The 101,963-nt window shown below is 34.0% G+C and carries 83 protein-coding genes and 7 pseudogenes; 53 read left to right on the forward strand and 37 right to left on the reverse strand.

The annotated features are described in order from the left end of the window. The 3 genes from ACP3VS_RS18290 to ACP3VS_RS18300 form a co-directional block, all read right to left on the reverse strand. On the reverse strand, positions 1-882 hold an 882-nt coding region (locus ACP3VS_RS18290; protein ID WP_426389491.1), incomplete at its 3' end, for a condensation domain-containing protein. A gap of 1,035 nt (positions 883-1,917) precedes the next feature. Then, positions 1,918-3,465: an esterase/lipase family protein gene (locus tag ACP3VS_RS18295; RefSeq protein ID WP_426389600.1), complete on the reverse strand. Its 1,548-nt coding sequence runs from the start codon at positions 3,463-3,465 to the stop codon at positions 1,918-1,920. A gap of 861 nt (positions 3,466-4,326) precedes the next feature. Continuing rightward, on the reverse strand, positions 4,327-5,949 hold the full coding sequence (locus tag ACP3VS_RS18300) for a methyl-accepting chemotaxis protein (RefSeq protein ID WP_426389602.1): 1,623 nt from the start codon (positions 5,947-5,949) through the stop codon (positions 4,327-4,329). Between the two features lie 475 nt (positions 5,950-6,424). Between ACP3VS_RS18300 and ACP3VS_RS18305 the strand changes: the two genes are divergently transcribed. The 3 genes from ACP3VS_RS18305 to ACP3VS_RS18315 are packed head-to-tail and all read left to right on the forward strand — an operon-like array spanning position 6,425 to position 10,033. Then, positions 6,425-7,495 carry a GerAB/ArcD/ProY family transporter gene (locus tag ACP3VS_RS18305; RefSeq protein WP_426389493.1) on the forward strand — a complete coding sequence of 357 codons (1,071 nt, stop codon included), beginning with the start codon at positions 6,425-6,427 and terminating at the stop codon, positions 7,493-7,495. Further along, complete coding sequence (locus ACP3VS_RS18310) at positions 7,488-8,888, forward strand: spore germination protein (RefSeq protein WP_426389494.1); 1,401 nt, start codon at positions 7,488-7,490, stop codon at positions 8,886-8,888. The genes ACP3VS_RS18305 and ACP3VS_RS18310 overlap by 8 nt, the downstream gene beginning before the upstream one ends. Before the next feature lie 26 nt (positions 8,889-8,914). Beyond that, a complete protein-coding gene (locus ACP3VS_RS18315) occupies positions 8,915-10,033 on the forward strand; it encodes a Ger(x)C family spore germination protein (RefSeq protein WP_426389495.1) in 1,119 nt (372 codons plus the stop codon). Between the two features lie 157 nt (positions 10,034-10,190). Here the strand turns inward: ACP3VS_RS18315 and ACP3VS_RS18320 are convergent. The 4 genes and pseudogenes from ACP3VS_RS18320 to ACP3VS_RS18335 form a co-directional block, all read right to left on the reverse strand. Next, positions 10,191-10,878: pseudogene (locus ACP3VS_RS18320) on the reverse strand (IS3 family transposase); the annotation flags it as partial. Between the two features lie 452 nt (positions 10,879-11,330). Beyond that, positions 11,331-11,921, reverse strand: coding sequence for an IS3 family transposase (locus ACP3VS_RS18325; RefSeq protein WP_426389497.1), 591 nt, complete (start codon positions 11,919-11,921; stop codon positions 11,331-11,333). Beyond that, positions 11,921-12,193, reverse strand: a complete 273-nt coding sequence (locus ACP3VS_RS18330; RefSeq protein WP_426389498.1) for an IS3 family transposase — start codon at positions 12,191-12,193, stop codon at positions 11,921-11,923. Before ACP3VS_RS18330 ends, ACP3VS_RS18325 begins: the two co-directional genes overlap by 1 nt. Before the next feature lie 115 nt (positions 12,194-12,308). Further along, the gene (locus tag ACP3VS_RS18335) at positions 12,309-12,521 is read right to left on the reverse strand and encodes a transposase (protein ID WP_426389499.1); all 213 of its coding nucleotides are present in this window, start codon (positions 12,519-12,521) and stop codon (positions 12,309-12,311) included. A 279-nt stretch (positions 12,522-12,800) separates the two neighbouring features. Between ACP3VS_RS18335 and ACP3VS_RS18340 the strand changes: the two genes are divergently transcribed. Together ACP3VS_RS18340 and ACP3VS_RS18345 are read left to right on the forward strand one after the other, a co-directional pair. After that, entirely contained in the window at positions 12,801-13,187 is a 387-nt protein-coding gene (locus ACP3VS_RS18340; protein ID WP_426389501.1) for a hypothetical protein, read from the forward strand. 1,829 nt (positions 13,188-15,016) lie between these two features. Continuing rightward, positions 15,017-15,559: a hypothetical protein gene (locus ACP3VS_RS18345; RefSeq protein ID WP_426389503.1), complete on the forward strand. Its 543-nt coding sequence runs from the start codon at positions 15,017-15,019 to the stop codon at positions 15,557-15,559. Positions 15,560-16,990: 1,431 nt separating this feature from the next. Here the strand turns inward: ACP3VS_RS18345 and ACP3VS_RS18350 are convergent. The 7 genes and pseudogenes from ACP3VS_RS18350 to istA all read right to left on the reverse strand — a co-directional run. After that, a pseudogene (locus tag ACP3VS_RS18350) lies at positions 16,991-17,149 on the reverse strand (IS3 family transposase); the annotation flags it as partial. Between the two features lie 178 nt (positions 17,150-17,327). Next, positions 17,328-18,285: pseudogene (locus tag ACP3VS_RS18355) on the reverse strand (IS3 family transposase). Positions 18,286-19,095: 810 nt separating this feature from the next. Beyond that, positions 19,096-19,320: a hypothetical protein gene (locus ACP3VS_RS18360; protein ID WP_426389505.1), complete on the reverse strand. Its 225-nt coding sequence runs from the start codon at positions 19,318-19,320 to the stop codon at positions 19,096-19,098. 296 nt (positions 19,321-19,616) lie between these two features. Beyond that, positions 19,617-20,723: pseudogene (locus ACP3VS_RS18365) on the reverse strand (transposase). A gap of 921 nt (positions 20,724-21,644) precedes the next feature. Continuing rightward, entirely contained in the window at positions 21,645-21,905 is a 261-nt protein-coding gene (locus tag ACP3VS_RS18370; RefSeq protein WP_426389506.1) for a hypothetical protein, read from the reverse strand. 793 nt (positions 21,906-22,698) lie between these two features. Next, entirely contained in the window at positions 22,699-23,451 is a 753-nt protein-coding gene (gene istB / locus ACP3VS_RS18375; protein ID WP_426389604.1) for an IS21-like element helper ATPase IstB, read from the reverse strand. An 8-nt stretch (positions 23,452-23,459) separates the two neighbouring features. Continuing rightward, positions 23,460-24,514: pseudogene (istA, locus tag ACP3VS_RS18380) on the reverse strand (IS21 family transposase). A gap of 543 nt (positions 24,515-25,057) precedes the next feature. On the opposite strand from istA, the gene ACP3VS_RS18385 reads away from it, so the two are divergent. Continuing rightward, positions 25,058-27,139: an insecticidal delta-endotoxin Cry8Ea1 family protein gene (locus ACP3VS_RS18385; RefSeq protein WP_426389508.1), complete on the forward strand. Its 2,082-nt coding sequence runs from the start codon at positions 25,058-25,060 to the stop codon at positions 27,137-27,139. Positions 27,140-27,511: 372 nt separating this feature from the next. Here the strand turns inward: ACP3VS_RS18385 and ACP3VS_RS18390 are convergent. Beyond that, positions 27,512-28,686: pseudogene (locus ACP3VS_RS18390) on the reverse strand (IS3 family transposase). Between the two features lie 119 nt (positions 28,687-28,805). After that, positions 28,806-30,256: pseudogene (locus ACP3VS_RS18395) on the reverse strand (IS3 family transposase); the annotation flags it as partial. Positions 30,257-30,808: 552 nt separating this feature from the next. Between ACP3VS_RS18395 and xerS the strand changes: the two are divergent. Together xerS and ACP3VS_RS18405 are read left to right on the forward strand one after the other, a co-directional pair. Further along, the gene (gene xerS, locus ACP3VS_RS18400) at positions 30,809-31,924 is read left to right on the forward strand and encodes a tyrosine recombinase XerS (RefSeq protein ID WP_426389510.1); all 1,116 of its coding nucleotides are present in this window, start codon (positions 30,809-30,811) and stop codon (positions 31,922-31,924) included. Between the two features lie 106 nt (positions 31,925-32,030). Next, a complete protein-coding gene (locus tag ACP3VS_RS18405) occupies positions 32,031-32,399 on the forward strand; it encodes a hypothetical protein (protein WP_426389512.1) in 369 nt (122 codons plus the stop codon). Positions 32,400-33,069: 670 nt separating this feature from the next. Here the strand turns inward: ACP3VS_RS18405 and ACP3VS_RS18410 are convergent. The 12 genes from ACP3VS_RS18410 to ACP3VS_RS18465 all read right to left on the reverse strand — a co-directional run bounded on the left by ACP3VS_RS18410 (position 33,070) and on the right by ACP3VS_RS18465 (position 50,135). Next, positions 33,070-33,672 carry a hypothetical protein gene (locus tag ACP3VS_RS18410; protein ID WP_426389514.1) on the reverse strand — a complete coding sequence of 201 codons (603 nt, stop codon included), beginning with the start codon at positions 33,670-33,672 and terminating at the stop codon, positions 33,070-33,072. A gap of 11 nt (positions 33,673-33,683) precedes the next feature. Further along, on the reverse strand, positions 33,684-34,478 hold the full coding sequence (locus ACP3VS_RS18415) for a M23 family metallopeptidase (protein WP_426389516.1): 795 nt from the start codon (positions 34,476-34,478) through the stop codon (positions 33,684-33,686). Between the two features lie 106 nt (positions 34,479-34,584). Then, positions 34,585-36,414, reverse strand: coding sequence for a reverse transcriptase domain-containing protein (locus tag ACP3VS_RS18420; RefSeq protein WP_197223544.1), 1,830 nt, complete (start codon positions 36,412-36,414; stop codon positions 34,585-34,587). A gap of 582 nt (positions 36,415-36,996) precedes the next feature. Continuing rightward, the gene (locus ACP3VS_RS18425) at positions 36,997-38,076 is read right to left on the reverse strand and encodes a hypothetical protein (RefSeq protein WP_426389517.1); all 1,080 of its coding nucleotides are present in this window, start codon (positions 38,074-38,076) and stop codon (positions 36,997-36,999) included. Positions 38,077-38,087: 11 nt separating this feature from the next. Next, positions 38,088-41,825 carry a hypothetical protein gene (locus ACP3VS_RS18430; RefSeq protein WP_426389519.1) on the reverse strand — a complete coding sequence of 1,246 codons (3,738 nt, stop codon included), beginning with the start codon at positions 41,823-41,825 and terminating at the stop codon, positions 38,088-38,090. A 15-nt stretch (positions 41,826-41,840) separates the two neighbouring features. Next, on the reverse strand, positions 41,841-43,949 hold the full coding sequence (locus tag ACP3VS_RS18435; RefSeq protein ID WP_426389520.1) for a VirB4 family type IV secretion system protein: 2,109 nt from the start codon (positions 43,947-43,949) through the stop codon (positions 41,841-41,843). Next, entirely contained in the window at positions 43,909-44,811 is a 903-nt protein-coding gene (locus ACP3VS_RS18440; RefSeq protein ID WP_426389522.1) for a hypothetical protein, read from the reverse strand. Before ACP3VS_RS18440 ends, ACP3VS_RS18435 begins: the two co-directional genes overlap by 41 nt. Continuing rightward, complete coding sequence (locus tag ACP3VS_RS18445; RefSeq protein WP_426389523.1) at positions 44,804-45,178, reverse strand: hypothetical protein; 375 nt, start codon at positions 45,176-45,178, stop codon at positions 44,804-44,806. The genes ACP3VS_RS18440 and ACP3VS_RS18445 overlap by 8 nt, the downstream gene beginning before the upstream one ends. A 46-nt stretch (positions 45,179-45,224) precedes the next feature. Beyond that, positions 45,225-45,638 carry a hypothetical protein gene (locus tag ACP3VS_RS18450; RefSeq protein WP_426389525.1) on the reverse strand — a complete coding sequence of 138 codons (414 nt, stop codon included), beginning with the start codon at positions 45,636-45,638 and terminating at the stop codon, positions 45,225-45,227. 297 nt (positions 45,639-45,935) lie between these two features. Then, positions 45,936-47,270: a serine/threonine-protein kinase gene (locus ACP3VS_RS18455; protein ID WP_426389527.1), complete on the reverse strand. Its 1,335-nt coding sequence runs from the start codon at positions 47,268-47,270 to the stop codon at positions 45,936-45,938. A 94-nt stretch (positions 47,271-47,364) separates the two neighbouring features. Continuing rightward, positions 47,365-48,603, reverse strand: a complete 1,239-nt coding sequence (locus ACP3VS_RS18460; RefSeq protein WP_197223583.1) for a DUF3854 domain-containing protein — start codon at positions 48,601-48,603, stop codon at positions 47,365-47,367. 170 nt (positions 48,604-48,773) lie between these two features. Beyond that, on the reverse strand, positions 48,774-50,135 hold the full coding sequence (locus tag ACP3VS_RS18465; protein WP_197223584.1) for a hypothetical protein: 1,362 nt from the start codon (positions 50,133-50,135) through the stop codon (positions 48,774-48,776). A gap of 246 nt (positions 50,136-50,381) precedes the next feature. Here ACP3VS_RS18465 and ACP3VS_RS18470 point away from each other — a divergent pair, with 246 nt between their 5' ends. The 7 genes from ACP3VS_RS18470 to ACP3VS_RS18500 all read left to right on the forward strand — a co-directional run bounded on the left by ACP3VS_RS18470 (position 50,382) and on the right by ACP3VS_RS18500 (position 56,068). Further along, positions 50,382-51,287 carry a Rad52/Rad22 family DNA repair protein gene (locus ACP3VS_RS18470; RefSeq protein WP_197223585.1) on the forward strand — a complete coding sequence of 302 codons (906 nt, stop codon included), beginning with the start codon at positions 50,382-50,384 and terminating at the stop codon, positions 51,285-51,287. A 64-nt stretch (positions 51,288-51,351) separates the two neighbouring features. Further along, complete coding sequence (gene dnaN, locus ACP3VS_RS18475; protein WP_197223586.1) at positions 51,352-52,446, forward strand: DNA polymerase III subunit beta; 1,095 nt, start codon at positions 51,352-51,354, stop codon at positions 52,444-52,446. Between the two features lie 64 nt (positions 52,447-52,510). After that, positions 52,511-52,846 carry a hypothetical protein gene (locus ACP3VS_RS18480; protein WP_197223587.1) on the forward strand — a complete coding sequence of 112 codons (336 nt, stop codon included), beginning with the start codon at positions 52,511-52,513 and terminating at the stop codon, positions 52,844-52,846. A 144-nt stretch (positions 52,847-52,990) separates the two neighbouring features. Continuing rightward, a complete protein-coding gene (locus tag ACP3VS_RS18485; RefSeq protein WP_197223588.1) occupies positions 52,991-53,521 on the forward strand; it encodes a hypothetical protein in 531 nt (176 codons plus the stop codon). Further along, positions 53,506-54,195: a hypothetical protein gene (locus ACP3VS_RS18490; protein WP_426389531.1), complete on the forward strand. Its 690-nt coding sequence runs from the start codon at positions 53,506-53,508 to the stop codon at positions 54,193-54,195. Before ACP3VS_RS18485 ends, ACP3VS_RS18490 begins: the two co-directional genes overlap by 16 nt. Before the next feature lie 12 nt (positions 54,196-54,207). Then, on the forward strand, positions 54,208-55,242 hold the full coding sequence (locus ACP3VS_RS18495) for a hypothetical protein (protein ID WP_426389533.1): 1,035 nt from the start codon (positions 54,208-54,210) through the stop codon (positions 55,240-55,242). A gap of 1 nt (position 55,243) precedes the next feature. After that, positions 55,244-56,068, forward strand: a complete 825-nt coding sequence (locus ACP3VS_RS18500; protein WP_197223591.1) for a ThiF family adenylyltransferase — start codon at positions 55,244-55,246, stop codon at positions 56,066-56,068. Positions 56,069-56,085: 17 nt separating this feature from the next. On the opposite strand, the gene ACP3VS_RS18505 is transcribed toward ACP3VS_RS18500, so the two are convergent. From ACP3VS_RS18505 to ACP3VS_RS18525, 5 genes are all read right to left on the reverse strand, one after another. Then, a complete protein-coding gene (locus tag ACP3VS_RS18505; protein WP_426389535.1) occupies positions 56,086-56,916 on the reverse strand; it encodes a hypothetical protein in 831 nt (276 codons plus the stop codon). Next, the gene (locus tag ACP3VS_RS18510; protein ID WP_426389537.1) at positions 56,888-57,598 is read right to left on the reverse strand and encodes a hypothetical protein; all 711 of its coding nucleotides are present in this window, start codon (positions 57,596-57,598) and stop codon (positions 56,888-56,890) included. The genes ACP3VS_RS18505 and ACP3VS_RS18510 overlap by 29 nt, the downstream gene beginning before the upstream one ends. Further along, a complete protein-coding gene (locus tag ACP3VS_RS18515) occupies positions 57,591-58,214 on the reverse strand; it encodes a hypothetical protein (protein ID WP_426389539.1) in 624 nt (207 codons plus the stop codon). The genes ACP3VS_RS18510 and ACP3VS_RS18515 overlap by 8 nt, the downstream gene beginning before the upstream one ends. 127 nt (positions 58,215-58,341) lie before the next feature. Beyond that, on the reverse strand, positions 58,342-59,298 hold the full coding sequence (locus ACP3VS_RS18520) for a hypothetical protein (RefSeq protein ID WP_197223595.1): 957 nt from the start codon (positions 59,296-59,298) through the stop codon (positions 58,342-58,344). Further along, positions 59,285-60,010, reverse strand: coding sequence for a hypothetical protein (locus ACP3VS_RS18525; protein WP_426389541.1), 726 nt, complete (start codon positions 60,008-60,010; stop codon positions 59,285-59,287). Before ACP3VS_RS18525 ends, ACP3VS_RS18520 begins: the two co-directional genes overlap by 14 nt. 657 nt (positions 60,011-60,667) lie before the next feature. Here ACP3VS_RS18525 and ACP3VS_RS18530 point away from each other — a divergent pair. After that, entirely contained in the window at positions 60,668-61,558 is an 891-nt protein-coding gene (locus tag ACP3VS_RS18530) for an RNA ligase family protein (protein WP_426389543.1), read from the forward strand. Between the two features lie 112 nt (positions 61,559-61,670). Here ACP3VS_RS18530 and ACP3VS_RS18535 read toward each other — a convergent pair whose 3' ends face one another. The 4 genes from ACP3VS_RS18535 to ACP3VS_RS18550 all read right to left on the reverse strand — a co-directional run bounded on the left by ACP3VS_RS18535 (position 61,671) and on the right by ACP3VS_RS18550 (position 64,157). After that, on the reverse strand, positions 61,671-61,895 hold the full coding sequence (locus tag ACP3VS_RS18535; protein WP_426389545.1) for a hypothetical protein: 225 nt from the start codon (positions 61,893-61,895) through the stop codon (positions 61,671-61,673). Between the two features lie 18 nt (positions 61,896-61,913). Then, positions 61,914-62,432, reverse strand: coding sequence for a hypothetical protein (locus tag ACP3VS_RS18540; RefSeq protein ID WP_197223598.1), 519 nt, complete (start codon positions 62,430-62,432; stop codon positions 61,914-61,916). A gap of 29 nt (positions 62,433-62,461) precedes the next feature. After that, the gene (locus ACP3VS_RS18545) at positions 62,462-63,748 is read right to left on the reverse strand and encodes a hypothetical protein (RefSeq protein WP_197223599.1); all 1,287 of its coding nucleotides are present in this window, start codon (positions 63,746-63,748) and stop codon (positions 62,462-62,464) included. A gap of 148 nt (positions 63,749-63,896) precedes the next feature. Further along, positions 63,897-64,157: a hypothetical protein gene (locus tag ACP3VS_RS18550; RefSeq protein ID WP_197223600.1), complete on the reverse strand. Its 261-nt coding sequence runs from the start codon at positions 64,155-64,157 to the stop codon at positions 63,897-63,899. A gap of 640 nt (positions 64,158-64,797) precedes the next feature. Between ACP3VS_RS18550 and ACP3VS_RS18555 the strand changes: the two genes are divergently transcribed. From ACP3VS_RS18555 to ACP3VS_RS18735, 37 genes are all read left to right on the forward strand, one after another. Next, entirely contained in the window at positions 64,798-66,159 is a 1,362-nt protein-coding gene (locus ACP3VS_RS18555; protein ID WP_426389547.1) for a replication-relaxation family protein, read from the forward strand. Beyond that, positions 66,159-68,885, forward strand: coding sequence for a type IV secretory system conjugative DNA transfer family protein (locus ACP3VS_RS18560; RefSeq protein WP_426389549.1), 2,727 nt, complete (start codon positions 66,159-66,161; stop codon positions 68,883-68,885). The genes ACP3VS_RS18555 and ACP3VS_RS18560 overlap by 1 nt, the downstream gene beginning before the upstream one ends. A gap of 228 nt (positions 68,886-69,113) precedes the next feature. Then, on the forward strand, positions 69,114-69,998 hold the full coding sequence (locus ACP3VS_RS18565; protein WP_197223603.1) for a hypothetical protein: 885 nt from the start codon (positions 69,114-69,116) through the stop codon (positions 69,996-69,998). Then, positions 69,946-71,004, forward strand: a complete 1,059-nt coding sequence (locus ACP3VS_RS18570; RefSeq protein WP_197223604.1) for a replication-relaxation family protein — start codon at positions 69,946-69,948, stop codon at positions 71,002-71,004. Before ACP3VS_RS18565 ends, ACP3VS_RS18570 begins: the two co-directional genes overlap by 53 nt. Positions 71,005-71,684: 680 nt before the next feature. Then, positions 71,685-73,265: a hypothetical protein gene (locus tag ACP3VS_RS18575; RefSeq protein WP_426389551.1), complete on the forward strand. Its 1,581-nt coding sequence runs from the start codon at positions 71,685-71,687 to the stop codon at positions 73,263-73,265. Between the two features lie 54 nt (positions 73,266-73,319). Beyond that, positions 73,320-73,820, forward strand: a complete 501-nt coding sequence (locus ACP3VS_RS18580; protein WP_197223606.1) for a hypothetical protein — start codon at positions 73,320-73,322, stop codon at positions 73,818-73,820. Between the two features lie 19 nt (positions 73,821-73,839). Then, positions 73,840-75,060 (forward strand): S-layer homology domain-containing protein, encoded by a 1,221-nt coding sequence (locus ACP3VS_RS18585; protein WP_426389553.1) that lies wholly within the window; start codon positions 73,840-73,842, stop codon positions 75,058-75,060. A gap of 17 nt (positions 75,061-75,077) precedes the next feature. Beyond that, a complete protein-coding gene (locus tag ACP3VS_RS18590; protein WP_426389555.1) occupies positions 75,078-77,489 on the forward strand; it encodes a hypothetical protein in 2,412 nt (803 codons plus the stop codon). A 30-nt stretch (positions 77,490-77,519) separates the two neighbouring features. After that, entirely contained in the window at positions 77,520-77,972 is a 453-nt protein-coding gene (locus ACP3VS_RS18595) for a hypothetical protein (protein WP_099806354.1), read from the forward strand. A gap of 5 nt (positions 77,973-77,977) precedes the next feature. Next, positions 77,978-78,805 carry a hypothetical protein gene (locus tag ACP3VS_RS18600; protein WP_426389557.1) on the forward strand — a complete coding sequence of 276 codons (828 nt, stop codon included), beginning with the start codon at positions 77,978-77,980 and terminating at the stop codon, positions 78,803-78,805. A gap of 37 nt (positions 78,806-78,842) precedes the next feature. Further along, on the forward strand, positions 78,843-79,688 hold the full coding sequence (locus ACP3VS_RS18605) for a hypothetical protein (protein ID WP_426389559.1): 846 nt from the start codon (positions 78,843-78,845) through the stop codon (positions 79,686-79,688). A 4-nt stretch (positions 79,689-79,692) separates the two neighbouring features. Then, positions 79,693-81,147, forward strand: a complete 1,455-nt coding sequence (locus ACP3VS_RS18610; RefSeq protein WP_426389561.1) for an ATPase, T2SS/T4P/T4SS family — start codon at positions 79,693-79,695, stop codon at positions 81,145-81,147. After that, positions 81,144-82,112 carry a type II secretion system F family protein gene (locus tag ACP3VS_RS18615; protein ID WP_426389563.1) on the forward strand — a complete coding sequence of 323 codons (969 nt, stop codon included), beginning with the start codon at positions 81,144-81,146 and terminating at the stop codon, positions 82,110-82,112. Before ACP3VS_RS18610 ends, ACP3VS_RS18615 begins: the two co-directional genes overlap by 4 nt. A 17-nt stretch (positions 82,113-82,129) precedes the next feature. Next, the gene (locus ACP3VS_RS18620; RefSeq protein WP_099806349.1) at positions 82,130-82,987 is read left to right on the forward strand and encodes a hypothetical protein; all 858 of its coding nucleotides are present in this window, start codon (positions 82,130-82,132) and stop codon (positions 82,985-82,987) included. Between the two features lie 60 nt (positions 82,988-83,047). Continuing rightward, positions 83,048-83,344 (forward strand): hypothetical protein, encoded by a 297-nt coding sequence (locus tag ACP3VS_RS18625; protein ID WP_099806348.1) that lies wholly within the window; start codon positions 83,048-83,050, stop codon positions 83,342-83,344. Between the two features lie 12 nt (positions 83,345-83,356). After that, positions 83,357-83,746 carry a DUF4320 family protein gene (locus tag ACP3VS_RS18630; protein WP_099806347.1) on the forward strand — a complete coding sequence of 130 codons (390 nt, stop codon included), beginning with the start codon at positions 83,357-83,359 and terminating at the stop codon, positions 83,744-83,746. Between the two features lie 36 nt (positions 83,747-83,782). Then, the gene (locus ACP3VS_RS18635) at positions 83,783-84,283 is read left to right on the forward strand and encodes a hypothetical protein (protein WP_426389566.1); all 501 of its coding nucleotides are present in this window, start codon (positions 83,783-83,785) and stop codon (positions 84,281-84,283) included. Between the two features lie 877 nt (positions 84,284-85,160). Further along, the gene (locus ACP3VS_RS18640) at positions 85,161-85,496 is read left to right on the forward strand and encodes a hypothetical protein (protein ID WP_426389568.1); all 336 of its coding nucleotides are present in this window, start codon (positions 85,161-85,163) and stop codon (positions 85,494-85,496) included. 188 nt (positions 85,497-85,684) lie between these two features. After that, positions 85,685-86,515 (forward strand): hypothetical protein, encoded by an 831-nt coding sequence (locus ACP3VS_RS18645; protein WP_426389570.1) that lies wholly within the window; start codon positions 85,685-85,687, stop codon positions 86,513-86,515. Positions 86,516-86,739: 224 nt separating this feature from the next. Beyond that, positions 86,740-87,063 carry a hypothetical protein gene (locus tag ACP3VS_RS18650; protein WP_426389572.1) on the forward strand — a complete coding sequence of 108 codons (324 nt, stop codon included), beginning with the start codon at positions 86,740-86,742 and terminating at the stop codon, positions 87,061-87,063. Between the two features lies 1 nt (position 87,064). Next, positions 87,065-87,565 carry a single-stranded DNA-binding protein gene (locus ACP3VS_RS18655; protein ID WP_426389573.1) on the forward strand — a complete coding sequence of 167 codons (501 nt, stop codon included), beginning with the start codon at positions 87,065-87,067 and terminating at the stop codon, positions 87,563-87,565. Positions 87,566-87,622: 57 nt separating this feature from the next. Continuing rightward, entirely contained in the window at positions 87,623-88,672 is a 1,050-nt protein-coding gene (locus ACP3VS_RS18660; protein ID WP_206701520.1) for a DUF6094 domain-containing protein, read from the forward strand. A gap of 27 nt (positions 88,673-88,699) precedes the next feature. Then, complete coding sequence (locus tag ACP3VS_RS18665; protein ID WP_426389575.1) at positions 88,700-88,984, forward strand: hypothetical protein; 285 nt, start codon at positions 88,700-88,702, stop codon at positions 88,982-88,984. Between the two features lie 32 nt (positions 88,985-89,016). After that, positions 89,017-89,751: a hypothetical protein gene (locus ACP3VS_RS18670; protein WP_426389577.1), complete on the forward strand. Its 735-nt coding sequence runs from the start codon at positions 89,017-89,019 to the stop codon at positions 89,749-89,751. Between the two features lie 264 nt (positions 89,752-90,015). Further along, positions 90,016-93,264 carry a helicase-related protein gene (locus tag ACP3VS_RS18675; RefSeq protein ID WP_426389579.1) on the forward strand — a complete coding sequence of 1,083 codons (3,249 nt, stop codon included), beginning with the start codon at positions 90,016-90,018 and terminating at the stop codon, positions 93,262-93,264. A gap of 174 nt (positions 93,265-93,438) precedes the next feature. Next, complete coding sequence (locus ACP3VS_RS18680; RefSeq protein WP_197223620.1) at positions 93,439-93,972, forward strand: hypothetical protein; 534 nt, start codon at positions 93,439-93,441, stop codon at positions 93,970-93,972. Positions 93,973-94,223: 251 nt separating this feature from the next. Next, complete coding sequence (locus ACP3VS_RS18685) at positions 94,224-94,871, forward strand: hypothetical protein (RefSeq protein ID WP_426389581.1); 648 nt, start codon at positions 94,224-94,226, stop codon at positions 94,869-94,871. Between the two features lie 2 nt (positions 94,872-94,873). After that, a complete protein-coding gene (locus tag ACP3VS_RS18690) occupies positions 94,874-95,377 on the forward strand; it encodes a hypothetical protein (RefSeq protein ID WP_426389583.1) in 504 nt (167 codons plus the stop codon). Between the two features lie 153 nt (positions 95,378-95,530). After that, positions 95,531-95,878, forward strand: a complete 348-nt coding sequence (locus ACP3VS_RS18695; protein ID WP_426389585.1) for a hypothetical protein — start codon at positions 95,531-95,533, stop codon at positions 95,876-95,878. A 79-nt stretch (positions 95,879-95,957) separates the two neighbouring features. Continuing rightward, a complete protein-coding gene (locus ACP3VS_RS18700) occupies positions 95,958-96,254 on the forward strand; it encodes a DUF2325 domain-containing protein (protein WP_426389587.1) in 297 nt (98 codons plus the stop codon). Positions 96,255-96,400: 146 nt separating this feature from the next. Next, the gene (locus ACP3VS_RS18705; RefSeq protein WP_426389589.1) at positions 96,401-96,853 is read left to right on the forward strand and encodes a hypothetical protein; all 453 of its coding nucleotides are present in this window, start codon (positions 96,401-96,403) and stop codon (positions 96,851-96,853) included. 465 nt (positions 96,854-97,318) lie between these two features. Further along, positions 97,319-98,149, forward strand: a complete 831-nt coding sequence (locus ACP3VS_RS18710) for a hypothetical protein (RefSeq protein WP_426389591.1) — start codon at positions 97,319-97,321, stop codon at positions 98,147-98,149. Between the two features lie 27 nt (positions 98,150-98,176). Continuing rightward, positions 98,177-98,722, forward strand: coding sequence for a hypothetical protein (locus ACP3VS_RS18715; protein WP_426389593.1), 546 nt, complete (start codon positions 98,177-98,179; stop codon positions 98,720-98,722). A gap of 10 nt (positions 98,723-98,732) precedes the next feature. Next, positions 98,733-99,017, forward strand: a complete 285-nt coding sequence (locus ACP3VS_RS18720; RefSeq protein WP_426389595.1) for a hypothetical protein — start codon at positions 98,733-98,735, stop codon at positions 99,015-99,017. A gap of 421 nt (positions 99,018-99,438) precedes the next feature. After that, positions 99,439-99,798, forward strand: coding sequence for a hypothetical protein (locus ACP3VS_RS18725; RefSeq protein ID WP_426389596.1), 360 nt, complete (start codon positions 99,439-99,441; stop codon positions 99,796-99,798). A 40-nt stretch (positions 99,799-99,838) separates the two neighbouring features. Further along, on the forward strand, positions 99,839-100,408 hold the full coding sequence (gene ssb / locus ACP3VS_RS18730; protein WP_426389597.1) for a single-stranded DNA-binding protein: 570 nt from the start codon (positions 99,839-99,841) through the stop codon (positions 100,406-100,408). A gap of 595 nt (positions 100,409-101,003) precedes the next feature. Next, positions 101,004-101,693, forward strand: a complete 690-nt coding sequence (locus ACP3VS_RS18735; protein ID WP_426389598.1) for a hypothetical protein — start codon at positions 101,004-101,006, stop codon at positions 101,691-101,693. Positions 101,694-101,963: the final 270 nt, after the last annotated feature.

Raw genomic sequence — 101,963 nt, forward strand, 5'->3', positions numbered from 1 at the left:
TCGCGTGTTAATTGGCATTCCAATTAACAAGTCTGTCTGATTTGTCATTTGATTTAATAAAACAATATAAATACTTAGCCATACACGATATGAGCTAACTTGATTTACCTTTGAAAATTGTTCTATAAGGTTGGATAAAGCTGGTCTTATTGGATATCGTAAAGCTCCACCTTGATATGTTTTTATAAGTGATTTTACTTTACTTGTTGGAAATGCACTCCTCGATAAGGTGCCTTCTAACTTTGTGCGCCAATATTCCCCAGATTCTAAATACTTCACTGTTCCAATATAATTTAGCTGTTTATGTAAAATATTTTCATACATCCACATTTCATGCGTATTTTTTTCTGTTTCAACGGTTGTATCTAATGAATAACCCAGTTCTAAGTCACGTAGGAATAGTCCTAAACTCCAACCATCAAAAATAATATGATGAAACAATATATAAAGAAGATATTCATTTGGTCCCAATTGATACAGTTGAAAACGAAACAAATTATCTGATGTTAGATCAAATCTTGTGTGAAGATTTGATATTAAAGAGTCGTCCAACTTTTGTTTTCGTATGCTGCTAGGATAGGAAGACCAATCATAAAAATCCAAGTCAACAAGAACTTTTTCTTTCCTTATTTGCTTCAGACCGTCAATTGTAGGTACAATGTTCATTTGTAAAGCTACGTGCTTCACTACAATATATTCCAATGCCTTTTGGAGTCTTATAAGATTTAAGTTACCTTTTAATTGTATAGAAACGGGTTCATTATAAATGCCAGCTTCTATGTCCACTTGACGTGCCAGCCATAATACTTTCTGGTTTTCTGTTAGATCATATAGAACTTCGGTTTTCAAACATGTATTTTCTTCTTTGATACTTTCTTTCATACAGAACCTCCTTATTTATAACGAAAAGTATTTTTAATTTAATGCATTTAAATGACTCACAAAATCATAGAACTTTGCAACTAAAAAACCACGTGAATGAGAATATGTTTACCGAAAATCATCAACTCATTTTGCTTCTGCATTTACGTTACCTATATTCCCATTTTACTAATAAATAGACTCATTCCGGTAGTATACAACGGACGTAAAATATTGTCAATTTTGGTTATAATTTAACAAAATTGTATTTTTTTTACTTTTGGTAATATTAAATGTTGAACAACATATTCAAGCAGTTCAACGATACTTACATATGGAGTTGTAATTTTTATGTAGTAAAGTTTTTTTAGCACTAGAAACCCCTTTATATGATGTTGCTTTAGAATTTGAACTGACCCCTCCTTCAGGTTAGACAAAACAAAAAAAGCATCTTCAATTGAATAATATCGGTTAATGTATCCCTATATGTCTTGCTTATTTTATTGGAACGAGAGTGAGTAATCCGCAAGAAAGAAAATTAAACGCATTGGAAAAGAAATATACTTTTAGGAAAGGTCGATATGGTCATAGAAGTACCTTCTCAATCACAAAATTTAGTAAGTTCATCAGAATAAACAGTTGTTGAGCATATAGAGGCGGCGTACACCAGCAGCTCACCGATAGATTCGATTAGAAAATAAGGACGCCGATTTATCAGGTACGAGCAATAATAAAACATGGGTATACGCAGAATATTTCCCGTAAGGGTAATTGTTAGGACAACGAGTTTCTTTCGTTAATTACAGACAGTCTTGATTAATTCGAATGAGACATTATTTTAATACAGTACTAGTTTTTTAATACATAAATATCTTCGTGGTAAAGTATTTTTACTAACAGTAAAAATACCATGCAGAGTGCAAACATGGTATTTTCAAATTTTCTATTTAAATCAGGTAACTTATTACCCTATTAATGTATATTTAGTTATTAATACCAAATTCATCCGTCACTAAGATATAAGTTTACATGTTCGGTTTCTAATTATCAGTATGTCTATTTTAAATACTTAGAACGAACGATCGTTCTCTTATATGGCTCGCCTTGTAAGGTTTCACCAGAAATATTTAAAGTTATATTATATACACCAGACTTTTTGTTTTCTGGAGAAATTACAGAAAATTTTTGTTGATCAACCTTTTCTATTTGTAGAAAGGAGGCAAGATCTTTGCCTGTTGGATCTAATACTTCTACATCGAAAGCAAGATTTCGTAATTTTTGATTACCTTGTATTGTAATAATATTATCCGTGTCTAATGCTGCTGTTGGAATACTCACCTTAATCAAAGATGGACCGCCATGTTGAACAGCTAGTAGATACGCATTATCACTTGCCTGCGTGCTTATATTTATCTTCCATTCCCCCTTTTCAGAGATAACATCAGTAAATGTATGAGGTGCCACGCCATTAAAGAAAGAGGCATCCTCATAAGATTGGATTGTCTCGTTTGTGTATTCTTTTCCTGAAGGAGATACCAACTCTATCTTGTCAGTAGTTAATCCTGTCCACAATGTAACATTATCGAGTGCGGTATCTACATAAAAAGAATGTGTAACATCATTTGATGACTGTAAATTTCCTCCATAAAAATAATGAGAAACATCTAACTCTTGAAACATTTCAGATTGTGAAAAGTATTCTTTGTTCATAATGAAAAGATCAGTAGAAGAAGATTGTAGGTAATATTCCAATCTAGAAAATACCGAAGATCCCATTCGAATATTGTCATGGTCAAGTGAGGTATCGGTAAATAGATGTGTTCCGTAAAATAATTTAGTACTTGCCTCTTTGACTAATCCATCATTTGGGTCGGAAAGATATAGACCACCCATCCAGAGTGCAGATAGAAATGGTCCTGTATTAGTACCGGCAATTGTATAATAGTTGTTCTTGCTTACGTTTGGGTGATTGTCTATTAGTGAGCGAAAGTGTTCCATTTCTCCAACTTGAAGTGAATATGTTCCATCATCTTTTTCACCTAGTAAATCAGCTAGCCAACCTGCCCACCAACTATATGCAAGGTCAGCTAACTCTGATCCATAATGAGGGGATCCTAAAGTAAACACCCTACCAACGTACGGATGAGCATTATTAAGTACTAATGCTGCTTGAGTATCGGGTCCACCCTTGCTATATGCAACTATATTTAATTTTTTTCCGTGAAAATGTTGACTGATTTCTTTTAACATAGAGGCTAATAATTTTCCGTTATCGTATTGACTATAAGAACCTTTACCTGCTGAATCATACAATTGAACAAATACAGTTTGATACCCAGCTTCATAAGCTTTTGTATACATGTCATTAAGACCGTGATATTCCGTATGACCATACCAATTTGTAGAATTTCCGTTTTTCCCTTGAACAAAAACAATAGGTGGTTTATTCGGATCAGCTTTAGGTGGAGTATCTCCAAGAAACCACTCACCAGGTATAAAACTTTCACCTGGTGGCTTCAATCCATGGAGTTCAACTGGATTTGAGGCAAATACATCTGTCGTAGAAAAAAGAATACTTGTGACCATTACTAATAACAAAGCCATTTTTTTCAAATTGTTTTCCTCCTAAACATTATCGAACAGCATCGAGAAGCTTGAGAAAAGTAATTGGGATTCCATAATTCAAAAACATTCTATTGATTATTACATTATTGTAACTTTTTCTTTTAGAGACATATCTTGTATATAAAGTACCTTCAAGTGTTCTATATTGTCTCGTTTGTTAGTACTATCCATGATTACATCAATAGATATTAGGTTAATGTATAGTATGCTAAGAAAATAATTTTATTAATGATAGTGAATATTTCTTCAAAGAGGTATTTTAAATCAGACAAACTAGCTATATCTTATTAAAAAGTTAAACTTCTTTTTCTATAAGAATTAAAATCTATGTTACCTTTTGAACAAGAATTTAAAGACTATTTTCAATATTACAATTTGGAATGGTAACACTTTTGGACAACTTTTTTAAGGGTTCCGTTAAAGCATAAGGGACGGACAGGTTGAGCCTCTATGGGCATGATTCGTTGCGCCAAGAATTCAGCTAAATAGGGCTGGATTAGCCAAACAAGGCTATCATGCCCCTTGCTCCATATAAAGCTCTTCTTCGTTGAAGAGCTTAGTAATTGAATCTAATACTCTATAAAAACTGTCCAACGAAGTGTAGCCTATTTAATTCAAAAAAGAATAAAGGCAAAATAAAAAACTACTATAAAAGCATTTAATCATCGTACTCACCTTAAATAGGTGTATTCATTGTTTTCTTCCCAAAAGATCATCAGTAGGTGAGTATTGAAATTAAATATTTTCAAGCATTCTTTCTTCGGTTAAACATATATCTTTTCTTTACAAATTATCCTTTCTTACTGAACTTTCTCAAAAAAATATTATTTTTGATTTACTTTAAACTTTGAAAACACTTGTTTGTTCATGTAAGTCTTCCGCCATCTTAGATAGTGTAATAGTAGATGCAGCAATTTCTTGCATCGAGGCTAATTGTTCTTCCGTTGCTGCTGAAATATTCTGTGTCCCTTCTGCAGTACTTAAGGAGATTTCTATAATTTGTTCCATAGTTTTGGACAATTGATCTGCACCTCCAACCATCTGCTCTACGGAACTAGACACTTCATTAATTTGAAGGGATACCTCTTTAACAGATTGTTGAATTTTCTCAAATGATTCGCCTGCGCCATTCACATTATTAATACCCGTTTTCACCTCATTCGTAGTAAACTGCATGAAGTCCACCGCTTTATTCGTTTCTTCTTGAATTCTAACTATAAGATCAGAAATTCTCAGCGCAGATGTTGATGATTCTTCTGCCAATTTTCGCACTTCTTCAGAAACGACAGCAAAACCTTTTCCTTGTTCGCCTGCTCGTGCAGCTTCTATCGCAGCATTTAATGCCAGTAGATTTGTTTGGGTAGCAATACTTGTAATAACCTCTACTATCTCCCCAATTTCCGCTGAACGCTCACCTAAACCACCAATAATATTATTCAGACCACCAATAGATGTTTCTATCGAGTTCATTTGTAGAACTGCATTTTTAATAATATTATTCCCATCAACAGAAAGTTGTTTTGCTTGTGTAGCAGCTTCTTTCACATTCTTAGAATTTCTAGATATTGTTTGGACATTTTGTACCATATTATTTACAACATTCGATGTTTCTGTAACCGTTCTAACTTGTTCGTCTGAGCCACTGGCCACATCTAACGTAACAGACGCAATATGATCACTTGCCCCACTTGTTTGTTCCGCACTTGCCGAAAGCTTAATTGAAAATGCTGCCAACTGTTCAGATGATTGTTTTACTTGACCAATTAGATTTTGTAATTGCGCAACCATTTGACTAAATGAAGACGTTAATACTCCTATTTCATCATTTGAATTATAGTTTACATTAAAATCTAATACTCCACCTTCCGCTTTTTGAACAGCAAATTTCAATTTTTTTATTGGAGAAATTAAATATTTTTGCACACCTATTAAACAAATAGCTACGAACAAAATTCCTAATACAATTGAAGTAATTAGAGAAAACTTGATACTTTTATTTGCTAAGGCTTTACTTTCAGAATTCAAGGCGCTAGCGTATTTTTTATTCATTTCTGTTAAATGTAAACCTTTTTCCATAATTTCTTCATATAAAGGTTTGACACTTACATTAAAGAGACTTATCGCATCCTCATTCTTATTGGCAAGACTTAGTTGAAAAACTTTGTTCATACTCTCTTTAAAGTTCGGATATTCCAGAATTAATTCGTTTAATAGTTTATTTTCATCAGGTTTCAAATAGGTATCTTTTAGTAGCTGAAGGTTCTTTTCATTTTCTTCAAAAGCATACAGCACCTCTTTTTCTATTTGCTTATGGGTTATTTCATCTGTATAGAGGAAAGAACGATACATATCTGAAACAATAATTCTATTATTTAGTCTATACTCCCCTAAAAGTATACTTGGTTCTAGCCGGTCATTAAAAATATCATCTGTATTTTTTTCTAGATTACGTTCAATAGCTATCTATTCAAGGGGTGGAGAGTAAGACATTTTAAAATAGGTTTTATTTTCTTTAAATGTTGTCTTCGTCATAGGGGCAACCCACCATACTTAATGAGTGCTGATTCCCAAACGTTAATCAACGAGTTATCTAAAACATTCCATTATTAAACAAATTGTATTTTTGTTAAATCGTAAGCCTAAATTATAAAAAATAGTGCATATTCTCGGTAGGGATAACGAGTACCCATTTATCATAGTTTTTTTACAGATATACGGCTATTCTAATTTCCACACGTATAGATGGAGTTTGTAATTGCACCTTCTTCGCTGACAGAGATAAGCTATTTTTTCTCCCTATGATATTGTGACGGATGGTATTCCAATAGCTTTTTATCTATTTCAATACGTCCATCTTTCAAGAATGTTTTCAGACTTTTCACCCGATTAAGTGTATATACAAAAAACTTAATGGGCATTCTTGTTAGGGAGGTGTAAAATGAAAAAAGTTTTACAGCCAATACATGTATATTGTTTGTTATTTCTATCTGTTAGTTTTTTAGCACATTTCGTTTTAATTCCTACCATTTTCACAATCGTCGAACGTGAAGCATGGGTAAGTGCTTTGGCAAGTTTAATACCAATATTAATTTTAGCATTCCTTATTTCTAGAATTACCCATAAATTAAATAATACCTCGTTTTTTGAACAACAATTTTCACAAGATAATAGACCACTTTATTTATTTATCATTACTTCATATATCATGTATTTAATTTCATCAACGTTCGTCTCACTCAAATTTACAATTATTTGGGCAGAAGAAAGTTTTAACTCTGATTATCCATATTTTATTACAGTACTTTTATTTATATTATTATGCTTTTATGGTTCCCTAAAAGGGATCAAAACTATTGCTATCCTGTCATTGATTATTTGTTCACTATATATTTTTTTATTTGTACTCCTCAATTTAGGGAACTCAATGAACAATGAATACGAACTATTATTACCAGTAAATACAAGTAATACTCCGTCCATTTTATGGGGAATATTATACATATGTATTGGTATTTTAGAAATGGGCTTTATTTTAATCGTTTTAAATAGTTATGTAAAAGAGCAAATGAAAAGGACAGGAATACTCGTTTTCTCTATAATGTTTGTCTTATTAGTTTTTATCGCTATTGTGACTACTGTATCTGAATTTGGCATTTATCTCACTAAAAAAATGCTCTTTCCTATAAACGAGCAATGGAGAGTTTTGTCATTTGGTAAGTACTTTACAAGATTAGATTCTTTATCTGTTCTCCAAATATTATCAATGGCTTTTATTCGTATATGTTTATTTATGTATATTGTGTCATCCTTCTTTAAAAATCGAAAATTTATATTAATTATTGGTTATCTAAGCTTAACAATAGGATTATTAATTCCTTGGTCTGTTTCTGATTTTTTGTCATTTATAAAAAGCACTTATCTTCTTTCTATTTTTTTATTTTTATTCTTTTTTATGACTGTTTTCTACGTATTAGAAAAAAAGCAAAAGGGAGTTCATCATCTTGACTGAAAATAAGGATTTTTTTTATAAAGAATTTGACCACCAATCAGATATAACGGTAAGTAGTAAATTCTATATGTTTAATAACGAAAAACATGAAGTTATATTTATCTATTGCCATAGTTTAATTGATAGTGTACTTTTTTTAAATTCATTATTACCAAATATTAGATTTCTGGCTGAACAAGGAAATTTATATGATGTGGAAATTATAAATCGCTATTTAGAAGTACAGGAGATCAAAGAGTACAGAATGAAGACAGATGAAATAAATAGAAAAATTTTCTCGGGTTTTTTATATTTTTATCATGTTCCATCGAATAGCTTATATTCAACCAATTTAGCTAAACTACCTGAACGATCCATTGAAGAATCAAATATGGAAGTCTCATTAAGAGGGCCTAGAGACGGGTTTGTTGAAAATATAGATACAAATTTTTCTTTAATAAGAATGAGATTAAAAAGTAAAAATTTATCAAGTGACGATTTTACAATTGGCGACACCAGTAAAACAAAAGTTTCATTGCTCTATATTGAGAACTATATTGATCAAAACACTTTAAAGAATGTACAAAACAAACTTAATAAAATAAAAGTAGATAATATTGCAAGTAGTTACCATATTGAAGAATTACTTTATGATAAGCTGACACTCTTTCCCCTCCTTGATTATTCAGGAAGGCCCGATTTTGTAGTAAGTTCCCTCAATAAAGGCCGTTTTGTCATATTGGTAGATGGAAGTCCAAGCTGTTTAATTGGACCTGTAAATTTATTACTTATTTTGAAAGCAGCTGAAGATGATCAAACGAATTTTTTATTTGTGAGTTTTTCACGAATTTTAAGGATTACCTCTTTATTAACAAGTATATTTTTACCTGGGTTTTGGATTGCATTAACTGTCCATCAACTTAACCAGCTACCCTTTCCCTTACTAGTATCAATATCTGCATCTAAAATTGGACTCCCTGTTTCCTCTTCGTTCGAAATTCTTATTATGCTCATTTTTTTTGACCTCTTTAGAGAAGCGGGAATACGCTTACCTAAAGCTGTAGGTCAAACTGTTGCAGTTTTAGGAGGCTTAATAGTTGGGGATGCTGCTATAAGAGCGGGATTTACATCACCATCAACATTAGTAATTGGAGCACTTACCGTTATATCTAGCTACACATTAATTAATCAAAATGTACTAGGAAATGTATTTTTAATAAGAGTTGCAACATTAATAATTTCCGCATTTTTTGGAATGTATGGCTTTGTTTTAAGTGTCTTATTTTTCTTAACATATATCTCGTCATTAGAAAGTTTCGGGCATCCTTACCTTTCTACATTTTATAAAGTTAGTATACCCAATCTTATTAAAGGTTTTTTAAAAATGCCCTTTAGAATGAAAATAAAAGACTGACTGTTTCAGCAGAATGGAGATTATAAATGTCCCATTACTATACGTCCACATTCAAAATAACATTAATTTTTCCTTTATTATTTATGCTAGGCGGCTGTTTAGGTACGAAGGAAATACAAAGTGAAGTTTATATTACCGCTCTTGGTATTGATTATTCTAATGATGTGTATCATTTATATTTTCAAGCTTACGGATTTATCAATGTTGCGGGCTCAGATCCTGGAACTGAGCCTTCCCCTATAGTAGTTGGACATGGAGAAGGTGAAACCATTCAGGGTGCAATCGATGATATAGAAAAGAATTCCGTTAACCCTTTGTATTATGGACATATAAAAACTATCTTTATTTCCAAAAATATATTGGATGGTCATCTGGATGAATTTTTTGATTTTTTTAGTAGGGATTATTATCTACGTTACAATACGTTAGCTTATGGATATGAAGATAATATTAAAGAGATAATGAATGTACATGGTCTCTTTTATCAGCCACCTACATTAACATTTCCTTATGATCCAAATGAACAATTATTCTTTAATTCTTTCATATCAACCAGTACTATACAAGACATGATCAAAAGATATTATGAACCAGTTGGATCAATAATGGTTCCTACAATAAAAATTAGTGAAGATTATTGGATGGAGGAAAATAAATCTAAAACTATATTAAAAATAAGTGGTGCTTATTTTCTTTCACGTCAAAAATTCAATGGTTGGATAAAGGAAGAAGAACTTTCAGGGCTAGATTGGTTTAATAAGGATTTTGATAACATGAAATTATCAATAAAGGAAAAATCAGTTTCGTTGTTTATTGATAATATAGATTATGATATAGAAATTGTCGGTGACACCATTCCTAAATACATTTTAAATTTAGATGTAAAAGCTTCAATTAGAGAAAATCCCAAAAACATCGGAATAAAAACTATTGAAAAGGATGTCAAAAAAATTATTTCAGCACAGTTTCAAAGTACATTTATGAAAGGTGTGGAAATAGACTCCGATATTTTCAATCTTTCAGAAAAGTCTTATCGTTTCAGACCCCAATCATGGACTGTCGATAAATTAAATACCATTACTGTAAATTCTATTGAAAAAATGAATATAAATGTTTTCATAATGGATGAAGGAGCTAAAAAGTAGGGAGGCCACCACCTCCTTATTAAGCGTTTCCTTTTCACTAGAGAGTGTAAAAAAACTTAATTATAGTTTAACTTATAGGTGGACGATGTTTTCCGTAAATAAGACAACGCTCAAGGGCTGGCGTGCGCTTTACCGATGTGGAGGTAGATTCGGACTCCATTTGATAATTCTGGCCTTGAATAGAATGCATCAGTATTAGGCGTTCCTCTGGTAACTTCGCTAATGCTTTCTCCAACAGTTCTGAACCAAGTGAATACGTTGGTCGATGACCAATTCTATAAGTAATAATTTCTCCGTTGACTAAAACAGGGGATAAATAGAATATTTCACCAAACATTTTTAACTCTGAAATATCTGTTACCCACTTTTCAATAGGGGCTTCAGTTGTAAAACTGCGCTAAAATATTCGGTGCGATTTTACCGACTGTCTCTTTATATGATTTATACTATTTCATTCTGACTACGCACTTTAAATGAAGTGTTTTCATGATATGTTGTATCTTCTAATGATTCACTCTTAGTCTACGATTTGCGAGTTCATCACAAATACGAAGGTTTCCGTAACGGCCTTTATGTTCGTTGTGGATGGATTGAATTTCGGCCGCCTTTAATTAGGTATTTGGATCTGGACGCTTTAGTTTCTTCACCGAGTATTTATGCCTTAATTCATAGATGACCCTTACTTTGTATTCTATGATGATGTTTCCTTGACTTAAAAAAAGGCCTTCAACTTTTTTAAATACTCGTTTTCCATTTCAAGCTGATTGGTACAACTTGAAGCACTTCTTGTGAGCCTTCTACGGTGTTTGTTTTGGTTGTTTATGTGTTTCTTTTTTCATGGATGGACTAGACGATAGCCGTATATGTCTATTTATAAATATCAGAAAGATGTTATTTCTCCACTATTTGTAGTAAGCTGCACGGGATACGTTGACGATTTCTATAAGTTCTTCTACAGTTGTTTTCAGAGTAATTTATGCGTTTATCATAATATTCTAATGATCTATCTATGACTAGTATAATCTTCAACCCATGATTTGAGCAATGATAAATCACAACCATATTTAGCGACGACTTCAACAAGTGAGTTCCTAATTGATAACCTGTCACAGCATTTTTCTTCTATTCTTCTGATTACACTTTATTTTTAGTAAAACATATTAAGGCTTCTGCACCTTGCAATTCATAAAGAGCACACTATTCTAGAAGTGTGAATTTGTTGTATGGAAAGTAAATGTTTTTTTAGACATGAAATAACTCTGGACTTACCCCTGTCAAGTAGACAGTTTTAAAAAGACTAAGCAGCCATCTGATATCGATATCCTATAGGTGTCAGATGGTTGAATCGTTTTTGAAAGCGTTTATAGTTATAAAAGTAGATATACTGCTCAACTGCTTGGATCATTTCCTCTTCTGAATGATCTTGTAGAAGATACAAACATTCGCTTTTAAAGTGCGAGAAGAAAGATTCAATGCAGGCGTTATCATGGCAGTTCCCTTTGTGGGAATGGCTGCCAATCATGCCGAGCTGTTCAACTGTTTGGTGATATTTAAGAGATGTGTATTGAAAGCCTTGATCCGAGTGGATGATTCTTCGATACACATTTCTTTTTGTCGTTAACTCGCTTAATGTGTCCATCACGAGCTGTAAATCATTCCGGTTGCCTACTTGCCAAGCCACAATTTCATTGTTGTATAAATCTTGAATGGCAGACAGATATAGAAAGCCTGTTTTTGTCGGTAAATACTTAATATCTGTGACGAATACTTCATTCTCTGCACGGTCTTTAAATTGGCGCTCTAACACATTCTCAAATGTTCGTGATACTCGATTTTTCCACACGCGACGTTTCTTACGGATAATGGATTGGATGCCTAATTCGCACATCAATCGATACACTTTTTGTGGTTTACCTTCAATCCTTTATCACGCAAAGCGATTTTTACGCGTGGATAACCATACATTTTATTTGTTTGATGAATGGTTAAAATGTGTTCTTTTAAAAGGATATCATCCTGTTTCCGCAACGATACCTTGCCATTTTTTAACCACTTATAATAGCCGGAACGTTGGATTTTCGCCATCTCAGCCAGCCATGTAATCGGATAACGGTTCTTCATTTCATCAGTGATTTGATAACGATCTGGATAAGTAGGCATTCCTCCATTTACAGATTTGGATACTGCTTTTTTAAATATTCTACCTGCGCCTTGAAGTAGTCACGTTCTTCTTCTATATCTTTGAAGTGAATCCGTTTGCCTTTTAACGGATTTTTTATGCCTTTCCCCCCGATCCAGCAGAGGGAAGACGGTTAAACGTGTCAATCGACTCTACTTCTTTAAATTTTCTCACCCATACCTTCACTTGTGAAACATTACGAATCTCGTATTTTTCCGCAATCTTTTGCATACTTTCTTCTCCCGCCAAATAAGCCTGTACTACTTCTAATTTCAACTCATTTGAATATGTATTATTATTTCTCAACATCGAAAAATCCCCTTTACGTATAATGTTATCTACAGCGTACTGTAGTTTTTTTAACATTGTCTACCTAAAGGGGATAATATCACTCCCCATTGATAGGCAGGTATATTTTTTAACCGGTCTACCTAATGGGGAATATAACAGAATAATTCATGGCTCAGCTATTGTGTTAGCAGTTTTCACCAGCAAATTACGTTGATAGTAACTATTTTCTTATTGATTTACAGAAAGGCATAATGGGTTTTGGTAAATTAACAAGAGATTCCACTATAGTTTGTTATTATGGTTATGTTCAAAATTGTTATTATGGTTATGTTCAAAATTGTTATTATGGTTATGTTCAAAATTGTTATTATGGTTATGTTCAAAGTTGTTATTATGGTTATGTTCAAAGTTGTTATTATGGTTATGTTCAAAGTTGTTATTATGGTTATGTTCGAAGTTGTTATTATGGTTATGTTCAAAGTTGTTATTATGGTTATGTTCAAAGTTGTTACTATGGTTATGTTCAAAGTTGTTATTATGGTTATGTTCGAAGTTGTTATTATGGTTATGTTTGAGGTTGTTGTTATGGTTATGTTTGAGGTTGTTGTTATGGTTATGTTTGAGGTTGTTGTTATGGTTATGTTCAAAGTTGTTATTATTATTTATTATCTCTACACTAATTGAAGTCAAACTGGTGTATGTTGGATTTCCTAACTCGTTCTTCCAACATAAAAATGAGTGGTCTTTATCTTCATAAGTAGATAAGTAACAACCCTTTCCTTCCAATTTCCCTGCAGAATATACCCTAATCCAAGCACCTTCAAGTAAATTAAGAAACTTAGGTCTTAACATATAAAACTCCTCCCCTTTTAAAAAATATATATCCTATTCTATGTCATTCTTTATGTTGTTATACAATAATCATAGGCAATTATAGCTTTGTAGCCAAATGAATCTCAGATAAAGTAATCCTATTTTGTAACTCGCCTGTTATTTTTATTTTGGGGTTTATTCTGGTTTGTGCGCAAATAAAATATAATCGTATGTGAATCGTGTTTAAAGAGTGCATTGTCGAAATATATTATCCCTTTTTAAAAATAGATATAAAGTGCAATCTGTAAATAAATTAAAATTTTAATATATAAAGTATATCAAATTAGGAATAGTTACACTAAATAGGAGGAATTTATATGATTAAAAGTTTTAATTGGATGGAGTTATAGCACATAATAATTATGTTGATCATAATGGAGTACGGACAGCAGGACTGTCATGTGCTATTATCCAAGAATACTTTCCTATTTCATCCCTTGATTGCTAAATGTGCTACTATTGTAAGCCGTAATGTAATATTTAAAGCCATCCGTCTAAATAACTTTACAACACCCAAATAAATTAGTTAGTTTCTATATCTTTTGTTTTAATTTCATCAAATGGTTGTCACAGGAGGCAAGTATTGGTCCAACTGCTTTTGAAAAGATCCATAATACTTACAGCCAAGCTATAACTATAATCATTAACAAATTATACGTTTATTGGATGTTATTATTCCTTGTTCTTCATTATTACTGAGGATGTAATCTCGTATAAAGTCCAGCATCTTTTCCAATTTGATTGACTATAATTGGTATGCACCGAATACCTATCCGCTTCCCTTTTGAATCTACAAAAAGTGCCTTACTCGTCATTCGTTGGGATGAAAAGTAACGTTCAAGGAGAACAGCATACTTGTCTGAAAAATGCACTACACCAATCTTTCTCCCTTTTCTAATTAAGTGGGCTCACGATTTTATGATCCACATCATAAAGGTTCTGGTTCACTTCTGCAACTCTACATCCAAAAGTCAGCAGAAATTCAAGAATTGCTTGATTTCTCAAATAAGATTTATCCGAGTGTTGCCGTGCTTTAATGATACCCCCTTTCTGCAAATAATAAGGAATAGGTTGAGGAAGACGTTGAAACCTACTTTTGATAGGTGAACAAGATACTCTTCGTATAAACAAAAAGTATAAAAAGAAGACAATACACTCAAACGTAATCTATGCGTTGTTTCATTTCATGTCCCTCAGGTTGTACAAAAAATTGTTGAATATCAAGGATGTAATAAATGAAACCAGCTCGTTCATATTGCCAAAAATAGTTCAAAAAAACAACCATAAAATAAAATTGTTTGTTCACTACGATTAATCGTATAATTAGCTGGAAAGTCACTGATAATTCATAATTCTTTCCCGTTTAGTGGTGTTTGTTTTACTCCCAATATTTATTTATATTTAGAGTATTCTTTTCAACCTGTTGATATCGCCCGTATTGTTTTTCCAGTTATTAATCGTGTAAATTTAAAAAAACATAAATAGTCCTTCTATAAGAAAAGGAAACACGCATTTACAAAAATTTAGAAGGTAACAAAAAAACATATATAAAATTTTGATACATAAAATGTATTGGAACCTAAATGTGTGAATTATTTTATGATCATAAGATTCTTTTATATCAGGAGGCGTTCAATTCAATGAGTAAAAACAACCAATATGAATCTAATTTTATTCCTACCCTAACCGACATGAAATCAACAGTAAATAGTTTTATAGATCCAAACCATAAAAATTATCGATTACCTTTTTCAGTTTTCATGAATATCCCAAAGGGCTTTCAATTAAGAAAACAAGAACCTAAATTGGTGTATGATGTAAGCTATTTATCCATGACAAAAGAAACTTGTAAAAAATCCATTGAAGTAGAAAATTGTGGCCTTGTGGAAGTTGATTTATATGCATTAAAAATAAAAGGTTGTATACCTTTCTTACTGAATGTATTCATTGAACCAATCCATACACAATATATTTATTCATCGAGTAACAAAGATACCTCCATTTCACTCTGTTATCAAGAAACTGTCTCTATTGAACATGTTTTAAAATATAGTGTAAGTACCCTTCCCTATTATGCGATTGATGGAGAACATATCCAAGTTCGTCATTTAGAGGTACTACCCGTTGATACCGATTGTACGACGATTAAAATATCTGGGATATTTTTCTTTGAATATGAATGATACTAACGATTCCCTACTTTAAATGTCACTCCATGAAAATGACTCTACTAATTAGATTTAATTGAAATTTTTCCAAAGTATAATTTACGTAAATAACCTATTGGAAATGGACCCAAACTTACAAGGTCTATATATACTACATTTATAGACATGTAATACTATTTTAAAATCAGTACTAAGTAACTTGTGACAAAAAATTTAACCTCACTTTGTGCAGACTTTGCAGGTTGGTGAGGTTGAACTTTATAAACATTGCATAGCTTTCAATAAGTACGAAAACTAAAACGGCCAATTCGACGACGTGATAAGTACTTTGGCTCTAGTAATTTACTTAGTTATGTTTGGATTTTACGCATATCATAATTGTTACGGTTGAGAATACTCACAACCTCTTGGGAAATGTCTTTAACTTTATTTTTCAGCATAGCTTTTCACAAACATCGCCATAAAAGCAATACATACTTCATACTTTTTGGAATATCTAGGACATCACACATTATAACTGTCGCTTCGCTTTCGACACAGAAATATATATAATTGTACTGAATACTTGTGTGTTTTATTTTTAATCACATCTTTTTTTAACGTTGATTGCTTAAAAATAATATTTTCCCTCAGTAAACTTTGGCTTTCTTTATGTAATCTAGCTTAGTTCTTTACCTTCTTCAGAGCGATTATCTTTTGCGAACGAACCGGTTTTATTAATTTCAAATTAAAGTGCAATATGTTATTTCGTATTCTCGACAGGGATTTTCATTGTCTAAAGTTTTACTAATTAAGTTTTGAATTCAGATGAAAAAGTTCGACGTTGATATGACATAGGGACAAACTCTTTTTAGTTGATAGTATAAGGGTAAAAGCTCTTATTTTTTTATTGTCCAACTTAGTCGATTTACAACGAACCCTCACAAGCGTATTTTCTTCATTCGCTACTGGCTTATTTTCACCATCCAGACCTTAGTTTCTGTATAATTCGTGAAACTAAACCTTAGGAATTTTCGTTTCCATGTTCGAAGAATTGCTGATTACTTTTTACTTCCTTATACTGTACTTGGGATAACTCCATTAATTATGAAACTAGTTTGGAGATATTTACAGATAAGTTTTAGTTACGGTTTACCGTGAATTCTTTTTTCGTTTTTAATAGATTTTCGAGAATGTATTGACATAAGGGTGTACTGGCATCCTATATTCCTTTCTACTAGGTTTAATGCTTGTATCATATTCGGACGTGCTAGAATTTTATTCAATCTTTTCGTTCCTTTCCATGGATAGGTTGCCTTCTTATGCCCACCTGAACTACACCTTCCGAAATATACTCATGGACCTTACCATTATTTTTGAAGTGATCCCTAAAAAAAGTATAGGTTGATCTAGAGCAAACTGTATAGGTGAGAATTTCCCCGCTAAATAAGTTTATAACATGCGATAAATTGTCGAAGAAGCAGGTATCTTAAAAGTCGCTACCGTTTCGTTTAAGGACGTACCATTTTCAATCATAAAATTTATTACATCCAATTTAAACTATAATGTGTAATTTGTTTACGTCTGAATAGAAGCTTCAACTCCATTGAATTCATATTGCTTAACACATTTAATGCTTGCTTTTATATCAGTCACCATAGATTTAGCTATACCATAGGAACTTTCCGTTCTAATTAAGTAGCGCTCAACAGCTTGTAACTTATCTTCAGTAGTATATTTGACCCAAAAAACTGCACCTAAGCAGGGACTGACCCCTATATATAAGACAGGGATCAAAAAAGCATTATCCAACCAGTTGTCGGTACTGAACCGGCGACTGGTTGTTTAGTTTCGTTTGTATTCGGATATAGTTATAATAATTTATATAGTCTTTGACAGTTTGTTCTACGATGGCCGTCGTAGTACGTTTCAAATTGTCTAAGTAGAACGTTTCAGACTTTAATACAGAATGAAACGATTCGATAGGGGCATTATCAGCGGGTGTACCTTTACGGGACATACTCATGGTAATGCCTTTTCCTTTTACGGCTTGTTGGTAACGATAAGATGTGTATACCGAGCCTTGGTCACTATGCAACGTACAACCTTCAGGCAAATGGTTTAGTTGGGCTAATGTATGCAATACGAAATCCGTATCTTGGCGTTCACCAATTGAATAAGCGATAATCTCGCCATTATATAAATCTTGAATACTTGAAAGATACAACTGTTTCTGACCAAAAGGCAAGTAAGTAATATCGGTAACGAGCTTTTGTAAAGGGGCCGTTGCCACAAAGTCACGATTGAATAAATTCGTTGCGATATAGTAGGGTTGTCCAGTTTGTTTACGTTTTTTCACTTTCACGCGACATTGCCAACCATATTTTTGCATGATGTGTTGGACAGTCTTATGATTCACGCATGTTTCTTGGCTTAAGAGTGCGGTGATTTTTCGATAACCATACCGAATATTTATGTTCACGGCAGAGATCACCAATACGTCGCTCCATGGCCTGACGCGACTTTCCATCATTTTGCTTGTTCACTCGCGTATTCAGGCCCTTTATGGAATTTATATTGTTTACCGACAGATTGTTCAAATCGATTTATTTCTCCATTTGTATACCAACGCATCCATGTTCCTACTTGTGTTCGATGCCGTATATTTAATTCATTTAAAACCTGTCTCATTGGTATACCTGCTAGTCGTATCTCAATGGCTTTCATTTTTATTTCATTGGATAACTCACTAGTGTACTCATAGAAAAAGCACCTCCTAATTGAAGTTTAGGTTTCTAAACCCGAATTCAATCGAAGATGCTTTTTTTATTTGTCTATACTATTGGGATCAGTTCCGCATCAGGGTTTCTCTTTTTTCTGTGTTCATTTATTCGAATTGGTATACAAAGGGCTATTTTCTCTTAATTTTTCAGTCCTTCTGACTAGTTCTAGGCCCAATCGTACTATCACCTCTACTGACTTCTGAGGGTTCTGTTACTTGTTACCAAGTAGGTTATGAAGGGTACTTCACGTTTCCATCAGAGGTCCCCGGATAAGCATATGCACTTTCACACCATCTATTCGCCTCTTTTAAATGACCCTTGTCAGAAAGGACTTTGCTTCCTTATCAAGTCATATCTAACCTTATATAAGATTCGTATTTCTCGGACCGGTGTTTGCCTTCAGCTTCTTATCGCCACGGGTACCCTGGAAACACTTATAAGAACTTACTCAAGTACAATAACAGACTAAGTTCTTATAAGTTGTATATATAATTCTAACTTTTTGGGGACAAGGTTGTTTTTATGCTTGCTGTTAACACCTTGATATTCGAATATAAATGTTGTCAATTAAGTGAATATACTTGAAAAATCTGCTCAATTCGATATAGAAATACTATTTTGAGGAATAGATGATAAAAGCCATACTTCTCGCCATTTTGTCTTAGTTCTGTAATTACAGTTTGAAACTATTTAATCATCTCTAAAAAGTAGATTTTTTTATAAAATAAAACTAATCTTAATAACATAGTAATATAGCTTATTAAGCGGGAGAAAATATATTATTGTAAATTAATTAAGTTTTTGAATATGGATTGACTGTAAACTTGTAAAATGTATATGCTGCTCTTGATCTAGCCACTTCAGGAAAGAGTGATTTTTTTCTAAAAACATACCAATTTTACATAACTGATGACCATATGAATATACTTTTATTGAATCACCAATGTTAAAACCCAACTGATTTTTATTGTTTTTTTCACATTTACTACATTCACATGCCCTTACTTTCTCCATATTAATTGTCCCTCCTTATGAAGAGTATACTCAAAATTATGATTATGAACTTAACTTATTTTATAATCATAATTACTCTGTTAATGTTAAGTTCATACTGATTTTAGAATATATCCTAATTAATTTAGCAATCAATATTGTTTATCTTCTAGATTATATATTTCCACAAACTACACTTCACGATTTCATAATAAATCCTTCCATTTTATAAAATATCCTATGCAAGCTGCATATCATGTGTGATTAGAATAAATACGGTTTTTTATGGCTCAACCTCAAAATTAGTGCTTGATACTTTAGCCTACTAAACGATGACGATTGCACTCGACTAAAATCCCTGCTTTATAGCGGTCATAATTTCGAGTGAAATAGTGGCGACACTGAAAAGCTTTGATCCGATTGTGCCTGCCTTCAACAGTCGCATTTGTCCAACGACAACGATGGTAAGTGAAAAGTCGTACCAAGCAGTAAATGATTCTTTCCATTCCCAGACCGATCTCAGCTCATCTGAGTAGCTTAGTAATTCTTCGAGTTTTTTCTTACTCTCATTCGAAAGTGAATCTGCTGGCGGATTGAGAAGTCGATGATTGGATTTTAGTATGGCCTTTGCTCTTGGAGCAAGTTTATTTTGTACCGTTTTACGAACATCCTGCAAAGTTTCTATGACGTAGCCGTGAACATGAAATCGATCCGCAATTCGAAGGGCATTTGGAAAGCATTCACTAACCCATGTGTGATAGCCTTTAGCTAAATCCATAACGACTGCTTTTGGTGCTAATTGCAAAAAGTTCAGATGCTGCTTGGCATATGTACGTAGTTATTCAAGTGTTCGACCAGGCAAAACGTCAAGTAGTGTTTCACCTTTAAGATCATGAATGCCTGTGTTATAGGTGTGTCCTTTCTTAATTGCAAAGTCATCTACACCTAAAATGAGTCCACTGCTTTCTGATGCCTGCTTCCATGCTTGCTCATTTAATCGTTTACTTTCAAAGGGAATTGCCTCATTATGCATTCGCTGTACGGTACTAACGGGCGCTATGTGTTGATGTAGAGCCAAGTGCTTGCTCAAATGCTTTCTCTCGAAAGAGGTTGCTGTATCATCTCTTTGGCCCTACAAAATCATATGCCCAAACAAAACCTGTATTGCAAACCCAACAATGCATACGGATACTGGGAACCAGAAGATAGACCTTTTTCTCAAAGGCTGGGAGATGGCGAACTGTTCTATTTCCATTACTGCCTTTGAGAATAACATATTCATCTGTACCGCAATCCGGACAGCATTGTTTTTGAGCTAAAGGAGTAACTTCAATATGGATTTCACACGAACTAATATCTGTTAATATTTGAACGATCTTCAACTCTTTAATATTGAGCATTTCACTGATATAATTAGTCTGCATCTGTCAACTATACAGGAATTACAGATGTTTTTCCGTTTTTATCCTAAAATTAAATTGTCAAGCACTGGTTTTGGTTTTGAGCCTTTTTTATATTTGAATTATGGATTGCCAGCATTTAAATTATGCATTTAAAAACGAAGTATCTTCCGGTACAATAAATGTTTCAATTAAGCCCGAATCATAAAAAAATAGGCGCACCTTCTCGGTACCCAACACGATTAGCCGTATATCTTTGATTTTTTATCTGATATACGGCAATTTTTATTTCCACATGCTGCTTAGATGTTTTTGACAAAAGCATATACTAAATTAAAATTTCTCTGTTTCGCTGGATTTCCAGATTCGGTAGATCCGTCACTGACTTCATTTCAGCCCACTAACTCGATTAAGTGTGTATATTCCGCAGCCTTTTTAAGCGTATTTTTACCGGTTAGAAAATAGCTACAGTAGCTGGTATCAACCTTGACTACCACAGTATCCGCACAAATAAAAATAACGGTCATTGCAATCTCATTTAATGATGTAACCTCACTTATAACTGATTAGGGATGAAAAATCTTCTCCCAAATTTCAGGTAGCTTAAGTTCTTAACATCATTTCTGTAAGGTTTTTGTACATGCCTTAGTCAACTAGACCTGCTATTAATAAAATTACACAAACTTGTGTGAAAGCTGTTTACCGTAGCAAATAATTTAGCTAGTTATTTGAAAAATATCAGGTAGCGGATTAGCCCTCTTGTGACCTGAGAAGGAGCACTTTTTTTATTTCTACTTACTATGCCCCAGATTTTAAATGCTATCAGCTACAATGCTATACCAAATTTTATATTATTTTTAGGCAATCATATATCTAGGTTACTTTTGCTGATCATTAGGGCAATTAAGATAAAATTTATCAAGTTGCATTCCTTTTTTTGCAATGCTATTGGTCACAGTCTCGTACGTGGTCATCGTCACAATCACAATCACGTTTTTTACAGCGGCAATAATATCCTATTTTCTCAATGTTAATTGCGTCCAAACTTGTATAACATTTATTTCCATTATTTTTAATCCAATGTAAAAAATCCTCATGTCTTTCTCCTAAGATACGAATAAAAATACCTTCTCCTTCATATTTACCTGCAGAGAAGACTTTTATGCGATCTCCTTCATACAAATCAAATAAGTTTCTTTTTGTCATTATTAAAACTCCTTTTAGGAATAATTTTATTCATGTTTATATTATGTATCTAACGTTCACTGTGATTGGGCAATGTGCGAAACGTTTCCCTACAAATGATATTCATGAGATTGGAGGGCTGTTATCACAACTACAACTGATTTACCGAAAAAAGCTGACGTGTTTAACTGGTCGGGATGCTACAAAGTATCTTCGTTGAGAATAATCGTCAGGGCTGAAATACTTCCGAAGTAAACATCCACTCGAGTTAAAACTATACATATTCCAAGTTCGTCTACCGCACCGCTATCTAGCGATTCAAGAATTACATCGAGAGGAAGAAATTGCGATGCTTTTAAAATATGTGAAATCGCAGGTGTTCGCGTGCTGCTTTAAAGACAGCCAGTAGAATCAACATGTATTAAAATTGTGCACCCCAATCGCCTTATTTATTTTATTAAATGTATTATTTTACCAATTAGTAATTAATTGGGCTCATTCTTCTAAAAGTGTTTGTTAAAAATGTATTTTCCCCTTAGATATGTTGATATTATTTTTCTTTATCTATACAGTACAAAAGATTAAGAAATTTTATTATGTTTTATACTTTTTTGAAACAAATTAATCCATAGAAGCTGTAAATTCTTTTACTGTTTCCCAAAGTGTAAACAACACTGAAAACATTCAAAACGTTTAGCAAACATATTTATTAGTTTATTGATTAAAGAAAAAAACAGAATGGTGATGATTTAATTGGTAATTATAAATGTCAACACCAATATGTACATTTTCGCTCGTTTAAGGGTGTACAAAATTACTCGTTTTCCGAGGTTAAATGATGCTTTAATCGGTATGAATCACCAATGATTGTAACAACGCTAGCGTGATGTAAAATACGATCTAAAATCGCATTCGCTAACTTCGGTTCAGGGAAAATTTCATCCCATGATTTGAAGTTCACATTCGTTGTGAAAATCGTGCTACGTTTTTCATAACGGGCATCAATGAGCTGGAAAAACAGCTTCGCATCCTCTGGATCGATTGGTAAATAGCCAATCTCATCAATGATTAGTAATTTATATCTTGTATAATGCTTTAAACGGCTCTCTAAGCGGTTTTCTAAACGGGCTTTCTTGAGATTCTGAATTAAATCATGGCACTTAATAAAATAGGTACTTGTTCGCTTTTTAGCTGCCGTAATGCCGATTGCTGTGGCCAGGTGGGTCTTACCGACACCACTTGGACCAAGGAATACAATATTCTCATTTTCTTCGACGAAACGAAGGCTTTGAAAATCGAGTATTTGTTGTTGGCTAATGCTTGACTGAAAATCAAAGTTAAAGTCCTTTATCTCCTTTAAGTGTGGAAACGCAGCGACTTTCACCATCGCATGAATCATATTATGCTCACGTACATCGATTTCATAGTTCGTCAATTTTATAAGTGTATCGATAAAAGAAAGTTCATTTTTAATACTAAAGTCGATGACTTCATTTAAATGGATCCCCATTTGCTTTAATTTTAAATACTCTAAGTTTTGCTGTAGTTGCTGATAGTTTGTACTCATTATTGAATTCATTTATACATTTCTCCAATCGCAGCTAAATTCCGTTTTGCTAAATCGTTAATATCAGGGTATTCAGGCAACGCCTTTGCCATCAATTCACGATAATGCGCCTCTTGATAATTTAGTTTTGCTTCACTTATTTTGTGTTGCGCGATTAATTCCATGCTATAATAAATCCATAATTGATCATCATACACTTGTAATCCTACTTTTTTGCCTTGATACCCCGGTGGTACGGAGTATTGATTGGACTTGTAGGAAATCATGCTCGATGCATTGACTTTTACCAGTGTATAATCAATCTTGTAAGAATCTCTTACTCGTTCAGTTGGTAGCTGGAGTCTCGCAAATTGCGCAAACTTCGCATTCACTTTTCCGCAAAATGTTCTGTTCGTGCTTCATCCATCACGGTTTTCATATTATCAGTGATAAGTTCTTCTGGTACACCGCCCATTTTTTCAAACGTTTCAGTTAAGAAAGAAAATAAAACTGCCTGCGATTTGGAAATACTCATATAGAAGAACCGCATACGAGAGTAGCTCAGCACTAACACGGCTACATTAATCTCCACCTGTTCACCATCACTTGTTTCATAAAGAATACTTTCTTTCCAATCCAACTGTGCTTGTTTGCCCATGCGCGTTTCATAACGAATACCGCTATTCAAAGAAGATACACGTTCATCTTTTTCAAAGTAAGCCTTAAATTCTGGCGTATTGGCAATATAGGTACGGAATGTAGATTGTCCACAATCTAAACCGTGGTTGTCTTTTAAATACTGCCAAAGATTGCGTCGATAATAAAATACCTGCTTAGAATCTTCTGATAAGAGGCTGGCAATAATCGGGTAGAACTCATCAATTTTAGATGGCTTAGTTCGCTTTGTTTTTGGTATAAAGCCATTTAGATATTTATCGATTGTTCGTCGATCTACTCCCATATCCCTTGCTAATTTACTTTTGTTAATTTTCATGTTTAAATGCTCCATTACTTGTTTAAAATTTGCTAAATCTGAAAGACTATTAATTTTAAATTCTGTCTCAACCTCTAGTTGAATATGCATACCAACACCTCGGTATTAGTATGAAATGAAAGAGCATTTTTGTACATCGTTATTCAAGCAGGAATGTACATATTTAAATTAGCATTTATAGTAATAATAACAGTTAAGTTTGAAAGTATTTACTGATCACCACGTATCACAGGTTTATTATTGGCATATCATATTGTGTAATAGCTAAGTAAGGCAAGTAGAAATGTAAATACTTAAAATAGGGATTTTGTTAAAATAGTTTTCAAAATTAGCGTAGATGATTCATTACTTGGTATATATATAAAGCACTTTAGAAACACCCAGAAAAAGTGTAAATGAGGTATAAAAGAACAAAGTCAGTTAATAAAATTTTGAATTTTTTAAGTATGTTTAAGAAGCGAATCTCATATGCTTTAAAATGGGGGCCTGCGTAGCTCTCATCCAAAAATCTTTAATATCATGCTACAGTCAAAATGCGGTGAGATGAATTAAATTTTGTTGATTAGTAATACCGTGTATGATTTAGAATCTAAAAATTAAGAGGAAAACATTTATTTCAAATGGAGGGAAACTATGAATAATAATGATAGTTATCGAAATGAAAATCGATATCAAAACGATTTACCTGATTTACTTAAAAAACAAAGCTATACTAAATATCCTTTAGTCAATAATCCAAATACGCCATTAAAAAATATGAATTATAAAGATTGGTTAAATACTTATGATCCTGAAGGAATTAGTCTAGTTAGTCCACAACCCTATTCGGCAACATGGTATAATGTTATTGCAGCTGTATTAGCAGTTACTGCCGTTGTTTTAGCACTCTCGAACCCAGTAACTCTAGCAGCTGCTATAGCAGCTGGAGCAGGAATTACAGCTGCTTTACTTCCAATAATATGGCCTCAGGGTGAAGATAATGCATTATTTAATGACATGATGTGGGTAACAACAGATATGCTAGATCAATCATTAAGTGGGCTTGTTCAGGCACAAGCCAATGCACTTCTGTCAAGTTTAAGAAATGAACTAGAGGCGTACCAGAGGGCACTAGTAAACTGGCAAAATAATCAACAAAGTCAACCAGCTATAAATGAGGTGGTTCACAGATATCATACAACCAATTCACAATTTAGAACAATTATTCCTCAATTCGCATTAGAGGGTTACCAATCTCAATTATTGCCTATCTACGCTATAGCTGCAAATTTACATTTACTTCATATGAGGGATGGTGTTCAATATGCAGATTATTGGAGTTTAGCTAGAAGTGATACCGACACAGATGATACAGATGCATCGGTATTTAACGGTGACTTTCAATATCAAGAACTCCTGCATTTTATGGATATATATTCTGAATATTGTACAAGTGAGTATTGGAGATCTTTGTCGATAATGGAAGCTGCAGTGGATAAAAATCAGGGATGGGATTGGACTAGGTATAACGATTTCCGTAATCTGATGACAACTTCTGTTCTAGACTATGTTGCACTATTCCCTATGTATGATATTCGTATCTATAATACTAGATTAAATATGGAAATTTTAACGAGAAAGCTTTATTCACATCCTATAAATTTCTTGCCACGTAATGAGAAAGTACAACAAGTTGATGCAAAATATACACTTCCTCCGAATTTGTATCAAAGATTGATCGAAATTAATTGTCATACAAGCGGTATAAATAATCAATTTTCAACATATTTTTTAAGCGGACATACAAATAGGTACGCAAGAACTGATGGAAGAACCTCTGGTGGAAATTTTTACGGAATACCGAGCAATATCAGTCTTACTAAAGCACTTCATATAGGATCATATCAGATAGGTATAGCAGAAATAAAAGCCTATAGTTTAAGAAGAACAGTAAGTAACCCAACTAATAGTATTCCTTCATCTATTATCCAAAAGCATTTTATATTTCCTGGAGGAGGAGCCCAGTCATATTTTTCAAACAACCCAACCCCTGACCCAATAGAAGCAACTACTAGTATCCCAAACCACAAGACGTCTGATACTGTTTATACAGATAACAATCATTACTTAGATAATATGATTATCGCTGATCAAGACAATACTCCAGGTTTAGCACCCATTGATCAAATAAAAAGTTACTCTTATTCATGGCATCATGGGTCAATCAAATTTAAAAATATATTAGAGCCATCAACAATGTATGGGCTTCAATCAAACACTTTTTCAATAATAAAAGCATCTAATGTTATTGGTGCAAGTATTATAGAAGGTTTTTCTCATACAGGAGGCGATGTAGTCCTTTCTAAGTTTCAAAATCCTAACACTGGAACAAGAAATAGTATAATAGATTTTCCATTTGATCTCGAAATATCTCAAACATGGCGTTATCAAATTCGTTTACGTTATGCATCAAACTCTGCTGTAAATATATCTACTATACTAAATTTTGCCTCTGGACCAACTTCAAATCAAGTAAATAACGTAAATCCAACATTTAATCATAATAGTACTGCTAATTTGACGATAAAGGATTTTTCTTATATTACATTGGGGGAATTTTTCTTGTATAGACGTGAAAATCAAAATAATGTTAGGATAAATATTATTCACCCTCCGTCGCAAATTACAGGAGATAGTTTGTTTATAATTGATAAAATTGAGTTTATCAGTTTTTAACACTGTGGTCCTGTTGTAAAGTTTCTCAGGAGTTCAATCATGAAGTCTGGTACGTTTAGTTTAAACTGTTCTGTATAGTTTGTTTACAATTTTATAAATGCTTCTACACGGTAATGTTAGTATTGCTTAGCCAATTAATAATTGCCTTATGATCTGTCCCAATCGATTTAGCAATTTCACATGAACTTTCTTTGCCTTCTAAGTATCGTAAATTTCCCCTCTTCAGTATATCTAGCCATATAAAACCGTACCTCTAATTGTTAAAATTGGAGGAACAGTTCATTTTAAAGAGTTCACTCTTTGAGGAACAGGTTATTAATGAACTGAACCCTATTTGGTAGACAGTTTAATAAAAAGGGATGTAGTTTTAAGTTAAGCCGCAATGAGATGGCTTCGGTAAGTTGCCAGAGCCATCTTTTTTAATGTCCATTGCTTTCGTGTGTAATTATAATGGTTCATATAGTCCATCACTATTGTGTGTAATTCTGCCAAACTTTCTGCTTGTTTATAGTCTACTTCATCTTTAAAATGACCGAAAAACGATTCTATTGGCGCATTATCAAGACAATTTCCTCTGCGGGACATTGACTGAAGAAGTCCCATTTCTTTTACACGCTGCTGATATTCTGGTTGTGTATAATAAATACCTTGGTCCGAGTGAATCAGCGCTTCTGGATGAAGATTGCCCTCTAGATGTGTTTTTAACTTTTCAAGCGTCTTATAGACATGGGACATCTTTAACGTAGTAGATAATTCGTATGCTACAATTTCTCGTGTTGCGACATCTTTCACGCATGATAAATACGCCCTTTGACCACCTCTATATTGCAGATACGTAATATCTGTTAAGAATACTTTTCCTATGTCCAGCACATCTACCAGTGCCATATAAAATCCACGATAACCAATTTTCCCTTTCGCTTGATCATAAATTGATTTTAATAAGATATAATCTTGATAATCAGCTTCTTTACGTAAAGCGTGTTTCTCCTTATTTTGAAGCCACTTATAATAGCCGCTTGGACTGACATTCGCTACCTGACAAAGATGACGAGTCATCTTTTTTAATTAATATAAACGAATTGTTTCATTGATGGCTTGGTATTTCTCTTTCGGTGTTAAAAACGATTCTTTTTCGCCTGCCTTTCCATTTCGTCGAGCTTTTTTAGCAGATGAAGCTCTGCCTCTAACAGTTGAATACGCACTTCCGCTTTCTCAAGTTTCTTTTCTGCGGGTAATTTTTCAAGGCGTGGACGACCAGTACTCTCTTTTCCACGACGTTCCTCTAAAAAGCCTTCCTTACCATGTGTTTGATATGTTTTCTTCCAACGGCTAATTGCACTTTTAGCTTTCTTAATTCCTATCAGCTCTAAGCCAAATCCCGCTTCTCTGAAGATTTGGACTGGACCTTTTCCTTGTAAATTTGCCTGAACAGCTTTTAATTTAAAGTCGGCTGTATATTGAATTGAGCGGTCGGATACTGAGGCGACATTTGGATTCGCTTCAATTTGTCTGCGTTGGTGTTCGTTAAAAATTATTTTACTCATGATGTTCTCCCGTTCATAAATGGTATGGTTAGTATAACGGGGGTTTCAAACGTTGAAAATAGAAAAACCCCGAATAGGTCCACTTTTTTTAAAATGTCCACTATTCGGGGTTCAGTTCTCTTATGTAAATAATATTTCTCACACTTCAATGTGCCCCAAAATGATTCAATTGGTCCGTTATTAATACATCGACCAATACGGGACATACTCTGTGTCATATTGGCTGTTTCCACAATTCGCTTAAATTCCTTTGATGTATATTGAAAACCTCGATCACTATGTATTAATGGCTGTTCGCCTAATTGTAATGATTGAATAGCTGATTTGATTGTTTTGAAAACAAGGGAATTATTATTCGAATGACCGAACTCATAACTCAAAATTGAACCATCATATAAATCGATAATTGCACTTAAATAAGCTTTTTTCCCATTTCCATACTTAAACTCTGTGACATCTGTACACCATTTTTCATTGGGCTTTTTCGATGTAAATGCTCTATTTAATACGTTCTCCGCCACATGATGTGCTGGGGATTTACGATAAGGCTTGCGCTTTCTACGAATAACAGACTTCAAACCACTAATCTGCATTAAACGATAAATACGCTTTTCGTTCACCATCGTTTGATTATTTTCTTTTCGCTGACGATTGATTGTCAACGTTGTACGACGATAGCCGTAAATACCATCTACTTGTTGGTAAAGGAGATGAATGTCCTTTAAAATTGCTTCATTTTCAACTTCTCTTTTAGAAGACTTGCGACTTAGCCACTTATAGTAAGCCGCACGCGAAACATCAGCTATTTCACATAGTAAAAGAATCGAAAGTTTTTCCTCTCGATGTAATTCTTGAATCGCTAAATAGCGTTACTGTAGACGTATTTGGCTTAACGATGCCTCCTTTCGATTTCCTCTAACTTTTTTAAAAATAAATTTTCTGCACGTAAACGTTCATTTTCACGTTCAATACGTTGAATCTCTAATTTCAATTTCTCCTCAACGGTTAATTCGACTTCATCTTTTGTGCAACCACGACGATCACGTAATCCCTCTTCACCGTTCGTTTCAAATTTCTTCGTCCATTGATATACCTGTTGATACGAAACACCATAGGTGTGCGCTGCCAACTGATAATTTTTCTGGTGCTTCAAACAGTACTCGACAATCTCAATACGTTCTTCAAAAGTTGTCTTTCTTCCTTCTGTCATAGCTTGACTCATTCCTTTACCTGAATCTTTTATTTCACTATGACTAGTATACTTTTTTACCCAGCTTTTTAAAACAGAGGTACTGCTAATCTCGTATTTCGCCAACACCTCCATCTGTGAATAATTTCGTTGAATGTAGTCCTCCACAGCCGCTAATTTTAACTCTTTTGAATAGAACTTACATGAAGTAGCTTCTTGTAATCCTTCACGTCCACCTGCCTCAAATTTCATTTTCCATCTATGAAAAGTTTGATGATCTATTGAAAACCTTTCACACAATTCATTGATAGAATAGTGACCTTCTTCGAACAATTGAAGGATATATAGTTTCAACTCGAGTGGATGTTTGCTTCGCCCCATAAAAAATACTCCCCTTAGATAAACAGATTTTATTTTTTTATCTGTCTACCTAATAGGGAGCATATCAACCTGAAGAACTGCAGTTCAACTTAAAAGTAAAATTTAGACAATGTGTCTTCAAAGGTTAGACTTTGGTGTCCTTATTGTACGTGGACAAGAACTTCCGGACACTCAAAAAGCTATTAGATAAGCATTGCTTATTAATTTGTCTAAAAGTTCTTGTCCAAAAATAAAGACAAGAACCTTTAGACTTTGTATAAAAAGGACAAGAACTTTTAGACATTTTTATTTTTGTATGGACATTCATGTCCAAAATTAAATAGAAAGTCCAGATTTTATATAAGAAGGACAAGAATGTCCAGACGACCACTGTAAAAAAATAAACTGTCCGGAAGTTCTTGTCCAAAGTGTCTGCAAGTTCATGTCCATATACACTTATACAAAACATGTGTGGGACAAATTTAATAACTTGAAAAAGAATAACGTTAAAACTAAAATAAGATTTAGTTACATGTTCAGTTGAGAGATTATAAAGACAGGAGCTGATTACGATTGCCAGCAATTACACCAAAAGTAATTCAAGCAGAAAAACATATAGAGGACGCAACTCCTCTCTTCCCTATTTATGTACAGGAGTATATACAAAAAAAGAAATCCAAATATTCACCACTGACATTGAGCGGTTATTTATATAATATTGAAAAATTCTTAAATTGGCTACTTGAAGAAGGTATTGTAGATGCTAAAAATATACGTGATATTCACTATGAATCATTATCTACGTTACCAAAATTAGATGTCGAGTTATTCGTTGATAAAATGGCTTGTGAGATACTTTCAGGAGAGGATGATAATGATCCAAAGCGGCGCAGTAAAACAAGTGTAGCGAGGGCTGTACAGGCTTTAAAATCGCTCTTTCGTTATTTGACAGTTGAAACAGAAGATAAAGTTACTCAAGAACCCTATTTTAACAGAAATGTGATGTTAAAGATTTCAGTTGATTTAGAGCAGGAATCTAAATCTCGTAGAAGTAAACGCATTGAAAAGAAAACTTATAAATCAGATGAAATTGATGAGTTATTACATTTTATCGATGAAGAGTATGCTGCCACTTTGTCATCAAGAGAACTGCCTTATTTTGAAATGAATAAGACCAGGGATCTCGCTATACTAGCAGTACTGTTTGGGAGCGGTATACGAGGGAATGAATTAGTTGGACTTAAAATAAAAGATGTCTACATGAAGGATTGTTACTTAGATGTTATTCGTAAAGGTGATAAAGCCGATTCAGTGGCAATTCGCCCCTCTTCCCTAACCTATCTAGAAAAATACTTGAGCCAGCGTTCAAAAATATATAATGTGAAAATAAATTACCCATTTGTTTTTGTTGCTAAGTCTCCAGATGGCACCGTAAAGCAAATGTCTAACCAAACATTAATTAGATTAGTTAAGAAGTACACAAATGCTTATGGAAAAGAAATCACACCTCACAAAGCAAGATATACTTTTTCAAAGCAATATCAATTGGAAGGCGGAACACTTATAGGATTACGAGATCAGCTTGGTCACCAAAATATAGAGACAACATCTTTGTACACTACGGAATCTATGAAGGAGCAAAAGGATGTTGTAACTCGTATGGACAAACCTAAGAAACAGAAAAAATAATCCTCCTCCCCTTCCCGCTTTCCAACAAACTACTTTTAATTTTTTACTAATAATTATTTCTATAGTGTAAATAATAATAGCAACACATTGTAGTTTGGAGGATATTATGCGGAAGAATAATCAAATTTCTCGACCGAATATAGACATTAAAAGCAAGTTAGATGAAACAGTAAGTGATGGTATCAAAATGATGGATAGATTTCAGAGAGAAGGTATTGTAGAAGCTAAATTAAAAAATGGAACTTATTTTAGAGCTGATGAGGAAAGAAGAGACATTGTAGCAAGAAATATTATGCTTAGCGAAACTAAAGCAGATCTTACCATTAGAATACTAAAAGATGGAATATTAATTGAAGACGTATTAAATTTAGACCAACCTAAAAATACGCAAAAAATACTGGGCTCATTTGTAGGTAAAAGCCAATCAACTATATCTAAAAAAAATAGTAATATTCAGACAGATGTACAACCATGATTATGTAAGAGAAGAGACGAAATTGTATCGTCTAATGCGATTGAAGATGCTGTAGAGTTTTTCACCTCAGAGTTTCCCTACTTAAAAAGAACTTCAAAGAGGAAAATAGAGCAAGTGAAAAATTGCTTTATTGAACAATTGTACTGACCATTCATATGTTCATTAAGTAAAAAAAGAACCGACAATTTCACTCACTGTCGGTCCTTTTTTTATAGTTTTCCCACTCTTCTATGGTCAGATCGATGACCAATTGAATATCATGTTTTTAGCAACCCTCTGCAGCAAAATTTTTGTTACTTATTATTTGAAAAGATTAAATTTATATCGTTTCGTTAACGAGTATGAATGTATTAGTATAATTTACCTGTAATGATTTGAGTGTACTTTCAGCTTCATTTTTGTCCCCGAATATATGTCGTTCTTCTTTTATAAGTGTATGGTCATAACTATGAATGATGTTCGATATGAGCCCTAAACTTGTTGTGTAACTATGAGAGTTCGTGGATTTGAGCCATGAACCGGTTGTGGTATTCTTAATACTTGCCCTATATTGTTCGGTCATAAATATCAGTCCTTTATAATAATTACACTTGGGACATTCCCTCATTGTTTCTTGTGCAAGATTAATTGAGTGTAACCTTAAGTAGAAATTTAATTGTGTACTTTAATGTTATTTTCTTTTTATATAGTTTTCCCACTCTTCTATGGTCATGTCGATCACCAAATGATTATCACGTTTAATGAGTGGTAAGACCTTTTCTTCACTTTGGCCATCTTTATAATTAATTCTTATATAATGCTTGTCTCGCCAAGAATAATAATCAAATCTATTAATATTGGAATATTTCTTTTGTAAGTAGGATGACAAGAATGCTTCAGGAGAGTTTCTTACATCCTGTCGACTATACCATTCTTGAAAAACATCCTGTTTAAATAATTGTGTCCAGGAATCAATATCTCCTTGTTCAAGGATCCTGTTCAATTCCGCTACCCACTCCGCGTATGGATTAACATATATGCTTTCATAAGGCGCAGCTACATCAATATTCTCAATAGGCTCCAACGCATGGCTATAGATATACTTTTTTGCTAAAGATGCTATTCTTTTAGCTTCTTCTTGGTTTGTAAATTGGATATCTAAATTGTTTTCAAAGATTAACAATTCTTCTTCTTTAATATTTAGATTTTCTTTATATTCTTTCCAAGAGTTCCAGACAAATACACTTAGTATAAATAAAGCGAAGAACACCCATCTAAGAAACCACTTTTTCATAAATTCACCTCTTACATAGGCATAGGCACATATAGCGCAGGATTAACTACTGTATATTTTGCTGCCTCCCCACTTTTTCGAATACCGTTATGGACCTCTAAGTGTAAATGAACTCCGGTACTAGAACCAGATGTACCCATGGCACCTATAACAGCACTTTGTTGTACTTCCTGACCTCTTGCTACATTTACAGCGGATAAGTGTGCATATACAGTTTCATATACAGAACCATTTATATTATGGGTTAAGATAATATAATTCCCCCAGCCGCCACCACAGAGACTACCATAACTACCGATTTGAGGACACGAATTGTTTGTAGCACGGACAGTTCCACTAGCTGCTGCTCTAATATGGGTCCCCATTTGGTTTGCAATGTCTACACCCATATGAAATTCAACCTTACCTTTGATTGTACGGTTACCAAAGGGAGACGAGATTCTACCAGTTGTAACTTGGACAAATCCAAGAGAATTAGGTGGAGTTTCATTTAAATAAGAAGCTTCGTCTCTGAACTTTATAGCGTTAGTCTTTACTTTTTCTATATACGTTTTTGAGTGATTATATTGATAAATAGCACCATCTACGTTATTTGCGAAATTATTTTTTGCTAAATAACTTGCGGTTGTAAATATCGCATCTTCTATCTCCCAAGGGCTTACAATTCCATTGTTATTTCCATCGATGCCATAACCCTTGTATTTCAAAATAGTGGCAGGTTTATACTTGTCTTTTTCAGGAACATTTACATATCCTTTTGAACCTTTACATCCAGGATAACTCCATCCATACCAAGTGCAAGGCATGAAGTAGAGTAAGAACCCAGCGCCTTGGCATATTTCTATGCTAGGTTTCCAAGAACTCCTCCCCGAACCGTACGTACACCTCTCAGCGTATACGGCTCTCCACCTATCAGTCTAATTTTCCGTTATGTAAATCAACGTGGCATTTTTTGCATAGTGCCATCGTTTTACGGTTTCTTTCAATCATGCGCTTTTCCCATCGTTTTTTGCCTTCGAGGTCTTTTAACTTCTTAATGTGATGAATTTCTAAATCCACATCTGTGGCATGACACCATTCACATTCCTTTGCTACAAGCCTTTCAATGAGACCTGTTCGGTTGTAAATAATGTTTCTAGTCTTAGAAATAACATCAATATCGGCATACGAAGATGGTAATAATTTCTTTTTAAATCCATCTTTATAGAAGAATGCGATTTTGCTGCCATTGGCAGTTTCATATCTCACCGCAAAATCTCCGTTGATACTGTATTTTCTGTGGATTTTTCTTACGCTTGATTTATATTTGTTTGCGAATGTTTTATACATGCTATATTCCATGATGAATTTAAATCCATCTAGTTTATAGACATTATTCGCTAATTTATAATAATTATACAAGCCTCTGATTTCTGCGTTGTAAATCATCAATATTTCAAGGTCATCATTTTGCAGAAGATGCGCCCGATGAGTAGACTTCCATTTCTGTTTGTTTTCGTCTATTTTTAACGCTTTGTATTCAATTAATTTATTTCGCCATATTTCATGCGGTAAAAGAAGTTCACAGCTCATTGTACGTGTACGTTGTTTATGTCCACTCGCTGTGTATTTTGTCGTTTTATTATCATGACTAATTTTAATATCATATCCGAGAAACCTTGCTCTTTTACTAGAATGCGTAATGAGCGTTTTTTCTTGTGATAATTCAATTTTCAGTTCTTCACTTAAGAAAGTGCTAATGTCATGTTTTATTTGTTGACAATCTTCTTTACTACCAATTACACCGATTAGGAAATCATCGGCATATCGCACATACTGTATTCGCTTGTAGTTTTCGTCCATAGGGTCTTTATAGGGTAGTTCCATCATGTGATTTTTCAACTCGTTCAAGTGTTGAAGTGCTTGTGCTTGTTCTTTTTCTTCCTCGTTCATTTCTTCCCATTTTTCCTTATACCTTGCGTTTGCTCGGTATAGTCTGGCTTCTCTCGTGCGGTATTCCGTTAGGCGTTTTCGCCCCTTTCCTTTATCAAATTTATACTTGTAAGCTAATACAAAGTTATCTAACTCATTTAGATAGATATTTGAAAGGATGGGGCTGATGATTCCACCTTGAGGAGTACCACTATATGTTTTGTGATATTGCCAGTCCTCTAGGAAACCTGCTTTAAGAAATTTCCAAATTAAGTCGATGAATTTTTCATCATTAATCCTTCTTTTCAAGATTTCAACTAGTTTGTGATGGTCAATGTTATCAAAGAATCCTTTAATATCACCTTCCACAAACCATTTAGCCCCATTAAATTTGTCTTTTACTTGCATAAGTGCAGTATGACAGCTCTTTTCTGGTCTGAAACCATGAGAATGTATTGAGAAGGTTTTTTCGTACATTGCTTCAAGTAGCGTTCTTACTACTTCTTGAACTAATTTATCTTCGAAAGATGGTATACCTAGAGGTCTTTTACCACCATTCTTTTTTGGAATGTAAACCCTTTTGGACGGTTTTGGTTGATAGCTACAATCTTTTAGGCTTTCAATTAATCTTTCCATACGTTCTAGACTCATACCATCAATGGTTTGTCCATCGACACCTTGTGTCATATTGCCTTCCTTCGCATAAATCTTTGCATAAGCCATTAAATAGAATTCCACATTGTACAGATTTCGATAGATTCGTTCGAATTTGTAATCTTCGCGTGTTGATTGTTTCGTTAGACTGTCTAACACAGTGTTTGGACTTCTCATAGAGCCTCACGCTCCTTTCCAATTTTAGTTAGACTTGATAAGCTGTTCTCCTTCGCCATGTGATGGGTTTTCCCCACCTCGGACTACTACGAGAACTCCGTTACCATATCAGATATTCAGATACATTTTATCATAGCTTTTTATTTAAGCGTTCTGATGTAGGTAATCACCATTTAGCACATGTAAGAACAAGCACGATGTAATGTCGGATATGACGTTCGTCCTTTACTATTTACTATAGTTGGTCAGCGATAGACTACGCACTTTTGACACACAGTTAATCAAAGTGTATTCAGAGATGGCTTCCAATTGACCATTCTGTTTCGCTGTATGACGTAAATAATCATCTTCCGTCATAGGTGGACCAATAACCCCCTCGGACTGTCATTCAGGCAGTTTAGCTTTTATCCTCGTTTACATCTTTTCATTTTGCTATTCAGTCGTATCGTGATGATTCGATAACTCATAGCTTTCCCAACATGCTACACTCCCCGATATTTGGTTTCCCTCACGGATAAGTTGGGTAATGATAGGCGTTGTAGTCTTGCCTACTCCTTGCTAAGGGAGATTTCTTATATGACCTTATGGTCGCACCTGTGTGTGGCCTTCTGCACCTACGTAACTAATCATTGGATCAATAGTAGAAAATTTTGTCTCTACATAGTGTATAGCCGCTAAATAATACCAATCAACACCATACTTAGCTTGTGCTTGCATGTAAATAGGGAAGAATTCAGACGGCACGCTTGTCCCTGGCATTACTGTTCCATCATAGGATCCTGCAAACCCCGAAGAGCCACCTTTCCAAGCTTTATAATCAATTGGATTATCAGTTAATGCGTAGAACAATTCTACACTGTATAAATCATCAATTGAATAGTCGAATGGCGGAGATTGGAAAGCTATTTCAAATTTTGTATAATCCATTGTTTCTGTAGGAATTTGAGAATATTGTTCTTCACGTTTCATTGTGTAACCACTTGAAGTTACGCATTTTTCAGTTCCATCTTTATTTGTTGTACATTTATCTTCAGAATAAGAATCTGTACGGGTCCAATCTCCGAAATCAACTTCATAATCATAGTGTATTTGTCTATCCCACTTTTCTGTGTGGTCAACAACTGATACCTCTTTAGAACTCGTTGAAACAGAACTTTCAGTACAATTCCCGTCGACACAACTTACAGAATAAGATTCAGTCTGTAAAGTAATGTTTTTATAAGTTGAGTGTGGCTGCAACTTAGAAGCAATGTCCTTTAATGTACTATCATCAAAATCACTTAAAGAACTTTGAATTTGAACTCCAGCAATTAATAATTCGAAAGGAATATCGTATTCGTTAGCTATCTCGATATATCGCTCTCTTTCTGCTAGTTCACTTTCTGATAGCATATCAGGATAACTAGAGAAAGCCATTGTAACTACCATATATACAATCAAGAGTGCAATTCCAACGCCTATGATGCCTAATATAACAGGCGCCCCTAATGATAATAACCAACCGATTACAACTTTCACCAGAGATAAGAGAAGCTTTTTCAAAATCTGTAGAGCAATTTTGAGAGCTTTCTTAGCGAATTTTTTAAGCTGTTTTTTCCCAAATTTCTTTGCTGCATCAGTGACTGGAGAGGAATTATGCTGATTTTGAGTATTATCAATCATAAAAACCCCTCCTAAACAATGCTTTGTTTTTGACGGACTCTATTTAATTCTTCTCTGATTTGTGTAGCCCGTTTCGCATTTAACATAACTCTTGATGTAATCAGGTTTTCTAATTGCGAAGTTGAATAGTTTGCCTGCTCTTTTAAAACCCCTTTTGTAGAGTCTAGCTTGTGTAATGTACTTGCCATTACGTTCTCTGCTCCTAATTCAACTGGTTTTAGAGATTGTCCAATCAAATTAACCGCGATTTCATGTACTTCATTATTTCCAAGTCTAATGTCACCGACTTGTACTGGAGACACTCGATAAGTCGAGCCATTCTTTTCTCCAACAACAAATTTACGATTGTTCTCAACGATTACTTTCAAGTTATCAAAATTGTTTGCTGCAATGTCTTCAGTAAAGAATTGGCCTGCATCAACTTGTTGACTGTATGCTGGGAACTCCTTACCTCTAATAAATGTCGGTCTTAATTCTGAACGTAATCCAGCTGTTGAAGTGTGTAACAAGTTAGGATCGTTAATAGGGATTTTTCGAGCTATACGAGTTCCAGCAGAGTCTACTACATAACTAGAAGATAAAGTGTCACCTAATTTTGACATCTCAGGAACATACATATTTTCTTGAATAGCTAAGTCTTGATAAACTACCTCCCCTTGTTTTAAAGCTGCATTTCCTTCTCCTATATGGGATATACGATGTCTCAAGCCCTGTTGATTTTGTACTTCAATGAAACTTTCATTTGAGGTAACAACTTGGCGGATTGCTCCTTTTAAAGTATTGCCTTCTGATGAAGTTGCAGCTATTTGTAAAACTTCATTTGGTGAATATGCCTCCGGTTCAATAAATGTTGATGTTAATGGTTTTCCAATAGCTTTAAGATTTGGTTGTCTTAACAAAGCATTCGGATTTTGTTGAATTGTTATATCAGATGGAATTACTGAACCATCTTCAGATAAACGATAAGTTGAAGATGAACCCCTTGTAGTAGGCACTAACATACCATCTTGCATGCTCAAATCTTGATAAACTGCTGTATTTGGTTCTAAATTTGCGTGACCGCCCGACATACGAGATACAATTTTTCGGTCCCCTGATCTGGTTAATACTTCTACGTATGAAGAATCACTAGTGACTACTTGACGGATAGCACCAGGAACAATTTCTGAATTACCGAATGAGTCCGTTGCAGTCTGTGCCATTTGAATAACTTCCTGTGCACTATTGATTTCACTTTGAACACCATCATTTAATGGTGAAAATTTGGTTGTCATATTACGTGCCATTCGATGTCCTGCACGTCCTAAGAAAATACCGCCAACATAGCCTGCAGAACGTGTTAAGTTATCTTGAGCTTGAACATAGCTACCATGAGTTTCTACTGCTTGATCAGTAAACGTCTCTATAGCGCTGGTTGCTCCAGATTGTACTGAATTAACTACGTTTTGTAGGACACCTACTCCGTCTACTTTGTTAGCTACCCACGTGGCAATTGTTTTATCTGCACCGCTTCTAACAACATTGGCTACATTAGAAAGTGCTGTAGATGTATCGGTAGAAGTTGATGCAGCGAAAGCGCGAACTTTATCAGAAAATGAAGGGTTCTGAACAGCATTCAAAACATTGTTATCTAGTGCTACAGCTTTATCGATAGATGAATTCACATGCTTATATTTATCTACATTATTCGCTAATGCTTTAGTTGCATGTTCTGTATTCCAAGTAGCAACTGCTTCATCAGCAGTATTCCCTCGAGCTATTGCATTATCGATGTATTGAGAACGTTCTTTCATAGTTGCTTGCTGAGCAAGAATTTGTCCTACATTACCAGACATTAGACGGTTGTTAGGTGAAATGATACTTGCAGATTGAATATCCTTAGTGGATAACAAGGCTGCCGCTTCAGAGTTATTAAAAGCTACATTCGGATCTGTATTTGCTAAGTTTTGAAGTCCTGACGCCAATCTCGAATTGAACATTGCTTTATTGATATCACCAATTTCGTTAGTTGAACCAGCCATAGCATCACCTACAGCACCTTGGAGACTTTTCGCTACCCCAGCTTTTCTATCTGCAAATTCAGCATCTCTACGTTGCTCAAAAGCTTCTAGGGATTCATTTTCTCGTCTTGGATGTTGCTTTTCGTATTCCTTATTGAAAGTAGGCTGATTTTCTTTCTCCCACGCTTTTAATAAATTATCAGTTGCTTGGTTTTTGAAATTATCACTACTCGCAACATGCGTTTCACCATAGCTTACAGCAGAAGATAATTCATCCAAATACTTTGTTTTAAGCTCAGCCTTTCGAGTTAAAACCTCTTGATCTAACATTGACTCTAAGTCATTTTGATTTGCATCAGGGAATCTACTTTGAAGGTCTTTTAATATAGAATCTTTATTTTGATTCGCCCATTCATGTGCATCCACTTCAGCAAGAGCATCAGCTGAAGAATCAATATCATCTTTTAAGGATTTTTCACCTAATGATTGAGGTCCCAATAATTTATTCATCTTGTCTTTTCTAGAATTCAAGGAATCCATTGCCGCAGTACTTGCACGGCCAACAAAGCCAGCAGCTTCACCACCTAATACGTATCCTAATCCTGCACCAGTTATGGCTGATCTTGAACCGTTACCACTAAATGCTAGGGCTCCTGCAATACCGAATGCACCTCTACCGATGGCTTTTAATGTTTCTCCGTTACGAAGTAATCGCTCAGCTTTTCTGTCAGCTGCCAAATCGCTATTTTCATTACCTGCTACAGATTCTTTTATGTCTCCCATCGATGAAGCGGATTTGCCACTAGTTAGCCTATCTTTAGCTCCATTAAATGTGCCTTTGGCGATTTCACCAATACTTTTCCCGTTCATTGCACCTTTAACAGCACCACCTAAGGCAAAAAGTGTTGTCATACCGAGAGCTGCCCCAGCTTTTGAAACATTGTCTTGCAATCCTAAACTAAGTCCAAAGAGTCCACGCACTCCGACAGAAACTGGAATAAATACGATAATGCTAATTACAGCACTAATGATATTTTCTTCTGTCATGGAGAAGATATTTAGAATGAAAAAAACTACAGCATGAATACTTTGTACAAAGATAGTGCTTGCGGTTTCTTTCCACCAGTTATGTGTCAAACCTCTTAAACGAGGATTTATCATCAAAACTATGAAAATCGGCCCTAAAACTAATAGAATAACAAGGGTTACAGCACGCATTTGATAATAAAAATTACCCCATACTGATAAGCCTACTAAAACTAGTTCTACGATGACTCGACCAATTGGATTACCAATCTCGGTATCTACATCTTTGAGACTGGCGACAGTACTCTCAAAACCTGAACCGAACCATTGCACAATTAGATAATTAAAACTAAATGCTATATCATAAAATTTTTGCAGTGAACTTAGTAAAAATATAACTAAGAAAATGGTTAGCCCAGTATGGATAAATTCTATTCTTCCTTGGGGTCGATGGAAGGTCATAGCTGTTTTCATTCCAAAAATAACCACTAATAAGGCCATAATCAAAATAGAAAAAACTAACATACTGGAATAAAGAGGATTTAAAGCGTAAGTGTATACATTTTCAGAAAATGTATGCCAAATAAAATATTTCTCTTCACTATCACCAAAAATCAAGTCTTCTAAATCTGATAATCCCAAAAATGGCTCTAAAATAAAGTCAAAGATTGCCTCAATCAGTTTACTAAATATGTCGACCAGTTTATCGCTAATAGCTCCCATGATTTTGGCCTCCTATCAGCTGATACTGCTACGTTTCAGTTGTTTTTTATATTGTTCTAATACAGCTTTGTTTGATTCTACAAACAACATTTCACCAGGGGATGGATCTGTTCGCATCCATACGGAAGAAGTTCCCTGTTTAAAAATACATTCTCCCTCTGCAGGTGAGTTATTAATTATGTCAATCTCGCCTTGGCTAAGATTAAAAGTTTCCTTCAGTGCCTTTAAATCAATTTTGTTTTGTTCAAAGAACATGAATGTAGTTGTGTTTTGTAAAATCGCTCGCGCTTCAGGTGAATTGGCGACAACGACAAAATCTTGTGAAGCGATTCGGAATCCGCCCCATCTTTTTCGAATTCTACGTGCTACTTTTTCGCAGAAATTAACAGTTTGCTTATTTTTAATGAATTGGGCTAATTCGTCACAGTTAATAATCTTAGGAACAAACATTAATTCCGGAGCTTTAGCGAAATCTTCCCATAAGTGTGAAAGAATGACGTGATAAGCAATTGGACGTAAAAAACCTTCTTCCATATGCTTTAGGTTGTAGTTAACAATTCTTGCTTTCTTTAAGTCCGTATCAATGTTTTTACCAAAATATGTTTGGCCATCAAAAATTGGCTTTGATTGATCCCTTAAAAAAGGACGAATGGTTGTGATTAACTTCTTTGCTTCGGGTTCTTGAGAAAATTTATCTACTAAATAAGCATATACATCTGACAATGTAGGCATAGCTTTCTTAGCACGTCCTTGAACAATGTTGTCATTTATTTTCTTAGAACCATCGATGTACAGAGAATTAGGGTGGGTTGTAAATTTAAAACGTTTATCTTCACGATATAAATATGTAATTGCTTCTTCTAGATAAGCAATTTCAAAAACGTCGAGACCTTCTTTCTCTTGATTTTTCCCACGTGCTAAAATGTCAAAAAAATCAAGAACTTCATTTATTTTTTCACGTATCGGAACAAAATGAACATATTTCTTTCCATCCTTTTCAATTACTTCTCTATCGTCAGACGCTTCTAAAGCCTTCAATTCTTCATCCAAATCATTTCCCTCTAACATATCCTCAACTGGGATAAGTGAAGGGTTGATATCTAAGGGATTTATAATGATATCCCCTTCTTCAGAGAGAGTAATATTAATGCCTCCAAGTTCCCGTGTAGCATCTACAAATTCGCCTTCAACATCAATTTGACGAGTGTATACGCCCATACCAACCGTTTCGCGAGCCATTAAGAGTTTCATTGCTAATGATTTACCACTTCCAGCTAAACCGAAAATCGCCATATTGTAGTTTTTAGGTCTGTACTTTTCAGTTCCAAAGGCATTGAAAAATTCTTTTTGTCCTGTAATTTTATTTACACCAATAGGAATACCACCATTGTATAACCCTGCGCCACTTATAAAGGGCGCTAAAGTTGACAGTGATTGGCGAGTAAAATTCCTTAACGACTCAGGAACTTGATTTCTAGATAATGGTGTGACAGATTGATAACCCTTTTTTACTCGATGAAATGTAGGTGAGATTTTAAATATTTTATTGGCCATCTCATCTTCCAGTTGATTAGACTGTATATTTAATTCTTTCAGGGACTCGGCATATAAAACCCCATTAACTCCTATATAAAAAGAGTCATTTAAATCCATTTGTACTTCTTCCATTGCTCTTGTAAGGTCAGCAATTTTAGTAAGTAAATCATTTTTTGTTTCACGACTTCCTCTAACATTTTGTACAATTAAGCTTGCTTCTAGAGATTTTATCTGCCGTTCATATGTTTTAACTGCTTCCTTTTTAGTCAATTTATTTATATCTACCATTACATCTAATTCACCTTGATCAGTTAGAGTTTGGAGCCAACCTGTATTCAGATTCATTGGATAACCTTCTGAAGGGATATGAAAAGGTCTTGCAAAAATTGTGTTCCCAAGGCTTTGGTTAATGATGAAATAATCAACTTCTCTATCTTTTATTCCGAATCCATCTGGTGAAACAATGTCCCAAAACTTAGAAAGTGTGTTAGTTGCGAAATCCTTTACTTTAAGGGTACTTATGTTACTATCTAGTTGTTTTTTCTTCTCAGGAATTTGTTTGTTCTTCTTCCGCTTTAAAATTGGCACTGTCAATTTCCTCCTTTACAGCAGCCATATGCTCTGGTGTTTGATCAGAGTTAACATACATTGCCAGCATTTCATTGTTTTGTATATCATTAAATCTTAATTTGCGAGCTCTTCTACGTTGGAATAAATGGTAGTGTAGTTCTGTGACTCCGGCTGTATCGAGTTCGTTAATTTTTACACCACTTTTTGTTAAGCTATTTGACTTTTGAATTACCCTATTTAATTCAGTATTAGCTTTATCAAATGAAGCTTCTTGAATGTCATCCCCGTCCTCTACATGGATATCTTGAATTCTTACTTCATAATCGAAAATAAGATAAATTTTTAATTCATAACGAGGAGTTTTTATTTGGAAATCTTCCAGGTCAGCTAACAAGTATTTTCCGTATTCTATTGCTTTGGCTGGCAAATCAGATTGAGAATGAAATGTGTGTTTTATAAGTTCGGTGTTTTCCGTCAAATCGATAAATCGATTTTGAAAATAAATCCGAGGATACTGTCCATCTAGTTTGGTCGTCCAAATTTCAAATTTTTTATCTATCTGTTCTTGTTCATCTAAATCAAGTAAATAGTAATTTACAGGAGTTATTTCTACTATTTTTGTGTACCAATTATTATCTTTAATAATCACACCATTTTTAATGTCAATTAAATCTTTAAATAAATTATCGAATGTCAAGGGTTCAATCTCATTAAGAATTTCCTCATGGTGTGTATTTGTAATTTCTTCAAATTTTGCTTGTTTTTTATTTCGATGTTTTTCTAGATTTTTTTTTGTACGTATTATTGGTTCTTTTTTTGCTATACAGTAGGAAATGTAAAATACGAGAGCCATACCACTGTAAACAAGTAAATCAATCATTTTTTTCACGCCCTATATCATTTAGATTAACTAAATTTCTACTAGTTCCTTTTCTCCACCAACCAAATTCATGCTTATTGGCGAATTTTAAAATAAAGTTTTTGTCTCGGTAGTATCCTGTATGAGAATGGCGGGTAAAAGCTATATAAAAAATTATTATTGGTATAGGTAACGCAAAAACCAAGGAACAAATGAGGCTGGGGATTAAGCTCATAAAAAGGCTACTAATTTTGAATACGTATTTTATTATGTTGTAAATAATAATAATACCTACGAAACAGTAGACTCCCTGACGTAATGACATGAACCCTAATAGACTTCTTTGCTCACTTACCATATCTTGTTCTAGGCGAACACCAACTCGCATATAATCTCTCCTTTTAAAAAATGAACACCTAAAAGGTGTTCATATATTAGGACCCCGCTCCAATAGCTAGTCCAATTAGCTTGAAAGCATTGTAAGCAACGATTGCTCCTATTGCACTTCCGCCAATCCACCATGCCGCTTCAGCACGTTTTTGACCATTAGAAGAAGCGGCCATTTTAGCACCAGCAAATACTAGGCATCCAGCGATGAATATTAATGCGAAGCCAATTACAACGTAAATCCATCCTTTAGCTTCATTCATTAGCCCTTGACCTTTGTCAGATATTGTAGTAATTCCAGCCATTGAAGCTGCATCAGCTGCATTTGTTATGCCGGTTGTTTTTTCGTTTGCAGCTAATGCTGTATCAAATCCTGGTAGTGCGAAAAATAAACATGCTAACAAACCGACGATTATCAATACTCCTTTCCAATTCTTATTTTTCGTAAGAGAAATTGTCATATAAAGACCACTCCTTTGATTTTTTATATAAGCAAAAAAAAATACCCCAAACACAAGAAAGAACACATAGCATTGGCTATGTTTCCTTGTATTTGGGGTACACCCATTGACGCTTATATAATTACCCTTATTGTATAATGTTGGATTTTATAAATCAACAGTATTTTCTTAGGAGTTTTAACTCGAAGGGATTATCAAACAATATCTAACTAAAAATAATGGAAAATATCCTCTTATGCTGAAGATACCAAAAAAATAAAAAAACGATTACCTAGTAATCGTTTTTTTATAAAATTTCTATTTTTTCTTTAGGATACTAATAGCACTCGAAATTTCAGTTGAAGTTATTCTAGTAGTATTAACTCTGCTTAATTTTGGGAACGAATTATCCTGATCAATCATGTAGACGGCGAATTCTCGCTCATTCTCTTTAGATATCGAATTTTTTTGAATAATATCTAATATTATATCTTGAACTGCCCACTGATTATAACGGGCAGCTATAGTCCACAGTCCTTTTAAGCATTCTAATTGACACGGTGGGTCAGTTAAAGTTTTAAATAGCCTATTTAAGAAATAACCGAAAGCATTTGTAGCATTAAAAGGCCAACCGGTGTTTGAAAAGCATTTTTCTAAGCCTAAATTGAATTTTACAATAAAATCTAACATTTTTTGGTTATTAATCGCTTTATAAAAGAAATAGACAGTTTCATCATCTTTTAAAGACATAATAATAGGGTCAATAAAATCATAATAAACATGTTCTTTAATATTGAATTCCATAGTGATTTCGTAAAATTCATTCCAGTCAAATTGGTTAGTTCTTAACTTAGATTGATGCATGAAAAGGTATTCTTGTACAGTAATATCTTGAAGGCTAGGGCCAGCTACTCTAGAGTAATATTGCTTATATTTCAGAACTTCATTCTTCAAGATAGGTACACTATCATATCTATCTCCAACTCTTTCAGCCGCAGCCCCCTTAATAACGCTAAGATAACTTGGAGCATCATTTATATTTCTAGGTTCTTTACCAGTCAAAATAAAGTAAAAAATTTTCCCTAAGGAGTAGACGTCACTTTGAATAGTAGCGTCTTTAAGTTTATCTGCCTGTTCAGGTGCTGCATAATAGTAGCTACCGTATCCTTGAACAGAAGAAAATCCACCTTGAGTATATTTAGAGTAATCTTTCCCAAGTCCAAAATCACAAATATACCAGTCATTTTCTATTTTTAAAATGTTATTGGGAGTTATATCCCTGTGAAGTATGCTTTTTGAATGGGCTATCGAGATGCCATCTAGAATCTTCTCGAATATTTCTACCCTTTCTTCTTCAGTTAATGTTTGATTGTTCTTTGTTATGAACTCATGTAAATTTTTCTCAGCATAAGGCATGATGTACCACAGGTCAGTATCGTCACTATCTATTATAGGAACTATATGGGGCTCTCCTTTTAAAGCCTCTAATATAGCTATTTCCCTCCTAAATCTACTAACATCATCTTGATTGCTACGTAATTCAGGTTTTAAAGTCTTATGTGCATACAATTTACCTTTATCATCACTATATTGGGAGACACGAGCAAATGCCCCTTGTCCCTTCACTTTAACGTATTTTAGTGTATCTAACACATATAGTCCTCCTAATAATAAGCAAATAAAAAACCTACCCATATTTTAACGGATAGGTTTATCTATTACTATAATACATTTATTTTACAATTATTTAATTTCCTATTCTTCTTACCTGAGGTCGCTTAGACATCACAAGTAAATCATCAATTCCTTTACCATCTTTTGTATTCCATACCACATAGTTTATCAATAATTTCTCTTTCTTTAAAGCATTTAATAACTGTGTTACAGCCTGCTTCACATATTGATTAGTCAACATGTCCATATCAAAAGCAATATTTACTTGTTCAACACCTAACTCTTTTAATACAGGAAGTATACTAGCCCAAGACTGGACACCTGAAGTAGCTACAAATGTATCACCTAACATTGCGATTTGCTCAGGTGTAAACGCTTTTGAAATATGATCAGCTGCAATATCAGCTTTAAGCGCGCCTTCGGTAATCCAAACCGATTTTGCACGTAACGGTTCTCTATATTGAGATGGATTTTCCTCTAGTTTCTTTAATCTAGCTGAAGGAATAGCAACATGTATTGGAGCATCTGGACTACATCCTAAATTCCACTTAGCCGAAGAGAGCCAAAAATAACGATTTCCTTTTTTAAGACGAATATGAGTTTTAAGACCATGGTATTCCATAACAAATTCGTCTCCTATGTTCATTTGTTTTTCCCCAAGTATTTCCCCTCCTTCTAGTAAAGCAAGAACGGTGTGACCATCCTTTTTTAAATGCATTCTACAATTAGGGATATTATTTTCTATATAAATAATCTCAGGGAGTGGATTATCTACACGAATCTGATAACCTACGATCTCGTTATAAACATTTCTGTATGGTATTAGCATGCCTTCAATACCATGTACTAATTTCCATTGACCATTATTTTCATAAAAGCCTGGTACACCTTTCAATGGAGTTGGAGCTACAATTTTGCTTGCCAAACCCTTAGTAAGACTACGGTATCCTCTAATATCAATTTGAGAGTCCATTAAGCCTCTATTGGGTGATTTAAGTTGTTCGCGGTGCTCATTTAATAACGGTAATTTATTTTGTATTAAACCGTTATACATTAAATCTAAAAATTGATCATCAATTTTAGATACTTGCTTTTCAGCCCACTTACCAGACACCTTTTTTTGCTTTTCATTCAAAAAATGTAGATAAGTTAGAGGGTTTTTAGAGAACACTTTTTTGGATTCTACACGAATGCAGCCAACAACGTCCCCCTCTTCATTTCGAATACAACCGCCTGACTTATGACAAATAGGACACACCTCACGATAGTATTCAAACCAACCTTCCATCTTTGTACGTCTTAATGTATGCATATAAAAAAAACCCCTTTTGTTATTTTAAACAATAAAAAAAGAGTCTAAGACGCATAAAATGGCATGTAAATACCAAAATATGTGTCCATAGACTCTAACAATACATCTCCGTCTAACTTGATGTGCAAGTTGACCAAATAATTAAATAAGTAATATACCCTAATCTTAAATTATTGTGTACTGAACTTCAATTGTTTTATAAAATTTCTCACAGGGGTCTTTTTAGGTGTACCCTTTTCTTCAATCTCCATCGGCGGATGATCTGGAAAGACATGTTTATATAAAGTTTGATAGGTTGGCATCCAAGCTTCCTTTACTTTTGTTTTTGACCATAATGGCTCCTTCGTATAGTAATGATTCATTATCTCCTGATCCAATGCAGGGATACTCGTTAGTAATGGGATACCCATCTCTTGTGATATCTTCGTTGGTTGTGAGAATTCATATGTTCTTCCCATAATTCCATATATCTGCAGGTGAGAATTTTGACTTAATGTTTGTATATACTTCTTCCATTTCAATAAAGCTGGGAAGTTATCATCAAATAAGACCCAAAGTTCATCAACATAATTAAGGGCATCTAAAGAATATTCAGCCAAGTGGCCACTAGGAAAATCGACGAATGTTACATCTGCAATTTTAGAAGTGGTCATGTAGGCTTCGATTAATGGCGGATTCCAACTATACTGTAAGTCATCTTGTGAGGAAGGTAGGAACACAACATTTTGATAAATCCAAGAAGCCATTCTTGGCTCATACTCTTCCTGTATGCAACTAGCATAACTTACCCAATTTTTTGGTGGTGAGCTATATCGTGAAATATGAGTTTTTAATATAGGATGCGGGCTTAATGCTTCTAATACTGTTGTATAAATGCGTTGTTCGGCAAATGATAAAGCTAAGTTAATGGTAGTTAATGTGACGCCAGTTTTTCCAGTTGGAGACCACAATCCAATAATTTTATGGTCCGACCATTGCTGGTTTGCAAAAAGTTTCTTTTGTATATTTCTTGTTCTAATGTGAAGCGGATTTTCTTCATACTGTACAGATTGAGCTTGAGCATTGCTAATTGCTTCAGTCACTGTTACATCTCCAGTAGCATTATCAAGGATGGTGTTATCATCAAAAAACAAAGGATCCGTTGATGCTGTCTTTTCAATCAGTGGTTTTAAAGTCTCAGTTGGTACCTGCGTAGTTGAAACTTCATCACCTTTAACATTTTTAGTAATATATTTTAGCCATTTTATATAGGTACACTTTTCGAATTTTGAAAGCTGTTCATTCTTTAATAAATCTTCATTTGTTACTATGACACGGGTAACAATCCCTGTCATATCTAAATACAGACTAAGTTTTTCGAATTCATTAGTATCTGAAATTATAGTATATAGTTTTACAATACCTTCAGATTCACATATTCGATTTAATTCTTGTAAATTCCCCGTAATCTTAAAATATTTCGAAAGTAGAACAGTGTCTACTAAGGGCTTGGCATTATCAGTTAAGTAAATGACCTCTAATCCGTTTTCCATGCCCCTTCCCCCTTTTCAAAGTTAATTTTTGCTTACATTGTAAATAGTTTAGCAGTATGCTACAATAATTGCATACATTCTATTTCTTTTATTTGTCAATTTTCATTAAGTAAATTCGACGGAGAGCGTATTGTTAAAGCCTTTGGGCATGTTTATTTGGTAGACATTTATTGTCTACTTTTTACATGTTCAAAGGCTTTTTTGCGTTTTATTGGAATGTAAAAAACTTTGAAAAGAGGAATTAGTATGAGTTTAGATGGAAAGGAAGTTCTCAAAGCATTATCAGAACCTTTTGAGGATCATGCTATTGAATGGCGAGCACAAACGTTTGCCAAGAATGGTAATGTCTTAATGTTACCTTATATTGATGCACGTGCCGCAATGATTAGGCTTGATGAAGTATTGGGAGTAAATTGGAAAGACCATTACCGAGAAATTAGTATTAATGGCAAACAAGCATTTCAATGCGAACTAAGCATTAAAATTGATGGTGATTGGGTAACAAGAACTGATGGTGCAGAGACAACAGATTTTGAGTCTGTTAAAGGTGGATATTCAAGTGCATTTAAGCGGGCCTGTGTAAAGTTCGGAATAGGAAGATATCTTTATGACTTACCTCAATTTTGGTTAAAGGTTGAAAATTCTGGCTCTGTTTATGTCTCGGGAAAAATTAAAGGAGAAGGAGATGTTACTGGTTATGTTACTCCACCTTCTACCCTTGAAATTGTTTCAGGTAGTAAACCGCAGCCACAGAATATGAAACAGTCGCTGCCAAATGGAAACCAAAATCAGCAGAAATCTGAGCATGAAAATGCATTGAAATTGGTATGGGGTCAGTTACAAGATGGACAAATTGGTTCAAATTTAATTCCCTATTTTTTAGACTGTGTAGGATGTAGATCTCATAACCTTGAAGATGCTTCTATTGATCAACTGAAATCCATTTACAATGCTGTCCATGCAGTAAATTTTTATTTAAGTGTATGTAGAGGTCATAATTTGCTGATAGAACAAGTGTTTTATTATTCGCAGATTGTATGCAAAGAAACGATTACAGACATTACAGCCTTATATTTCAAAATGGACTATAAGAAAGCCGAAGAAGCTATTGAGCTTATAAAAGGTGACTGTAATAAAGCAGCTGCACAATAAAAAGAGAGAGTAAGTTCAATAACGTGTTTACGTTGTTGGACTTTATTTTGTTGGAGGGAATTGTATGAACTTTATAATCAAACAGAAAACGATTAGAGAAATAATTAAAAATAATGGCACGTTGATGAGTGCAAAAGTAACGAAGGAAATATTAAATGGTGTTCTTTTTGAAATGACAGAAAAAGGTCTTACAATTACTGTTTCTGATGGAGATGAAACGATTAAACAACGAACAACAGAAGTAGACGTGGTTGAAACCGGATCTTGTGTAATTCCCCGTGACTTTTTACGAACAATAACAAAACTTTCAGGCGAAATGGAATTCTCATTAGAAGGATATCTGTTAACTGTTAGCAAAGGGAAAACAAAGTTACAAACAGTTGTATTTTCCTCAGATGAGTATCCAGTTATGCCTACAGAAAAACCTATGTATCAATTAAAGTACACTGGTCAGCAATGGGAAGATATTGTCATAGCTACAGCTTATGCAGCTAGTACATCGGATACACGTCCGGTCTTGCAAGGTGTACATATTGATGTTTCACCAAGTGGCCAAAAATTTGTCTGTACTGACTCTCATCGAATGGGGGAAATATATTTTACCCAGGGTGAGATTTCTGAGGAGTTAGCAATTACGTTACCAGCAAAAATGCTGCAGGCGACTTTAAATAGTTTTGATTTAGCAAAAGATGTGATGGTTGTTGGATTCAGGAATTACGTTGCTTTATTCAATAGCCATATTGTTCACACAATCCGTGCACTCGAGGGAAACTATCCAAATACAGATAGATTAATACCTAAGAGCTTTTCTACAGAAATTGTTGTCGCTAGACAAGAGATTTTGGATAACATGAAACTACTTAATTCAATGTTAAATCCAGATTCCCCTATCATCAACTTTGATATTGACAACAACTGTTTAATGATTAGAACGAAAATGGAAACCAAGAATGGTGAAGTATTGATTGAAGGAGAGGAATTTATAGGGAAGGGTTTGAAAATCAGCTTAAATGCCGTCTTTTTTATAGAAGCGGTACTTTCTTTCAAATCTGAATATGTACGTATAAAGTTCACTGAGTCTTTGAAACCATTCATTATGGTTGGGGAAACTGAAGAAGATTCCCATCTAGCTTTAATGCTACCGATTCGAACTTACTAGATAGGCTAAGGAGACTGTTATTAATGGCAGTCTCTTTCATTTTTATAGTAAAGGACAAGAACAAATGGACTTTGAAATGTTTACTCAAAAATTAAAAAAACAAGGTCAAGTAATTGATGTTAATTTGCAAAATGATAGTATCGTTTATTTGTTCAAATTATTGATAGATGATGTATATGCAAATGAAATCGATTTTTCTAGATTTTCATTAAAGGATATTTCTAGAGTGCTTGAGCTATTAGAAAATGACCATGATTTTGATGAAGTTAATGGTTTAATTTTGTTTCATATAAGGCAATTAGATACAGCTGTAAGTCTAAGTAGACTTGAAGTTAATTTGGCAAGAAATTTTTTAGATGGGAAAAATCTGCAAAGAAAAAGTAAGGTGACCTTTATTTGAACAATTTATTATTTTACAAATATAGGGCTGAGCAAATTTATATCTATTATTGCTTTAAAGCAATTAGTACAGAGATTAAAAGTTTGGTTTGGCAACCCTTACTTATAGCTAATTATATTATGCAGTGTTACAAGGAGGAAGGAAATGGAGATTACACAAGAGGAATTTCCCATGGTTCTTGAATTTTACTACTCATTGCAACTTGTAAAGTTGATAGATATGTATTGTAGAGAACACAGTCAATTACCAATAATTCCTGATTGGTCATTAAGGTATGACTGGTCCGATGGATATGGTATGGCTCCTGAAATTTTTTTATTTGAAATGTTAGAGAAAAATTTCGGGATTAAAATGCAAGATAGCGAAGAAGTATTATTTCAAAGAGAGTTTAATAATTTGGAAAGAAAAATAAGGCAATGTGATTCAGAAATTGAATTTGAAAAATATGATCAGATATGGTACCTAAAGACACCCTATAAGTTTCAATTTTGTTATGAAACAGGTGTAGAAAAGACAGTTCATGGTTACAGGTTTGAAAATGAAACTGATGTAATTTACTACGAATCATATATCATTGTTGGCTCTACTGATTTCGGAGATCCTGAATCAGTAGGAGTTTGTATGAGTATTTTAGAGAAAATGAAGGAGGTATTGCCAGGATGGAATGGCAAATAAAAATCCCATGTGAACCGAAGGATTTGAACCGATTCATTGAAGGTACCCTTGTAAACTCTAATGGTAGTATTCAGGGTCCTTTTATGTTAACTACTGAGGAGATTATAGACGCTTTTCAAGCTTTATTGAGAAAAGATGTATCAAGTAATTATATGACATTACCAATGCTACCTAATAATACATTGCATTTTACGCATAATCGTATGGGTACAAAAGCAAAAATATTACTTGTGTTTGAACCAGAGAAGACTTTTATACAACATGTGCAGTTAAAAGGTGATGGGTTCTTTATAGAGACTCCACGGACAATCTTTAGTGTTGAACTAGTGAAAGCAAATATGGAATGGCAGGTTAAAAATGTGGCTGCTTGTGCAGTGGATGTTAATAAGGAAGATATAAATGAAGATACAGATTTATATCAATTCCCCTTTCCACATGTATCCAAAAATTCTGGAAGTATATGTTGGGGTACTAATTCCCTTCCAGTATTTAAAGCTGTAAGAGAGTGTGTACGAGTAAAAGATTTGTTTTTTGGGAGCCCCTTTAGCGAGGATTATGGAATGGCATTGTTGTCAGGATACAGAAGTTTCAAAGACTATTTATTAGAGAATGAAGATAAACATTTTCAACACAATGATCTAATTCCAATGAATATTAAACTAAAAGATTTTTAAGGAGGAAAAAATATGAAAGACTTATTTGATTTTTTAGAAGAAATGGAAGCGGGAAATAACGAGGAAAAAAAATTAATTCCCCTAGAAGGTACTCATGAAGAAAAGAATATTGAGGAACCTGTAAATACTGAACAGGTAACTGAAACTGAATCAGAACAGCCTAATAAGGTTACTGCTACCCAAGAGTTGTTTGATGTATCCTCAGAGGAAGCTGAACTTGCAAGAAAAGAAAAAGAATTATCTGAGCATGCTGCAAAGGCTAAAACCGTAGAAAAAGCGACTGGGAAAAAGACAGCTACTAAGGTAGGAGTAAAAGATACGTTTGATCCGACTATATCCACATTAATAAGATATTATGGAGAGTCTATCCCTATCACTATGTATTGTACTGAAGCAGAAATTGAAAGCAAGAAAATCACATTAAATATTTTACGGACTCGTATGGAGACTGATTACCCAGAGTTAGTTGCTAATCATACAGAGATGCTGTTCATTAAAAAAAAGGAACAAACTTATGTGGTTCCAACTTTAATGGCTAAGAAGAAAGGTAGTAAATCTAATACGCTAATTAGAAAGAGACCCCTTATTCCTCATGAAGTATTGGGTCAATTTATAGCAGTAGCGCAATTATTTGCAAAAGAAGAATTAGAAATACATGCAGATATATATGAATGTACTAATACAGGAAAAGTATTTATTGATATACCTGAACAAGACGTTCATAAATTTTATTGCGAAACTACTGAATCTGCAATAAGTATAATATCTCGTATTGGAATGGATTGTAAAAAGTTAGCAGAAATCCACTCGCATCATACTCTCAATCCTATCCCATCGTCTATAGATAATAGTGCAGAGCGCATTCCCAACATGTTATATATAATTGTTGGAAACATTGATCACTTTTATCCGAATATATTCTGCAGAATATTTGTCGATGAGTCCACAGGCTGGATTCCATGTGATACTTTTGAAATTTTCAAAAGACCTGTTTATGCTCTCCCCTCTTTTGATATGGAAAGAATCCATGTTAGAAAGGGTGAGTGATTTGAAAAGAGAGAAATACTTTATTGTACAAATTGGCACAGGTGGTAATGGTGGCCCCCTTACACAATTAATATCTCAGATGTTGGCCACACAAGCTGATCCTGATAGTGTATATGTCCTTGCTGATCCAGATGTAGTAGAGGAAAAGAATCTATTTAATCAGTTGTTTATTTTAGATGATATTGGCCAGCCGAAAGCAAAGATACTTGCGGAACGTTACGGTCAGGCATATAAATTGAATGTTTGGTCATATGTAAAGGGGTATATTGAATCTGTGGAACATTTAGAATCATTATATCAACATGATTTTTTTAATGCGATAAACAGTAATGCCTTTAAATGTGTATTAATAGGTTGTGTAGATAACAACTTTACAAGAAAAGTTATGAATGACTTTTTTTTAAGAGTGCCCAATCTTTTTTATATAGATGTAGGTAATGAATCTTGTGTCATGCCAGTAAACTGGCAGCATAGACAATATAGTGATTGGACCATAGAAGAAAAGGCTGATTATCAAGAATCAGGCTGGTCTGGACAAGTTGTTTGTGGTTTGAAGAAAAATGGTACTGTTGATTATCAACCAGTTGCAGAAGTCTTTCCAGGTATCTTAATCGATAGCGATGATATGAAGCCTTCTGAAATGAGTTGTGCAGATTTAACAGCAAGTGAGCCACAACGATTTATTACCAATAGATTTGCCGCCACAGCGGTTTTAGGAGTCTTTCAGGCGTATGTAATGGATAACTCAATCCCTAACCATATCGTCCATTTTCACGCTCGTAAAGGATATATGAGGGGTAGACCTCAAGCAATATGTGAATTATAAAGAAGAAAACACCGACTTTAGTCGGTGTTTTTTATTTGTGATTCTAATGTTTCAATAGATGATATATGAAAGACATTGAAATAGATTTTTTCATTTTCGGCATTTTCGGATAGAAGTAGATTAATTAAATTAAGGAGGTCAAGTTTTTCAAAAGTAGCAATTTGATCTGACAACATTATTTCTGCAATTTTTGGTTCGGAACTATAAGGATTAAAAGTAATACGTCCCATCCAATCTTGACTCTCTCCTTTAAATGAACAGTTAAATAAATCGTATTTTAATGCCTCAGACGCGCCATCTAACGTTACTGAAGGTATTATAGCGATCTGTGGAGTGATTAGATATGGATGAATAACGTCTTTTATATTAGTTATTAGTTCATCCTTAACGTAGGATGGGTACTGATGTAAAATCGCATATGTTATTCCATAATAAGTGATCTCTTTGTAAACCTGCTCCAGTAAATCAAAATAAGATGTACCAATTTGTGTTAACATATCCATTGCAAAAGCTTCAGCGGTATCGACCTTTACAAAATCAAGATTTTGTTGTTCAAACATCTCTCTCAAGCTGTTTGGGATAGTGTTTAAGACTTGATAAATAGTAGTTTCCTCTGTTATTAGCGGTATATCTGGATTATCTTCTTTAAATTGCATAGCTATCATATATCCCTGTAAAAACTGCCGATTTAAAATCAATTCTATTTCTTCGATATGCTTTTCTTGTTTTTTAGTATCAAGTCTCATAAATTTCAATAAGTAAAATTGAATTAATTCATTATAATCTTTCCGAAACCTTTTATCTTCTTTAATTTTATCTTCAAGTATTTGTGCTATTTGTTTGAGCATTATTCTCTTCTCCTAGTTCTAGTTCTTCATTTGTTATATAAGGATTTGTGGTTGGCGTATCCTCCAATAGTTTCCAACCACCTTTTCCTTGAGAAAACAACATTTCAAAAAATATCTCGTCACCATTTTCTAATACATGTCGTCTATAAACAATTTTTAGACTCTCGTTTGCAGTTGCATAGAAAACGATGGGTTTAGATATAAAGTATGAGGTTACTTTACTCTGTGGAATATTTTTATAATAACTGCTCTGTACTATGTGAAGGGTTTTGGCCATTTCCTCTTTATTTGATCCTAATTTAGATGTGAAATCATCATCTAATACTTTATACATGTCATCAATGAATTGGTCAGCGGTAATTGAATCCTTCATGAACTCAACAAAATAATACGCACTATACTGGGCTACGCTATCCAGGTCATTAATGTTTAGAGATTCTTTTTTTATGATTTGTGGTTTATACTCTTCAAGTTCTTTTGTAGTGTACAATTTAGTCGCATTTTCAGCAGCCTCTTCTTTAGATATCGTTGATGATGATTCAAGCCTACTATTTTGTTCTTTAGGTGAAATCTCAATTTCTTGAGAAACAGTATTCCTACCTTTTGACTCAGTTGTATATGGACCGAGGCAGCCAGATAATAAAAGAGTACTAAAAGTAATTAATACCAACTTCTTATACAAAGCTCACTCCCCCTTTATAAAGATCATATTGTAAGCGTTCATTTCTTAAACAAAGAATTTCGTTTTTGGAAAGACAGTTTAAAATCAGATTGATTTCATATATAGGTCTTCGAGACTGGTATTGTTGAAGAAACCACTCTTTAAAATGAACAATTGTAAAACTCATAGAATTAAATACAATTTCAAACCTCATAATTTCATTAAAAAGAATAGTGAAGGTTTCTTTTGCCGAATCAGTAAAGTGATGGCTTGGCATGTAAATGCGTGTACTTTTACTTTCTCCAAATAAACTAACCCAAAGATTAAGAACATTAACATTTAATTGCATAGGTGAAATGTATTCAATCATGTTGGAGGATTTGGACCACTCTCTCCAAAGTTTTCTTGATAATAAAGTCACTTCAAAATGAATATTATAATCATCACAAACACCGAATTTAAAATAATCTTGTAACTTGTTCCGTTTTAAATAATTTTTAATGATTGTATGACGTTCTTTTGAGAGTTTCACTTCATAAACTCCTCCAGACTCATTCAATTTAGCCCCACCTAAAATTAAAGCAGTATATAAATGCTGCAATGGAATTAAGTGTGTATGGTTTACCCCATGGGACATATATGCATCTCCTTTCATTTTATAAAACAAAAAAACCCAGAAAAGCCCTATCAATTGATAGGTTTCTCTGGGGTAATCCCTTTTTTAAAGTATTAGGTTATTTCTTACAAGGTTAAGTATATAGGATTCAAACAGAAGATTCAATACGATCAATAGAGGTTTTTACAAGTTTGGCAGCATGTGTTAAAGGGATAGCTAATTGTTCACTTATGGTATCAATACTTAGTTGCTTATCAGTTACTAAGTGGTGAACAAAAGCATACATAGTCTGCTTAGTACTATTCAATGGGCAGCCTACAAGTTCAGAAATAGGCTTCATCATATCATGTAAATTACTTGGATTATAAGGACCGTACCCCTTATCACTTTTCGTGGAGAGGAGTAAATCTATCCCCCTATTTTTGGACTCCTGTAATATTTCATTTATTAACTTTATCTCTAGATTTGAGTCAATTAATATCGAGCGCTCCATCTTCCAGGTACTGTTTTCAAAATATATAAGATATTCATGATTTCTTTCCACTATATTGTTTCTAGACAAATGCAACATGTCCTTCATTTCAATACCATATGACATAAGTAAATATATGAATTTAGGAATAAGATTAATTGAAGTAGCATTATAAATCGTATCTTTACTTTTGATTAATTTATTATAATCTACTTTAACTGCAGGTGCTTCCCAAGTTAGTTTCTTAAATCTTTGTCGGAACTTTGTCATAACATCGATCGGTATATAATTGTTTCGCCATAAGAAGTCAAAGTAATGAACAAGTATTGTGATTTTACGGTACACAGTACGCTCAGAGAGTACATCACATTCTCTAGTGAAAAAGGCATCAATATCTTTATAACTAATGCTTCTCAGTGCTAATTCTTCTTTCCTTTCGATATTTACACTGGTATGAAATTTTTTAATATACTTTATCTCCATATCGACCGTATTAAGGTGTATCCCTTTTCCAATACGAAATGCGTGGTATTCATCAAGAACCATTTGTAGCCCCATTACTCCACCTACTTTCCCATGTGATAACACATACTTGAAACTAGAAGAACTATTATCTACATTAATCAATGTCATTAGAGCTATCTTCTTGATTACCTTGATGAAGAGTTTTTAACATTCTTTCGTTCAAACCCTTTTCAACATAATCTTCAATAAAGCGCTCTCTTTCATTTATATTTTCTTGTTTAAATATAAGACCTGTAAACCTCTTACTTTTGGGCAACTTATTCCACTCTTCGCGCCCTTCTTCCCTAAGTTGTTTTTGCATTTTAGTATAATCAAGCATTATATTTTCCAGTTTCTTATCATACGAACTTTGTATTTCCAGTACTTTTTGATGGAATTTACCATGCCTATTGAGTTGTTCATTAATTTCTTTCTTAAACTCACTTAATTGCCTTTTAAATAGCTCATCTTGTTTCTGTGAACTACTTGTTAGTGGCTTTCTGGTTTCAAGGTCATGCGAATCAGCAATAGCTTCGTATATTTGAGGTAAACCCCATATATCTTCCTGTAAGTCCTTTGAACGCTTAGCTGCAATAAAGATAGCTATTTTTAAATCTATCTCATTATATACTTTAACATCGTTTAAACGTTCAACTTCGTGAATTCCCCTCTCTTCCAAGTGGCGAAAATAATTATTTATAGTGTTAATGGTAACGTTTAAAGGTACATTGTAAAGTTGAAAAAATACTCTGTTTACTTCATCAACAAATTTGGACAATTTCCAGTGTGTACTAATCTGTGAAGTAGTATCATTTACTTCCGCTTTTTGGACCTGATTCATTGATTACACACTCCTTTCATATCACGAGCCTTCTCATATTTTGAATATATCACATTAACAATAGATTATCGAGCTATCTAATATAGCAAAAACCAACCACACAGACTAATGATTCTGTATCTAAATAGTCTAACGATAGTAAAGAGAAGTTTTTCGAAGAAAGTAGATAGAGTAATGATATTACTTTGGTAATAACGTTATTATATTCGAGTTAATGGTTTTTCAAAAGATACCGTAACGATAGCGGAGGTTGGAATTTGATATTTTCAATATAGAGTATTTTGAGTATCGATAGTCTACTTGAGTATGCTATCGATATTAGAACAGAATACATTAAATATAGATTTGGTGTTGACTCTAGTATCGATAGACTAATTGAATACAATATCGATATTATTGATAGTTTAAAATAAACTAGTGCAATTTAAATTAAACTAGTTTATTTTAAATGGTTTTTGGTTATATAAATATGCTTAGAATGTTCGATGTATATAAACTAGTTGCATTTAAGTTAATTTAAATTAACTTAAACTAGTTTAAATTCAACTAGTTGTATTTATGTTATTTCGATTTAGTTAGTTATAAGAGATGAATTAAAACGTAATGAAAAGATAAAGATAAGAATGAACAATGAGTGTTTAATATTGAGTGGAATTTATGAAGTGGGTGAGAGGTGATGGTAGCTTGTTGTTTAAACCGATAAAACCAATGTTAGTATCAACTGGTACAACTCTAATAAATACTGATGATTGGATTTATGAGATAAAGATGGATGGTTGGCGTATTCTTATTCATAAAGATGGAGACCGGATCGAAGCTTTTACCCGTGAAGGTAATAATGTTACTTCGAAATTCCCAGAATTAAGTTTGGCCGCTGAGTCAATAAAAGAACATACAGCCATTATAGATACTGAAGGAGTAGTCTTTCGTAATGGAGTATCTAATTTCGAGGATTTTGCCTATAGAGGACTCCTCACTAACCAAGATAAGATATTAGATGCCACAAATACACATCCAGTTACATTTGTAGCTTTTGATATATTGGCCACTAATAAACCATTACTTAATGAGCCTCTAACTAAAAGGAAAGAATGGTTATCAGCTGTAATAGAGCACTCGAATTATTTAGTTGAGGTGCCATCAATTCAAGGTAATGGAAGCAACATTTATCAATTAACTAAAGAGAAGAAAATGGAGGGGATTGTAGGGAAACGTTGTAGTTCTATTTATAGGGTTAATCATAGATCAAGGGATTGGTTAAAATACAAACATTTTAAAATTATAAAAACTACAATATTGGGTTATAAAGAAGAGCCTTTTTCTTTGGTGGTGGGATTGGTTGGCAACTACAAAAGCATTGCTCAAGTTGAATTCGGATTTAAACAAGAGGAGAAGGTAGCTTTTAGACAAATAGCAAAGCAGTTAATTACTAAAGTTGAAGGGGAAGTAATATGGTTAGAACCACGTTTAATTTGCAAGGTGCAATACTTAGATAAAACCAGTAACGGTTTGTTAAGAAATGTTTCTTTTAAAGGGTTCGTTTTTTAAAACAAATGATATTTCTTTTGCTTAATCATTATTGTTTCCAAATATACAAAACGTCTAGCGACTGTATGTCAGCTAGACGTTTTTAATTTAATGTGTTCTGAATATAATTACATCAATCATTTACTAAAAAAACACAAAGGATAGACATATCTTCTTCAAACGACATGTACTTAGAAAAAACTAAATTTTTAGATTGTCCAGATACTTTGAGTATCTCATTAGCAATATTTAATGTTTTATCTTTAATTACATCTTCTGGCTGATTAAATTCTTCTTTGCTAAGTTCAATGTTAAACTCAAACTTAATATTATTAAAACTGCAAGCTGTTACTTTCATCTTAAATCCTCCATAAATCTAAGACTTTGTTGATTGTAATAATGCAAAAGCAGCATCCAGGTTAGCTGGTTTTGGCTGTTTTTTTTCTGTCTCTATCTCGCTTTGTGAAGGTGACGAGGTTACGGTATGCTCTTGGATAGGATTTTCTTGAGCACTTGTCTTGTTTTCAATAATAGAGGAGGAAGAAACATTTAAGAATGTTCGTTTTATTCCTTCCTCATTCTCAGAGATCAACATTTTTATAAATTTCTTTAATACTTCTTGGTAGTAATGGGTTGAAAGTAACTCGTTTTCATATTGAGTAAGAAAATCAAAATTGTTTGCTGAATTTGTGTTGTTTGATTTTTCAACAGGATTCGGTGAAAAACCCTTCCATGATTTTAACCCAGCCAAAATAAGTTCTTCTGTCAATTTGTTTCTACTAAGAGGAGAATCACCTAATATTCTATTGAATTCATCAATCCAAGTAGCACTACGAGAAGGGGTAAAAGAAGTACTTTGCCCTGGTACATATATATTTTTATTGGGGTTTGTCATAATTCAATCCACCTTTCGTAGGTCATAGTTTATTGTTTAACAGCATCTTGTTGTTTAGATAGGTTCATTAAGTATGCGGCTATTGTATAAGATTTGCTTGTGAAGTACTGAGATGTTTTTAAGTCAGGAACTTTTATCCCTTCATCTTTCAGTTTGTTCAAACCACCTAAATAACCGAATAGAACACCGCCACCAACAGCAATCATATGCTCAGTATTAGCATTCAACCAAGCCCCTTGCAAAGCCTCGATTTGAGTATTTGCATAATCTGTCATATGTTTCTTAACGTGTTTAGTAATGTCTACATTTTTTTGGTTTGCCCAGCTAAAAGTGAATTTTACTTCCTCGTCGTTAATTTCTCCTGTTTCAAAATTAACAACTTTCTTTATTACTGGTTTAACAATTTTCTTCATAAATGTTTCTCGTGAAGTTAATTCAGCTGGCTTTAACTTTATGTTATTTTGTTTTTCAATGATTTCTCTTTGTTTTGAAAAAGCCTCATCATTGTAAACATCATTTATTATACGGTCAATGTATACATTCGTACCAGCGCTCCCGTTATTTGTGAACTGTCTTGTAAGAACTTTATCTAACCCTGACTGATTAAAGACTGCATAGTCGTTAGTGCCAGCACCCAAATCTGCAACAGTATAAGTTTGACCTTTAATTGGTTCAAAGAATTTATTCTCAACTAATACGTTTTTTTCAATATCATATTGTAATGCTAGTGCAGTAGTAACAGATTCAGCGTGTATTTGAGCTGTATCTTCTTCAATATTAATTTCAACACTTTTATTGGCATATGGACCATCAATAAAATCAATTTTATGCTGTCCAATGAATCTAGATTTTAAAGATTGTTCTTGTTTTAAATAGTTCTCACTCGGTACACCAATTGATAAAGGTACATTAACGATAGTCTCGTCATTTTTTAGGGCAGCGATTGCCATACCTGTAAGAACAGGGATGATGAATAAAGCACGATTATCATCTGAGAATTTTGCATCTGCAGTTTCATCTTCAAGGTGTGGTTGTACTTTGTTCTCTGCGTTCTTAGCTAGTTCTCCAACGAACCAAGTTAAGTTGTTTTCACTACGATCAAGACTTCCGGAATTAACTCTGGCATGAATATAGTCTTCAGCAGGTATCTCAGTGTTACCGTCAACCCCTCCGCCATAATTAACCGCTGTAGCAGGAGCTTCTGCAATTACTGTAGCAATTTCAAAGTTATCGATGTTCCCATCCTTGTTGATAAAAGAAATCTTTGTAGTAATATTACCCGGATCTTTCCCTGCTTTTAATGTTACTGTACTCATAAAATTTTCCTCCTTCAAAGTTTAAAAAATTATTAATAGTTTAATTTAAACTAGTTCAAATGACTTTAAATTAAACTAGTTTAAAATCAACTAGTTTAAAATTAACTAGTTTAAATTGAACTAGTTGAACTTTATAGGTTAGATTAGACTAATCTTCTAAAAATGTCAAAACGAAGTCTCCATATTTTGTTGTTTCATATCCATTACTTCTTGCATCATTTTGACGTTGTGATTGGATGAGGATACCACCCTCTAATAACGCTAATAATTTGTAAGTCTTTTCTTGACTATAATTACTTTGTTGACGGATATCCTTAAATGAAATACCTGGATTACCCTTGATAAGTCTTAATAATTCTACCGATGGTTCATTCAGGTTATCGATAATTCTTTTAATTGGTACGTCCATATCTAAACCTCCTTTCAACAAATATCATACGATACTATACAGTATTGTATCATACTATACTATATGATACAACGTTTAGTTATATTCACTTCATTAAAGTTATATTAATATAATTAGTGAGAAAGGTTGTTCCAATGTTAAGTGAGACTGAAAATTTATTAGAAATAGATTTTATTAAAGGCTATGTTAATGATTACTTCATAGATAAACTAATTTATCAAAAATCATTTAACCATTAAATATGGGATATTTATTTCGCATGTTTGATATATGAACAATAGGTATATGAACCCGTTAATAGACCATAACCATTGATAACACTGGAATTACGAGTGTTTTTATATCCCTACTAAATACCCCTAAATAAACTACTCAATATCAAACTGGGAAATTGTTTTTTGGATACTCTATCGTTCATATATCGGAAATGCATGTTTACAGAATTATTTATTGGGTGCTGTAAGTGAAATTTCCTTGTTAGTATAACCATATTTGCAATATTAGATGTAAGTGATATAATTCAATTCAGAATATAAAAAAGCTTTTATAAACAAGTAAAAGGGAGTACCCCTAACGTTATGGACTATTTGTCCATTGTTAGGGGTACTCCCTTTTTTGTTCAGAAAGGAGGAGGTTATTAGTGAATTATGTATTCATAGAAGGGAAGAGTGAGGAGGTTTACCTAACTGATAGCATTCCAAATAGAGTCTCTGGAGCGTGTATCGAAAAAGAGGAATTAAGAATTCTGCATGTTATATTTACACACCGTATGGTACCCGCTGTTTGTATTCATAAGTTGTATAATGTTCATCGTCCAAACATGAGCAAAAGTTCAGTTTCAAATAGATTGAAAAGATTGGTGAAGATGAAAGTACTTCAGCGTAGGGAAAGTACTAGGACAAGGGATAGCTATTTTAAGGTTTATTATTACGGCATAACTGAAAGAGCATTTAAAGCTTTACAAATATGTGGGCTCACTACTGATAAAGCATTCCCTGATAGCAAGGAAATACGAATTCCGAATGATCATAACTTAGCAGCTATTCACTCTATGGTTGACTTATATGTAAGAAACCATTCTGAAAAAGAAAGATGTGATTTTGAGCTGCTAAGAGGGAGTAAACACCCGTTAATACAACGAAGCGATTTTAAAAATCTTCTAGTTCCTGATTATATCGTTGAACACGATAACTTAATGATATGCATTGAAGTCGATATGGGGACGGAGGTTATTTCAACGATAGTCAATAAATCAAGAAAATATGTACGCATTTCGGAGCAAGAACAGTTCAAAGGGAAAAATTTGATAGTGGTCTATTTGGTGATTTATGGTGAAGATAAGCGAAGTACAAGGCGTGTTCAAAACATCAAATCTTCGCATCTCCCAATAGCTGATGAGATTTCAAATATACCAATGTATGTAGCGGGTGTAGAGCAATTCTATCCACTTATACAACTTTTACTTTCAGGTACGTATCCTTTACAAGGAGATTTGAAAGATCAAGTTAATATGGATGCTTCTCTTTTGTTACGACTTCAATATCATCAATCAAAAGGGTGGAGATACCGTGTTCCATCTAAAGAGCAACTCTTACTAGAACAGCAGGATATAAGCAGCATTGCAGATATACCGCTCCAAGCAAATACGTTTTTTGAACCCAGAGGTGTGTTCAAAACCGTGGCCTTTATAGTTGGTGAGTTAACTAGTATTCAAACTTTCCTGCAAATGCAACGTTGTACTCAACTTTTTGCTAAAACAAATGAAGCGATCTTTATGGATGAGGTGTATCCCATTGAGATGGTAGTAACGTACCCACATATCTCTAATGATTTGCTAACTACAGAAGTAGCAAGCGTTCAACCAGTGATTGATTTATATTTCCAAACTTATGAAGAAGTGCTTTTTAGTATGAAGCAGAGTGGTACAGAAAGTCACCTTCAAAGTAATCGCCTTTCTGTAGAGTCGCCTTTGAAATTAGCATGGAAGGGAGTAATGTCTTAATGCAAATCGTATTAAGGAGTAAACACCAAAAAAGAAGCGGACTTTTAGGAAAACTATATTTAGTATGGACATTAAGAAAACACCGCTTCCCATTTTTGTTAGTAACATCGCTATTAGTAATAGGGCTACTCGCCGCTACCTACATTTGGGGTAATGTCTTCCATATGTTATGGAGCAGTATAAAAGGAACAGAGAATTTTTTATTGGGGCGCAGCAGAACGATCTCACTTGTGTCTGTGGTACTTGTAACCATACCGATAGTTATTTGTTATTTGCTTTCGTCTAGAGTTGAGCAATTCAGAAACAAATTAAAATACCCTAGAGCCCCTAAAGCCAGATTGGTATCATTTTGGATAACAGCATTAGTCATTATAGGAGCATTAACCTGGTATGGATTATCACGTACATACTTATACATCATACCGCTCCTAGAAACATTAATCGCAAATGGGCAAACATTGGCTATAAATGGCGTTATTGAAACTGTGATAGTAGAAATGGCTATATCACAAAGAGATATTCTATATTTCTTAATAATGTGTATTCCATTGGCGTTTGTAGGTTTTATCCTATTTTTCTTCATAACAAAATTCTATATACATGAGATGGAGTTGAAAGAAGCATTTTATAAATTCACATGGACAGGTAAATTGGTACAACGCTTCGACTGGATGCAAGAGACTGGATATTATCCTCATGTTATTTTAGGTCCAGATGCGGAGACTGGGGAATCGGTTAGATTATTCGGGTTTGATAGAACGTTAAATACAATAATTGTTGGCGCAATTGGAACAGGTAAAAGTGCAGCGTTAGGTCTTCCTGTTCTTTATACTGATTTTGACCATATGATTAAGTTTATTGATGAATATGAATACAACTTACAAAATGAAAATTACTGGTCTGAAGAAGTTAGTGGTCAGTATCTAAATGGAATTACTGTAGTTGAACCGTCAAATGATTTGTGTAAATCAGTTCTCCAAATAGCTAAAGCTCATGGTATTCCTGATGAAGCTATAACCTATATTGATCCTACAAATCCAGATACACCTTCAATTAATCCAATGAGAGGTCCAGTCCATAAAGTTGCTGAGGTATTTACTGAAGTAATAAGTGGATTATCTAGCAAAGATGGAGGTACAGATTATTTTGCACAAGCTCAACGAACACATCTAAAACAATATATATATTTATTAAAAGAACATGATCCAGCTATTGATGTAACATTCGATATGCTTTTAGAAATGTATAGTAATCCTGCTGTGGTTAGAGAAAAACATTTAAAATTAAAAGCAAGAATGCCAGAGAAAATAGGACGCCAATACTTTGAAACAAAAGATGAATATTACTATTGGCGAATTATAAAAGCAGTGGATAGCTGGTTTGAGAAAACCATTGTTAAAAAAAGAGACAGACGTGGTGAATTAGAATTAAATGAAAAAGGAGAACCAATCTACGTAGATGCTGAGGAGGAGCATGTAAAAGGATTAAGAAATACTTTAGATGATATTGGAACAAACCCACATCTTAGCAGAGTGTTACTAGGTACAAGTGATTTTGATTTTGATAGGCACTTTGAAATAGGGGGAGTGCTTTTGGTGAACACAGCCAAAGGTGATCTAGGTGCGCTTAGTAATGTATTTGGAAAAATGATGTTAATGAATATCCAAAATGCGATCTTTAGAAGAGAACCCTATGTATCGCCATATCATCATGTGCTGGCAGATGAAATACCCGAATATCTATATCCCCAATTTAAATCGTTACCTGCACAGTCACGTAAGTATAAGGCTATAATTTCTATTCTAATGCAAACAACATCTCAACTAGAGGATGAATTTGGTAGCACATTCAAAGATATAATATTAGCATCAATGCGTCAAAAAATGTTTTATGGAGATGCAACTGGTAAAGATGCAAAAGCCTTCTCTGAAATAGCGGGAGAAAGAATGGTGTATAAAGAAGGGGAGAGTGAAATGGAGACAAGTGCCATTCAGGAGGATCCTTCATCTAGAACAAACGCATCATACCAAAAACAAATTGAAGCGGTAATGTCAGCTAATAAGTTAATATATCAGGAGGCTTTTGCATGTGCGGTTAAGTTAGTAGATAATAATAATCCTATGCCGCTACAAATTGTAAGAGCTAATTTTGTTCCAAAACCATTGATGAAAAAAGCCAAAGTCCTTACAACGGAACATGCAATGAACTTTTGGATTAAAAAGCGGGAAGAATTTGGGTTGAAGTTTGCAACGAACTTTGAAAAGATTGAGAGTATAGAAGAAACGGAAGAGCAACGGAAAGATCTCCTTGAGGAATTGAATCTGCTAACGGTAGACGAACGAAAAGCTATTGAGCAAGAACAATATCTTGATGGTGTGAAACCAATTCAATACATGGTAAATGATACTGCAGTCATACGACCTGTTGAAAAGAAAGATATAAAACCACAAAATATGAAAGCTGAAGAGCATCCTTCAGAAGGAATACCAACTGTAGAGAAAACCTCTTTAGATTCATTAATCCCTATAGAACCGCTCCTGGATACTAGTAATATTGAAAAAGAAGAGCAATCTGTAGGTGAACCGGTGCAAGTAGTAGATACACCATTCACAAGTGATTTTGACCCATTTGCTGCTCTTATGCCACAAACCAAAAATCAATATGAATTTAAAGACTCTGTACCTAGTATGGAGGAAGAAAAAGAAATTCAGAATATATTCAAGTAGTAAAAAAGGGTTGCAAATAAATAGGGATTTAGATACTATAAATTTGTAACCTGTTTACTTTTATGTAAAATACAAAAACTAAAATTATGCGATTAAAGGGAGTACCCCTAGCAAAACTTAGACGTTTACTACGTCTATTTGTTAGGGAGTGCTCTCTTTTTTTGTATTCTTTACCCTGCAACACCACATTTTGTGATGACATACTAATGATAATTAAGGAGGTCTATTATGACGACAATAGAAAACGACATTATAAGAGAATTAGGTGATGCTTATCGGATGCAATCTGTGGTATACGGAATTGTTCGAGGACTTACCAAACGTAAAATGCCAGTTATGGAAGGCGATAAATTAGTATCTAAAGAGGTAGATGTTTTTCAAGTAATACTTCCTGGTAACGTAACAGGGTATTGTCCAGTTTCTGAATTTCGCTATACACAATTAAATCCTCGTGATTATGCAAACCACGTCGGACGAAAAGAGCCGTTTATTATCCAAGGATTAGATGAAGAAAATCAAATTGCAGTTATTTCTTGTGTGGCAGCTTTACGTAAAAAGGCTGATGCTTTTTGGTTATCAATTCAAAATACTCCAGATGAAGAGATTTTTGATACACCAGTGGTTGTAGATATAGTTCATTACAATACTGAAAAACGTATGATTTATGCCTTTTTAGAAGGTCAAGTTTGCTTCATGTATCCAAGGGATTGGAATTGGTCTGAACGCGGAGCATTGGATGTGCAAAATGGTGAACGTGTCGAGGTGAAAATAGTTCAATTAGATAGAGAAATGCGCCGTATTCGTTTATCACGTAAAGCAGCTTTGCCCGATCCATTTGAATTTATAAGTGATCTTAAATTGGGTGATTCAATCGCTGGGAAAGTAAGTGCAATTCATCCTGTTCATGGTATTTGGGTTCGTTTTGACAATGAAGCGGAATTAAAGGGAATTGTACCGCGTACTTTAGAGAATCCAAGCGTGGGTGATATAGTAAGCTGCCGAATTCAACAATTAAATGTGGAAGAAAGACGCGGTAAGGTATTGATTACTGGATACCCTAATGGTAAAAAACGTAATCAGGATATTACTGCTTTCTTGTATGGTAATGAGTAGTTTACCAAATAAAGAGTCATCCAATAGAAATGGTAATGACCGTACCATCTTTTATTCTGAAAATGGTACAGTGCCATTTTGGGATCATCCAAACTTTTTGACCCGCGCAGTTATACCAGACGAATACCAACCTATTACCCGTGTTGAACATGCGATAGAATTATCAAATCAAAATATACTCACAGAAGATGCTCTACGTGTATTAAAAGTTGTGGGAGATGCCCTCTGCGCTAATGAATCACAAATTAAACGATATATGAAAAGATACAATGAAAAGTTTGGCACTTCACATACAAGCCGAATATTACGCAAATTAGCTAAGTATGCCTTGGTTGAGCGCTATGACTGTCGTATCGCCTACCTAGAAGATGATGGCAGTGATTATCCAAAGCGTCCCGCTCCTTTTACTTTAGGAATCGGCGGAGTAAAGTTTTTGCAGCATTTCTATCCAGACATGCATTTCGTTCGCCCTGAAACGTGGAGACAATCACATGCAACTGTACAAAGGTATGTAGCTGTTAATGAATTTAGGTGTCAAGCTGCTCAGTCAGGGAACTTATTAGAATGGCGTTGGCACCCCCATATCGGAAATCATACGAATATTACAGTACCATTAGCTGTAGCGAGGGTGAAGAACACACAGCATAGTGGAGATATTCAAATAATTATGGAAAGAGCTCAATCGAGTCAGCATTTTGTTAATCATATAAAGCAGAGACTAGATTTATATAACTCTTTAATTCGTAAAGACCAAAAAATTATCATTGATCAAATGGAGCGGACAGCACCTCAAATTGTCATTATCAGCTGCGGAACATTAGAAATGGCCAAGAGGTTAAATGTTCAACTAGAATTAGACAAATATCAGTTTAATATATGGTTTGTAATGGATGAGTGGATTGAAGATAGTTATGGACTAGCAGGGGCTTTTGCAAGACCAATTAAAAAGGGGACAGAAAGTACATTAGAACGCTTTAAGTTCCCAGTGTTCACGACTAACAATTAATTGTATTAGTAATATATTCATGTTATACTTTGTCTGTACTCGTCAGAGTATAGGAAAAAATATTCGTATTTTTTCCTCTTTTCAAAGTTAGAGAGGCGGTTTCCCGCCGCTTCTCATTATCATGAATACATAACATGAATCCAAGAACCCACACATACAGAAGTGTGGTTTTTTTATACCCTTGTCTTTTAGTTGCTTAAGGAGAGTGTGAACGTGGAGAGGATATTTTCTAATGAACAATTAAAAAGTTTGAAGAATTTAGCGAGAGAGAATTTAACAAAGAAGAGAAAGAAAGATTTAGTAGCAATTACGTAATTAAAGTCATCTTTTTATCGATAATATTTGCATATTTAGCAGCGAATTTAGGACTCTATTTTATAAGATTTTTGTAAGTTGATGATCCCCCACATTATTATGTAGATATATCGTACCGTTAGAAATTTTAGTTTGTGGATATATATTCTTATTGTGAAAAACATTGGGAATGCTGTTGACTTTCAATATTGTTTTATCTATACTAAAAGTTGTAAAAGTTAATATTAACTAAAGAGGATTACCCTCATAGAGATAGCGAAGCTGTGCCTTCCTGTCTTTATGGGGGTTTTTTGTTTTTGTTTTTCAAAAGAACTGTCTCGAAGTGCGAACCTTATTATGGTTTCGTCTCTAGAAAGGAGGCATATATGCGAGAGCAGAAGGTTTTATTAGCTGTCGGCGAATCGAACTTAAGTGCATTAATTCGTAGTGAATTCACAGAGAGTAATTCTGACAAAAGTACCTATGATGTCCTCTATGATGAAGTGCTACATAGAAGATTTATTCAGCCGATGACTTTACAGTATCAACCAGATATTTTAATCATACATGATAGCTTTTTATCCTCTAGCTATACAGAGCAATTGGAGCGGGATGATGAAATTCTTAAAACCTTAAGAGAATTGAGAATGTCAGAAATTCAAACACGCATAATTTACATTTGCCAGCGTTCATCTAAAGATCAATTCTTAGGTCGCCTAGTTGCTCTCGGTGTGTATGATATCTTTCACCAACATCAATTTAGTTCAACAGCATTTAGGAGACAGCTCAGTGAGCCTAGCAAATTTTCAAATGTATCTCAATTCGGGGTAAGTCATGTCGAATTAGATTTACCTGAAGTAACAGTTCCTAATTCAATAGCCGATACGGAAGTAGACGAGGAGCCCGCTTCTCAAAGAGGAATTGTATCTGATCTACTACAGAAGTTACCTCCTTTCCGTAAAAGTGAAGAGAAAAATGTCTCTAACAATTCAGAACAAGATCCTGCAGTCAAAGAGAACGAAGGCGGAACAGGTCAGCTTTGTAATAAGGTTTCAGCAGATAATGAACCTGATACTGAACAATATTCAGATGAAGACCAGTTACTCACAGAAAAGGAAGAGAATTTAGATACATATGTTGATTCTCGCAACTATCTTTCAGTACCTTCGAAAATTATTGTTATAGGCTCTTTGTATCCTGGAGCGGGGTCAACCTTACTAGCTACTAACTTGGCCCGAATGATTGCTAAGAGGGAAGTAGATGTAGCATATGTCGAACATCCTTTTGTAAAGCCTTATATGTTCGATTATCTTCAGATTCATGTAGATGAAGTAGATGAATCTGAACCTTATAAGGATATAGCGAAGGAAATTGATGAACATGGCATGATTTTGTCCAAAGGCGCAGCCTTTAAGAAGCATGGAGTTCGTTGGTATGTAAATGATTCAAGGCATGAGATGCTTAAAGAGTTTTCCTATGAGCAACTTCTGACATTATCTCACGGTATCCAAGCTACAGTTTTAATCCTTGATATTTCTAACTTATGGTTAGAAAAAGGAATCCAGAAATTCCTTTATCTTGCTGATGCATTATATTTATGTGTTGAACCGGATCCAGTGAAAAATGATTGGGTATCGATTAATACACATGAAAAAAAGATTATGGAGTTTTTAACCGCTTCTGAACAATTAGAGCAGTTTCAATACGTTCTAATGAAAAATGTTACTAGTGTTGATATAAAGATGATAAAAGAAATGTTATACAAAAAACCTCTCACATCGGTACCATATTTTGATTATGCCGAAGTTAAACAAGCACTATTTAAATCTAAGTTTCTTTACGATGTTGGGTATGACAATGAATTTGAGAAGAGCCTTGAACCATTAATAAAGGATTTCCTTCCGAAGAAATTGTTACAGCTGAAGCGTAAGGAAAAAAGCCTATTGGGTAGATTTAGAAAAAATTAGTTGCAAGTTGTTGTTTTACCAAATATTAGTTATAATGAAAATATAGAGGTGTTCATGATAACCGAACATAATATCCTGACAGTTGTTATTGCTGTCTACATGCTCGTTAATTTGTACACAGACATAAGGTATTTGAAAACAAAAAACTTATGGCATGTACTTATATTGATTGTATTATTTACGATATCAATTATTAAGGGAGCCGTGTTCAACAGTGTTATAGCACTCTCTGTGGCATTTCTCGCAGGAATAGTTTTACGTAAGATACTGAGTACTTATGGAGCGGGTGACGTTAAAATGATTGCTATATTATTTATGGCCATCAGCCTTTTTAAAGAAAGTAAGTTAAGTCACCTTTATGGATTTCTCCTAATTTATATAGTAATTAGTTTCTTACATATAGCTGTTTTGAGAGGTGTTAGAAAAATTTCTAAAAGGGATTCCAAGCTAGGAGGTTATACACTTAGGGCAGATTATATTGTGGTCCCTGAAGCAGTACCGCTTTCAATAGCAACTTTTATTCTTTTATCTATTTATCATCTTAATATTAATTAATTTTTGGAGGGGTTTAATTATGAACAAAAAGAAAAGTGTATTTGTAATGGCATTAGCAGCAGCGGTGATGACACCGACTTTAACAGTATGTATGGATGTAGACGCAGCAACTACAAAATTTAAAGATGTTCCAAGTTCACACTGGGCATACCAAGCAATCAGCGAAGTTGCTGCTAAAGGTTTAGTAACAGGTTATACAGATGGAACATACAAACCATCAGCTCAAGTAACACGTGCAGAATTTGCAACATTCCTATCACGCGTATTCGATAGCAAAGAACGTCAAACTTCAACCTTTAAGGACGTAGAAAGCTCACATTGGGCAAACGATGCGATTCAAGAAGGTCTTGCTGTTGGATTCATTAAAGCTAGCGATTTCTCTAATAACAAGTTTGAACCTAATAAACCAATGACTCGAGGCGAAATGTCTAGATGGCTAGCGAATGGGTTGGCCCATGTAAATGCTGATTATGCCAAAGCGATTGAGGAAATGGCGAATTCAAGCCTTACACTTATTCCAATCCCTGAATTCTATAAAGGTGGAGTTAATAAGAAGGATTTACCGTATATCGGGGTAGCACTTGGTACTGGCTTGCTGTCAGGTTATGAGGATTTCTCATTCAAACCAAATGGCAATACAACACGTGCAGAAGTAGCAACTATCCTTATCCGCTTCATGGATGCAATGAAAAAAGCACCTTCCGATTTCACTGGATTGTCTGAGCTGAGAGAAGTAGCTAATACAGGTACAAACATTTTAACAATTACAAACTATAAAGTGAGATTTGGAGAATATAAAGACGTTCTAGGTAAACCACATACTTATTTGAATAACACAGGTGTAGGGACAATTGAACGTGCTATTTTTGTAGATACAACTGGCCCAAAAGCAAAAGGTATCTTCAAAGAAATGTTCTTCAATGAAGTTGACAATGCAATTGTATTAAATCGAAATATGTATAGTCTGTTCTATGAATATACATTAACCCCAAGTAAAGATGTAAGTTTCTTTTCTGTTGGAAATGGTTCAGATATGCAATTTGCGGGTGTTCAGAAGGTAGATAGACAGAAAGCACTGCAATTTGGATTTACAACTCCAAAGGATTCGGATGAAAAAATGTTTAAAAAGGGTGAAAAATATAAATATTGGGCAGAAAACAGAGCTAGTAATAAAGCTGGGAATTTACTAAATGGTCGTACTGATGATGACAGTAAGTTCGGTTATGCAATCCCTGAATAAAAGAGGTGATTTTGAAATTGGCTGTAATTAAAAAATGTGTACAGTGGTTCTGCCTTATGTTGCTCACCCTTTCAGTTTGGTTCATTTTCGAAAGTCCAACACAAGTATTGGCAGAAAGAATTGAGGTCCATTCAACAAAAGTTCCAATACGAGGTAAGGTCCAATGGTGGCAAATTGATAATGGTTATTTTAGAGCCCAGAGTGTTTTAAACGAGGTTGAAGTTCCTATGATCGGTGACCGTGACAACCCTCGACCATCATCATATGAAATTAATGTTATGTTCAATTTGAAGAATTATCCTATGCCAACTACATTTACGGATAAAAAAACTGGTAAATCTTATCCAATATCTGAAGTAAAGGATGTAGAAGCGCTTAATCCAGAATGGGATGAAAACTTTAATGGTGAAACATATCGCGGGCAAAGCAAGAAAATTGTAAATAAAACGTATTTAGAGGTTGTAGTTACTTCTGGTGGTATTTTGAAAACGGAAAAAGTTGAACGATATGGGTTTTCCCCACCACCTGAATCATACCCCAAATTTAACGTTGAATACTTGGTACCAATGTATGTGGAATGGAAAGGTTACATTGATACAGGTAATAATGGCGGTGGTGAGAACGGAGGTGGGGACCCTAACCCTGGTGGGGGAGAATCGTGTCCCAAACCTGGCGAAGTGCCCAAGCGTTACGAACACGAACTTGACCTTATTGTAAGTCGTTTGGACGCTAGAACAGTCGATTTAAACACTAATACTAAAACTGATGTTTATGTAGAACGAGCTGATTTCTCCAGCTCTAGAGAACAGGCTAAGCAGGAATTTAATGATTACATTTCGGATACAAAATCAAAAAAGGCAGATTGTGAAGCTCTAATTCAAGGATGGGAAGCGGAAAAGGCAGCGGCGGAAGCGGCTAAAGCTTCTGCAGAGTCTGCCAAAGCATCATGCCAATCGCGACCAGTAGGAAAAGATGAGCCAGCACCAGACTGTAGTGGTTATGACTCAACAATTTCAAGTGCTGAAGCGACTATTGCTGAAAAAGAAGGCCAAATTAGTGATGGTAAGGCTATGTTGCCCATCTATGATGAAAAAATAAAAAAGGCTGAAGATGAGCTTACCTACATTAAGTCCAATGAAAGTAAATACCAAACAGTTCAACCAGCAGTTGATCTAAAATATGATGGCACCGCTGTTGGTATGATCACAGTAAGCCTATCGGAAGGTCAAAAGCAACGGTATTCTTTCCCAGGTTGGAAAGTAACACAGCAAGGCAAAGATATAATGGCTCAAATAAATAGTAGTGGACCATATGAAGAGTTTGAATATACGGACTTAAAAGGTAGGCAAGCAAAGTCGTTAGGTTACAATGCAAAACTTGGCCATGTTTTATATTCGAATACAGCCTCAAATAACTGGAAAGATACAACCCAATATGTTGCCACCTATCAAGGTGCAGCATGTCCAGTATTCGAATCAGATCAATACTTTAAGACACAAACAGTACAAGATATAGTCCGTACTGTGAATCAAAATGGAAATAAACGTAATATTTACGAAACTTTAACAACTAGCTTCACAAAGCTTCCGCGTAAAGAAATGCGAGCAGGATATGGCTTTGATTACACCATTACTTCTGTATATAGAAACAATGATACTGAACCTGAACCAGCTGAAAGCACAGGGACGAAGGTAGTTGAAAGCTATTTTCCTACATTAGTTGATTATCAGCCATATAAAAGAGGGGGAGCAAAAGTATCATTTGACCTTAATGGAAATCCTAAGCTTGCAGATGAAGGATATCTAGTTGGAATGGATACAAGGGATGGTAGTGTACCACGGAATGAAACAAGAAACTGGATCTTGCCACCAGTTGCAGTCGAAGAGTTCTCTGGCCATATATTCACCATGAATAACAATGATCATTTATATCATCTTGAAAGAAATCTTCATGAGAATCTATTAACGACTGATGAAGATGGAAAAAAATTAACTAAATGGTATACAAATTTCACTGATGAGGATGGTGAATACAGATACCGAGTACGTACATTTGATGCTGGTGTAAATCACTTGCACACTTGTCATAACGGTAAAGTAACTATAACAGGGACTACTACTGGAGACGCTAACAGTAATGATGATTATGTTAAACGTGCGATTGCTCCGGAGATGCCGTTTCCAAGCGTTGAGACGAACGGTATAGGCTGGAATTGGCAGGGGCAAACGAATTATCTAACCGATTTAACAGATTGGTACCACAACTCTAATGTTAAAAAACCAAATGAAATCAAACTCAATGATAATCAGCAAACCTACTATTTAACACCAAAGATAATGCAAGAAATAAATGCTTATACAAAAGAAAATCCTCAAATTATTATGGGACAATTTGTAACAGATAAATTCAATATTCCTGTAAAGAAGTAAGTAGAGAATGAGTAAGAAGGGTGCGAAAGTATGAGTAAAAATTTTGGTGCTTTTATGCTCATAGCTTCAATCATCTATGTTGTCTTTACATTCTCAGTACAATATCTAGCAGTTGCTGATAGCGACAATCAAACCGCAGTAACTAACTCAGCACGAAATGCAATGACTGAAGCTATTAATTTAGGAAATCAGCGAGTTAACGAAAAAGTGACTATTAATGAAGATGTCGCTATCGAAGCAACTTTAAGGATGTATGCTGCAACAAGTGATTTTGAAGATGGAGCACGTTATTTAAATATACATGAAGTAAACAGTGATCCTGCCTATATAGCAGTTGATTCATACTTGGAGATTTGGACACCATTTAAACGAACAGTAAATAAATATTTAGAAAATCCAAAATCAGCGCAACCAAACATCGCTCGAAGTAGAGAGATAGTTATATATGAAGCTAAACCAACAGTTAGACCATCTAAGGAGTGAAATAATTGAAAAGTAAGAAGCTGAAAAAAAGGATAACTATGCTTGTACTAGTAATTACATTAGTATCTTGCCTTGTACTTTATACCAAAGTAACCACTAAAGCAGAGTTAGATGAAAAGACAATTTATGTAACAGCAAATGAGATACCGCCACGTAGTCTAATAACTGAAGATGATATTAAGGAAATAAAACTACCAGCGCGTTCTATCCCCAACGGTGTTCAAACCAAAAAGAAAGACATTGTAGGAAAATGGACAGCACAAGGATATGGTCTCTCTGCAAATTCATTTGTCTATAAAGACAAAATTGTAGAACAAAGTCAATTGCCGGACGCTGCATTGTTAGAACTGGAAGATGGCGAGGTAGGTATACCGCTATTGGTTGATCTCGAAACTAGTTATGCTAATAGTATTATTCCCAATACAAAGCTTGATTTGAATTTTAGAACATCAGTATCGCAAGGGGATCAACAGAAGGTTTTACTTGGTGAATTAGTTAAAAATGCGCGTGTCATAGCTGTAAAAGATAGTCAGGCAACGAATGTTTTCACAATTGAAGGAGATAAAAATAATAAAGAAAATACTAAAGATGTATCCAGAGCAAACTCTAGTAACTTAGCTAAGATCTACATTTTTGCAGTCCCTGCTGAATTGGAACAGATAGTTAATAAAGCGAAGTATATTGGCGAAGTATATCCAGTAGCCACAGGTCACACATATGATCAAAATGCAGAAGTAGTTATTCCTCAGAATGAAGTAATTGAATATCTTAACAGTGTCTCTTATAAGGGTGACATAGAAGTTAACAAGGACAAGAGTTTTAGTATCGACTGATCGAAAAAATAAAGAAAAGGGAAGGTGAACAATTTCTATGACAAAAATTATCAGCTTTTATTCATCTGCACCATCACAAGGTAAACGTACGTTCTCCTTATCACTGGCCGAACTTCTGGCTATGAGTAAATTTAAAACGTTGTATATGGAACTAAACTTGTTTAATCCTGCACTAGCTGTGGCACATAATATTTCCCACTCTTCTAAGAATATTCTGCAGTATTTTCAAGTTGCCAATAGGACAGAACAGTTCCAGGTAGACCGCTTCGTTATTACAAAACAAGATTTATTGTCTGATAAAGAAAATAAACGTAATTATCAAGACTTACCTGATAAGCTCCATTTTCTTGGAATTCCAGAAGACTTTGACCATAGTAAATTTCCAATTATCGTAGACTCTGAGGATGAATATGCAGAAGAAAGGGCTAAAGATTTCATTGAAAAATTCATCATTGAATTAAAATCAAGTGACTATGACTATATAATTTTATCCTTACCAAATGAAATTAATCATTTATTTGGTTTTGAAGTAATAAAACAATCGGACATTATTATTAACACGGTTACTCCATCCGCTGTTCGTTTAGACGAGAATAAGAAAAACATGGATTTCTTAATTAAAGCAGCGCCAGAAGTTAAAGAGAAGACTTATACAATAATCAATATGGCAAGTAATGAAGTTGATTTGCAAACTTATAAAGTATTAGCTGGAGTTGAATCCAATCTACTAATTGCAAATTATGATCCAGCTAGACAAGAGTACGAGTTATCTCTTAAATTTTCATCTCCTGGTATTATTATCGAAATAGAAAGACTGGCATTGCAAATGAAGTTAAGTATTGAGCCAGTAATATCAAAAAAGAAACCACGCTGGTTGGGGTGATTGCATGTTGAACTATGCTGAAAGTAAAAAGAATGTAATTAGATATGGAAATTTCACTATAAACCAGAAGATGAATTTTATTGATATTCAAAGGACTCTATTCATACAGAGAAAACAAAATACGTCTCAACCAAACAAAAAGATTTATACAAAATTAAACTCCTCAGTTATCGAAGCTGTAAAAAAACATTTAGGACAAGAACAATATAAAGATGTATTGAGAAATAGTTTTGGTAATGAACAGAAAAAGAAAGAACTAAAAACGATTATTTACAATTATGTTGCATCAGATGAATTTAATAATAGTTTCAAAACACAAATCATTGGTTTCTCAATCGAAGAAATTACAAATTCTATCCTGGAGAAAATTGCAGGTTTGGGTGTCCTACAGCCATTGGATGAAGATGTGGACATTACAGATATAAAAATTATTAAATATGACCATATACGAGTTGACCATATTATAGATGGTAAATATAAATCCGAAATTCAATTCGATAGTCATGAAGACTATGTGGAATTGGTGCAACGTTTTGCCTTTGCTGCAAACCAAAATTTTAGTCACGCTAAACCAAGTATCGATGTGGACTTTCCTCAAATGCGGATTAATATTGTGGGTCAAGATTTATCACCGAGTATTTCCACACATATACGTAAAGTTCATAAAGAATTACGCTATGACGAAAAGTATATTATTGAGTCCAAACTTATGCCATTAGAAATGATTAATTTGTTGAAAAAGACTTATCCTGTTGTGTCCCAAATACAAGTTGGCTCTAGAGGCACAGGTAAAACAGAATCACTTCGATTTTTTACAGGTAGTCTTCCAAAAGACAAGGATTTATTGATGGTAGAGGACACACCGGAAACTTTCATGGACGAAATTCATCCTGAGCATTCAATTACAATGTGGCGCAATCGTGAAAACTCACAAGATCCTAATAAGCAATTTGGCTATCGTCACCATATCAGGCAAGCTATGCGTCAAAATTTTGACTATTTGTTTATTCAAGAAAGCCGCGGTGAAGAATCTTTTGATATATTGGACGCAGCTCATACTGACAGTATAGTCAATACAACATTACATGGAAATAGCTGTGAGGGTGGTTTGGATAGGTTTATCAGTTTATGCCAGCGTGCACTTAATCAGAATGACAGTTATTATGGAAAATTAATATCTCAGGGGTTCAAAATAGTAAATCATTTCAAACGTGTAGGTAAAAATAGGGTACTAGATGAATCAGTTGAAGTCATGGGTTATGAAAATGGTAAATTTATTTTAAACCCATTGCTTCGATTTAATGAAGTTACGGGTGAACATGAGATAGTAGGACAATTAAGTGAAGAATTATGGAACAAAATTAGTCGATTTCATGCTCAATATGGTAATTCAGAATTACGTGAACTTGAAGATTTTAAACCTAAATCTTTAAAGAAATTGGTAGGTGTTCAGGGATGAGCGTAACATTTACCCAAATCCTACAAGTGGTCTTTTTGATCACAATAGGAATTGTATTTTATCAACTTTTAAGAAGAGTTGAGATTTCTAGGAAAAATTTTCGACATAGAAAATTAGCGAGGGTATTAAAAAATCAGGAAGAGGAAAAATCAGCATTTAATTGGCTAAAGGATAAAAAAATACGAAGGTTTGTTGATTTTAAGTTAATTGCTAAAGAGGCGGAAATATATGGCTATAACATAAAAAAGACTCAATTGATGATGAATTTTATTATTGGTGGGGCTTTAGCAGCTATCTTCAACTTTTTATATTTCAATAAATTCCCTTTCTTGCTACCCGTAGCAGTCATATTAGGTGGATATATCGCGATAAATCTAAAGCTACATAAATTTAGAAAAGCGTATCTGATATCGATAGAGGGAAGCATTACTATCTACATGACAAGTATGACAACAGCAATTAAGACATTCCGTAACCTAAAGGAGTCCTTAAATAGTGTTATCCCATCATTAGAACAGCCAGTTAGAAATGAAGTAAATGAAGCTTATTTGAAGTTACAGGATGGAAAAAGCGTAAAAGAAGCTTTTGAAGCGATGAATGATAAATATCAAATTAAAGAGCTCAAACACTTTAATAATCAGCTGGAGATAATTAATAAGACAGGTGATTTTAATGATGATTCTTTAAGAAAAATTACTTTCAAAATGCAAAAGAAAAAGAAGTGGCGTAGGGATATTTTAAGGGAGCATAAACAATCAAAAAAAACTTGGCGACAATTTGTATTTATGTCGCTATCGATTCCAATAGTGATTTATTTCTTTATGAATGATAGTTTTATCATTATTCGTAATAGTATGATTATGAATTTTGCCTACATGATAGTTTTTGCATATATATATTTTACCTGGAAGAGTTTAGAAAGGTTAGAAATTTATGATGTAACTACTAATGATACTACATTTTAGAAGGAAGGAGAGTTCCAATGACAGAGGCTATACAAATATCAATATTGTTTTTGATTGGAATCTTGAGCTATGTAGTTTTTGATGGACTCAATAATCTAATTGGAAGAAGAAAATACAAACTAAAGTCTCTTTCCGCTTCTAAGGAAGATAGAGAACTAGTAGGAAAATCTATAATTAGAAAATTTTCTTCATTGAAAAATATTATAGATTATATAGCGACTTTATTAAAAGATGCTCAATACACTAATATAACCGCTGAGAAGTTTATTGTGAAAAAGATCATTATTGCTATCAGTTCATTAATTCCATTGCTGATAGTGTATCAATTAACACAGCAAAGGATGTTGCTTCTTATTGGTATACCTTTAGTAATTGTAATGATTGTTAAACCATTAGCAAATCTGAAAGAAGCAGCCGAAAATGCTAGAAGGGAATTAAACTCGGAGCTTTTAGATTATTTATACCATTTCTTTGTATTGTTAAAAAACTATACTCCCAATACAGCAACACAAAATTCTGTTCAATATGCTGGGCCATATTTAATTCCTCATGTTGAACAATTAAATACCCAAGTAACTTTAAATCCCTCAAGCTCTAAACCATATTATGACTTTGCAGAAAGTGTAGGTATACAAGAGGCAAAAGAGTTTGCTTTTACTCTAGAGCAATTTGTAAAACTTGATGCAACTGAGGCTACTGAAGTTCTTGAGGATCAACTCTTAAACTTAGAAGCGTTACAAGAGGAAAATTACAAGGATTTACTTATAGAAAGACCAGAAGCCACAAGAAAAGTTACAAATTTTATGTTAATCCCATTTTTTGTGGTTATGGGGACTATGTTATTTGTTATTTATAGAAGTACTTATAATTTTTAACTTAGGAGAATGAGGTTAATCCTCTCCAAATATAAAAACAAACAAAAAGGAGAAAATAACATGATTACAAAACTTACAAGTGGAACATTTACAGTACAAGGAAAACTAATGGTTGCTAAAGAAAAGGTAAAAGCATTTTTTACAGAAGAAAAGTCTGCCAATCAGTATTCTGATAATGGATACTTAGGATATATTGGCTTGATTGCTGGTATCATCGCGTTGGCAATCATTTCCTCATCAACAGATTGGTCATTTAATGATATAGGTAATTTCTTTGTTGATGGAGTTAACGGGGTACATGATGAGAGTGGATTAAATCAATGGAGTGACAAAACAGACGGTTTCAATCGCAAATAAGGATGATGTTATATGAATAGTTATATAGGTGCAGCTTTTGTGCTACTAATATTATTTCCATTCGCGGTATTTTTACCTGAATTAAGTGTCTATGGTGTACAATCGACTAAGGCAAACAATGTTACTGAGCAGACCACTAAACATGCGGAACTAATGGGGGGAATAACTCCAGAAGTAAAAGCTCGTTTCCAAGAAACACTCGGAGAAAGTGGTTTAAATCCAGCGAACTTCCATATTACTTATAGTACTGAAGGAAAAGTTCAACATAAAGAGAAATTTTCGGTGAAAGTAACTGGTACTTTCACATTTAAAACTTTTAATGTATTAGGAACTGGAATAGGGAATATAAAGGTCCCTATTTCATCTCTTGATTCTGGTGTAAGTGAAGTTTGGATACGGTAACGAAATAATCGCAATGTAGCAGGAGTTGATTGATTAGTGATTTACTCACCAAAGGTTTATAAAATAAACAAGTTTTCGAGGATATTGTATGATAGCTGCTTTCTAGTTCTTAGCAAGCAGAAGACTCCACTAACACGATATTTACTGGCCAAGATAATAGGTAGCGAAAAAGCTATTGAATTAGACTTGTATGAGTTCAATGATTTAGTTGAAGCAATGATATCGAAGTTAAAGGAAGGCTTAAATACACAATCTTTTGATAAAATTGCAACAGAATTAGCGTTACACAAGACAACAAATCAGTTTCAAGAACTTTTTCAAAAGATGCACCCAGAACGTAGTACATTGCAAATGATCAGTTTCCGGGTACCAGATAATATAATTAATGATATAAAAAAAATAAGCGATACAGCTGGTGTAAAATTAGGAAAGACTTTAGAGGTGGCGTTTTTGTATTATTTAGTGGCATTATCCGAAGAGGTCATCCAAATGATTTATAAAACATTTGAATTTAATGAACAAAAGGATACCTTTTAACGAGGTATCTTTTTTTCTGAATTGAGAAAGTTAATTAATGATGGTATAATAAAACTATAAGATGTATATAAAATAATAAGACCATTTAGTGCTGCTACACTAAATGGTCATGTAACAAGACGAATCGCTTCAAAGGCGATTTGCAAGTGATAAAGTAAACCATCTCACATGCTTGCGAGGCAGGGACGGTTTACTTTTTTTGTGTAAAAGTAAATGACAATGCAAGTACAGCGACTATTAGTGTAGTAAAACTAATGGCCACCATCATGCCTTCATATAATGTCATTGGCATCATCTCCTTTCTCTCCTTTTGGAAGAAGAAGATAGGTTAATTTGATTGCCAACCGCCCATGAAACCTCTATCTAGTTACTCTCTTATTATACCATTTTTGACCTCCTTAATATAGTGAAAACAGATAAAATAAGTGATTTTTTTCAGTGAGGAATACTGTTATATCAATGTTTGAACCACCATTTATGGATATGTGAAAATCAATTTGTATATCATAAAAGTAACAAATTGGTCTTTACTTTTTTTACTAACCTTACACTTAAAAGAAACAATATTAGTGATAGTTATGATATAATTGGAAAATAGCACATTTGCATTCTAAACAATTAACTACAAGATTGTATTCTAAAAAAATTCAGTTTGCATTATTTATATATATTGGAATACTTATAAAATATTGGGTAATTACTGTGTATATTGTATGATTAACATAAATAGAGCTTATTTACATGTTATTAAGAAGAAATTCCCACTTTTTTTGTGGGAATTTTTCTTTTTCTATTTAAAATTTGTTCAATATTACTTATGATAAAATTGATACTAAGTGCCAGCGAATAATGAATCCATATGAAGTTGGGGAGAACTATGAACACACCAAATGTAAGATATGAATATTTCAGGTCCATAGGACGTAGTATGGATGAGATTACCTTGCAAGAAATATTTACCGGATATGTGAGCTTAACTAAGTATGCTCAGAAAAACTCACATGTTTCTGGACATTTTATAAAAGAACAGCAAATTACGTTTTCTTACAAAATGCCACTATTAGAAACACACCCTTTATTACGTAAGTTGCCAATAAAAGACGTTACTCATACAATCTCAGCTGAAACGTATGACATTTTAAAAAAACTTGCAGCTGAGGAATCCATTTCAGTGTGGATTTACTTATCTAAATTAGAATCTGAGGAAAGATAAAAACAAAACATACTATAATTTGTGCTATAATTAATTTAATTCTTTGAGTAACTACGTGTCCTTCCAATTGGAAGTGACGGAGACGCATTGTGAAAGCCTTTGGGTATTCGGTAAGACTAAATGTCTTAATCGAATGTTCAAAGGCTTTTTTGTTATTTAAAGATATAACTTTGAAATGAGGAATGCATATGACGACAGAGGAGCTTGTTAGGAGAGGGTTAACTACTTTCCTTTATAAAGGAGAGTATGGGGTTTTTAAAGCGCTTGAGAAGCGTCAGAAAGGTTCTAAGGAGTGGATTAAAAAGGAACTATATCATTTAGAAGGAAACCGTTTTGAATTTAAGGATCTAGGTTATGTATGTAAGTTCATTACTAAAGATGTAAAAGAAGTAGATAATAAATCTTTAGCAGAGTGTTTATCTTGTTATATTAAAACAGAACATCTAATAAACGAAGGAGTGCTTGTGTTTAAGTGCCCTGATGAACTAAAAGATGCTACTGATATACAAGCCTTTAAATTACCTTCAAAAAAATATGCTCGATTCAGCTTGAATAAAAAAGGGAAATTACTCCTCCCCCAGGTACAGGAGGTTTATAATGATATTCCACAGTTTTGGAGTGCATATATGGAGATGGCTATGTACGTAGCAAGAAATAAGCGCTATATGGAATTGCAAACTGCTTACAATAAAATAATGGAGCAGGCTAAAGAATTGGATACAGGCTTCAAAATAGCAGAGGGCAGTCTCTCTATTATTTCTATGAAACCAAATTATGATGGAAAAGGTTTATTATTTCATCTAGGTCAAAGTGAATTTTTGAAATATGTTTCTGTAAATATGGAAAAAGTGAAAGAGTTAAAGAAATTAGGATTTTTACCAAAGGATATTGAGAAGCCTTATATGCAAATAAAGGATATTCAAGTAGATTTACACATCCAGTCACTGGAATCGGAAACAAAGATGTACCGAGCTCTAGATCATCGGCTGGAATTGTTAGAATTACGTAAGTTACATTGAATCGTAGACAGGATTATCCACCTATGGTAACATGGACGTATAAGTTTTTATGTATTTAATTAGTCAATTTGTTTTCTCAAATTCGACGGAGATCGTATTGTACAAGCCTTTGGGCATTTCATGAATAGACGTAATGTGTCTACTCTTGCAAATGTTCAAAGGCTTTTTTGCGTTCAATTGAATACAAAAGGACTTTATAACTTTGAAAAGAGGAGAGATTTACTATGTTACAAAAAATTGTGCAAGCTTCAGATGATATTCTTAATATCGTTAAAGGGGCGGAACAGCAGTATCGAGTAGAACTACGTATAGGAAATGGACAACGAGAATTTTTTACGTTGAAAGCCTGTACTAGGTCTGAGGCTTTGAAAGAAGCGGAGGAAATTGCATGTGCAATTGCTGCTGCTAAACAAAAGTCTGTTATGTACCGTTTACCATCCGGTGATTGGTGTATAGCGGGTGTTAATTCAAAGAACTCAGTAAAAGGAATTGGAAGAATTAAAGAGATGATCAATAAATTCTTCTATGTAGACGAGGAGGACATTTAATATGATTAATAATAGATGTGTTTTCATCGGTCGTCTAACTAAAGATGTAGAAGTGAAAGAAAAAGACAACAATAAGTATACGAATTTCCAATTAGCTGTAGATAATGGTAGAGATAAAACAGGTAATAAGAAAAAGCCTAATTATCCGTATATTACAGCATTCGGTAAGATTGCTGAACATTTGGGTAAATACGGTAAAAAAGGGACGATGGTGGCTATTGAATCTAAGCTAGAAACAGGTTCTTATCAAGAAGGTGGCAAAACTGTGTATAAAAATGACTTTATAGTTACTGCGTATCCGTTCCTCGCTGGCAGCGGTAATCAGGAATCACAAGATAATAGTCAGAACCAACCACCTTTTCATGGCTTAGAAAATCAACCGCCACAGCAATATTATAGTGAACAACCTAATTACGGGAATAACCAACCAATTTATTATTCCAATAATGAACCATCTTGGCCAAATAATCAGCCACGAAATAATGGTTCACACGGTTACTAAAAGATTGAAGGGCTTTGCATATGCAAAGCTCTTTTTTTAATTTAAGGAGGGCACACAATGTCACATATCGGAAATAAATTAAGAGCTGGTTATTTTGCTACACCAATTTCACAAGGGAAACTGGTGAAACAACTATTAGAAATGCCAAATGAAACAACAATTTTAGATCCTACTTGTGGGGAGGGCTTGATCCTGGAGTATATTGCTGCAGGACAAAAAGCCGTTCAAACATATGGTGTTGAGATTGATAAGTCAAGAGCTATGGAAGCGGGTAAACGATTAGGTGTATGTTTACAAGCGCCTATTGAGAGTTGTGTTATCAGTAATAATTTTTTTGGTGGTGTGTGGTTAAATCCGCCGTATGACTATTCCATTAAAGGTTTTAGTGAAGATACAACAGAACGGAAAGAGTATACGGAGTTGCTACGAGGAACGCGGTATCTTAAAAGCGGAGGTGTAATGATTTACATTATTCCTAGTTACCGCTTCGCAGATGCTAAAATTGCAAGATTCTTAGCCACTCAATTTGAAAAAGTATCTATTGGTCGTTTTGGTGACGAGGATTATTATGATTTTTCCCAATGTGTATTCATTGGTGAAAAGAAACAAACAAAAACCAAACTATTCTCGCAAAAAATGTTCGAATACTTACAAAATATGCAGTCTGACGAATTTGTTTTGAATGAAATACCAACATTAGAGCAGTTAGTACAAAAGGGTAAAAGATGGACTTTACCACATACACCGCTAGCTGCACCAACGTTTTATACACGACTTGAAAGTAAAGAAAACTTTATTCCGCTTATACGAGAGAATAAAGGATATCAAGCGTTTAAAGAGCGTTCAAAGCCAAGAGATATACGTTTAAATGGGCAACCCATTATTAATATATCTCAAGGGCAGATGGCTTTATTATTGGCCTCGGGTATGGTAAACGGTGTTGTTGGTCATGACGAACATTTACATGCACTGCAGGGTCTAGAAATTGTCACTGTGGAACATGAAAAAGAAGAAAGTGAAAATGGAGTGATGCATATTTCTCGTACTAAAAGAAGTGTGAGTATAAAGGTGCTTACTCCTGAAGGCGAAGTTTATAAATTACAATAAAAATGTAAAAGGAAAGGAATAATTACTATGACTAAATGGCTGAAATTCGATAACGGCAGAGATCTACTAGATGCTAAAAATGTTACCTTTAGAGATAGTACAAAAGGCTGTATTTTGGTGGATTTTGAATCTATAGGAATCTATAGAGAGGCAGTAGAGGTGTTAAATAATACATCTGATATTGGGGTGTTTTTTATAGATTCTTTAGATGTAAAGAAACCTAATGAGCTGTTGTCTGAAACTGATGTGAAAGAAGCTAGTGATAGATTTAATAAATTGAGATGTATCGCCATCCCAGAAGAACAAAAGTAAATTAGATATGTATAAATAAAGGAGAGTTAGCTATGATATATTCACATCAGATTATTCCAGAGGCAGCAAAACAATTAAAATTAGGTGTTTTTAAAAAAGTTGCAGTTAGGGAACAATCTTGGGCTTTAGGTAAAGAACTCGATAACCATCTACAAGACGACAATGGATATATAGAGGTTATTACGTATTATAATAATAAGCGTAACGAGACTGGCAACTACATTGAAAGTTTGCATGTATATTTTAGAGGGACATTACATGAGTTAAATGCTTGCGCTTATGCTACATCTGAAAGCATAAGTGTTCACCAAGGGGCCAAAATTAGAAATTTAAAGAATCCTACCAAAATAGGGGAAGTAGCAAGTACATTTAAAGACATTGCCGCAGTATTAGAGCAATTTGTTTTAGATGCACAGAAGGTATTAAACATCGAATTGAATAAAAAAATTGACCCTCAATTCGATGCTACAGTTAAATTTCTAGTAGATACTTATCAAGATAAAACAAATGAACTAGAATGTAAGACAGTTCATTTTGCAGCTCATTCACCATCGGTTTCGATAATTCTTGAAACAGGCTGGGGAGGAGATGATTTTTACTTTACAGTTAGTAAAGATAAGAAAAGTGCATCTATGAAGATTAAATTAGATGCTTTTGAACTTGCTCCAGGAGAACGAACTACTTATAGAGAAACTGTAGATGTAAGTAATTGTGACTTCTTAACAGCATATAAAGGATTTTTTTATAATTTTATTAGACGCCTTTAAAATGAGGATAAAGAAATGTTTCTCAAAATCTTCTATTTCGAGAGTCAATCATTTCACTTTGAAAAAAGTTGCAATTTCGTATATAATTTAGGAGATACTTTTTAATTATTTAATTGTCTTACTTTTTTGTAACGACGGAGAACGTATTGTACAAGCCTTTGGGCATTTTATAACACATACCTTTTTGTATGCTGTTTGAAATGACCAGAGGCTTTTTTTGTGTTCTCTGGGAAGTATCAAATAGCTTTGAAAAGGGGAATTTATATGACCGTATTAATTAACTACCAGGAGCATGAACAGCCAAAGATGTTAGATGTGTATGTAAAGCAGGCGTGGCATAGTGCATTTTGTTATGCAGCTGCTTATAAAGAAGTACACAACCGTTATGGTCTTGAAAAGGTACTGCTTTTAGCAGTAGTGTCTGGTGCAGATTCAGCACTTCAATCAATGAAAGCCTGTATTGACATGGGAACTAGTGGCGCACTTCGATTTGGTCATGGAGTGAAGAGCAATACTGACTATCAGTTTCAACTGGAGTATGGTTTAGCTACTGAAAAAGGGCGGTATGAAAAGTTTCCAATGAACTTATCTGGCACAAGAAAAGGTTATATCATTTTACACGATGACTTACTGAACAAAGGGAAATATCTAATATCTTTTGACAGTAATCCAGCTAATGATGTAGCGGCCTTACTGGGTGGTCCACCTTTTGGCTTATGGATCGAGGAAGAGTGGAAACGAATTGTGTATGAAGAGTTGTGTAAACGAGGACATCTAATTCCAGTAGATTTTTACAAGGATCCGCTCCTTTTTGATGATGTTAATGAACATCTTCATTTATTTGAAGTTGCTCTCACAGAGGAACAAGCAGATAACTTAATTAGCGAGCTATTAAAAAGCAAAACCATTTCATTTAAAAGGAATGGAAGCGGGGCCGCACTTAAGGATGTAAAAACTCTAGATAAATATGCATTAGGTTATAACGACATGTTAATTGAAAAGTTAGCTGAACAGGTACGACCAACACATGATGCATCTAAAATGGAGACACATCCGAAGTTTAATGAGTATAAACGTGAGCTTTTCCCAGTTCAAGCGCATGCAAGTACGGCAATAGCAAAACGTTTAAAAACAAAAAAACAAAAGTCAGTAATACTACAAGGTGAAATGTCCACAGGTAAATCAACCATGATGACTGCGATTGCAGATGGGTTATTTAGTTCGTGGAATCCTAAAGGGAAAGATAAAGGTTATCACGTTTGTTTAATGTCACCTCCTAGTTTAATGGATAAATGGCCAAAAGAAATACGGAACACAGTTCCAAACGCAAAAGTCATTGTAGTCCGTAAAACGGAGGAATTGATACGCTACCATGCAAACTGGATGAAAAGTGGAAGACTAAAACCAACGCAACCTATATTTTTTGTTATTTCATACACAACGATGAGAGATGGTGCACGAATACATCCTGCTGTTAGTTGGGAGTATCGTGCCACTGAAAGGCAAAAAGGAGAAGACGATTTTTACAGGGCTGGTTATTATTGTCCATCTTGTGGAAAAGCTCATCAGGCGGTTGAGTCAAAAGAGACCTATATCGATGAAACTGATGGACTTGAGAAAATACGATATGAAACTTATAACATGACACCAAAGGAATTTGGAAAAAGTCGGCGTTTACATAAAACGATGTTTGATCCGAATGCTTTTTGTTTCTATTGTGGAGATTCTTTATGGACCAATAAAGTTGCTAATCGTTATAAAACATTTGCCGAGTGGACGAATCATGAGAAGGCTCTATTAACTGCTATTGCAGAAGGAGATAAACTTCAGATATCATCACTAGGCTCGTTATCAAACAGCAAGCCAAAGTCTTCAAAAGGTCTTATTCGAAAGGTAGCAACTATCGAATATATTCGCCGTAAGATGAAGAATTTCTTTGATATTGCCATAGTAGATGAGGTTCATATGTGTAAAGCTGATAACACTGCACAAGGGAATGCTTTAGGTTCACTTGCGGCAGCAGCAAAGAAGGTTATCGCTGGAACAGGAACATTATTTGGTGGCAAATCAATGGATGTCTACTACTTATTGTGGAGACTATTTCCCACTGATATGGCTAGAAGCGGCTACCGGTACACAGAGGTAGGGCGATTTAATGAGGAATATGGAAATGTGGAAAAACGAACTTTTGTATCTGATAAACCAACTGGTGAAAACAGTAATACTAATTCACGCGGGGGAGTAACTCGTTATCCTGATAAACTGCTACCTGGCATTAGCCCGTTTATCTTTGGTAAATACATGCTTCACAATGTTGTGAATGTCAGATTAAAAGACGTATGGCCGGACCCTGTCCCTTTAATTGATACCCCTACAATTTTTGTGCCAATGGATAAAGAAACATCGGCTGTTTATAACGAAATGATGGGTAAATTCGACTCTGCAGCAAGTGGAGATCCGAATCCTGGTTCTATATACAGAATTATGATGGATTATGGTATAGCAATGCCTGATAATCCATACAGCATTCCAGATGCAACGATTAAGAATCCTGAAACAGGCGATATAACGTTACTTTGGAAAGCTACCCATATAGATACAGCAAGAACAACACCTAAAGAAGCAAAACTGCAGGAGATTATTCGTACAGAAATGGCACAAGGGCGAAAATCCATAGTATACGTCCGTGATACAGGTTCTACTAACCCTGCACGTGATGTAAGACCACGGTTGAAACAGAAACTTGAAGAAATCGGTGCTAAGGTTTGTATTTTAGATACTTCTTCAGCTGCTACTGACAAAAGAAGCCAGTGGTTAAGCCAAAAAATTGAGGAAGAAGGTCATAACGTATGTATTGTTTCGCAAGAGCTTGTAAAAGTTGGGCTAGACCTTTTGTGTACACCGACCTTAATCTTTTATCAATTTAGTTGGTCGCTCTTTACGATAAATCAAGCATCACGAAGAGCTTGGCGTATTGGTCAAAAACAGGAGTGTAGACTTTTCTATTTAGCCTATCAAAATACAATGCAGCAAGAAATGGCATACATCATAGCATCCAAAAATCGCGCGACGGCTGCGATCAATGGTGAAATTTCCTCAGATGGTCTTAGTGCAATGCTAGGGGATGATGGGGACTTGCGATCGATGTTACTGAAATCAGTTAAAGAAGGGAACAAAACTCTCAAAGGTTCAGCTGAAGATTGGATAAGTCAAACATCTGATAGAGCCCGTGAAATATTAGCTAATATAGGACGAACAGATGTAGCCCCTATAGATTCTAAGCAAGTAAAGACTGATGAGAGCCTTAAAAATAATGCAAGCTCATTATTTGATGAAATTGAAAAAAGTGAGCAGATACAGCATAAATCAGCATTTATAAAGACTTCCCCTGATTTATTTGAAATTTTAGAGCAAAACATTATTTGTATTTCTAATGTTAAAAATCTAAAAAAGAAAGAGAAAAATAATCGATCTGTTACAGACGGTCAATTAACGTTTGATTTATTTGATTAGAGAGGGTGATTTTTATGTACGTAATAACATGCATAATTTTCATATCAGTGGTGGTTGTAACGTTTGATTTATTTGATTAGAGAGGGTGATTTTTATGTACATAATAACATGCATAATTTTCATATCAGTGGTGGTTGTAACGTTTGATTTATTTGATTAGAGAGGATGATTTTTGTGTTCGCAATAGCAAGCATAATTTTAATAGCAGTGGTAGTTGGGTGCGTATTTTACTCTCCAAAAACTGAGGAGCTGGTAACAACTCATGTCAATAAGGTTAAAATTTTTGAACCAGTTGAGGAAAGATTTTATTTACCTATCGATGTAGTCTATCCTACGTTTCATTCTTCTGCTGATGAAGCAAATATTTATGAAACAAGTGAGATTTCGGTAACTGATGAATCAGAACTTGCAACTATATTTGGCGAAGGCGTCGACCTTCTAGCTAATGACGAAGAGGAGACTAATGAATCACTCAAAGGAACTAGTTATTATGAGCCTATAGAACGAGGTGTTGTAAGTTGGGAAGCGGATGTCCTTGAAATTAATAGGGACCTTGTCTATCTCTTTATACACCAGTATCAATGTAAAAGATGGTATGTAATCGACAATCCTGACCAAATAGAGGTTGGTGAATCTTTACAAATTACTTTAGATTTAGGTATTTCAGAAGAATTGATTACAGACTATAAAAAAATTCTACTAAATTAAAAACCAATATAGAACAAGAGAACTATTTCAATTTACCTCTTGTTCTATATAATTATTATTTTTTAATTAAAATGTACAAAAAAATTGTCATAATTCATCATTTTTATACAAATTAATTGTAAAATGATAGTTTTTTTGTACCTTTTAATTTCAATGGTTAATCATTTACTATTAATTAGTAATCTAAGGAAAAATAATGTAGAAATTATAGGTACTATTACATATTATGAAAAAATTGTGGGGTGTTAATTATGGGTTCCGTTCTTATAGAGGATATTCGGAAAGACCATCTTTTAGTAAAACTTTTAACGTATGAATATCGACAGTCAGATTCTTTGCTACAGAAAAAGTCAGCAGGAGCTGTCGCCAAAGCTTTATCTCCTGCTTACTACAAAAAATTGAGAAATGAAATTAGTGAATTAGATCAAGTAGTAAGCACATTATCATCATTTGTTCAAACAAACTTTAAATTAGAAGTACGTGTCGATGAAGCGGGGACAATTAACTATAATCGTATTAAAGTGGTTTTTATCAGACATTTTAAACGTTCTACTCGCAAAGGGCACAACAAACCTATTTCTGAACTAGTTGATCAGTTGGATCAAATACTTCCATTTGCAGAATTTATGCACGATGTACATTTATATAGCTATAAATTTGAGTTATGTAATTGTGAAGTACATTTAACCATTTCACTAGATGAGTTAATGGATGTATTTGAAAGACCTTTCGTGGCACCGCGAGCAATACAGCAATGGCATGATGCTATGAGGAATTTTGATAGCTATGCACGTAATCATTATACCTGCAGCCGCTACTGTCCTGTGATTGACGGGGAGCTTACAGAGGAGGGAGCATTATATAGCCTGACACAAAGAGAAGTGCTAGGGGGGAACTAACCATGTTATTACAAGCAGCAGTTAATATAATTGAGCCAGAAAAGTTAGATGTTCAGAAAATGGAATCATTCGTTTTCTCCTGGTTAGCTCAAGACAAGTGGTTAGGGATATTTGATAAGGTAGCAACAATTTTTACAGTATTCTTCTTGGTTGCATGTTTTATATTAATGATGGCTACTGTTTTTAAAGTAGGACAATGGAAAAAATACGCTCAGTTAATGGCCCTTTCTTCAATGTTTATCCTATTAGGTGTACGTGGGGCTCCATTTATATTTTTGGGTTTAGCCACGATTACTCAGATAGGCAATTGGCTAGAAATAATTGTATTAATTGTTACTCAGGCAGTAATTTTTGCTTCGTTGATTGGAATTATTGTATCGATGACCTTCCAACATGGTTATAAGCTAATAGACCATCCAGAATTTAGAAAGAATCACAGGGCTATTTTTACGATGTCTATATTGATGTTTTTAACTGCTACTTTTTTACCAGATTTGCTTATTTGACAAATTGACTACACAATGTTTATTTGTTAAACTCAAGATAGTTATGGAAAAAATTTAAAATTTTAAATAATACAAAGGGAGTACCCCTAACACTAGAGACTAAATGTCTTTTTGTTAGGGGTGCTCTTTTTTTATTTAGAAAGGAAGTCAAAGATGAAAGTTATTTATGTATACGCTAATGGGGAGGCTGCCGCTAATTGGGAAGCTGCTCTAGCTATTGCATCGCCAGCAGATACTGTTGTGACACGTGTTTCAGACATAAATGATTTGAGCTTTACAGAATCCTCATGTCTTTTTGTTGAGGTTAATGAGATTACTCCAGAGATTAACGAACTGAACCTGATTTGTAAAGAGCATAACATCCCTACAATTTATCTAATGGAAAATGTAATTGAAAACTTAATACCATTGCTACAACAGGACCATGTAGTCGGATGTATAAATGAACATTTTACACTAAATGAATTATCCTATGTAATGCAACTCAATGTAAATAATTAATGTTATTATAACGTTAATTATTTACAAATTCTAGTTTCTCTTTTACAATGTAGTTATAACTTTGAAAAGGGGAATTTATATGAATTTAAAAACTATTGGAATCATTGGCGGCATGTACAAGGAGAAAAACATAAAAAAATTTGAAGAAAAATATTCAGTTAATGTGATCTGTAGAGATGGACAAAATAGCAGAAAAAATTATCTGTTTAATATGGCCAAACAAGTAGATTGCTTAGTAATTGTTAAAACATTTTGTGGTCATGAAACGATGTATAACGCTAAAGAGGCAGCAAAGAAAATTGACACACCTATTGTCTATCCAAGAGAAACAAATATGGAAAAGGTAATTCAATCGGCTGTAGCTGCACTCGCTTGAAATGAGGTGACAAGTTGAAAAAGAAATTTGCAATTGTAATTTTTATAATCATTGTTTGTATTATTTCGTACTGGTTTTCAGAAAAAAACCAAGTCGTGCCTACTGATGGGATATATGTTGATAGCATGTCTACAATAGCTTAGGAGATGATTGAAATAGAACATTTTGAGGGAATAAACGGCCTACCACAAAGTATCCCGCTACATCATTATGAACAATTCGTAGATGAAGAAGTTGTTAGCTTAGTTCGTGAACAGATATTAAAAAAAATAAATGAATCAACATTTAGAAAATTATTCCGTGATAATTGTCAACAGTACCAGTTGTTTGCATCAGAATTAATATTAGAGATTTCTAGGCAACAACATCAAACTGCCCATTTTTCGATTAGTAGTATTACACATAAGAATGCATTAATTACTCTTCTAGCTGAACAGACGGTTAGTGTAGGTACACTATTACAAAATGCTACTCCATCTGAAGAGTACATCTTATTGACTGAACTATATCCAAGATTAGTAGCAGTTTTGCAAATGATCCATGTGAAAGAAGCGGAGTTACCTTGCTTTGTTGAGACAAAAAATGTCCTCATGAATTAGAAAATGGTCTCTTTCCACTCTTACAATACAATGGATTACCTCGCTTATTAGGTAGACACCTTCTACATGAGCCGGTTAAAAAAAAGAGTTATGACATTAAAGTCAAAAAACATAACGATATTATCTCTTACTCTGGTTGGTTATCAAGTCCAAAAAAAAAATGTAGTGAAGAGATTGCTTTTAAGTTTATTCAAAATAATGCACTCAAAACAATCTTAATAAATGTTAATGATATTGAAGAAGTCCAGTCCCATATCCATGTCCCTGCAGAGCAAATATCGCTAGAAGAATTTTATCAAATGGAACAGGTTGGTAGGTGGGATACTTTATTGCTTTATATGCAAAAAAGGTTAAAGCGTAATTTAACAAGGCCTGAGCAAGAGACACTTTTTAAAATGACTGATGATATCGAATTAACATACAGAATAATTCAAATTATAGATGGGATATAAGGAGGATGTAGATATGAACGCAGCTCGATTACAAGATGGAACTATTATCGCCGCTAAAGACTACTCACCAGCAAGCCATGGCTTAGATATTTATTGTATGGATATAGCATGTCAAGTGCCGGTTCATTTCGTTCAAGAAGGTAAGAAAATCAGCTTTTTCAAGACTAGTGGAAAAGGTGAATCGGTACATAAAGAGTTGTGTGCTTTTGCCGCAAAAATGACATTCGAAAGAAGCTTATTTAAGGTTACTCAGTTTCAACAAGAGTTAAAAAGTCATGTGGAACCAATAATGGTACGGCTAAATACGAATAAGCTTGACCCTGATTATGTCCCCAAATCCATTCAACGAGAAGAAGATAATAATGAAGTTAATGGGAGAGAGTTAAAAGTAAAGGATGATAGCCCAAAACCACCTCAAACGTTATCATCGCTAAAGAGTTTAAAGAAGCTGTTTCAAACAGCGGATCCTGATTTACTAGCATCAATATTTATTTCTTACAATGGCCATAAGGTGCCAATCACAGAACTAATAAGTGATCAGTATATCGCAGCTAAAAAGCTTTGGAAAGGGACATCGTTGAATGTTAATTATTTTATACATGGAGAGATAACAAGCATTGTCCGGTTAGATAAGGTTTGGTATTTCAATATGGGAGAAGATGCATACCCTTTTACCCTGGTAGTATTTGAGAAATATTTTAAGTACTTTACTTACAAAGATGAAGAACTATTAAATCGTACTATTTTAGTAATGGGACGACTGAAAAAAAATGATTTCAACAAAGAGAAATTTGTCACTGAAATGATTATTAAAGCAGATGCTTACATTGAATTCTTAGACTAATAAGCAAATACGAAGGGGAGTAATAAAATGGCGACAGCTGCATCTAATCTAAAAGAATATCTCACAAATTTTAATTATAGATACATGCTAGATAAGGAAATTAAACGTCCCCATATTCATCAACTGTATCAAACATTAATAAAGAAACACGAGTTATCTCTTCATGAATACTATCCTTGTTGTCTGTTATCTCCTTTAAATCATCGTGCTATTGGTGTTCAATTTCCTATCTGGCAACTCTGGGTATACGACAGATTTCTTTTCAATCAAACGGATGAAATTTTTTCGCTAACGCATGTATTAAACGAAGCACAACGCTATTTTCCACTGACTAGTGAAGCTAGTGAAATTATAAACGAGTATTTACTTCGCTTGGTCCAATTAGGAATGGTCGAGCAATGGGATATAGGGTATCGAGTATTACAGTGGGAGGTGCCTGTAAAGTATAGAACAGGATTTTACCAGCTGCGTATTGGATTGTATCTTTCACAATATCAAGAAGAGACTAATACCCTTGGAATCTCATACACACAACTTATGGACACCTTTTCTGCATATAAAAAGCACGTTTGAAGGGGGAATAATGATTAACTTGGATTTTACGATGATAATTGTAGGAATTGTAGGTATTATTTTAGGGATTTTCAATTTCCTTACAGTTTCTGATCCTCTATCCCCACAACCATTTGTACATTTACAGATGATTTTTGTGTGTGTTGTAACGTATTGCATTATGGATAGAAACCTAACTGGGATTGTTGGGATTGTATCGAATATTTTAAAAGGAATATGTGTAATAGGAATTCTATTTAGCGTTCTTATAATCATCACTGATTATCGTGCAGCACGAAAAGAAAATGAAATATAGGCATGGTAATTTTGTAAATTGAACCTTAGTGAAAAGAAAAATAAGATGAGAGGAATGTTGTTAGATGAATCATTACCAACAGCCCATATTGAAATTTAAAGACTTTAGTATATTAGTAGTTTTATTGTTTATCATGAATTTGGTTATATTTATGGACTATTACAACATAATTGTCCCAAATGGTATGTACAGTGAACTAGAAATCTTAATGATATCATCAGGATTGTTGTTCCACGTAATTTCTATATTACTTATTACAATTCTTACACATTTGTTACTGAAAAAGTACAAATTAGAGATAAGCTAAAAAATTAATCGAATATAATGTTGTGCTTCGTTTAATACATGCTTTAGTTATTGGGATACCAATTACACTCTATATATATAAGCTTTGAGTTTAAGGCATTGGAGGTACTATAAAATGAATAAAAAGGGGATTTTTGAAACAGTTTTTGTACTATTTTTTATTAGTTTAATGGCATATGTTCTTTCAATATCATTTGAAATGACAGCTAAAGATGAACCTGTTGAGCATGAAAAAGAATTAATGTATATAGAAAAGTACTATTCATATGGAAACTTCTATTTTATGTTTGAAAGTGTTACAGATGAAAAATACTACGGTGTTGAAGTAACTGCTTGGGAATTCGATCGGTTGAATATTAATAAGGATGAAATTTTCAAAGTACAAAGTAGAGAAAGTAATGGGAATATAGAAATATTTTTTATGGAAGAGTGGACTAAATTACACGATATTCGTAGTTATGCTAAAACAAGATAAATTATTTAACTAGTTTGATACAAAAGGGGAAGTGATTATAATGATTAATCGTGTCGTCCTGGTCGGACGCTTAACAAAAGATCCAGAGTTACGATACACACCTAATGGTATAGCAGCAACAAGGTTTACGGTTGCTGTAAACCGCTCTTTTTCAAATCAACAAGGTGAACGTGAAGCGGATTTTATCAACTGTGTTGCATGGCGAAAACAGGCTGAAAACCTAGCAAACTTCATGCGAAAAGGAAGTTTAATTGGGGTAGAAGGTCGTATCCAAACAGGCAGTTATGAAGGACAAGACGGAAAGCGAGTATATACAACAGACGTTGTGGCGGATAGCGTACAGTTTTTAGAACCACGTAATCGCAGCGGTGCTCCTGCTCCTCAATATGGTGGTGGACAAACTTACGGTAATAACCAACCGTCCTATGGCGGTGGTCAACCACAACAGCAGTTTGGTGGCGCTATGCCAGGACAGGGTTCCTATGGCGGAGATGCTTATCAGCAAAATCAACCACCTATGAATCAGCCAAACTATACACGTGTAGATGAAGATCCATTTGCTAATAGCAAAGGACCGATAGAAGTATCTGAGGATGATCTTCCATTCTGAGAGACTAAAAAAGGAGATTTGGGTTTATGCGGAAATTAAACGGCATTTTTATAGGAATAATTGCTTTATTTTGTTTATGGCTAGTAATGACAAGATGGCTCCCCTCCTTATTTGAATAAGAGATTGTTAGAAGGTGAATCGAATTTATGTAGAAAGGATAAGTGAATATTTATGAACAACAATTACGATAGTTGGTGGTTTCGTTATGGAAATATTGTAATTATTCTCATAGTGATTTTAATACCAATTGTATTGTATTTTACAAGGTAATTATCAAATTATAATACTACTATCTTTTCCTTGCTGTTCTTTTGGCATCAGGGAAAAGATACTTTACGGAGGGATTTTTACGAACCAACAAGAACCAAAAATTGTTAAATTAATTATCTTATTTATTTTCTTAGCTATAACCATTGTTTTAGGTTCTATAAGGGCTATTAATGAAATACTCTGATGAATTGATTTTGAAAGTAAGGAGTAATACTATGAAAAATTTTAAATAGGTCTGAATTTAATCAATTTATTGAAAAGTGGTTAAGAAAACGTTAATTTAATTGGAAATTGTTTAGATAATAGCATAGAAAGGTATGAATAAATGATCATAGAAAATGATTCAATTAAAAAATTAGGCACTGAATTAAAATTTGAAATGATTGAACTAGTGAAAAAAGAAAAGATAGATATTGTATATACATACGAATCATCTTTTAGACTAACTGCTCATTTCAATTTTGAATACATTGAGAATCAAATAATACCTAAAAACATTGTTGTACCTAAGTTAATAGACAGTGATTTAAAACTAGCTATATTTATGGCACATGAGTTAGGGCATTATTACGCGTATAAAAAAAATCATCGTTTTATAAATAAATGTATTGTTGGTAGTACCAATCCTTATGTGATTTATCAAAATGAAAAACGAGCGTGGAAAGAAGCGAGATGCATTATTGAAAGTTTGGGATATTATCAGGATGCGGTTAAGTTTATTTTTGAAAATGAAAGAAATGATTCATTAAGAACTTATCAGCCCAGAGACACTTTACTTAATAAATATATAACGAGACCATTTTTTAATTATTCTAAATATTGGTTAATCGTTTATTTAATGGTCAGTTTATTTTTCTTATTGAGTCAAAATGACATACCAATCCCTTTTACTTCCCAAAATACAATTATTGAAATAAACAGAGAAGGCTTTTTTTCTGGTGTAAATGGACTGTTCTTTCTACTCATATTTAGCAAGTTCTTGATCTCCTATGTGTTTAAACTTATAAGAGTTTAAAAGAATGTTTCCGGTAAATCACAGTAGCAAGCTTATGCATTACGAGAGGTGAAAGAATGGATAAAAAACACTTTAAATCATGGTTTAAAGAATGTGGCAAAACCTTTTTAAAACAAGGACTTCCATTAATAACACTGTTAATTTTAATAAAAGTTTTTACAAATTGGATTTAAGTTGTTCAATAGAAAGATGTTGTTCAGTGTGCGAAACGTTTCCCTATAAATGTATATACATGAAATGGGAGGGCTGTCACTACAGTCACAACTGATT

Source organism: Lysinibacillus sp. VIII_CA (genome assembly GCF_049943995.1).
Classification (GTDB): domain Bacteria; phylum Bacillota; class Bacilli; order Bacillales_A; family Planococcaceae; genus Lysinibacillus; species Lysinibacillus pinottii.

Coding starts and splice junctions, on each gene's coding strand:
- ACP3VS_RS18725 (WP_426389596.1), top strand. CDS start 99,439: ATGAATAAAAAGGGGATTTTTGAAACAGTTTTTGTACTATTTTTTATT.
- ACP3VS_RS18330 (WP_426389498.1), bottom strand. CDS start 12,193: ATGCCTACTTATCCAGATCGTTATCAAATCACTGATGAAATGAAGAAC.
- ACP3VS_RS18710 (WP_426389591.1), top strand. CDS start 97,319: ATGAACGCAGCTCGATTACAAGATGGAACTATTATCGCCGCTAAAGAC.
- ACP3VS_RS18325 (WP_426389497.1), bottom strand. CDS start 11,921: ATGTGCGAATTAGGCATCCAATCCATTATCCGTAAGAAACGTCGCGTG.
- istB (WP_426389604.1), bottom strand. CDS start 23,451: ATGAGTACAAACTATCAGCAACTACAGCAAAACTTAGAGTATTTAAAA.
- ACP3VS_RS18580 (WP_197223606.1), top strand. CDS start 73,320: ATGATAACCGAACATAATATCCTGACAGTTGTTATTGCTGTCTACATG.
- ACP3VS_RS18520 (WP_197223595.1), bottom strand. CDS start 59,298: ATGACATTGATTAATGTAGATAATAGTTCTTCTAGTTTCAAGTATGTG.
- ACP3VS_RS18640 (WP_426389568.1), top strand. CDS start 85,161: ATGAACACACCAAATGTAAGATATGAATATTTCAGGTCCATAGGACGT.
- ACP3VS_RS18545 (WP_197223599.1), bottom strand. CDS start 63,748: ATGAGTACAGTAACATTAAAAGCAGGGAAAGATCCGGGTAATATTACT.
- ACP3VS_RS18465 (WP_197223584.1), bottom strand. CDS start 50,135: ATGGAAAACGGATTAGAGGTCATTTACTTAACTGATAATGCCAAGCCC.
- ACP3VS_RS18425 (WP_426389517.1), bottom strand. CDS start 38,076: ATGATTGATAATACTCAAAATCAGCATAATTCCTCTCCAGTCACTGAT.
- ACP3VS_RS18575 (WP_426389551.1), top strand. CDS start 71,685: ATGCGAGAGCAGAAGGTTTTATTAGCTGTCGGCGAATCGAACTTAAGT.
- ACP3VS_RS18335 (WP_426389499.1), bottom strand. CDS start 12,521: ATGTTGAGAAATAATAATACATATTCAAATGAGTTGAAATTAGAAGTA.
- ACP3VS_RS18570 (WP_197223604.1), top strand. CDS start 69,946: ATGGTAAAAAACGTAATCAGGATATTACTGCTTTCTTGTATGGTAATG.
- ACP3VS_RS18645 (WP_426389570.1), top strand. CDS start 85,685: ATGACGACAGAGGAGCTTGTTAGGAGAGGGTTAACTACTTTCCTTTAT.
- ACP3VS_RS18430 (WP_426389519.1), bottom strand. CDS start 41,825: ATGGGAGCTATTAGCGATAAACTGGTCGACATATTTAGTAAACTGATT.
- ACP3VS_RS18610 (WP_426389561.1), top strand. CDS start 79,693: ATGTTGAACTATGCTGAAAGTAAAAAGAATGTAATTAGATATGGAAAT.
- ACP3VS_RS18385 (WP_426389508.1), top strand. CDS start 25,058: ATGAATAATAATGATAGTTATCGAAATGAAAATCGATATCAAAACGAT.
- ACP3VS_RS18735 (WP_426389598.1), top strand. CDS start 101,004: ATGATCATAGAAAATGATTCAATTAAAAAATTAGGCACTGAATTAAAA.
- ACP3VS_RS18625 (WP_099806348.1), top strand. CDS start 83,048: ATGATTACAAAACTTACAAGTGGAACATTTACAGTACAAGGAAAACTA.
- ACP3VS_RS18705 (WP_426389589.1), top strand. CDS start 96,401: ATGATTGAAATAGAACATTTTGAGGGAATAAACGGCCTACCACAAAGT.
- ACP3VS_RS18505 (WP_426389535.1), bottom strand. CDS start 56,916: ATGCTCAAACAAATAGCACAAATACTTGAAGATAAAATTAAAGAAGAT.
- ACP3VS_RS18450 (WP_426389525.1), bottom strand. CDS start 45,638: ATGACAATTTCTCTTACGAAAAATAAGAATTGGAAAGGAGTATTGATA.
- ACP3VS_RS18685 (WP_426389581.1), top strand. CDS start 94,224: ATGGGTTCCGTTCTTATAGAGGATATTCGGAAAGACCATCTTTTAGTA.
- ACP3VS_RS18530 (WP_426389543.1), top strand. CDS start 60,668: ATGAAGTGGGTGAGAGGTGATGGTAGCTTGTTGTTTAAACCGATAAAA.
- ACP3VS_RS18660 (WP_206701520.1), top strand. CDS start 87,623: ATGTCACATATCGGAAATAAATTAAGAGCTGGTTATTTTGCTACACCA.
- ACP3VS_RS18410 (WP_426389514.1), bottom strand. CDS start 33,672: ATGAAAAAGTGGTTTCTTAGATGGGTGTTCTTCGCTTTATTTATACTA.
- ACP3VS_RS18415 (WP_426389516.1), bottom strand. CDS start 34,478: ATGCCTTGCACTTGGTATGGATGGAGTTATCCTGGATGTAAAGGTTCA.
- ACP3VS_RS18550 (WP_197223600.1), bottom strand. CDS start 64,157: ATGGACGTACCAATTAAAAGAATTATCGATAACCTGAATGAACCATCG.
- ACP3VS_RS18605 (WP_426389559.1), top strand. CDS start 78,843: ATGACAAAAATTATCAGCTTTTATTCATCTGCACCATCACAAGGTAAA.
- ACP3VS_RS18615 (WP_426389563.1), top strand. CDS start 81,144: ATGAGCGTAACATTTACCCAAATCCTACAAGTGGTCTTTTTGATCACA.
- ACP3VS_RS18630 (WP_099806347.1), top strand. CDS start 83,357: ATGAATAGTTATATAGGTGCAGCTTTTGTGCTACTAATATTATTTCCA.
- ACP3VS_RS18295 (WP_426389600.1), bottom strand. CDS start 3,465: ATGGCTTTGTTATTAGTAATGGTCACAAGTATTCTTTTTTCTACGACA.
- ACP3VS_RS18565 (WP_197223603.1), top strand. CDS start 69,114: ATGACGACAATAGAAAACGACATTATAAGAGAATTAGGTGATGCTTAT.
- ACP3VS_RS18560 (WP_426389549.1), top strand. CDS start 66,159: ATGCAAATCGTATTAAGGAGTAAACACCAAAAAAGAAGCGGACTTTTA.
- ACP3VS_RS18715 (WP_426389593.1), top strand. CDS start 98,177: ATGGCGACAGCTGCATCTAATCTAAAAGAATATCTCACAAATTTTAAT.
- ACP3VS_RS18695 (WP_426389585.1), top strand. CDS start 95,531: ATGAAAGTTATTTATGTATACGCTAATGGGGAGGCTGCCGCTAATTGG.
- ACP3VS_RS18360 (WP_426389505.1), bottom strand. CDS start 19,320: ATGGAGAAAGTAAGGGCATGTGAATGTAGTAAATGTGAAAAAAACAAT.
- ACP3VS_RS18440 (WP_426389522.1), bottom strand. CDS start 44,811: ATGATTGATTTACTTGTTTACAGTGGTATGGCTCTCGTATTTTACATT.
- ACP3VS_RS18700 (WP_426389587.1), top strand. CDS start 95,958: ATGAATTTAAAAACTATTGGAATCATTGGCGGCATGTACAAGGAGAAA.
- ACP3VS_RS18340 (WP_426389501.1), top strand. CDS start 12,801: ATGGTTATGTTCAAAATTGTTATTATGGTTATGTTCAAAATTGTTATT.
- ACP3VS_RS18595 (WP_099806354.1), top strand. CDS start 77,520: ATGAGTAAAAATTTTGGTGCTTTTATGCTCATAGCTTCAATCATCTAT.
- ACP3VS_RS18540 (WP_197223598.1), bottom strand. CDS start 62,432: ATGACAAACCCCAATAAAAATATATATGTACCAGGGCAAAGTACTTCT.
- ACP3VS_RS18720 (WP_426389595.1), top strand. CDS start 98,733: ATGATTAACTTGGATTTTACGATGATAATTGTAGGAATTGTAGGTATT.
- ACP3VS_RS18525 (WP_426389541.1), bottom strand. CDS start 60,010: ATGAATCAGGTCCAAAAAGCGGAAGTAAATGATACTACTTCACAGATT.
- ssb (WP_426389597.1), top strand. CDS start 99,839: ATGATTAATCGTGTCGTCCTGGTCGGACGCTTAACAAAAGATCCAGAG.
- ACP3VS_RS18690 (WP_426389583.1), top strand. CDS start 94,874: ATGTTATTACAAGCAGCAGTTAATATAATTGAGCCAGAAAAGTTAGAT.
- ACP3VS_RS18665 (WP_426389575.1), top strand. CDS start 88,700: ATGACTAAATGGCTGAAATTCGATAACGGCAGAGATCTACTAGATGCT.
- ACP3VS_RS18535 (WP_426389545.1), bottom strand. CDS start 61,895: ATGAAAGTAACAGCTTGCAGTTTTAATAATATTAAGTTTGAGTTTAAC.
- ACP3VS_RS18495 (WP_426389533.1), top strand. CDS start 54,208: ATGAAAGACTTATTTGATTTTTTAGAAGAAATGGAAGCGGGAAATAAC.
- ACP3VS_RS18345 (WP_426389503.1), top strand. CDS start 15,017: ATGAGTAAAAACAACCAATATGAATCTAATTTTATTCCTACCCTAACC.
- ACP3VS_RS18470 (WP_197223585.1), top strand. CDS start 50,382: ATGAGTTTAGATGGAAAGGAAGTTCTCAAAGCATTATCAGAACCTTTT.
- ACP3VS_RS18675 (WP_426389579.1), top strand. CDS start 90,016: ATGACCGTATTAATTAACTACCAGGAGCATGAACAGCCAAAGATGTTA.
- ACP3VS_RS18370 (WP_426389506.1), bottom strand. CDS start 21,905: ATGACAAAAAGAAACTTATTTGATTTGTATGAAGGAGATCGCATAAAA.
- ACP3VS_RS18445 (WP_426389523.1), bottom strand. CDS start 45,178: ATGCGAGTTGGTGTTCGCCTAGAACAAGATATGGTAAGTGAGCAAAGA.
- ACP3VS_RS18485 (WP_197223588.1), top strand. CDS start 52,991: ATGGAGATTACACAAGAGGAATTTCCCATGGTTCTTGAATTTTACTAC.
- ACP3VS_RS18620 (WP_099806349.1), top strand. CDS start 82,130: ATGACAGAGGCTATACAAATATCAATATTGTTTTTGATTGGAATCTTG.
- ACP3VS_RS18585 (WP_426389553.1), top strand. CDS start 73,840: ATGAACAAAAAGAAAAGTGTATTTGTAATGGCATTAGCAGCAGCGGTG.
- dnaN (WP_197223586.1), top strand. CDS start 51,352: ATGAACTTTATAATCAAACAGAAAACGATTAGAGAAATAATTAAAAAT.
- ACP3VS_RS18515 (WP_426389539.1), bottom strand. CDS start 58,214: ATGTCCCATGGGGTAAACCATACACACTTAATTCCATTGCAGCATTTA.
- ACP3VS_RS18315 (WP_426389495.1), top strand. CDS start 8,915: ATGTCCCATTACTATACGTCCACATTCAAAATAACATTAATTTTTCCT.
- ACP3VS_RS18670 (WP_426389577.1), top strand. CDS start 89,017: ATGATATATTCACATCAGATTATTCCAGAGGCAGCAAAACAATTAAAA.
- ACP3VS_RS18405 (WP_426389512.1), top strand. CDS start 32,031: ATGCGGAAGAATAATCAAATTTCTCGACCGAATATAGACATTAAAAGC.
- ACP3VS_RS18460 (WP_197223583.1), bottom strand. CDS start 48,603: ATGCATACATTAAGACGTACAAAGATGGAAGGTTGGTTTGAATACTAT.
- ACP3VS_RS18655 (WP_426389573.1), top strand. CDS start 87,065: ATGATTAATAATAGATGTGTTTTCATCGGTCGTCTAACTAAAGATGTA.
- ACP3VS_RS18305 (WP_426389493.1), top strand. CDS start 6,425: ATGAAAAAAGTTTTACAGCCAATACATGTATATTGTTTGTTATTTCTA.
- ACP3VS_RS18420 (WP_197223544.1), bottom strand. CDS start 36,414: ATGAGAAGTCCAAACACTGTGTTAGACAGTCTAACGAAACAATCAACA.
- ACP3VS_RS18490 (WP_426389531.1), top strand. CDS start 53,506: ATGGAATGGCAAATAAAAATCCCATGTGAACCGAAGGATTTGAACCGA.
- ACP3VS_RS18480 (WP_197223587.1), top strand. CDS start 52,511: ATGGACTTTGAAATGTTTACTCAAAAATTAAAAAAACAAGGTCAAGTA.
- ACP3VS_RS18650 (WP_426389572.1), top strand. CDS start 86,740: ATGTTACAAAAAATTGTGCAAGCTTCAGATGATATTCTTAATATCGTT.